Annotated in this window: 122 protein-coding genes, 1 tRNA gene and 2 pseudogenes; 94 read left to right on the top strand and 31 right to left on the bottom strand. The window is 59.4% G+C overall.

Annotated features, from left to right (window positions below):
* Positions 1–18 precede the first annotated feature (18 nt).
* Complete coding sequence (locus tag KQI11_RS05890; RefSeq protein WP_216401436.1) at positions 19–1,206, top strand: RNA polymerase sigma factor; 1,188 nt, start codon at positions 19–21, stop codon at positions 1,204–1,206.
* Between the two features lie 61 nt (positions 1,207–1,267).
* Here the strand turns inward: KQI11_RS05890 and KQI11_RS05885 are convergent, their stop codons facing one another.
* The 5 genes from KQI11_RS05885 to KQI11_RS05865 form a co-directional block, all read right to left on the bottom strand.
* Positions 1,268–2,278 (bottom strand): aldo/keto reductase, encoded by a 1,011-nt coding sequence (locus tag KQI11_RS05885; RefSeq protein WP_216401435.1) that lies wholly within the window; start codon positions 2,276–2,278, stop codon positions 1,268–1,270.
* The gene (locus tag KQI11_RS05880; protein ID WP_216401434.1) at positions 2,275–3,228 is read right to left on the bottom strand and encodes an alpha/beta hydrolase; all 954 of its coding nucleotides are present in this window, start codon (positions 3,226–3,228) and stop codon (positions 2,275–2,277) included. The genes KQI11_RS05885 and KQI11_RS05880 overlap by 4 nt, the downstream gene beginning before the upstream one ends.
* 127 nt (positions 3,229–3,355) lie before the next feature.
* Complete coding sequence (gene purB, locus KQI11_RS05875) at positions 3,356–4,789, bottom strand: adenylosuccinate lyase (protein WP_216401433.1); 1,434 nt, start codon at positions 4,787–4,789, stop codon at positions 3,356–3,358.
* Positions 4,789–6,069, bottom strand: coding sequence for an adenylosuccinate synthase (locus KQI11_RS05870; RefSeq protein ID WP_216401432.1), 1,281 nt, complete (start codon positions 6,067–6,069; stop codon positions 4,789–4,791). The genes purB and KQI11_RS05870 overlap by 1 nt, the downstream gene beginning before the upstream one ends.
* 139 nt (positions 6,070–6,208) lie before the next feature.
* A complete protein-coding gene (locus tag KQI11_RS05865; RefSeq protein WP_286172586.1) occupies positions 6,209–7,138 on the bottom strand; it encodes a DMT family transporter in 930 nt (309 codons plus the stop codon).
* A 248-nt stretch (positions 7,139–7,386) separates the two neighbouring features.
* Between KQI11_RS05865 and KQI11_RS05860 the strand changes: the two genes are divergently transcribed.
* Together KQI11_RS05860 and KQI11_RS05855 are read left to right on the top strand one after the other, a co-directional pair.
* Complete coding sequence (locus KQI11_RS05860; protein ID WP_216401430.1) at positions 7,387–8,484, top strand: tetratricopeptide repeat-containing glycosyltransferase family 2 protein; 1,098 nt, start codon at positions 7,387–7,389, stop codon at positions 8,482–8,484.
* A 74-nt stretch (positions 8,485–8,558) separates the two neighbouring features.
* A tRNA-Leu gene (locus tag KQI11_RS05855) sits at positions 8,559–8,645 on the top strand.
* A gap of 75 nt (positions 8,646–8,720) precedes the next feature.
* Here KQI11_RS05855 and KQI11_RS05850 read toward each other — a convergent pair.
* Both KQI11_RS05850 and KQI11_RS05845 read right to left on the bottom strand, forming a co-directional pair.
* Positions 8,721–9,815, bottom strand: coding sequence for a tyrosine-type recombinase/integrase (locus tag KQI11_RS05850; protein WP_059004709.1), 1,095 nt, complete (start codon positions 9,813–9,815; stop codon positions 8,721–8,723).
* Between the two features lie 591 nt (positions 9,816–10,406).
* Positions 10,407–10,784, bottom strand: a complete 378-nt coding sequence (locus KQI11_RS05845; RefSeq protein WP_216401429.1) for a helix-turn-helix domain-containing protein — start codon at positions 10,782–10,784, stop codon at positions 10,407–10,409.
* A 236-nt stretch (positions 10,785–11,020) separates the two neighbouring features.
* Between KQI11_RS05845 and KQI11_RS05840 the strand changes: the two genes are divergently transcribed.
* From KQI11_RS05840 to KQI11_RS05605, 47 genes and pseudogenes are all read left to right on the top strand, one after another.
* Positions 11,021–11,713, top strand: coding sequence for a Rha family transcriptional regulator (locus tag KQI11_RS05840; protein ID WP_286172585.1), 693 nt, complete (start codon positions 11,021–11,023; stop codon positions 11,711–11,713).
* Positions 11,714–11,728: 15 nt separating this feature from the next.
* Positions 11,729–11,884, top strand: coding sequence for a hypothetical protein (locus tag KQI11_RS05835; RefSeq protein ID WP_216401427.1), 156 nt, complete (start codon positions 11,729–11,731; stop codon positions 11,882–11,884).
* 35 nt (positions 11,885–11,919) lie between these two features.
* Positions 11,920–12,087, top strand: a complete 168-nt coding sequence (locus KQI11_RS05830; RefSeq protein WP_216401426.1) for a hypothetical protein — start codon at positions 11,920–11,922, stop codon at positions 12,085–12,087.
* Between the two features lie 250 nt (positions 12,088–12,337).
* Positions 12,338–12,511, top strand: coding sequence for a hypothetical protein (locus KQI11_RS05825; protein WP_208076070.1), 174 nt, complete (start codon positions 12,338–12,340; stop codon positions 12,509–12,511).
* 174 nt (positions 12,512–12,685) lie between these two features.
* Entirely contained in the window at positions 12,686–13,261 is a 576-nt protein-coding gene (locus KQI11_RS05820; RefSeq protein WP_216401425.1) for a hypothetical protein, read from the top strand.
* Complete coding sequence (locus KQI11_RS05815; RefSeq protein WP_216401424.1) at positions 13,261–13,458, top strand: hypothetical protein; 198 nt, start codon at positions 13,261–13,263, stop codon at positions 13,456–13,458. Before KQI11_RS05820 ends, KQI11_RS05815 begins: the two co-directional genes overlap by 1 nt.
* Positions 13,455–13,976: a hypothetical protein gene (locus KQI11_RS05810; protein ID WP_216401423.1), complete on the top strand. Its 522-nt coding sequence runs from the start codon at positions 13,455–13,457 to the stop codon at positions 13,974–13,976. The genes KQI11_RS05815 and KQI11_RS05810 overlap by 4 nt, the downstream gene beginning before the upstream one ends.
* Positions 13,969–14,349 carry a hypothetical protein gene (locus KQI11_RS05805; protein ID WP_216401422.1) on the top strand — a complete coding sequence of 127 codons (381 nt, stop codon included), beginning with the start codon at positions 13,969–13,971 and terminating at the stop codon, positions 14,347–14,349. Before KQI11_RS05810 ends, KQI11_RS05805 begins: the two co-directional genes overlap by 8 nt.
* Positions 14,349–14,975 (top strand): Sak single strand annealing protein, encoded by a 627-nt coding sequence (locus KQI11_RS05800; RefSeq protein WP_216401421.1) that lies wholly within the window; start codon positions 14,349–14,351, stop codon positions 14,973–14,975. The genes KQI11_RS05805 and KQI11_RS05800 overlap by 1 nt, the downstream gene beginning before the upstream one ends.
* Entirely contained in the window at positions 14,956–15,486 is a 531-nt protein-coding gene (locus KQI11_RS05795; RefSeq protein ID WP_216401420.1) for a hypothetical protein, read from the top strand. Before KQI11_RS05800 ends, KQI11_RS05795 begins: the two co-directional genes overlap by 20 nt.
* A 272-nt stretch (positions 15,487–15,758) precedes the next feature.
* Entirely contained in the window at positions 15,759–16,154 is a 396-nt protein-coding gene (locus KQI11_RS05790; RefSeq protein WP_216401419.1) for a single-stranded DNA-binding protein, read from the top strand.
* A gap of 11 nt (positions 16,155–16,165) precedes the next feature.
* A complete protein-coding gene (locus KQI11_RS05785; RefSeq protein WP_216401418.1) occupies positions 16,166–16,873 on the top strand; it encodes a hypothetical protein in 708 nt (235 codons plus the stop codon).
* Positions 16,803–17,612, top strand: coding sequence for an ATP-binding protein (locus tag KQI11_RS05780; RefSeq protein ID WP_216401417.1), 810 nt, complete (start codon positions 16,803–16,805; stop codon positions 17,610–17,612). Before KQI11_RS05785 ends, KQI11_RS05780 begins: the two co-directional genes overlap by 71 nt.
* 9 nt (positions 17,613–17,621) lie before the next feature.
* Entirely contained in the window at positions 17,622–18,260 is a 639-nt protein-coding gene (locus tag KQI11_RS05775) for a hypothetical protein (RefSeq protein ID WP_216401416.1), read from the top strand.
* Positions 18,260–18,610 carry a hypothetical protein gene (locus KQI11_RS05770; RefSeq protein WP_216401415.1) on the top strand — a complete coding sequence of 117 codons (351 nt, stop codon included), beginning with the start codon at positions 18,260–18,262 and terminating at the stop codon, positions 18,608–18,610. Before KQI11_RS05775 ends, KQI11_RS05770 begins: the two co-directional genes overlap by 1 nt.
* Positions 18,597–18,782, top strand: a complete 186-nt coding sequence (locus tag KQI11_RS05765; RefSeq protein ID WP_216401414.1) for a hypothetical protein — start codon at positions 18,597–18,599, stop codon at positions 18,780–18,782. The genes KQI11_RS05770 and KQI11_RS05765 overlap by 14 nt, the downstream gene beginning before the upstream one ends.
* Positions 18,770–19,189, top strand: coding sequence for a 3D domain-containing protein (locus KQI11_RS05760; protein ID WP_353653925.1), 420 nt, complete (start codon positions 18,770–18,772; stop codon positions 19,187–19,189). The genes KQI11_RS05765 and KQI11_RS05760 overlap by 13 nt, the downstream gene beginning before the upstream one ends.
* A pseudogene (locus KQI11_RS13215) lies at positions 19,177–20,058 on the top strand (DNA cytosine methyltransferase); the annotation flags it as partial. The gene KQI11_RS05760 and the pseudogene KQI11_RS13215, both read left to right, overlap by 13 nt.
* Positions 20,059–20,864: 806 nt before the next feature.
* On the top strand, positions 20,865–21,107 hold the full coding sequence (locus tag KQI11_RS13450; RefSeq protein WP_216401413.1) for a DUF551 domain-containing protein: 243 nt from the start codon (positions 20,865–20,867) through the stop codon (positions 21,105–21,107).
* A 173-nt stretch (positions 21,108–21,280) separates the two neighbouring features.
* On the top strand, positions 21,281–21,751 hold the full coding sequence (locus KQI11_RS05740) for a hypothetical protein (protein ID WP_216401412.1): 471 nt from the start codon (positions 21,281–21,283) through the stop codon (positions 21,749–21,751).
* 333 nt (positions 21,752–22,084) lie between these two features.
* Positions 22,085–22,240: a hypothetical protein gene (locus tag KQI11_RS05735; protein WP_216401411.1), complete on the top strand. Its 156-nt coding sequence runs from the start codon at positions 22,085–22,087 to the stop codon at positions 22,238–22,240.
* A gap of 15 nt (positions 22,241–22,255) precedes the next feature.
* Positions 22,256–23,077, top strand: a complete 822-nt coding sequence (locus KQI11_RS05730; RefSeq protein ID WP_216401410.1) for a hypothetical protein — start codon at positions 22,256–22,258, stop codon at positions 23,075–23,077.
* A 91-nt stretch (positions 23,078–23,168) separates the two neighbouring features.
* Positions 23,169–23,519 (top strand): transposase, encoded by a 351-nt coding sequence (locus KQI11_RS05725; protein ID WP_216401409.1) that lies wholly within the window; start codon positions 23,169–23,171, stop codon positions 23,517–23,519.
* A complete protein-coding gene (locus KQI11_RS05720) occupies positions 23,497–24,732 on the top strand; it encodes a PBSX family phage terminase large subunit (RefSeq protein ID WP_216401408.1) in 1,236 nt (411 codons plus the stop codon). Before KQI11_RS05725 ends, KQI11_RS05720 begins: the two co-directional genes overlap by 23 nt.
* A complete protein-coding gene (locus KQI11_RS05715; protein ID WP_216401407.1) occupies positions 24,729–24,953 on the top strand; it encodes a hypothetical protein in 225 nt (74 codons plus the stop codon). Before KQI11_RS05720 ends, KQI11_RS05715 begins: the two co-directional genes overlap by 4 nt.
* A complete protein-coding gene (locus tag KQI11_RS05710; protein ID WP_216401406.1) occupies positions 24,934–26,313 on the top strand; it encodes a phage portal protein in 1,380 nt (459 codons plus the stop codon). The genes KQI11_RS05715 and KQI11_RS05710 overlap by 20 nt, the downstream gene beginning before the upstream one ends.
* 11 nt (positions 26,314–26,324) lie before the next feature.
* Positions 26,325–27,878, top strand: coding sequence for a phage minor capsid protein (locus KQI11_RS05705; RefSeq protein ID WP_216401405.1), 1,554 nt, complete (start codon positions 26,325–26,327; stop codon positions 27,876–27,878).
* Positions 27,871–28,083, top strand: coding sequence for a hypothetical protein (locus KQI11_RS05700; protein WP_161213448.1), 213 nt, complete (start codon positions 27,871–27,873; stop codon positions 28,081–28,083). Before KQI11_RS05705 ends, KQI11_RS05700 begins: the two co-directional genes overlap by 8 nt.
* A gap of 192 nt (positions 28,084–28,275) precedes the next feature.
* Positions 28,276–28,836 (top strand): phage scaffolding protein, encoded by a 561-nt coding sequence (locus tag KQI11_RS05695; protein WP_216401404.1) that lies wholly within the window; start codon positions 28,276–28,278, stop codon positions 28,834–28,836.
* 14 nt (positions 28,837–28,850) lie between these two features.
* Positions 28,851–29,729 carry a hypothetical protein gene (locus tag KQI11_RS05690; protein WP_216401403.1) on the top strand — a complete coding sequence of 293 codons (879 nt, stop codon included), beginning with the start codon at positions 28,851–28,853 and terminating at the stop codon, positions 29,727–29,729.
* 10 nt (positions 29,730–29,739) lie between these two features.
* Positions 29,740–29,871, top strand: coding sequence for a C2H2-type zinc finger protein (locus tag KQI11_RS05685; RefSeq protein ID WP_216401402.1), 132 nt, complete (start codon positions 29,740–29,742; stop codon positions 29,869–29,871).
* 14 nt (positions 29,872–29,885) lie between these two features.
* A complete protein-coding gene (locus KQI11_RS05680; RefSeq protein WP_216401401.1) occupies positions 29,886–30,263 on the top strand; it encodes a head-tail connector protein in 378 nt (125 codons plus the stop codon).
* Complete coding sequence (locus KQI11_RS05675; RefSeq protein WP_216401400.1) at positions 30,257–30,604, top strand: DUF6751 family protein; 348 nt, start codon at positions 30,257–30,259, stop codon at positions 30,602–30,604. Before KQI11_RS05680 ends, KQI11_RS05675 begins: the two co-directional genes overlap by 7 nt.
* Positions 30,553–31,041: a minor capsid protein gene (locus KQI11_RS05670; RefSeq protein WP_353653922.1), complete on the top strand. Its 489-nt coding sequence runs from the start codon at positions 30,553–30,555 to the stop codon at positions 31,039–31,041. The genes KQI11_RS05675 and KQI11_RS05670 overlap by 52 nt, the downstream gene beginning before the upstream one ends.
* Positions 31,038–31,484, top strand: a complete 447-nt coding sequence (locus KQI11_RS05665) for a hypothetical protein (RefSeq protein ID WP_161213455.1) — start codon at positions 31,038–31,040, stop codon at positions 31,482–31,484. The genes KQI11_RS05670 and KQI11_RS05665 overlap by 4 nt, the downstream gene beginning before the upstream one ends.
* Complete coding sequence (locus KQI11_RS05660) at positions 31,485–32,204, top strand: hypothetical protein (RefSeq protein ID WP_216401398.1); 720 nt, start codon at positions 31,485–31,487, stop codon at positions 32,202–32,204.
* Between the two features lie 9 nt (positions 32,205–32,213).
* Entirely contained in the window at positions 32,214–32,666 is a 453-nt protein-coding gene (locus KQI11_RS05655) for a DUF6673 family protein (protein ID WP_216401397.1), read from the top strand.
* Entirely contained in the window at positions 32,659–33,219 is a 561-nt protein-coding gene (locus KQI11_RS05650; RefSeq protein ID WP_161213458.1) for a Gp15 family bacteriophage protein, read from the top strand. Before KQI11_RS05655 ends, KQI11_RS05650 begins: the two co-directional genes overlap by 8 nt.
* A 267-nt stretch (positions 33,220–33,486) precedes the next feature.
* Positions 33,487–36,318, top strand: coding sequence for a hypothetical protein (locus tag KQI11_RS05645; RefSeq protein ID WP_161213459.1), 2,832 nt, complete (start codon positions 33,487–33,489; stop codon positions 36,316–36,318).
* A gap of 10 nt (positions 36,319–36,328) precedes the next feature.
* Positions 36,329–36,682 (top strand): DUF6711 family protein, encoded by a 354-nt coding sequence (locus KQI11_RS05640; RefSeq protein ID WP_216401396.1) that lies wholly within the window; start codon positions 36,329–36,331, stop codon positions 36,680–36,682.
* A gap of 4 nt (positions 36,683–36,686) precedes the next feature.
* On the top strand, positions 36,687–38,618 hold the full coding sequence (locus KQI11_RS05635) for a hypothetical protein (protein ID WP_216401395.1): 1,932 nt from the start codon (positions 36,687–36,689) through the stop codon (positions 38,616–38,618).
* Between the two features lie 14 nt (positions 38,619–38,632).
* The gene (locus tag KQI11_RS05630) at positions 38,633–41,311 is read left to right on the top strand and encodes a DUF859 family phage minor structural protein (RefSeq protein ID WP_216401394.1); all 2,679 of its coding nucleotides are present in this window, start codon (positions 38,633–38,635) and stop codon (positions 41,309–41,311) included.
* A gap of 12 nt (positions 41,312–41,323) precedes the next feature.
* Positions 41,324–41,608 carry a hypothetical protein gene (locus KQI11_RS05625; RefSeq protein WP_216401393.1) on the top strand — a complete coding sequence of 95 codons (285 nt, stop codon included), beginning with the start codon at positions 41,324–41,326 and terminating at the stop codon, positions 41,606–41,608.
* A 10-nt stretch (positions 41,609–41,618) separates the two neighbouring features.
* Positions 41,619–41,894: a hypothetical protein gene (locus tag KQI11_RS05620; RefSeq protein WP_216401392.1), complete on the top strand. Its 276-nt coding sequence runs from the start codon at positions 41,619–41,621 to the stop codon at positions 41,892–41,894.
* Positions 41,891–42,109 carry a hypothetical protein gene (locus KQI11_RS05615; protein ID WP_353653921.1) on the top strand — a complete coding sequence of 73 codons (219 nt, stop codon included), beginning with the start codon at positions 41,891–41,893 and terminating at the stop codon, positions 42,107–42,109. The genes KQI11_RS05620 and KQI11_RS05615 overlap by 4 nt, the downstream gene beginning before the upstream one ends.
* A gap of 57 nt (positions 42,110–42,166) precedes the next feature.
* On the top strand, positions 42,167–42,448 hold the full coding sequence (locus KQI11_RS05610) for a phage holin (protein WP_216401391.1): 282 nt from the start codon (positions 42,167–42,169) through the stop codon (positions 42,446–42,448).
* 1 nt (position 42,449) lies between these two features.
* Positions 42,450–43,034: a M23 family metallopeptidase gene (locus KQI11_RS05605; protein WP_216401390.1), complete on the top strand. Its 585-nt coding sequence runs from the start codon at positions 42,450–42,452 to the stop codon at positions 43,032–43,034.
* Positions 43,035–43,187: 153 nt separating this feature from the next.
* On the opposite strand, the gene KQI11_RS05600 is transcribed toward KQI11_RS05605, so the two are convergent.
* A complete protein-coding gene (locus KQI11_RS05600) occupies positions 43,188–44,174 on the bottom strand; it encodes an Abi family protein (protein ID WP_216401389.1) in 987 nt (328 codons plus the stop codon).
* A 1,072-nt stretch (positions 44,175–45,246) separates the two neighbouring features.
* On the opposite strand from KQI11_RS05600, the gene KQI11_RS05595 reads away from it, so the two are divergent.
* The 4 genes from KQI11_RS05595 to KQI11_RS05580 all read left to right on the top strand — a co-directional run bounded on the left by KQI11_RS05595 (position 45,247) and on the right by KQI11_RS05580 (position 50,679).
* Positions 45,247–46,650 carry a GntR family transcriptional regulator gene (locus KQI11_RS05595; protein ID WP_216401388.1) on the top strand — a complete coding sequence of 468 codons (1,404 nt, stop codon included), beginning with the start codon at positions 45,247–45,249 and terminating at the stop codon, positions 46,648–46,650.
* Between the two features lie 115 nt (positions 46,651–46,765).
* Positions 46,766–48,994: a response regulator gene (locus tag KQI11_RS05590; protein ID WP_216401387.1), complete on the top strand. Its 2,229-nt coding sequence runs from the start codon at positions 46,766–46,768 to the stop codon at positions 48,992–48,994.
* A gap of 382 nt (positions 48,995–49,376) precedes the next feature.
* Positions 49,377–49,763 carry a hypothetical protein gene (locus KQI11_RS05585; protein WP_216401386.1) on the top strand — a complete coding sequence of 129 codons (387 nt, stop codon included), beginning with the start codon at positions 49,377–49,379 and terminating at the stop codon, positions 49,761–49,763.
* 496 nt (positions 49,764–50,259) lie between these two features.
* On the top strand, positions 50,260–50,679 hold the full coding sequence (locus KQI11_RS05580) for a flavodoxin family protein (protein WP_216401385.1): 420 nt from the start codon (positions 50,260–50,262) through the stop codon (positions 50,677–50,679).
* A 117-nt stretch (positions 50,680–50,796) separates the two neighbouring features.
* Here KQI11_RS05580 and KQI11_RS05575 read toward each other — a convergent pair whose 3' ends face one another.
* The 4 genes from KQI11_RS05575 to KQI11_RS05560 all read right to left on the bottom strand — a co-directional run bounded on the left by KQI11_RS05575 (position 50,797) and on the right by KQI11_RS05560 (position 53,215).
* Positions 50,797–51,282 (bottom strand): hypothetical protein, encoded by a 486-nt coding sequence (locus KQI11_RS05575; RefSeq protein WP_185914749.1) that lies wholly within the window; start codon positions 51,280–51,282, stop codon positions 50,797–50,799.
* Between the two features lie 203 nt (positions 51,283–51,485).
* Entirely contained in the window at positions 51,486–51,722 is a 237-nt protein-coding gene (locus KQI11_RS05570; RefSeq protein WP_185914750.1) for a DUF6514 family protein, read from the bottom strand.
* A complete protein-coding gene (locus KQI11_RS05565; protein WP_185914751.1) occupies positions 51,723–51,947 on the bottom strand; it encodes a helix-turn-helix domain-containing protein in 225 nt (74 codons plus the stop codon).
* 293 nt (positions 51,948–52,240) lie between these two features.
* Positions 52,241–53,215 carry a nucleoside hydrolase gene (locus KQI11_RS05560; RefSeq protein WP_286172601.1) on the bottom strand — a complete coding sequence of 325 codons (975 nt, stop codon included), beginning with the start codon at positions 53,213–53,215 and terminating at the stop codon, positions 52,241–52,243.
* A 91-nt stretch (positions 53,216–53,306) separates the two neighbouring features.
* Between KQI11_RS05560 and KQI11_RS05555 the strand changes: the two genes are divergently transcribed.
* The 3 genes from KQI11_RS05555 to trxB all read left to right on the top strand — a co-directional run bounded on the left by KQI11_RS05555 (position 53,307) and on the right by trxB (position 55,573).
* Entirely contained in the window at positions 53,307–53,936 is a 630-nt protein-coding gene (locus KQI11_RS05555) for a Crp/Fnr family transcriptional regulator (protein WP_216401383.1), read from the top strand.
* Positions 53,937–54,230: 294 nt separating this feature from the next.
* On the top strand, positions 54,231–54,557 hold the full coding sequence (locus KQI11_RS05550) for a thioredoxin family protein (RefSeq protein ID WP_216401382.1): 327 nt from the start codon (positions 54,231–54,233) through the stop codon (positions 54,555–54,557).
* An 89-nt stretch (positions 54,558–54,646) separates the two neighbouring features.
* A complete protein-coding gene (trxB, locus tag KQI11_RS05545) occupies positions 54,647–55,573 on the top strand; it encodes a thioredoxin-disulfide reductase (protein WP_216401381.1) in 927 nt (308 codons plus the stop codon).
* An 88-nt stretch (positions 55,574–55,661) separates the two neighbouring features.
* Here trxB and KQI11_RS05540 read toward each other — a convergent pair whose 3' ends face one another.
* The 3 genes from KQI11_RS05540 to KQI11_RS05530 form a co-directional block, all read right to left on the bottom strand.
* Positions 55,662–56,522: a prepilin-type N-terminal cleavage/methylation domain-containing protein gene (locus KQI11_RS05540; RefSeq protein WP_216401380.1), complete on the bottom strand. Its 861-nt coding sequence runs from the start codon at positions 56,520–56,522 to the stop codon at positions 55,662–55,664.
* A gap of 130 nt (positions 56,523–56,652) precedes the next feature.
* Complete coding sequence (locus tag KQI11_RS13445) at positions 56,653–57,507, bottom strand: pentapeptide repeat-containing protein (protein ID WP_216401379.1); 855 nt, start codon at positions 57,505–57,507, stop codon at positions 56,653–56,655.
* 89 nt (positions 57,508–57,596) lie between these two features.
* The gene (locus tag KQI11_RS05530) at positions 57,597–58,025 is read right to left on the bottom strand and encodes an XRE family transcriptional regulator (protein WP_216401378.1); all 429 of its coding nucleotides are present in this window, start codon (positions 58,023–58,025) and stop codon (positions 57,597–57,599) included.
* Positions 58,026–58,312: 287 nt separating this feature from the next.
* Here KQI11_RS05530 and KQI11_RS05525 point away from each other — a divergent pair, with 287 nt between their 5' ends.
* From KQI11_RS05525 to KQI11_RS05485, 9 genes are all read left to right on the top strand, one after another.
* Positions 58,313–59,503, top strand: coding sequence for a serine/threonine protein kinase (locus KQI11_RS05525; RefSeq protein ID WP_216401377.1), 1,191 nt, complete (start codon positions 58,313–58,315; stop codon positions 59,501–59,503).
* Between the two features lie 163 nt (positions 59,504–59,666).
* On the top strand, positions 59,667–60,182 hold the full coding sequence (locus KQI11_RS05520; protein WP_216401376.1) for a DUF4352 domain-containing protein: 516 nt from the start codon (positions 59,667–59,669) through the stop codon (positions 60,180–60,182).
* 900 nt (positions 60,183–61,082) lie between these two features.
* Complete coding sequence (locus tag KQI11_RS05515) at positions 61,083–62,465, top strand: MATE family efflux transporter (RefSeq protein WP_185914761.1); 1,383 nt, start codon at positions 61,083–61,085, stop codon at positions 62,463–62,465.
* 176 nt (positions 62,466–62,641) lie between these two features.
* Positions 62,642–63,205: a sigma-70 family RNA polymerase sigma factor gene (locus tag KQI11_RS05510; protein WP_185914762.1), complete on the top strand. Its 564-nt coding sequence runs from the start codon at positions 62,642–62,644 to the stop codon at positions 63,203–63,205.
* Positions 63,206–63,290: 85 nt separating this feature from the next.
* Complete coding sequence (locus KQI11_RS05505; RefSeq protein WP_185914763.1) at positions 63,291–63,569, top strand: zinc-ribbon domain containing protein; 279 nt, start codon at positions 63,291–63,293, stop codon at positions 63,567–63,569.
* 1,004 nt (positions 63,570–64,573) lie between these two features.
* The gene (locus KQI11_RS05500; RefSeq protein ID WP_185914764.1) at positions 64,574–65,413 is read left to right on the top strand and encodes a transporter substrate-binding domain-containing protein; all 840 of its coding nucleotides are present in this window, start codon (positions 64,574–64,576) and stop codon (positions 65,411–65,413) included.
* Positions 65,414–65,485: 72 nt separating this feature from the next.
* A complete protein-coding gene (locus KQI11_RS05495) occupies positions 65,486–66,301 on the top strand; it encodes an amino acid ABC transporter permease (RefSeq protein ID WP_216401375.1) in 816 nt (271 codons plus the stop codon).
* A gap of 50 nt (positions 66,302–66,351) precedes the next feature.
* On the top strand, positions 66,352–67,122 hold the full coding sequence (locus KQI11_RS05490) for an amino acid ABC transporter ATP-binding protein (protein WP_207721208.1): 771 nt from the start codon (positions 66,352–66,354) through the stop codon (positions 67,120–67,122).
* A 585-nt stretch (positions 67,123–67,707) separates the two neighbouring features.
* Positions 67,708–68,100 (top strand): VOC family protein, encoded by a 393-nt coding sequence (locus tag KQI11_RS05485; protein ID WP_216401374.1) that lies wholly within the window; start codon positions 67,708–67,710, stop codon positions 68,098–68,100.
* A gap of 200 nt (positions 68,101–68,300) precedes the next feature.
* Here KQI11_RS05485 and KQI11_RS05480 read toward each other — a convergent pair whose 3' ends face one another.
* The gene (locus tag KQI11_RS05480; RefSeq protein ID WP_216401373.1) at positions 68,301–68,660 is read right to left on the bottom strand and encodes a winged helix-turn-helix transcriptional regulator; all 360 of its coding nucleotides are present in this window, start codon (positions 68,658–68,660) and stop codon (positions 68,301–68,303) included.
* 333 nt (positions 68,661–68,993) lie between these two features.
* Between KQI11_RS05480 and KQI11_RS05475 the strand changes: the two genes are divergently transcribed.
* The 4 genes from KQI11_RS05475 to KQI11_RS05460 all read left to right on the top strand — a co-directional run bounded on the left by KQI11_RS05475 (position 68,994) and on the right by KQI11_RS05460 (position 72,627).
* Positions 68,994–69,203, top strand: coding sequence for a DUF1858 domain-containing protein (locus tag KQI11_RS05475; protein ID WP_185914768.1), 210 nt, complete (start codon positions 68,994–68,996; stop codon positions 69,201–69,203).
* Between the two features lie 103 nt (positions 69,204–69,306).
* Positions 69,307–70,575 carry an MFS transporter gene (locus KQI11_RS05470; RefSeq protein WP_059004769.1) on the top strand — a complete coding sequence of 423 codons (1,269 nt, stop codon included), beginning with the start codon at positions 69,307–69,309 and terminating at the stop codon, positions 70,573–70,575.
* Complete coding sequence (locus tag KQI11_RS05465; protein ID WP_216401372.1) at positions 70,556–71,212, top strand: class I SAM-dependent methyltransferase; 657 nt, start codon at positions 70,556–70,558, stop codon at positions 71,210–71,212. The genes KQI11_RS05470 and KQI11_RS05465 overlap by 20 nt, the downstream gene beginning before the upstream one ends.
* 98 nt (positions 71,213–71,310) lie before the next feature.
* Positions 71,311–72,627 (top strand): WD40/YVTN/BNR-like repeat-containing protein, encoded by a 1,317-nt coding sequence (locus KQI11_RS05460; RefSeq protein ID WP_216401371.1) that lies wholly within the window; start codon positions 71,311–71,313, stop codon positions 72,625–72,627.
* 620 nt (positions 72,628–73,247) lie between these two features.
* Here the strand turns inward: KQI11_RS05460 and KQI11_RS05455 are convergent.
* The gene (locus KQI11_RS05455; protein ID WP_216401370.1) at positions 73,248–73,724 is read right to left on the bottom strand and encodes a carbon-nitrogen hydrolase family protein; all 477 of its coding nucleotides are present in this window, start codon (positions 73,722–73,724) and stop codon (positions 73,248–73,250) included.
* Positions 73,725–74,509: 785 nt separating this feature from the next.
* Between KQI11_RS05455 and KQI11_RS05450 the strand changes: the two genes are divergently transcribed.
* From KQI11_RS05450 to KQI11_RS05400, 11 genes and pseudogenes are all read left to right on the top strand, one after another.
* Positions 74,510–75,259, top strand: a complete 750-nt coding sequence (locus KQI11_RS05450) for a Nif3-like dinuclear metal center hexameric protein (protein WP_216401369.1) — start codon at positions 74,510–74,512, stop codon at positions 75,257–75,259.
* Positions 75,259–77,022, top strand: a complete 1,764-nt coding sequence (locus KQI11_RS05445; RefSeq protein ID WP_216401368.1) for an Rqc2 family fibronectin-binding protein — start codon at positions 75,259–75,261, stop codon at positions 77,020–77,022. Before KQI11_RS05450 ends, KQI11_RS05445 begins: the two co-directional genes overlap by 1 nt.
* Positions 77,023–77,036: 14 nt before the next feature.
* Complete coding sequence (locus KQI11_RS05440; RefSeq protein ID WP_185914774.1) at positions 77,037–77,453, top strand: secondary thiamine-phosphate synthase enzyme YjbQ; 417 nt, start codon at positions 77,037–77,039, stop codon at positions 77,451–77,453.
* 15 nt (positions 77,454–77,468) lie between these two features.
* Positions 77,469–78,479: a helix-turn-helix transcriptional regulator gene (locus KQI11_RS05435; protein WP_216401367.1), complete on the top strand. Its 1,011-nt coding sequence runs from the start codon at positions 77,469–77,471 to the stop codon at positions 78,477–78,479.
* A 163-nt stretch (positions 78,480–78,642) separates the two neighbouring features.
* Positions 78,643–78,783, top strand: a complete 141-nt coding sequence (locus tag KQI11_RS05430; RefSeq protein ID WP_185914776.1) for a hypothetical protein — start codon at positions 78,643–78,645, stop codon at positions 78,781–78,783.
* Between the two features lie 16 nt (positions 78,784–78,799).
* Positions 78,800–79,102, top strand: a complete 303-nt coding sequence (locus KQI11_RS05425) for an HIRAN domain-containing protein (RefSeq protein ID WP_216401366.1) — start codon at positions 78,800–78,802, stop codon at positions 79,100–79,102.
* 276 nt (positions 79,103–79,378) lie between these two features.
* On the top strand, positions 79,379–80,089 hold the full coding sequence (locus KQI11_RS05420; RefSeq protein WP_216401365.1) for an alpha/beta hydrolase: 711 nt from the start codon (positions 79,379–79,381) through the stop codon (positions 80,087–80,089).
* An 839-nt stretch (positions 80,090–80,928) separates the two neighbouring features.
* The gene (locus tag KQI11_RS05415) at positions 80,929–83,172 is read left to right on the top strand and encodes an ATP-binding cassette domain-containing protein (protein ID WP_216401364.1); all 2,244 of its coding nucleotides are present in this window, start codon (positions 80,929–80,931) and stop codon (positions 83,170–83,172) included.
* A 148-nt stretch (positions 83,173–83,320) separates the two neighbouring features.
* Positions 83,321–83,884 (top strand): annotated as a pseudogene (locus tag KQI11_RS05410) (DUF3788 domain-containing protein); the annotation flags it as partial.
* A gap of 87 nt (positions 83,885–83,971) precedes the next feature.
* Positions 83,972–84,394 carry a pyridoxamine 5'-phosphate oxidase family protein gene (locus tag KQI11_RS05405; protein ID WP_216401567.1) on the top strand — a complete coding sequence of 141 codons (423 nt, stop codon included), beginning with the start codon at positions 83,972–83,974 and terminating at the stop codon, positions 84,392–84,394.
* Positions 84,395–84,463: 69 nt separating this feature from the next.
* A complete protein-coding gene (locus KQI11_RS05400) occupies positions 84,464–84,673 on the top strand; it encodes a DUF3781 domain-containing protein (protein ID WP_502757128.1) in 210 nt (69 codons plus the stop codon).
* Between the two features lie 34 nt (positions 84,674–84,707).
* Here KQI11_RS05400 and KQI11_RS05395 read toward each other — a convergent pair whose 3' ends face one another.
* The gene (locus tag KQI11_RS05395) at positions 84,708–85,013 is read right to left on the bottom strand and encodes a hypothetical protein (protein WP_216401363.1); all 306 of its coding nucleotides are present in this window, start codon (positions 85,011–85,013) and stop codon (positions 84,708–84,710) included.
* A 416-nt stretch (positions 85,014–85,429) separates the two neighbouring features.
* Here KQI11_RS05395 and KQI11_RS05390 point away from each other — a divergent pair, with 416 nt between their 5' ends.
* Positions 85,430–86,254: an NYN domain-containing protein gene (locus KQI11_RS05390; protein WP_185914784.1), complete on the top strand. Its 825-nt coding sequence runs from the start codon at positions 85,430–85,432 to the stop codon at positions 86,252–86,254.
* A gap of 558 nt (positions 86,255–86,812) precedes the next feature.
* Here KQI11_RS05390 and KQI11_RS05385 read toward each other — a convergent pair.
* The 10 genes from KQI11_RS05385 to KQI11_RS05340 form a co-directional block, all read right to left on the bottom strand.
* The gene (locus tag KQI11_RS05385) at positions 86,813–89,896 is read right to left on the bottom strand and encodes an InlB B-repeat-containing protein (RefSeq protein ID WP_216401362.1); all 3,084 of its coding nucleotides are present in this window, start codon (positions 89,894–89,896) and stop codon (positions 86,813–86,815) included.
* A gap of 246 nt (positions 89,897–90,142) precedes the next feature.
* Positions 90,143–91,351: an AfsR/SARP family transcriptional regulator gene (locus KQI11_RS05380; RefSeq protein WP_216401361.1), complete on the bottom strand. Its 1,209-nt coding sequence runs from the start codon at positions 91,349–91,351 to the stop codon at positions 90,143–90,145.
* 25 nt (positions 91,352–91,376) lie between these two features.
* Positions 91,377–92,444 carry a type IV pilus twitching motility protein PilT gene (locus KQI11_RS05375; RefSeq protein ID WP_216401360.1) on the bottom strand — a complete coding sequence of 356 codons (1,068 nt, stop codon included), beginning with the start codon at positions 92,442–92,444 and terminating at the stop codon, positions 91,377–91,379.
* 40 nt (positions 92,445–92,484) lie between these two features.
* Positions 92,485–92,946 carry a hypothetical protein gene (locus tag KQI11_RS05370; protein WP_216401359.1) on the bottom strand — a complete coding sequence of 154 codons (462 nt, stop codon included), beginning with the start codon at positions 92,944–92,946 and terminating at the stop codon, positions 92,485–92,487.
* Positions 92,943–93,374, bottom strand: coding sequence for a hypothetical protein (locus KQI11_RS05365; RefSeq protein WP_216401358.1), 432 nt, complete (start codon positions 93,372–93,374; stop codon positions 92,943–92,945). Before KQI11_RS05365 ends, KQI11_RS05370 begins: the two co-directional genes overlap by 4 nt.
* Positions 93,371–93,841 (bottom strand): DUF4860 domain-containing protein, encoded by a 471-nt coding sequence (locus tag KQI11_RS05360; RefSeq protein ID WP_185914790.1) that lies wholly within the window; start codon positions 93,839–93,841, stop codon positions 93,371–93,373. The genes KQI11_RS05365 and KQI11_RS05360 overlap by 4 nt, the downstream gene beginning before the upstream one ends.
* 34 nt (positions 93,842–93,875) lie before the next feature.
* Entirely contained in the window at positions 93,876–94,202 is a 327-nt protein-coding gene (locus KQI11_RS05355) for a hypothetical protein (protein ID WP_256136475.1), read from the bottom strand.
* 14 nt (positions 94,203–94,216) lie between these two features.
* The gene (locus KQI11_RS05350) at positions 94,217–95,260 is read right to left on the bottom strand and encodes a type II secretion system F family protein (RefSeq protein WP_216401357.1); all 1,044 of its coding nucleotides are present in this window, start codon (positions 95,258–95,260) and stop codon (positions 94,217–94,219) included.
* Positions 95,261–95,290: 30 nt separating this feature from the next.
* Positions 95,291–96,199 carry a transglutaminase-like domain-containing protein gene (locus KQI11_RS05345; protein ID WP_216401356.1) on the bottom strand — a complete coding sequence of 303 codons (909 nt, stop codon included), beginning with the start codon at positions 96,197–96,199 and terminating at the stop codon, positions 95,291–95,293.
* A gap of 138 nt (positions 96,200–96,337) precedes the next feature.
* Positions 96,338–97,528, bottom strand: coding sequence for a coenzyme F420-0:L-glutamate ligase (locus tag KQI11_RS05340; RefSeq protein WP_185914793.1), 1,191 nt, complete (start codon positions 97,526–97,528; stop codon positions 96,338–96,340).
* 126 nt (positions 97,529–97,654) lie between these two features.
* Between KQI11_RS05340 and KQI11_RS05335 the strand changes: the two genes are divergently transcribed.
* Positions 97,655–98,545, top strand: a complete 891-nt coding sequence (locus tag KQI11_RS05335; RefSeq protein ID WP_216401355.1) for a LysR family transcriptional regulator — start codon at positions 97,655–97,657, stop codon at positions 98,543–98,545.
* 57 nt (positions 98,546–98,602) lie between these two features.
* Here KQI11_RS05335 and KQI11_RS05330 read toward each other — a convergent pair whose 3' ends face one another.
* Together KQI11_RS05330 and KQI11_RS05325 are read right to left on the bottom strand one after the other, a co-directional pair.
* The gene (locus tag KQI11_RS05330) at positions 98,603–99,580 is read right to left on the bottom strand and encodes an AlkZ-related protein (protein ID WP_286172579.1); all 978 of its coding nucleotides are present in this window, start codon (positions 99,578–99,580) and stop codon (positions 98,603–98,605) included.
* A gap of 93 nt (positions 99,581–99,673) precedes the next feature.
* Positions 99,674–100,579 (bottom strand): helix-turn-helix transcriptional regulator, encoded by a 906-nt coding sequence (locus KQI11_RS05325; protein WP_216401354.1) that lies wholly within the window; start codon positions 100,577–100,579, stop codon positions 99,674–99,676.
* 192 nt (positions 100,580–100,771) lie between these two features.
* On the opposite strand from KQI11_RS05325, the gene KQI11_RS05320 reads away from it, so the two are divergent.
* The gene (locus KQI11_RS05320; RefSeq protein ID WP_216401353.1) at positions 100,772–102,502 is read left to right on the top strand and encodes an adenine deaminase C-terminal domain-containing protein; all 1,731 of its coding nucleotides are present in this window, start codon (positions 100,772–100,774) and stop codon (positions 102,500–102,502) included.
* 1,253 nt (positions 102,503–103,755) lie between these two features.
* On the opposite strand, the gene KQI11_RS05315 is transcribed toward KQI11_RS05320, so the two are convergent.
* On the bottom strand, positions 103,756–104,343 hold the full coding sequence (locus tag KQI11_RS05315; protein WP_216401352.1) for a sugar O-acetyltransferase: 588 nt from the start codon (positions 104,341–104,343) through the stop codon (positions 103,756–103,758).
* 443 nt (positions 104,344–104,786) lie between these two features.
* Here KQI11_RS05315 and msrA point away from each other — a divergent pair, with 443 nt between their 5' ends.
* From msrA to KQI11_RS05265, 10 genes are all read left to right on the top strand, one after another.
* A complete protein-coding gene (msrA, locus tag KQI11_RS05310) occupies positions 104,787–105,824 on the top strand; it encodes a peptide-methionine (S)-S-oxide reductase MsrA (protein WP_216401351.1) in 1,038 nt (345 codons plus the stop codon).
* Between the two features lie 234 nt (positions 105,825–106,058).
* A complete protein-coding gene (locus tag KQI11_RS05305; protein WP_216401350.1) occupies positions 106,059–106,571 on the top strand; it encodes a nicotinamide mononucleotide transporter in 513 nt (170 codons plus the stop codon).
* A 55-nt stretch (positions 106,572–106,626) separates the two neighbouring features.
* A complete protein-coding gene (locus KQI11_RS05300; RefSeq protein ID WP_216401349.1) occupies positions 106,627–107,004 on the top strand; it encodes a TnpV protein in 378 nt (125 codons plus the stop codon).
* A 191-nt stretch (positions 107,005–107,195) separates the two neighbouring features.
* Positions 107,196–107,408 (top strand): helix-turn-helix domain-containing protein, encoded by a 213-nt coding sequence (locus tag KQI11_RS05295; protein WP_216401348.1) that lies wholly within the window; start codon positions 107,196–107,198, stop codon positions 107,406–107,408.
* Positions 107,409–107,432: 24 nt separating this feature from the next.
* Entirely contained in the window at positions 107,433–109,751 is a 2,319-nt protein-coding gene (locus KQI11_RS05290; RefSeq protein WP_216401347.1) for a M48 family metallopeptidase, read from the top strand.
* Positions 109,752–109,765: 14 nt separating this feature from the next.
* Positions 109,766–110,533: a TerB family tellurite resistance protein gene (locus KQI11_RS05285; protein WP_216401346.1), complete on the top strand. Its 768-nt coding sequence runs from the start codon at positions 109,766–109,768 to the stop codon at positions 110,531–110,533.
* A gap of 15 nt (positions 110,534–110,548) precedes the next feature.
* The gene (locus KQI11_RS05280) at positions 110,549–111,562 is read left to right on the top strand and encodes a hypothetical protein (RefSeq protein ID WP_216401345.1); all 1,014 of its coding nucleotides are present in this window, start codon (positions 110,549–110,551) and stop codon (positions 111,560–111,562) included.
* 824 nt (positions 111,563–112,386) lie between these two features.
* Complete coding sequence (locus KQI11_RS05275; protein ID WP_216401344.1) at positions 112,387–112,692, top strand: hypothetical protein; 306 nt, start codon at positions 112,387–112,389, stop codon at positions 112,690–112,692.
* 208 nt (positions 112,693–112,900) lie between these two features.
* Positions 112,901–113,194 (top strand): plasmid mobilization protein, encoded by a 294-nt coding sequence (locus KQI11_RS05270; protein ID WP_216401343.1) that lies wholly within the window; start codon positions 112,901–112,903, stop codon positions 113,192–113,194.
* On the top strand, positions 113,194–114,182 hold a 989-nt coding region (locus tag KQI11_RS05265), incomplete at its 3' end, for a relaxase/mobilization nuclease domain-containing protein (protein WP_216401342.1). The genes KQI11_RS05270 and KQI11_RS05265, both read left to right, overlap by 1 nt.

Here is a 114,182-nt window from a genome sequence, read left to right as displayed (position 1 = left end):
GGAAAGGGGTGGAAAAAATTGGAAGAAAAGCGGATGGGACACCGGCAGTTGGAACAGCTTCTCCTGCGGGCAAGGGAGGGGGACGAACAGGCCTTTGCCCAGCTCTACCGCGCCACCTGCCGGGCGCAGTGGGTGCAGGCCAGGGCCCTGCTGGGGAGCGATGCCCTGGCGGAGGAGGCGGTGCAGGAGAGCTATCTCTCCCTCTTTCGCCACATGGGGGAGCTGGGCAACCCCAGGGCGCTGGTGGCCTACCTCAACCGCAGCACCTATTTTGCCTGCCAAAATCTGCGCCGGGTGGAGGCGCGGCGGGCCGCCACCGGGGAGGAGCTGCTGGACGCCCTTCCCGATGGGGACCCCCGCACCCTGCCCGAGGCAGTGGCCGACCAGAGGGGGCGGACGGCGGCCCTGTTGGCAGCGCTGGACAAGCTGCCCCAGCGGCAGCGCCAGGCGGTGGTGCTGCGCTACTTTCAGCGCCAGACCCTGCCCCAGATCGCCGCCGTTTTGGGCTGTTCGGAGATGACGGTGAAGCGGGAGCTGGACCGCGCGAAGAAAGCCCTGCGGGGGAATCTGTCCGGCTGGCTGCCCGCTGTCCTGCCCCTGGGAATTGCCCTGCGGCGGGCCGGGGAACAGCCTGCCCCCTGGCAGCTGGGGGAGGTGCCTCTCCCCGTGGCGGGCGTGGCGGCCGGCCTTGTCCTTGCGGTGACGGCGGGGATAGCCCTGCTGCCGACCCCCCAAATTTTGGAGACAGCCGTCTGGCAAGCAGGGGGGCGGGCCGGTGTCACCGCCCGGGTGGCGGGGGCGGAAACCGCCTGGCTGGAGGACGGCGACGGCAATCGCTACGCTCTGGAGCGGGGGGAGGACGGTTTTTCCCTGCTGCCGGTGAAAAACGGCAGCTACACCCTGCAGGCCGAGGGGGGCAACGGAAGGCGCGTCCAAACGGCCGTGTCGGTGGCCGGGGCCGATGAAGAACCCCCCGCCTTGGCAGAGGCGTACGGCCAGGCGGGGCTGGTGACGGTGCGGCTGACAGATCCCGCCGGGGTGGACTGGGAGCGCAGCTTCCTGCTGGGGGCGGACGGCGCCCTCTACCGCCCTCTAGAGGCCGAGGGGGAGCGCGCCCGATTCGACCTGCCCAGCGGCAGCTATACCCTGGTTGCCCAGGACCTGTTGGGAAACCGGGGAGAGGGCGAGCTGACCGTCTCACAGTGATGGACAAAAAGAGAGGGAGGGGAAGCCATCCGGCTTCCCCTCCCTCTCTTTTTAAAGACTTTTATTTGAGAAAGGTCTTGTAATCCTCGTAATTTTGGCGCAGCAGTTTGGGGGTGTCCAGCCCGTAGGGGCAGTGGTTGACGCAGTGATTGCAGTGGATGCAGTCGTCGATCTTGGCCATCTTCGCCTGCCACTCCTCGCCCAGCCAGGGGGCCGGGGGAGAGCGGCGGAGCATCAGAGACATTCGGGCGGCGTTGGGGATCTCGATCCCCGCCGGGCAGGGCAGGCAGTAGCCGCAGCCGCGGCAGAAATCCCCTGCCAGCTGCACCTTGTCCCGCTCGATGAGGGCCTGCAACTCCGCGGTGAGGGCGGGCGGGTTTTCGCCGTAGGCGAGGAACTCTTCCAGTTCGGCCATCCGCTGCACCCCCCAGATGGGGAGGACCCCTTCAAACTGGGCCAAAAAGGCGTAGGCGGCGGCGCTGTTTTGGATGAGCCCGCCCGAGAGGGCCTTCATGGCGATAAAGCCCACGCCGTGTTGACGGCAGCTCTCCACCAGGGCCAGGTCGTCGGGGGAGGCCAGGTAGCAGAAGGGGAACTGCAGGGTGTCGTAGAGGCCGGACCCCACCGCCTCTCGGGCCACGTGAAGGCGGTGGTTGGTCAGGCCGATGAAGCGGATCTTGCCCTGCTCGCGGGCTTCCAGCATGGCCTCGTAGAGGCCGCTGCCATCCCCCGGCTTGGGGCAGAAGGCGGGGTTGTGAAACTGAAAGAGGTCGATGTAGTCGGTCTGCAGGGCGGCCAGCGAGGCCTCCAGATCCCGCCAGAAGCCGGCGGCGTCGGTGGCGGGGGTCTTGGTGGCGAGGACGACCTCCCCCCGCCGGCCGGCGAGGGCGGCCCCCAGCTTTTCCTCGCTGTCGCTGTAGAGGCGGGCGGTGTCGAAGAAGGTGATGCCCCCGTCCAGGGCGCGGCGGACAATGGTCACTGCCTCCTCCTTGGGGATGCGCTGGATGGGCAGAGCGCCAAAGCCGTTTTTGTTGACGGTGAGGCCGGTGCGGCCCAAGGTCACGGTGTTCACAGTCTCTCTCCTCCCTTGTCGGTTGGCGGCAGGTGCCCCTCTAAGAAGGCCAGCAGGTCCTCGTAGACCTCCTGCCGGTTTGTCTCGTTGAACATCTCATGGCGGCCGCCGGGGTAAAGCTGGCAGGTCACCTCTTTCACGCCGGCGTCCTTGAGCCGCCGGGCCACGGCCTTCGGGCCCTCGCCGTAGTCGCCCACCGGGTCCTCCTCCCCCGAGAGGAGGAGGATGGGCAGGTCTTTGGGCACCGACTCGGCCCACTCGGGCACCGAGACCCGGGAGAGGATCTTGAAGAGGTCCAGAAAAGCGCTGGGGGTGAAGAGGAAGGTGCAATAGGGGTCGGCGGCATAGGCGTCCACCACTGCCTCGTCCCGGGAGAGCCAGTCGTAGGGGGTGCGCCCGGCAAAGCGCTTGTTGTAGCCGGCAAAGGCCAGCTTGTTGAGCAGCCGGCCGGGTTTTTGCCCCTGGCCCAGGGCGATCTGCAGCTTGGCCAGCCGCATCCCCCATCTGGCCGCGGGGTTGCCGCCGCTGGTGCCGCTGATGACGGCGGCGGTGAGCTTGGCGCCGTATTTGGCCAAAAAGTCCCGGGCGATGAAGGAGCCCATGCTGTGGCCCACCAGAAAGTAGGGCAGGCCGGGGAAGCGGGCCCGCAACTGCTCGCAGACCACGTTCAAGTTTTCCGTCAGGTAGAGGTGGCCGTTTTTCTCGGCAAAGTAGCCCAGCGCCCCCTCCCCGCCGGCGGTCTTGCCGTGGCCCAGGTGGTCGGCCCCGCCGACGGCGTAGCCCCGGTCGGTGAGAAAGCGACAGAGGGGCTCGTAGCGCTCGATGTACTCGCACATGCCGTGGGAGAGCTGCACCACCGCCTTGGGCGCCCCCTCGTCGGGCAGGTAGAGGTAGCAGGCCAGCTGGGTGGGCAGGCCGTAGGATTCCAGGGAAAAGGTCTCTTTTTTCACAGCGATTTCTCCTCCGATCTGTCGACGTGTTCAGATACCCATATCATAGCAATCTTTTCTAAAAACTGCAAACAAATTGCCAAAAAGAGGGCGCAATCGAGAGAAAATCGGCGGAGAGGAGGGGGCGTTACACGTTTAGGTGGGCGTGCATGCCCAACAAGTCGGCGTACTGGGCCAAAAGGGGAGCCAGCTCCCGCTGCAAAAAGCGGCGGGTCTGGCGGACGGCGAGGCCGGTGAAGGCAGCGGGGTCGAGGAGAGCTTTTAGCTGGGCCAGGTCCATGCCAAAGGCCGGGTCGGCGGCCACCCGCTCCAACAGGTCGCCGGGGAGGCCCTCCTCCTTGACTCGCCGACCGGCGGCCATGCTGTGCTGGCGCAGCCGCTCGTGCAGGGCCTGCCGGTCACCGCCGGCCTTGACGGCGCGCATCAAAATCTCCTCGCTGGCGAGGAAGGGGAGCTCCTCCTCTACCCGCCGGGCGATGACCTTGGGGTAGACTGTCAGCCCGGCACAGATGTCCAGCAGGAGCTCGAGGATACCGTCGCAGGTGAGGAAGAGACCGGCCATAGCCAGCCGCTTGTTGGCCGAGTCGTCGAGGGTGCGCTCGAAGTACTGGCTGGCGGCGGTGAAGAGGGGGTTTTGCAGGGCGGCCATCCCGTAGCGGGCCAGGGCGCAGACCCGCTCGCATTTCATGGGGTTTCTCTTGTAGGGCATGGCCGAGGAGCCCACCTGGTTTTGGCCGAAGGGCTCCTCCACCTCGTGCACGCTCTGGAGCACCCGCAGGTCCCCGGCGAACTTGTAGGCCGACTGGCAGAGCCCCGCCAGGACGGCGGCCACCTGAAAGTCCACCTTGCGAGAGTAGGTCTGTCCACAGACCGACAGGGGCTCGACAAAGCCGAAGGCCGCGGCCAGTTTTTCCTCCAGGGCGTCCACCTTGGCGGCGTCGCCGTCAAAGAGGGCGAGAAAGCTCTCCTGGGTGCCGGTGGCCCCCTTGGCCCCCCGGAAGGGGAGAGCGGTCAACTGGCGGTCCAGCTCTCGCCAGTCAGCGAGGAAGTCGGCCAGCCAGAGGGTTGCCCGCTTGCCCAGGGTGGTGAGCTGGGCGGGCTGCAGGTGGGTGTAGCCCAGGCAGGGCAGGGACTGGTGGCGGTCGGCAAAGTCCCCCAGCAGGGCGAGGACGTTTAGCAGTTTGCGCCGGAGGAGGGCGAGTCCCTCCCGCATGGTGAGCAGGTCGCCGTTGTCCAGCACAAAGCAGCTGGTGGCCCCCAGATGGAGGATCCCCCTGGCCTTGGGGCAGGCGAGGCCGTAGGCGTAGATGTGGGCCATGACCTCGTGGCGGCAGACCTCCTCCCTGCGGGCGGCGGCCGCAAAGTCGATGGAGTCGGCCTGGCGCTCCAACTCCTCGATCTGCTCGGCAGTGATGGGGAGGCCCAGCTCCCGCTCGGCTTTGGCCAGGGCGATCCAGAGGGCGCGCCAGGTGCGCACCCGGTGCGCCTGGGAGAAGAGGCGGCACATTTCCCCGCTGGCGTAGCGGGTGGCCAGCTCGCTCTCGTAGGAGCCGTGTTCCACTACGACCGCCCCCTCTCGATGTACTGCTCCCTCTCCGGGCCTACCGACAGATAGGTGATGGGACAGCCCACCAGCCGTTCGATGAAGTCCACATAGGCGATGGCCTGAGGGGGCAGCTCTTCCAAGCGGCGGCAGTGGCCGATGGGGAGATTCCAGCCGGGGAGGGCGGTGTAGACCGGCTCGGCCCTGTCCAGCGCGCTGCCCATGGGGAAGTCGGCGGTCTCCCGCCCATCGATGCGGTAGGCAGTGCAGACGGGGATCTCGGCGAGGTCAGAGAGGACGTCCAGCTTGGTGAGGGCCAGCTCGTGGGCCCCCTGCACCCGCACCCCGTAGCGGGAGGCCACCGCGTCAAAGGGCCCTACCCGGCGGGGGCGGCCGGTGGCCGCGCCGTACTCGCCGCCGCTCTGGCGCAGCGCGTCCCCCGCCTCTCCCAGGAGCTCGACGGGGAAGGGCCCCTCCCCCACGCAGGTGGAGTAGGCCTTGAGAACCCCGATGACCCGATCCAGCTGTCGCCCGGGAACGCCCGCGCCGATGGGGGCGTAGGCGGCCAGGGTGGAGGAAGACGAAGTGTAGGGGTAGATGCCATAGTCGATATCCCGCAGGGCCCCCAGCTGGGCTTCAAAGAGGACGTCGTCCCCGCGGCGGGCCAGCTCGTCCAGGTAGCGGCCGGTGTCGCAGACAAAGGGGAGCAGGGGCTGGCCGAAGTGCATCAGCCACTCCCACACCGGTTGGGGGGTTAAGGGCGGCGCGCCGTAGACCCCGGTGAAGGTGAGGCTCTTCCACCGCACAATGTCTTGCAGCCGGCGGGAGAGGGCGTCGGGATCGTCCAGCTCCCCCATGCGAAGGGCCTTTTTCAGGTATTTGTCGCCATAGACCGGGGCGATTCCCCGGCGGGTGGAGCCGTAGGCGGCGGCGCCCAGGCGCTCTTCCTCCAAAATGTCCTGCTGCCTGTCGTAGGGCGGGCAGATGACCGCCCGGTCGCTGATTTTCAGGTTTTCGGGGGTGACGGCGACCCCGGCCTCCCGCAGTCGGATGATCTCGCCCCAGAGGTGCTCTAGGTCGATGACCATGCCGGGGCCCATGACGTTGACCACCCCTTCCCGCAGAATGCCCGAGGGCAACAGGTTGAGGACAAATCGCCCCCGCTCGTTGACCACCGTGTGGCCGGCGTTGTTTCCCCCCTGGTAGCGCACCACCGCTTTGCAGCCGGAGGAGAGCAGGTCCACCATTCGTCCCTTCCCCTCGTCGCCCCAGTTGATTCCCACAATTGCTCGCAGCATCTGGATTCTCCCTTTCTGTTCACCGCCAGTCCCCAGGATCGGGGAACAAAAAAACGGCGTTCGCCGCGCAGGGTGCAGTGACCCGCGGGCGAACGCCGTTGTTCTTACGGTGCCATTATAGGGCAGGGGAAGAATTCTGTCAACGGGCAGAAGAGGGTGTTTTTTCCCCATCGGGCTCGGAGACTTCGGGTTCGGGGCGGCGCACCTCCCCCCGCTGGTGCAGGGCGATGAGGGCGACGGAGCAGAGGATCAGGGCGCAGCCGCCCAGCTTGAGGGGGGAGATGCCCTCCCCCAGGAAGAGCAGCCCCATCAGCACGCTGGTGATGGGCTCGAACATGCTGAGGATGGAGGCCAGGGAGGGCCCGGCGTGGCGCAGCCCCAGCTGAAAGAGGGTCATGGCCCCCACGGCCCCCAAGAGGGAGGAGACCGCTGTCAGCGCCCAGCCGGTGGCGGTGAGGGAGAGGGTGAACTGCCCGGTGAGCGCCCCGTAGAGGGCGGAGGCCGGGCCGATGACCAAAGAGAGGTAGAAGGTCAAGAGAAAGGAGTTCAGGTTTTTGAGGCCGCTCTTGTCCATCCAGATGATGTAGAAGGTGTAGAAGGCGCCGGAAGAGAGGGCCAGCAGAATGCCGACGAGGCTGCCGCCCGGCTCCATAAAGGTGGCGATGCCGGCGGTGGCCAGCACCAGGGCCACCACCTTGTAGCGGTAGAGCTTTTCCCTTAAAAAGACGACCGAGGCGGCGGTGGTGAGCACCGGGTAGATGAAGTGGAGGGTGGTGGCCATCCCCACGGGGATGTAGTTGTAGGCGATGCCGAGGGTGATGGCAGTGGCGGTGGAGCCCACCAGCCCGCAGACGATCACCGAGACCAGCTGGTGGCGGGTGATCTTGAGGGGGATGCGCAGGGCCAGCAGGATGCACAGCAGCACCGGCAGGGAGAGCAGCCCGCGAAAGCAGGCCGCCATCGAGGCGTTGCTGCCCATGGAATAGGTGAGTTTGCTGAGAACGGGGGTGATGCCGAAGATGACGGCCGAGGCGATGGTGTAGACAATTCCCTTGAAGGTGTTTGGCAAAGGGGGATCCTCCTCACATGCAGATTGCCGCCTGTCCGGCCGCCGGGAAGAGAGGGGAAAATCCCCCCTGCCGCACCCCCGCGACGCCGGTCGAAAACGGGCGGAACACCTGCTATTGTACATGGAAAAACCCGCCAGTGCAATCGGCTGCAGGGGACGGGAAAAAATTTTGCGGGGGAACAGCCTTCCCTTTCGGCGCATAGACTGGCCCATGCCGCCGCCTCGGCGGGGAGAAGGGGGAATGGGCTTTGGCGACTGTTAGCCTTTGCATGATCGTTCGGGACGAAGAGGACGTTCTGGGCCGCTGCCTGGACAGTGTGGCCGGGGTGGCCGACGAGGTGGTCGTGGTGGACACCGGCTCGAGGGACCGCACCCGGCAGATCGCCCTGGAAAAGGGGGCGCGGGTGTACGACTTTCCCTGGTGCGACGACTTTGCCGCCGCCCGCAACTTCGCCCTGGAGAAGGGGCGGATGGAGTACCTCTTCTGGTTGGACGCCGACGATGTGCTGCTGCCCGCAGACAGGGAGGCGCTGATCGCCCTCAAGGGGGAGCTGGACAAATCGGTGGACATGGTGATGCTGCGCTACAACACCGCCTTTGACCGGGCGGGGCGGCCCACCTTCTCCTTTTACCGGGAACGGCTCTGGCGGCGGGATCGGGGCTTTCGCTTCGAGGGGGCGGTGCACGAGGCGGTGACCCCACAGGGCAGGGTGATCCGCCGGGAAATCGCCGTCACCCACCAAAAGCTCCACCGACGGGACCCGGGGCGAAATCTGCGCATCTTTGAAAAGGAGGCGGCCAAGGGCCCCCTCACCCCCCGCCAGCAGTTCTATTTTGGGCGGGAACTCTGCTACGCCGGCCGGCTGGAGGAGGGGGAGCGGGTGCTGACGGCCTTTTTGGAGGGCGGCCAGGGGTGGGTGGAAAACCAGGTGAGCGCCTGCCGGGAGTTGGCCCGCTGCCTGGACCGGCAGGGGCAGCCGGGGCGGGCGCTGCGGGCCCTTTTTTGGAGTTTTGCCTTTGACCGGCCGCGGGCGGAGGTCTGCTGCGACATTGCCCGGCGGTTTTTCGATAAAGGGCTCTGGCCGCGGGCGATATACTGGTACCGCCGGGCGCTGGAAGTCCCCTTTGACCCCGCGTCGGGCGGCTTTACGGAGCCCGACTGCTACGGCTTTCTGCCCCACATTCAGCTGTGCGTCTGCTACGACCGCCTGGGGGATCGGCGTCGGGCGGAGGAGGAAAACGAGCTCGCCGCCCGCAGCAAGCCGGATCACCCCTCGGTGCGGCAAAACCGGGCCTATTTTCAGGCGCGGCGGCAGCGGGGGGCAGGCGCGAAGGAGGGCGCGTGACCCCTCGTGGCGGGAGGGGGAAAAGGGCTTGCATTTTGCAGGGGGAACGTATATAATAACAAGGTACTAAAAATGCCGGTGTGATGGAATTGGCAGACGTAGTGGACTCAAAATCCACCGCTGGTGACAGCGTGCCGGTTCGAGTCCGGCCACCGGCACCAAAAGAACCGCTCAACAATGCGATTTGTTGAGCGGTTCTTGCTTCCCGTAACCCACTTTTGAACCCACTTTTGTTTTTACTCTAGAATGCGATCGAAGGCCTTGTCCAGAAGTTTGGCCGCCCTTTCCAGCTCCCCGTCCACCTCGTGGCCGTAGACGCCAAAAGTGTCCATGTTGGCACTGTGGCCAACAATCATTTTGAGAAGTTCTTCTGGTACGTCTGCTTTTGCAACTGAGATCAGGGTGTGGCGTAGCTCATGCAAGCTACATGAAATTCCATGCTGCTTTCGGTATGTTTCCCATTTTTTTGATAGATGCTTGGGGTCTAACCGATCTCCGTTTTCGTCGGGGAATAGCCATCGGCTTTTTATGCCCAGACGCTTTAGCATCTCTTTTTGCGCCTCGACTTCTTCCATTGCTCGGGAAGAGAGGACGAATCCTCGCTGGGCGTTGTCTGTCTTCCCGCCGGTCACCTCATTGTAGTGGTTGATGGAGCGGCGAATAAAGAGTGTGTTTCCCTTTAGGTCTTGCCTTTGGTCAATCCCGCAGAGTTCTCCTCGGCGCGGCCCTGCAAGCACCATAAACCGCCACGCATGGATGAAAAAGGCCGGTTCTTCCTTCCCGTATCGGACAATGGTGTCCTCCGAAAAAAGCGTTTTCATATTGTCTGGCTGGAGGATTTTTTTCTCTCCAACGGGCGCGTCTCTAGGTATTTCCAAAAACTCTGGCCGAACCATTGGAATGCCGCGCTTGAAAGAATATTTATAAAAGGCGGTCACTGATCCGCGTATATTCTTGATGCTTTTCTTTGAAAGCCCGGATCGATAGGCGTCGTTCAAGCAGTCCTGCCAGTTTTGGATGGTGATGTCGCGGGCATATTTGTGCTCCAGACGAGGGAGAAACCATCGTCTCCCGTGCAGTTCATGGTTTCGGTAATTAGATGTGCTGGTGGTTAGATGCACTTCTGCGAGAAAATCAGCCCAAAGCGGAGCGAAGCGAATGTTTTCGTTTTTGGTATTGGAGGCCAGCCAGTTATCTGCTTTCCTTTCCGCCTCAATTTTCCCCCTTTTGGAAGGGGTGGAGCTGTAAAAAGCCCTGCGTACTCCATCCTTCTGAACTTTGATTTGCCAGCGTTGGCTTTTTTCAATCCAGATGGCTTCATTTTTTCTCATGGTTGCACCCTCCCGCCAAAATATGCTATACTGACAGGGCAGATGGCTCCCAAACTATCTGCTCTGTTCGTTGCCCGTCCAGCGCCTTACCGTTGGGCGGGTCTTTTTGTTTTTAGAAACATTGTGCAAGGCAATATTTACCTGTTGTATATTCGCTGGAAAATATTTTGCGCTGCTGTCGAAAAATGGCATCATAACGCCGTTTTTGAATGTGTTTTGCCGGAGATGGCAAAACACAAAATTTGCCAAACGGTTGCGTGTGCAACTTGTCTAATTGATATGACTTACAATCAGCTGTAAAATATAGACAAGAAAGGAGGAAGAAAAAGCGAAACGAACCAATAAAATTTCGTTTCTTTTGTGCAATTTTCCTCTTGAAGAACAAGAACATTCGTTCTATTATTGAATTGCTACCAAGAAACTTGTGCGGGCTGAATAGGAGCGTGAACGAAATGACCCCGGAGACGTATCGAAAGCACATAACTCATCTAGTACAACGAATGACCGACGGCGCTCTTTTGCGGAGCATCTACCTATTTGTCCAGCGTTTGGCTCGATAGCAGCACCCCGGGAAGAGGAGTAGGCAATTGCCTACTCCTTTTTCTCTGCCAATTTTTCGGCGATGTCCGCCAGCAGCTCCCACTGGTCAGAGGTCAGCTGGGAGAGCACCCCCACCAGACGCCGCCGGAAGGAATCATCGGGATCCCGGATAATGTCCGCGGCGAAAATGGCGATCTCGTCATCGCGAGAAACTGGGGAGAAAATTGGCTCCACACCCTCTTCGATCCATTTTCTGCTGACCCCATATTTTTCGCAGATATCAGTGACCACCCGGTCAGTGAGGCGTATTCTGCCTGTCTCGATATTCCCTAGGTTAGACCGGGAAATGTTAATCTGCCTTGCAAATTCTTCGAGGGTCATCTCTAATAGCTCTTTCCTTATATAACGGATACGTTCATATGGCTGCATTTTTGTCACCTCCTTACACTGCAATATGAGTATACCACATTTAAAAATTCTTGTAAAGAGCAAAAAATATCAAAATAATGGTTGACAAAAGAATTAAGATGCGTTACAATGCTTGTAGTAAGCAAATCACAAGTACAGAAAAGCAAAACGAGCACGAGAAAGGAGGGTGAGAAGGGGTAGTCGCATTTTAAATGCCGAAACCCCACCCCTGGAGAGACAGAACGGAGTACTTCGATTTGAAATCGAAGTACTTAAAAAGAAAGGAGTTGAGACAAACGGAAACACTGGTCTACTTGAGCCATGACAAAGTAGGGTCGGAGCCCTTTACCACCTCGGAGATTATAGCCAAGTGCGCAGAGGTGGAGCACCATACAATTACTCGGCTGCTTCGGAAACATAAACCCGATTTTGAAGAGTTTGGGGTTTATGGATTTGAAATCCATAAACCCTCCGGGGGTAGCGTTGGCGGGCGTCCACACATGATCTACCACCTCAACGAGCCCCAGGCCACCCTGCTACTGACCTACCTCAAAAACACAGAGCCGGTCAGAGAGTTTAAAAAGAATTTGGTGCGGCAGTTTTTCCTCATGCGGGCGGAGCTCCAAAAACGGGCAATCCGCCGGGCAGAGTTAAAGCCCATCCGGAGGGAACTGACCGACGTGATCCGGGAGAAAACGGACAGCCCCTGGGCCTACAAAAATTTCACGGACTTGGCCTATCGTGCGGCCATCGGGAAAACCGCCGCCCAGCTCCGCAAAGAGCGGGAGGCCTCAGCAACAGCGGTAGCCGCCGACTATATGCACGCCGACGAGCTCCTGGCGGTCGCAAAGGCACAAAACCAGATTGCGGTGCTGCTGGAGATGGGTATGGACTACCAGCAGGTAAAAATGATGATGTTGGCCCGCCGTGTGGTTGGGAAAATCGCTTGAAAGGAGGTGATCCGAATGACCACGACCGAGAAAAACAGTCTGGCCCGTCTCTGCCAGGCAGTAGAAAAAATGGATAGCCTGAAAAGGGAGGTGCTGTTGAGCCTGGGCTGCGACCTGGCCTCGCTCAACGCCATCGAGGAGGCCAAAGAGGCGAGCAAGAAACCCGCGTAAAAAACCCCGCCGAAGCGGGGGAGGAGGTGAAGAGCTTGGCGAAGTCGGTAGAGATTCGTGGAGATGGGTATTCGACACGCGTTTTTATTGATGGACAAGAAATCGACGACGTTTTGTCTTACAGGGTAAGCCAGGATGCCGGAGAATCAGCAGTATTTGAAATTGCTTTCCAGGTCAATGGGGCAGTAGTGCAGACGAAATAGCAGCAGTAGCAACCGTTTGCGCAATCTGCATTAGGGGTTTAAGTGAGGAAACCACCGCAAAAAGGAGGAAAGAAAGGAGGTGAACACCATGGGAAAATCGCCAGATACATATCGCTACCTTCGACAGAGACTCCGAGAGTTGGGAGTGGATGTTTCGTATCTGTCGCAACTTCTCGGCTTTTCGTCTCCAACATCTGCGAGCGATCGCCTATCAGGCAGAGCCAATTGGAGGCAGTCGGAGATGTACCGAGTGTTAGAGATCATCAGGGAACCCCCGGAGCGGCTACATATTGTTTTTCCACCTGATGGCGTCGAGTTTCGGCGCCGGGGTCGGCCGCAAAAAGAACGGCAGAAAAGTCCGAAAGAGCTGCTCATTGAGGCACTTGGCCTCATGGAGCAAGAAGAAAGGAAGGAAACAGCATGACCCCCACAAAACTAACCGCCATCGGCTCGGCGCTCTTACTGCTGTCTGGTGGCATGAGCGACGCAGGAACCAGTCTAACCCACGTAATCGGACTTGCCGCTTGTGGCCTTGGCTGCATTGTGGCGGCGCTGCTGGTGTGGAGAGGAGAGAAAAATGTATAAAGTAGGAGACCGGGTGAGGATCGTCAACTACCGCACCGAGGAAATGAACGGCGACGGAGAAATGGACAAGTGGCTCGGGAAGGTAATGACCGTTCGGAGGATCGAAAAACACCTAGATAACCCTTACAAGATGGAAGAAGATCGCGATGAATACGCAGGGGATGGCTGGTTTTGGTGCGACGGAATGATCGCCGGTCTGGCGAACACCCTCACCATCGAGATTGACCCCGCCGATAAGGCCGCCGCCCATAAGGCGGTAGAGGACGCAATCGCCGAGCATCAGCGCAAGGCCCGCGAGTGGACAGAGGCCGAGATCGAGGAGGCCACCCGACTGTCTGACGAGATGATCCTGGAGTTGCACCACCGACACCTGAGCCCAGTACTTGGATATAAAAAATCGGAAAACAAGACCGTCTTACACCTAGCTAAAAGCGATGCAGAATCGGGTCGAAGGTGGAAAGAGTACACCTCTTTTCCGCGAGGGGATGATCCTTTTGACTATGATATTGGCCGCTGTGTCTGCCTTTGCAGGGCTACCGGCCGCAAAATTCCGGAGTTTATCCGCGAGAAAAATAGGGGGTACCGGTGATGATCTACCCGTGTATGGATTGTCCCAAGCACAACGAGTGTTGGGATCACGACAAGTGCATCCACTACCGCAAAGCCAAGCAGGCAGCAGAAGAGCTCAGGCGCAAGGAGCGGGAGTGGAGGGGCGACTACAACGCCAAAACCGTCATCGAGATCGAGAGGACGGAGCGGATTAAGAAGAGGAGGGGAAAGCAATGACCTCACTTAAATTACATCGATACAGCGCCGGGAAATCCCCGAAAGAGGCGGTTGCTGTCCTCCATCGGGTGCCGGCCAGCGACACAAAAATGCGGATGGATAATCGCCTGTACAAAAAGGTTGAGTTGGGGCTTGTAGACCTCACGGTAGAGCAGGCGGAGGCCCTGGCGACAGATTGGGGAGTGCCAATTGACTACATAAGACACCCCAATCCAACAGAGACCCCGAAAATCTCCGTCGCAACAAGGGCCAAAGCACAAGCAGGCCCAGGCACCCAAGTCTACCGTATGACGGCTGATTTGCCCCGAAAATTGGCCGATGAGGAAGCACCTCTCGCCGAAAAACTGGCAGTCTGTGGGTATTGCTCCCTGGTGGAGTGGCAGAAACACAATCTACGGCTCCTCAATCGGCGCTACCGCAAAAAGATAGCCGCCCTCGATGCTGCGAACACCGAAGACGGCAAAGCTAAAAACCACCCCCAGATTATAGACCAAGGAGGCGCAAAAGTCAATGTGTGACGTCTGCCGTCAGACAACATGTCCCTCAGGGTGTCCCAACGCGCCGGAGTGGGCGCCGCCCGAATGCGATCTCTGCGACAACGAGGCGCGCTGGGAGTATGAGGGGGAGAGGCTCTGCACACGATGCCTCGTCGAGAGCGTCACCGAGGATGCAGAGTTTGAGGAGATGATCGCCTTTGTGAGTGAGAGCCGCGATCAGTGGCACAACTTCCTTGACTTCCTCCTCGATTCCGGAGAACTGGGAGCCGAAACACTCCGCGGAACGCGGTTTGACTGGCCCTCCGCAGTGCGCGAATATTGCAGCGGAAATGAGGACTTTTTCGAATACTTAGATTACAACCAAAAAGTACATTATAAGGAGCTTGATGACTGATGGATAACTATTTCGCGGAGCTGAACGCCTTAAATGTGGGCGACAAAATCGAGAAGAAAAACGGCCTATCTTATCTCTCCTGGGCGTGGGCCTGGGGAGAGGTCAAGAAGCTCCACCCGGACGCGCAGTACCGAATCTACGAGAATGCCGACGGCTGGAACTACCACACCGACGGGCGCACCTGCTGGGTCAAGACGGGCGTCACTGTGGCTGGGATTGAGCACATCGAATACCTGCCGGTCATGGACAATCGCAACAAGTCCATCCTGGCTGAAAATGTCACCTCTTTCGACGTCAACAAGGCCATCCAGCGCAGTCTTACCAAGGCGCTTGCCCGGCACGGCCTGGGCCTCTACATATACGCCGGGGAGGATTTGCCGGAGGACGCCCAGAAGGCCGCCAAGGAAGAGGAGAGGAAAGTCAAGGAGGCCAAAATCGACGAGATCAAGCAAGCGTCCCTCCTCGGCGAAATCAAGCGCACCGGCTGGACAGTAGAGGGGATGCTTGACTGGTTGTCCAGCAAGTCAGAGACCTCTGTCAACAACATCAGAGACATCACCCTGGCCCAGTACGTGGGTGTGATGCAGAGATTGGAGCGCAAGCCAGATGCAGCAGCTGGAGCTTGATTTTTCGGCGGCCCAGTGCTGGGAGGGAGACGGCTGCTGGCTGATGCTCAAGGTGGCCAACGCCCCAGCGGCCCGCCGGTGGGTAGACCAGATGTCGGGAGACTGTACCGCCGCCCTCGGCCCCAAACGGCGCAAGCGATCGCTGGACGCCAACGCCTACTTGTGGGCGCTATGCGACCAGATTGCCAAGGCCGTGCGCTCCACCAAGGAGGAGGTCTACCGCGCCGCTGTCAAGCGGGTGGGGGTGGTTGATGTTATCCCGATGCGGGAGGACGCCGCCGCAGAATGGTGCCGCCGCTGGCGATCGCGAGGCATTGGCTGGGTGGCAGAGACCGCAGACATGGGGTTGGATGGATGGGTCACAGTGATGGCCTACTGGGGGTCAAGCGCTTACAGCACTGCCGAGATGTCCCGGCTGCTGGACGATGTGGTGGAGGAAGCCAAGGGGCTGGGGATAGAGACCGCCACCCCGGAGCAGTTGGCCTTGATGGCAGAGGGGTGCAGACGATGATTGGCGAGTGCCCCATCTGTCACCGCTGGCTGCCGCTTGAACGCCATCACATTTTCGGTGGCTCCTGCCGCCGGAAAAGCGAGCGGTACGGCCTTGTGATTGGCCTCTGCCACTGGTGCCACAATGAGCCGCCGATGGGTGCCCACCACAACGCGCAGACCGCCCTTGCCCTCCACCAGTACGGACAGCGAAAGTGGATGGAGGAGCAAGGCAAGACAATAGACGATTTCCGCCGAGAATTTGGCCGGAACTACCTGTAAGGAGGGTATAAGATGCTTAATATAGCCGCAATTATGGGCCGCTTGACAGCCGACCCGGAACTTCGCCAGACCCCCAACAACGTGCCCGTTACCAGCTTCACCGTGGCGGTGGCCCGCTCCTTCGTCAAGCAAGGGCAGGAGCGCCAGACCGACTTCATCAACGTGGTGGCCTGGGGCAAAACCGCCGAGTTTGTCTGCCGCTACTTCAAGAAAGGAAACCTGATTGCCGTTGACGGGTCAATTCAGGCCCGCAAGTACCAGGACAAGGCGGGCAACAACCGCACCGCCGTAGAGATTGTGGCCGCCAACGTCAATTTTTGCGGCAAGCAGGAGACCGGCCCGGTGGTGGAGACACCCATGACCCCGCTGGTTGACTTTGCCGACGTGCCCGGCGACCTCCCGTTTTAGGGGGTGGGGGCATGGAGCACAGCTTTAACACGGAGGTTGCCAAGCGTTACGGGGTGACTTCGGCAGTCTTTATCCACAGCCTATATTTCTGGATTATGAAAAATGAGGCCAATGGGCGGCACTACTACGACGGTCGTCACTGGACGTACAACAGCCTCGCCGCCCTGTCCAAATTGTTCCCATATTTTACCTCAAAGCAGATTCGGACGATTGTTGACAGGTGCGTTGCATCCGGCGCAATCATCAAGGGCAATTACAACAAGTCTGGCTACGACCGCACCAACTGGTACGCTCTCGGAGACGAGGTTTTGGAGATTTACGGGGGGTTCACGGACGGCAAATCGATTTGCCAAAATGGGCAATTCCATTTGCCCGAACGGGCAAATCAAAATGCCCAAATGGGCGAACCAATACCAGATACTATACCAGATACTAACCCAGATATAGATAAAAAATATAAAGGGGCCACAGCCCCAAAGTTCAAGCAGCCGTCAATTTTTGAGGTGCGGGACTACTGTCAGGAAAAGGGCTACCAAATCGACCCAGAGGCATTTGTGGACTACTACATCGCCAAGGGCTGGCGAATTGGGAAGACCCCAATGAAGGACTGGAAAGCGGCTGTGAGAAATTGGGAGAGGAGACGCAAAGATGGAAGCGATGGCAGAAGCGCTCAAAAACCTCAAACTGACTGGGGAATCAAAAACGGTCTGGACTTATGAGCAGATGCTGCAAAACCGCTGTGACGTCTACAACAGCAAGTCCGGGGCGCTAGACGGAGTGGATTGCCCCATCTGTAAAAACAAGGGCTCGGTCATGGAAATCATCAACGGATATGTAACAACAAGAGAGTGCCGGTGTATGGCCGCCCGAAAAAGCCTGTGGAGAATCGAACGGAGCGGGCTGCGAGATGTGGTCGACCTCTACACGCTTGAAAATTACGAGACCCGGGAGCCCTGGCAGGGCAAAGTCATGGAGACCGCCAAGCGCTTTCTAGCGGACGAGGAAGCCCGCTGGTGGTACTTTGGCGGGCAAGTTGGGGCCGGGAAAACTCACATCTGTACGGCAATCACAACCGAGCTGATGCGCCGGGGGATGGCAGCAAAATACATGCTCTGGCGGGACGAGGTAGTCCAGCTCAAGGCCTGCGTCACCGACGATCAGCAGTACAACGCCATTATCTCCCCGCTAAAAACCGTTCCCGTCCTGTACATAGACGACCTTTTCAAGGTCGAGAAGGGCAAATTCCCCTCGGCGGCGGACGTCAACATCGCCTTTGAGCTGCTCAACTACCGCTACAACAACCGCGAATTGTACACAATCATTTCCAGCGAAAAAACCATGAACGACCTGCTGGACATTGATGAGGCGGTGGGAAGCCGCGTGTACGAGCGCACCAAGGCGGGGGGCTATCAGCTCTCCCTCTCGCCCGACAAATCCAAAAACTACCGGCTGAAATAGGAGGACAGCATGAACGAAATTGCAAGAGACCTCGCGGCCAGCATCCGCGAGCAGAAGAGCACGGGGAGCGGGGCATACCACAAGGCCCCGTCGAAACAAGGCCCCAGAAACGCAGTCAAAACCCCGGTGGACACCATGCCCGCCAAAGAGCGGAGAGAGTACACCAAACCTGGTGCCCTGGTGCTGGACAACATGGCACAACCCGTCAAATGGGTCGTCTACAAGCAGCTGTCCGAGGATGTCAAGCGCGAGCGTCTGCGCTACTGGGCTGCCCGCTATGGTATCTGGTCAGCGGGCAAAATGTCAAGACTGCTGGGGTGCTCCCAGCTGACCGTGCGCAAGGAGTTTGAGCGGTTGGGGATTGGAGCCGCGCTCAAGCACATTGCCGGCGAGCTTACCCCGGAGGAGGCGCAAGCAGCCGCAGAAAACTACAGGGCCCTGAAATTAGCCCAGGAAGGCGCGAAAATGGGGGAGACGGAAACGGACACCAGAAACGATAGATATACGCCTTATCGGGGCGAAAATCGGCCTCTCGTGTCGATTGAGTGGGACGGCAAAGATGGGGTGGACGTCAGACAAGTTGGACGAATGATCGCGGAGGTGCCGGATGGTCGGTACGCCCTGCGACTGATGCTGGAGGCGGTGTGATGGGGAAATCGAGCAGGAACAAGGGAAAACGCGGCGAAATCGAACTTGCCAAGGCCCTGCGCGGGCTGGGGTATGCCGTTGCCAGACGCGGACAGCAGTATTGTGGGGCCAATGGAGACGCAGACATTGTAGGGGTGCCAGGGATGCACATCGAGTGCAAGAGGGTGGAGGCCCTCCACCTCTATGACGCGCTGGCGCAGGCAATCGGAGACGCCAAGGACGGAGAATTGCCGGTGGTGATGCACCGGCGGAACAATTGCGAATGGGTTGCCATCATGCGCCTGGAAGATTGGGGAGAGGCGACCAGGGACTATATAGCGGGGAGGAGAATGCGCGATGAAAGTCTATGAGCTGATGAACGAGCTTGACAACATGCCGGCAGGAGCAGAGGTGAGGTTTCGCCGAAAATTGGCGGAGGACGAGCTGAACAAGACGGATGACGGGCTCTATGTGGTAGACTTGCCAATCCGCTGGGCTGAAATGGAGGAAGAGGTCATACTGCTGGACGGGTGGAAATCGTGAGAGAGGCGGCCCAATACCTGATCATGCTGCTGGCCCTGCTCACCCTCCAACACCCGGCGGCCACCCAGCCCCATGCGCTGTCCCCGGCCGCCGAAGCCGTCGCCCAGATGACCTACGCCGGAGAATATACCATCGTCGCCTACTGCGCCGAGCAGTACCCACACATTTGCGGCGGAACCCCCACCACCAAGAGCGGGGAGCCGGTGGCCCCAGGGGTGACCGTGGCTGCCGACCCAGATGTGCTGCCGCTGGGGACGCGAGTCTACATAGACGGCATAGGGGAGCGGGTGGTACAGGACACCGGCGGGGCAATCAAGGGGCACAAGATTGACCTGGCGGTAGAGAGCCACCAGGAGGCGGTGGCCTGGGGAGTACAGCACAAAGGGGTGTGGATATGCTCCAACTAGGAGACGTGACCCACATCAACGGCGCGGAAATCGAGCCGGTGGATGTCATCACATTCGGGAGCCCGTGCCAGGACCTGTCGATTGCCGGCGGGCGATCAGGTCTTGACGGGGAGCGCAGCAGCCTATTTTTTGAGGCCACAAGAATTATACGAGAAATGAGGGAAGCAACAGATGGAGAATACCCAACTTTCATTGTTTGGGAAAACGTCCCAGGCGCTCTCTCCAGTGCCAAAGGAGAAGACTTCCTTGCGGTGCTCCAGGAACTTGCCACCGTCGCGGGAGAAACCGTACCTATCCCTCGACCTGCGGGAAAATGGACAACCGCAGGAGAGATCATGGGAAACGATTACTCGATTGCCTGGAGAATACTGGACGCGCAATACTGGGGAGTGCCCCAGCGTCGTCGTCGTATCTACCTTGTCGCCGACTTTGGCGGTCAACGTGCCAGCGAAATATTATTTGAGCGAGACCGCCTGCCGCGGCATTTTGGGGCGGGCCGAGCAGAGGGGAAAACCGGCGCCGCCCCTGCTGGAGGAGGTGCTGCGCTGGCAGGCGGAGCACTACGACCAGTTGATGGAGTGGCTTTCACAATCAGAGAGAGGGGAGGCTGCCCAGGCGGCGGGAAGGGCCCGCTCGTGCAAGAAGAACAGACCGGGACACCATCCTGCCGGAATGACCAGTACCTTGTGACCGGAGGGTTTGCTCGCCGTCTGACCCCACTAGAGTGTGAACGCCTCCAAGGCTACCCAGACCGCTGGACAGACATCCCGGACTACATAGACAGCAAGGGGCGCACCCGCCACGCAGTGGACACTGCGAGATACAAGGCGCTGGGCAACTCCATCGCCCTGCCGTGCGCGGAGTATGTGCTGCAAGGCATCCTGGACCAGCTCGGGAGAGGAGCCACCCTGGGCAGCCTGTTTGACGGCATCGGCGGATTTCCATTGATTTGGGAGACCATCAGCGGGCCGAGGACCGCCAGATGGGCCAGCGAGATAGAAGATTTCCCGTTGGCGGTGACGGCGCACCATTTTGAGGAGAAACCAAATGAATAACCTAATCAGACGCGCCCTGCTGGGCGACCGGAAGGCACAGGAGGAGTGCACCCGGCAGGGGATTGCGCTACCGTGCCCATGCTGTGTGTGGGAGATGGTAGACGACGTGGAAGCGCCTGGGCTGGGCGGCTATTGCAGTGCCTGGGCACCGAGAGAGGAGGAAGACCATGAGACCGATTGATGCAGACGAAGCAAAGCGCTTTGCGGCAGAGTGCTGGCCTAATCCAGTACACCGGTTGGCAATTGATGCTCTGCTTGATAATTGCCCCACCATCGACCCCAAAGACCTGCAACCGCACGGCCATTGGATTGAGCACCCCACCGGCGGGCTGGTATGCTCTCACTGTGACAGGTACAAGCCAGACGAGTGGCGGAGTATGTGCTGCCCCAACTGCGGGGCGAGGATGGAGGATAAAAATGACGGTTGAAGAATACAGGAAAAAGCACAAAAGTTGCAGATACTGCGAACACAATCATGCTGAATACCCAGAATTAGAGATGGAATGCCGGGCAAAAACCAAATATGGGTCAAATCGCCTCCCTCATAGTTGGTTGAGAGCGTATTTGTGCAAAATGTACAGTCCAGAGGGATATTGGAGAAACAGAAAGCGGGTGGAAAAATGATGTGGATTAAGTGCGAAGACATGATGCCGGAGCAGATGGCCGAAAACCAAGGCCGCAAAAAGGTCAAGGTACTGGTGGCTATCAAAAACAAAAACGGGGTAACCCTCCGAACGCAGGAGAGGTGGATAAGCTCGGGTGGGAATTGGATGTGGAGATGCTCCCCTGGAGAGGTCACCCACTGGATGCCATTACCTGACCCGCCGGAGTGTGAGGCGGAGGACTATGGGCGTACCCTATAACCTCTACATGGCGACCACGGCGGACGAGCTGGAGCCGCCCCTTTGCGTGGGTAAGGCAGAGGAGGTAGCGCGGTATCTTGGAGTGCCGTTGAGCTACATATACCAAGCGGTGTGCCGTCAGAAATCGGGGACAATCAGGGGGTACAGAGTATTTCGGATTAAGGAGGCGGAGGATGGCGAAAAAGACCCTTGACGACGACATCAAGCAGCAGGCCCTGTGGATTGTGAGAGGGTACAAGGCGTCTCTCCGCAGGTACATGGCTGCCCGGCAGGATGTCATTCTGGCGACGCCGTGCAGTTTCGACGAATACGCCGCCGGAGGGGAGACCTGCCGTCAGTATTACCCCCATTCCTCCGAGGTGGGCCGCCCGGTGGAAAATATGCAGCAGGCCCTGGAGAGGTTGGAGCGGTCGCCGGACGCCCGCCGGGTGGCAGCCGTGGACAAGGCCAAGCTGCTGATCGGCAATGACCTCCAGGACGATGAGCTGCGGCGGAAGCTGACCAATGCAATCTTACTCAACTGCGAGAGCGGGCGCAATTACCCATTCGAGATTTTGGGGGTGGACGGGTTGAGTAGGCGGGACTTCTACCGGCGGAGGAATAGATTTCTTCAAGATGTTGCCGAAAAATTCGGAATTATCTGAAAGTTGGCACTGTGCACGCAAAACGCCTGCTAAAATGTGTATAGTGGGCCAAGTGAGGATGGATGCGCGCCTTGCTTGGACACAATGGCCGGAGCGCACCGGCCCCTAGATTATGCCTGCCCAGTCGAAGCCTTACGTTCAGCGCGCGGGGTACTCAGTAGGCTGGGTGGGCCCTATGCTGGGTAGCCTGATGTGAGCGGTATGCCAACGCGGCGCAGATGCGGGGCATATCGCGCGAGGTTCACCACCTCGGCCCGGCCTCAAATATTCAAGCCTGCACCTGACGGTGTGGGCTTTTTCGTGCCCATTTTTGGGGCAGATAGGGAGCGCCGAATGTACGTCTACACCATAACAGCCAGCCTTGGTTTCTCCTCGTCACTTACCTGTGAGGAGGAAGCCGCTCTACTGGACGCCTTAACAGATGCTGCCGAAAAGATGCCCAAGGGGTACGACGGGGCAGCGGCCTCTGTATTGGAGCAGGAGGAGTAAAAAACGGGAGGAGCAATGAAATCAAAGACATACGAGGAGTTCGTCGAAAAATTTAAGCCCAAAAAGACAACTGATGACTGCTATACTCCGCCGTACATATACGACGCCGTAAAAAGCTGGGCGGCAAATGAGTATGGGCTAGAGGGGCGGCCTGTTGTTCGTCCATTTTATCCGGGTGGGGATTATGAAAACTATGAATACCCAGAAAACGGTGTGGTTATTGACAACCCGCCGTTTTCTGTTTTGTCAAAAATCCTAGACTTTTACCTCGAAAGGCGGATAGACTTTTTCCTCTTCGCACCAACATTAACGATATTTTCACACATACAAAATAGGCCCGTGAACTGCGTGATTATCGACTGCGCCATTGAATACGAAAACGGGGCAAAAGTTAGGACGTCGTTTGTCACTAATATGGGGGATTACAAAATTAATGTATGCAGCGGCCTGACAGTGGCCTTAAGTGCCATACAGAGAGAGGCACTTAAAAAAGTCAAGGCAGAGCTTCCAAAATACGACTACCCGGACGAGCTTCTGACAGCCGCCAAAATCCAAAAAATCGCGAAATATTGTGACCTTAAAATCAAGGGGTTCGACGTGGCATTTGTGCGAACACTTGACGCCCAACGCACACACAAAAAGACGATTTTTGGCGGAGGGTTTCTGCTGTCCAAGAAAGCAAAAGAAGAAAAGTTGAAAGCTGAAAAAGCGGCGGCAGAAAAATCGGCGGCTGAAAAAGCAGCAGCCGAAAAGGCGACCGCAGAAAAAGTAGGGGTCGAAGTGTGGGGGCTGTCAGACAGGGAGCTGGAGATTATCAGAGAGCTATCTGGAGAGTAAAAGACCCAGGGATAAAACGGGTGTGCCAGTGCAAGCGAATCGCATAGGCGCTGGAGGGTGGGTTTGGGGAGACAGGAGAAGGGGGACCGGGGTGGCAAAAGGAAAATACGAAGAATGGCTAACCCCGGAGGGCCTTGTCTGCCTCGAGGGATGGGCCAGAGACGGACTTACAGACGAGGAGATTGCGGGGAAAATCGGCATTGCAAGAACTACGCTGTATGCCTGGAAAAACAGATACAGCGACATTTCTGACGCCCTAAAAAAGGGAAAAGAAGTCGTTGACTATCAGGTGGAAAACGCGCTGCTCTATAAGGCGTTGGCGGGAGACGTAACCGCACAAATTTTCTGGCTGAAAAACCGGCGGCCTGGCAAGTGGAGAGACAAGCCGATTGAACCGGCGGCAGAGGGGGGTGTGCAGATTGTCGACAATATCCCTGGATAAGGTAATCGCCCCTGCCTTTCACCCGGTTCACGTAGCCATCCGCAAGGGGGAGGCGCAGGAGGTGGTATTGGCGGGCGGGCGAGGCAGTCTCAAAAGCAGCACCGCGTCCATTGAGGTCTGGCTCACCCTCTTGCGGCACCCTGACTGCCATGCGGTAGTCCTCCGCAAGGTCGGCAACACCCTCCGCAATAGCGTCTACGCGCAGATGATGTGGGCGGCAGACGCGTTGGGGATTTCTGCATACTGCAAGGCCACAGTCTCCCCGATGGAGATCGTCTACGCCCCGACCGGCCAGAAGGTCATGTTTTTTGGGTTAGACGACCCCGGCAAGGTCAAGTCCATCAAGATGCAGCGGGGATATGTGGGAATCGTCTGGTTCGAGGAGCTTGACCAATTTTCGGGCCCCGAGGAGGTTCGCAATGTGGAACAATCCGTTCTGCGCGGCGGGCCTTTCTCGCTGACCCTGAAATCTTTCAACCCGCCGGCGGCGGCCAGAAATTGGGCCAACCGCTATGTGCTTGAGAACAAGCCGGGCAAGCTGGCCCACCACTCCACCTACCTGACGACCCCTACCGAATGGCTGGGGCAAAGATTTCTCGATGATGCTGCGCATTTGGAAAATACCAACCCCATCAAGTACCGACATGAGTATTTGGGTGAGGTGGTGGGTAACGGCACTCAAGTATTTGACAATCTCCACCTTGAGCCAATCTCGGTCGACCAAATCAAGCATTTTGACCGCATCTACAATGGCGTTGACTGGGGCTGGTACCCAGACCCATGGGCATTCAATCGGATGCACTACGACGCTGGGCGCCGGGTGCTCTACATATTCGGCGAGGAGGAGCGGCAGAAGGCGCGAAACCAGGAAACGGCAGAGATTGTCAAGAAGTGGATTGACCCGGACGAAATAGTCACCGCAGACAGTGCAGAAAACAAGAGCTGTGATGATTATCGGGCATTTGGAGTGCGTTGCCGAGAGGCGGAGAAGGGGCCGGGCAGCGTGGCCTACTCTATGAAGTGGCTGCAAGGGCTGTCCGCCATTTGCATTGACCCGGAAAGATGCCCCAGGACAGCCCGGGAGTTTGCGGAATACGAATACACGACTACCAAGGACGGGGAGCCCACGAACGAATACCCGGACGCGGACAATCACCACATAGACGCCGTACGGTATGCAATGGAAAGAGTTTGGAGGAGGCGGGGCAGATGAAGAAACTGAAAATATGGATTTTTAAGCGATTCCTGCCCGAGTGGTGCCGGGGAGACCTACTTCGCCAGCTGGCCGAGAAGGAGATGGAGATTCGGGATCTGAAGCGCCAGCTCTCCGACAAAGAGGCCTATATAGAGGGGCTGCACGACGGAATGAAGATGGCTGGAAGACTGACAAAACGAGTGGGAAGGAGGGCGGCGGATGAAGGGGACGCTGATTGAGCAGGCGCTAAACTGCAAGGACGTCACTTCTGCCGAGATGCAGGCGGCAATCGGAGACTGGCTGAACCTCTACTACAGAACCCGAGAGGACGAGGAGACCAGGGAAGACCCATGCCAGAGAATGGCATACGCAGTGGTGAACAAGCTGCAAAAGACCATTTTTGGAGAGTATTCCGCCAGCCTCAAGGGGAATGATGAGGCGGCGCAGAGATGGCTTGAAGCTGCCGACCGGGTGAAAAAGAGAGCCATGCAAAATATGCTATCTGCCGGAGACGCCTACATCAAGCCGGTGCCGATGGGCGGAGGAATCCATTACTCGGTTGTCCGCCGGGACTGCTACGTGGTGCTGTCCAGAGACGACCAAGGAAACGATACCAGTGTTGGGATGCTGGAAATCACCGAGGAGGCCGGAAAAGTCTACACCCTGGTAGAGCGCCGCACTGTGGGGCCAGATGGCCGTCTCACAATTGACTACAAGCTGTTCCGCAGTTACACCCGTGGGGAGCTGGGAAGCCCGGTAAGCCTCCATTCGCTCGCGAAATATGGAGGCTTAGAGGAGAGCCACACCTACCGGACGCCCATGGGGCTGGGGATGGCAAAGCTGCACTCCCCGGCAGATAATTGTGTGGATGGGTCGACAGATGGGGTCGCGGTATACGCCCCTGCGGCAGCTCTCATCCACCGCATTGACCGCAACGAATGGCAGCTCGGACGAGAGTTTGAGCACGGCCGGTCTCGTATCATCGCCAGCGAGGATATGCTGGCGAGGGACAGAAAGGGGAACAAGCGGCTGGAAGACGACGTTTTCCTGGCTGTAGATGACAGTACAAAGAATGTCGGCGTGACCGTATTTTCGCCGGCCCTCCGGGAACAGAGCTATCTTGCCCGAAAAAATGAATACCTGCGAAACATCGAAACTGCTATCGGGATGAAGCGCGGAATTCTTTCCGAGGTGGAGGCGTCCGAACGGACGGCGACAGAAATTACATCCAGTGAGGGAGACTATAACTTAACAATCATTGACCTACAACAGGCGTGGGAAGAGGCACTTCAGGAGCTGCTTAAAATAAGCGCTGCAATGGCAAAAGAGTACGGCCTTCCGGGGGGATCAGACAACTGGGACTCCGACAATCTGGTGATTGATTGGGGGGACGGTGTCCTGTACAACCGGGACCGCACCTGGGCGGAATACCAGCAAATGGTTGCCGCTGGAATGCTCCGGCCTGAAATTGCACTGGCGTGGTATTTCGGGGAAAAATGGAAAACAGACAGAGACCTTGAAAAAATCGCTCAAAAGTACATGCCGGAAATGGAGCAGTTGTTAGAAGGAGAGGAAGAAGAACCTCCACAGGAAGATTAGGGGTGAGGTAGATGCTGACCCCAAAGCAAATCAAGGGATTGCAGGATGCCGCAGAAAAGGTGGCCGACCCGATTGTTGAGTTCCTGCTCCAGGACATCGCCCGCAGGGTATCAGAGGCCGGCCAGCTCACCAGCACTGCCGCATACCAGACTTGGAAGGCCCAAGAGCTAGGGGTGAGCCAAAAGCAGGTAAAAAATGAGCTACAAAAAATTCTCAAGGTGAGCGCAGCGGACGCGGAAAAGCTTATGCAACAGTCGTCGGAAGTTGGCTACCGTTTCGACCTTTCGCGATTGCCCACAGCGGCAGCCATTCCGTTCGCCGCAAACGCGGCCCTTCAGCAACAGCTCAAGGCGGCAAAGCGGCTGGCAAAAAAAGACTTCTCAAATTTGACTCAAACGCTGGGTATGATTGGCCCGGACGGGAAAGCATACCCATTGCAAAAAGTGTACCACAAGGCGACGGATTTTGCCTTTCAGCAGGTTTTCACAGGTGCGGCAGATTACAATACCGCTGTTCGGACGGCCTGCCAAAATCTCGCCAAATACGGGGTGCGGGTGATTGACTATGAAAGCGGTGTCACCACCAAGTTAGAGGCGGCAATACGGCGCAACATTATGGGCGGCATTGGACTTATGCAGGAGCAGATCAGCCAAGAGACACACGACAGAATGGGAGCCACCGGGTGGGAGATCAGTGCCCATGCAGACAGTGCCCCAGACCATGAGCCACACCAAGGGCGGCAGTATACCGACGCGGAGTACAAACGGCTCAACGAAAACCTTCGCCGCAGAATTGGGACGCTCAACTGTGGGCACATCGCCTACCCGGTCATTTTGGGAGTAAGCGCCCCCGTCTACTCAGAGGCGGAGCTACAGGAGATGCGGGAGCAGAACCAGAAGGGCATCACCTACCAGGGGCGGCACTACAGCCTGTACGAGGCAAGCCAGAAGCAGCGCCAAATTGAGCGGGCCATGCGGTCGCAGAAGAACTACATACTGACAGCAGATGGGGCTGGAGATGCGGATGCGAAACTTGCCCATCAAATCAAATTGAAGCGGTTGGAAAGCGAGTACAAGAAGTTTTCGTCTGCCGCCGGTCTTACCACCCAGAAGGAACGAGCGTGGATTGCTGGATGGGGTAAGAAAGAGGCGGCGGAGGCCTCGAAGGCGGTGCGCAAAAATATTGAAAAATATCGGCAGTACAGGTACAATGAAGATGGAACCATAATTGTAACGGATGACTGGAAGGAAAAAGAAAAGCCATCTATCCCCAAGGTGTACCGCCCTCACGCTGTCATTGAAAGCAAGATCAAGTACAGAAGCGGCAAGATACAGATAGACCGAAGTATCTACGATAGCGAGGGGATGCTCAAACGTCAAGTCCATTCGTCGGACCACAGCAGGCCTAAGCAACATAGGTTTGGAGAGGATAGGACTGAACCATATCATGTGCACGAATACACATGGGGAGAAGATGGGGTGCTGGAAGAGAGAACGACAAGGTCTCTTACAGACGAAGAGAAAATAGAGAACGCGGACTTGCTAGGAGGAGGTAAGGGTGGATAGAAAGAAAGTTGAACAGTGGCTTTTGGTAAATGAACCTGCCTTCCAGTATGGTGGGAAACAGTACTCTGTCTGCTCTGTGGATGGGATGTATTACACCTGGAATTCCGATGGAGAAGAGGAAGATTTTTCGGGAGTTGATAACTTGTTGGACAACTGGATGGTTGGAGGCAAGCGATTTAAGGATATTTTGGATGAGATAATGTGAACCACCTGTTTCTACGGGTGGTTTTTTCATGCCATGAAAGGAGGCGATGCTGCCGGTAAGTGCAGAAATAGAACCAAAAGAGCAGGCCGAAAAGGGCCTGCTATTATTTTACCCCCGGCCCGGGGGACAAAAGAACGGGCGCCGCAAAACGGGGGCTGGCCCGAAAAAAAGGACAGCGGAGAAAGGAAAGCGATGCTTGAGTTTTTGAAGGAAATTTTGGGAGACGGCTATACCGCCGAAATTGACCAGAAAATCAGTGCCGAGATTGGTAAGCGGTTTGTCGGCCGGGATGACTACAACAGCAAGAACGAGGCGGCCAAGGCTCTGAAAGCCCAACTGGACGAAGCGACAAAAACCATCCAGGAGATGCAGGAGCAGGGTAAGGACATTGAGACGGTCAGAAAATCTGCTCAAGAGTGGGAGGAAAAGTACAAGGCAGCCCAAAAAGAAGCGGAGCAGAAGGTTGCCGAAGTACAGTTCCAATCCATACTTGACCGGGCGATTGGAAGAGCGAGGGGGCGAAACACCAAGGCCATTGCCGCGCTGTTGGACATGGAGGAATTGAAGTCCAGCAAGAACCAAGAGCACGACGTAGAGGCGGCCCTGTCCGCCCTGAAAGAAGAAAACGGGTATCTCTTTGAGGAAGAGGAAACACCGCCCTCCATTGCTACAGGCACAGGAAGCGTCCAGGCAAATGGAGGGAACGCCGATGAGGCAGCCTTGCGCGCGGCGTTTGGGCTGCCCAATGAATAGGAGGAAACAAGAAAATGGCAAACAACATTAAACTTGCACAGAAATTCGTACCCATGTTGGATGAGGTCTACAAGCTGGCATCTCTGACGGCCAAGCTGGACGGCAACCCCGATTTGGTGAGAGAGGGGGCGAACGCAAACGAGCTCGTTATCCCCATGCTGGATATGCAGGGGCTTGGCGACTACAGTCGCAATGATGGGTATGTGCACGGCGATGTTACCCTTACCAACGAGACTGTCAAATGCAACTATGACCGTGGCCGGATGTTCACTGTTGACACAATGGACAATATGGAGACCGCCGGAATTGCTTTTGGGCGGCTGGCCGGCGAATTTGTCCGCACTAAAGTTGTGCCCGAGCTAGACGCTTTCCGTTTCGCCTGCTATGCAGGGAAAGATGGGATTTCCAAGGTGAGTACCGGCGCGACCCTTGCAGACGGCACCGCTGTTTTGCAGGCTCTGCGGGTGGCGGTCGACAAGATGGACGAGGACGAAGTCCCCGATACTGATCGACATCTGTTCATCACTCCCACTCTGTATGGGATGATTCGAGATTTGGACACCACCAAAAGCAAGGAAGTTCTGGCGGCGTTTTCGTCTGTTACCAAGGTGCCGCAGAGCCGATTCTATACGGCAATCGAACTCAAGAGCGGGAAAACTGGCCAGGAGGCTGGCGGGTATGCCAAGGCATCTGGCGCTGCGGATATTAACTTTTTGATTGTCCACAAGCCGGCCTTGATTCAGTTCGAGAAGCACGTTGCCCCCAAAATCATCGACGCCGCTGTGAACCAGAACGGAGACGGCTACAAATTCGGCTACCGCAATGTCGGGATTGCCGACGCATACAAAAACAAGTTGGCCGGCATCTACCTGCATCATAAGGCCACTGCGTAGGAGGCGCGAAATGGGTAAAATCGTTGGCTTGATATTCCCTGAAAAGGAAGAGGGGTTCTCGTGCCCCATCTGCGGGAAGGAATATAAATCCGCCAAGGGCCTTGAAGGCCACATGGAAAAGGAGCACCAGGACGGTAAGTAAGGGGGGGGAAAGCATTGCAGTATGCGGATTATGCCTACTATTCGGGGGCCTACCACGGCTCCCTTGTGCCAGAAAGCCAATTCCAGGCGCTCGCTCGTGACGCCGGCGGGGAAATAGATCGGCTGACCTTTGGGCGATTGAAAGAAGGCGCCGAGCCGGACGAGGCGGTAAAAAATGCCGTCTGTGCGGCTGTGGATGTCCTGTACAGCTGGGAGAACACGGAGAAAGGGCGCCCTGTGGGGTTGAAATCCGAGACAGAAGGGGCGCGGTCGGTGTCTTATGACACGTCAGCCGAGTGGGAAACGCAATGGGGGAAGAAGCTGGAAAAGGCCATCGACCGAAACCTGCCGCGTTCTCACCCTCTCCGCTATAGGGGCGTGGGAAGATGCTGACCAACGCTGATTGCACCCTCTACCTCTGCCGGCCAGATGGAAGCTATAGGCGGCTGGCGGTGGGAAATGTCTACTGGGAGGGCACCAGGGGAACCGCCCTCAACAAGACTGGGAGCGCTGCGGTAGACAGTGTGCTGGTGCATCTCCCCATCGACGCCGACCTCCCCGAGAAGACCAGCGGGAAGGATTACCTATTGAAAGGCCTGTGTACATTTGAGGTGTCGCCAGAAAGCCCAATCCGAGACCTTGTGAAGCAGGGAGATGCATACACGATAACCAGCATCGCCAAGTGGGACGGCGGATCTGCATATCTGCAATACTGGGAGGTGCGGGCCAAGTGAGAACTAATATCCACTATATTCCGCTGCCAAAAGGGAAGCGATTTCGAGCCGGAGAACTGTCGGCGGAACTCACTTGGTATCCGCAGTACAGCCAAAGATGGTCTGGGCGATTTAACAGGGGGCAAGGAGTGCTTGACAGCGCCGTACTGCAATACTCGGATGCCTATGTGCCCATGCGAAGCGGCTCCCTGAAGCAGCGCGCCGCGGTCGCTACAGCGGTTGGAAGCGGGCTTATTGTCTACCCTGGGCCGTATGCAAAAGTAAACTGGTACGGGAAAGTGATGGCCGGGAAAGCTCCAAAACATGTCACCACAAAAGACATCGTTTTTCACCGCGGCGCACCAAAGCGTGGCAAGATGTGGGTGAAGAGGATGTGGGCAGATAGAGGGAAAGCAGTCATGACGTTGGTGAGAAAAACAGCAGGTGGCAGAAAATGACAGTATTTGAAATTATGCGGGACTGGCTCTCTACCTGCCCGCACCTGGAGCAGTTCACCGGCGGCCAGCATGTGGACTGGACAGGGCCGGAGCCTGGCAACTATGGCATCATGCCGACCGGCAGCGCCGACGTCAGCGTGGAGGAAGACGTGCTGGGGAACATCTTCAAAACCAAGCAGTACAACCTCGCCCTCTACGCCAGAGATTGGACAATTGACGACGTGGTGCGGGTGGAGAATACCGAGTTTCTCGATCTCTTTGCCGACTGGGTGGAAGAACAGCAATGGACGGGGCAAATCCCGCCAGTGGGCGACAGGCCAGAAATGGAGGTTGTCACCGCGCAGAATGGGATGCTCTTTGAGCTCTCGGAGGACGGTCAAACCGGGCTCTACCAAATCCAAATCGCGGTGACCTACGAAAAACATTACAGGAGGAATAGTTAAATGGCAATTGCAAGCGGAAAACAAAAGCGCAAGTCCTTTGCGCTCTTCTACGCGCCGGCGGGGAAGACGCCGGAAATCATCGGTAAGGGAATCGAATCGGTGGCTATCGAGCAGAGCCCCACGGTGGAATCTACTGCGGATGTGCTGGGGAATGTGGAGACCGAGCTCTCGTCCTATGAGAAAACAACCGAGCTCGACCCCATCTACGTGACCGGCGGAAATCTCTTCTCGGAAAAGCTGGACGAAATTGAGGAAAAAGAGCTGATTCTGGAGGATGTGGTGCAGCCCTTCATCTGGGCAAAGCTCTACAAGACCGCCGAGGCCGGGAAATATGTCGCCTGGAAGCAGGACGCGGTGATTGAGCTTACCTCTTTTGGCGGGGATACCAAGGGCGTTGCCTGCCCCTGTACCCTGCACTGGATTGGGGAGCGCACCTTCGGCACCTTCGACCCTGCGACCAAGACCTTCGCCCCGGACGGCGGGGCCCAGCAGCTGGTGACCTTCCTTGTCAAATCTGGCAGCAATGCTGTTTCCGGGGCAAAAATTACCGTGAACAACGGGGTGCTCACCACCAACGGCAACGGCGTGGCGGAAGTAGAACTGCCCACCGGCAGCTATGCCTATACGGTGATGGCCGATGGGATGACTGCCGCCAACGGCAACATTACCGTAGCTTCGGCGGCACTGCTCCAGGAAATCACCATGACGGCAGCTGGCTAAGGAGGAGCAATGGCAAACACTAAAAAGCTTACAAATTCCATTCGGGTAAATACTGGTGCAAAATGGATCGAGGTCAACGATGACGGCGAAAAAATCTGCTTGAACTTCGGCGACCAGGACTTCCCCAGGCGGTTCTTTCAAATGATGGAGGAGTTTGACGCATACATCGAAAGCATCAAGGGCAGAGCAGAAGAGCTCGACGAAAGAGAATGGCCAAATGAGCGCGAACAGGCGAAGGCAAGGGCAGAGCTCAACGCAGAAATCCACGTTCACCTGCGCGACCGAATTGACGATGTGTTCGGGACTGACACCTGCCGCAAGGTGTTTGGGCCCATCATCCCGTCGGTTGACCTGTACGCGGAGTTTTTGGAGGCTATCACCCCCTATTTTGCCGAGTACGCCAAGGAGCGGGAGGCAACCCTGAAGAAGAAATACAGTGCCACCCGCAAGGGGAATGTATAACTTCCTGCTTGACCCACTCCCGGACGAGTTCGAGGGATACCTCATCCGCACTGACTACCGCATTGGTATCCAGATTTCGCAGATTTTGGGCGATCCCGAGTGCGACGAGGTGGAGCGGTTGGTGCTTGCGTCGCAACTCCTTTTTGGGGCCGGTGTCCCCGACTACGAAACAGCCATTCGCGGGTTGCAGTGGTTTGTGGCTGGTGGTGAAGAGGATAAGCCAACGGAGGAAGAAGAGGGAGAGAACATCAACTATTTCTCCTTTGATGCCGACGCGGGGCGAATCTACAGCGGATTCCGCCGAGCTTATGGGATCGACATTGACCGGGAACGGATGCACTGGTTCCGCTTTCTCCGTCTCTTTGGAGATTTGGGGGAATGCGCCTACACCCAGGTGATTGACTTCCGCACCGCTGACCTCTCCAAGATGGACAAAGACACCCGTGCGGCATATATGAAGATGCGCCGAAAATTCGCCCTACCGCAGCCCAAAGACCCGGATGAGGAGAAATTTATGGCAGCACTGAATGGGGGCGATGGCAACGGAGAGTAAGCGGGAAAAGGTGCTCTGCCCCTATTGCGGGCATCCACAGCAGATTGCCCGGGAAGCCGGGGCGCAATGTCGGGGGCTCTACATCAAGTGTCGGGCGCGGCATTGCGGGAAAGTGTTTGAAATCCGCATAGAACAACAAAAAAATAGACCCCAAGGGTGAGGCCGGGCGCAGTCGAAAGACCGCGCCTGCCCTTGCTTTTGGGGCATTGATAGGACAATGCTCAAGTAGTGCCACTGTGCCGATGAGCGGCGCAGGAGGTGTATACATTGGCAATGGGGCAACTGGATGGGAGTATCCGCATCGGAACACAGATGGATACTTCCGGGCTACAAGACGGAGTTAAAAATATAACTTCACAGGTGGGCGGCCTAAAAAGTGCCTTAAAGAGCCTGGGCAAGGTAGCCATTACCGCATTCGCCGTCCGTGGGCTCGTCAATTTTGGCAGAGAGGCAATCAGCATATCGTCTGACCTCACCGAGGTGCAAAATGTCGTCGAAACAGCTTTCGGCGGGATGTCTGGAGCTGTTGACGAGTGGTCAAAAGGCTCCATCAAAAACTTCGGAATGTCAGAACTAGCGGCCAAAAGAACAGCCTCCACCTATATGGCAATGTCCAAGGGCATGGGTCAGTACGGAGAGGCCGCCGGCAAAATGGCAATGGAGGCGGCGGAACGAACCGCTGATATTGCGTCATTCTACAATGTGTCTCAAGCCGAAGCCGACACCATGTTGAAATCTATCTGGACGGGTGAAACCGAGAGCCTCAAACGAATCGGCGTGGTAATGACCCAGACCAATCTCGACGCATATGCCCTAGCGAACGGTTTTGGGAAAACCACTTCGGCTATGAGCCAGGCGGAACAGGTACAGCTGCGTTTCCAGTATGTGATGGAGCAGACCAGGCTTGCGGCCGGAGATTTCGCAAAAACACAGGACAGCTGGGCCAATCAGACCCGTATCCTCTCCGAGCAGTGGAAACAGCTCATGGGGATTGTCGGAAACGGTTTGGTGCAGGTTTTGGCCCCGACGGTCAAGATGCTCAATGCCCTGCTCTCCCAGCTGATTGCATTTGCCCAGACGGCAAGCACGGCCCTCTCTGCCCTGTTCGGGAAAAAGGTAGCCAAGACACAGGTGGCGGCAGCGGCGGCCACGAACGCCAACGCAGCGGCACAGGAAGGGCTGGGCTCCGCCATCAAGGGGGCCGGAAACGAGGCCGCCAAGGCCGGGAAAAAGGCAAAGGGAGCCTTGGCCCCGTTTGACGAGCTGAATGTCCTGTCAAAAAGCAGCGGTTCATCTGGCGCCGGCGGCAGTGGCAGCTCCCCCGGCGGAGCGGGGGCGGCGGTTGGCCCTATCGATTTCCCGGTTACCGGCGTCGAAGAAATCAGCACCGACATCACCGCATTGCAGGCGTTATTACAGCCGACCATTGACGCCTTCGGACGCCTGGGCGACCAGCTTTCCCGTCTGGGCGGATTCGCTTGGCAAGGGCTACAGGACTTCTACAATACCTTCCTGGTGCCGGTTGGGAAATGGGTGATGGGTGAAGGTTTGCCCCGGTTCATTGACGCGCTTGCAGACGGCTTCGCAAAGGTGGATTGGAGAAATATAAACGATTCGCTTCACAGATTGTGGGAGGCACTGGCTCCTTTTGCGGTTCATGTGGGGGAAGGCCTCCTTTGGCTATGGGAAAATGTATTGGTGCCATTTGGCTCCTGGACGATGAACAATGTAGTTCCATTGTTTATCGACATTCTAAGCGGAGCTATCGAATCTATCAATACAACTATTGAAAACTTTGCGCCGGCTGCTCAATTTTTGTGGGACTATTTTTTGAAGCCTATCGCAGAATGGACGGGAGGCGTAATTGTAGGGATCCTGCAATGGCTTGCAGATCACATGAGCACTTTAACCCCTATTATTTTAGGGTTGGTGGCGGCGTGGGGAGCTTATCAGGCAATAATTCTCGCGGTCGAAATTGCGCAGAAAGCTGTAACAATAGCTCAATTAGCTCTTAATGCGGCGCAAAATGCAAACCCGATCATGCTGATAATTACAGTCATTGGAGCGCTGATTGGCGCATTTATCGCTTTGTGGAACAACAACGAGGACTTCCGAAATTTTTGGATTGGTTTGTGGGATAAAATCAAAGAAGTTGCAAAGGCAGTAGCTGACTGGTTTTGCGAAACATGGGATGCTATATGCGAATGGTTCGGAAATTTATGGGACGGGGTCAAAAATTTTGCTATTTCCGCGTGGGAAGGAATAAAAGCGGTTTGGAATACGGTAAAAGACTGGTTTAACAATTATGTAATTCAACCGATCGCCGACTTTTTCAGCGGTTTGTGGGATGGGGTCAAAAACTTCGCCAACAACTGCATTGTGGGAATCAAATACATCTGGGGGAGGGTTTCCGAGTGGTTCAACAATACCATCATTCTGCCCATCAAAAATTTCTTCGGCGGAATGTGGGACGCCCTTAAAAATGGTGCTTCCGCCGCCTGGGAAGGCATCAAGTCGGTGTTTTCGGGGGTTGTCAACTGGTTTAAAGATAAGTTTTCTGCGGCTTGGAATGCTGTTAAAAACGTGTTCTCTGTCGGCGGGAAAATATTTTCTGGGATTACCGAGGGAATCTCAAACATGTTCAAAAAAGTGGTGAATGCAATTATTGACGGGCTGAATAAAATTATCGCGTTCCCGTTCAACAAAATCAATGGCTTTTTGAACACTATTAGAAATATCTCAATCCTAGGAGTTTCCCCGTTTAAAGGTCTTTGGGGGCAAAACCCTCTGCCTGTTCCTCAAATCCCGAAGTTGGCAAAGGGCGCGGTCATCCCCCCGAACCAGGAGTTCGCAGCCATCTTGGGCGACCAGAGAAGCGGGCGCAACCTGGAGGCCCCGGAGGGCCTCATTCGGGATATCGTGAGCCAGGAGGCCGGCGGCGAATCCATGTATCAGGCGATGATGAGGGCGTGGAGGGACGCCAGAGGGAATCGTGGGGACATGGTGTTGCAGGTCGGTGAAAAAGAGATTGGCCGCATCGCCATCCAGTCCATCATTGACCACTTGGCAAAAACCGGGGAACTCCCCTTCCCGGTGTAAGGAGGAAGACTTGGAAAATCTCATTGCTATTGACAGCATGGCCTTGCCTGTGCCCGATGCAATCACCGTTACAATCATGGACTTGGATGGTGAATCTGAACGGAACTCGCTGGGGCAGCTCATCCGGGACAGAGTGGCGACAAAGCGAAAGGTGGAAGTCGAATATAAGAAGCTGGACGGCCCGACCATGAGGACGGTGCTGGAGAAGGTGGAGCCGGTATTTTTCGCATTGGCCTACCCAGACCCCTATACTGGGGGCAGAAGAACCATCACCGCATACTGCGGCGACCGCTCAGTGCCCATCAAGTACATACGAAACGGGCAGATATATTGGAACGTCAAGCTGTCCATGACAGAGAGGTGAATCAATGTTTCCCGTAAGCGAAGCATACCTGAATGACATTTTTGCGCCCAGCAGAAGGGCAAAGGGGCAGCTGGCGGATACTTCCGGCAACCTTCTCCTCTCCGCCGAACAGGTGAAGACCATTGAGATTTCCGGGTTAGCCAACAGCGGCGGCGACATAGCGCCGGGGGCGTTTTTGTCCGATGAACTGAAGGTAGCTGTCACAGACCCAGATGGAGCCATTGCCGCCATCCAGTGGGAGGGGAAAGAGGTTGTCCCTCAATTGGGGATAGAGACAGCGGCAGGGCTTGAGCTGGTGCCAATGGGCGTTTTTGTGGTGCAGAAGCCGGAGCAAAAAAACGGGGCGTTGCTGACGCTCAAAGGGGCCGACAGGGCCTGCAAAGCAGAAGCTGCCTGGACAACCGAAAATGAGGTCTGGCCCATGACCTTGGCCCAGCTTGTTGGCCGTGCTTGTGAAATAGCGGGAATTGAGCTGGGAAGTGCCAATTTCCCCAACGCCTCCTTGCTCATCGAGCAAGGGGCCGCTGTGGAAACCACTGCCCGGGCGATGATTGCATATGCGGCCCAGGTAGCTGGGTGTTATGCCCGGATGGGGCGAGATGGCCGCCTTTACCTCCGCTGGTACTCCTCCTCCAACAGAGAGATTGGCCCAGAGAGCACAACAGAGGCCATGCGCGCGCAATACGCCACCCGTCCAATCGACCAGGTGCGCGTCATCGCCGAAGAGGGTGACCTGGGCATGAATTACCCGGAGGGAGTAGAGGCACGGGCACCGCTGGTGATTGAAAACAACCCTCTCCTGTACGCCCTTACGGCGGCATCCAAAGAGGAACAACAAGACGTGCTAAAATCCATCTACGATGGCGTGGCTGGCTACAGCTATGCGCCGCTTGAGTGGAGAGGACAAGGAGACCCATCCATTGAGCCAGGCGACATCGTGACGATCAAAAATGCGTATGGCGAGGCCGCGCAGCTGCCGGTGATGGAATGGGCAATCACCTACAATGGTGGGCTGAAAATGGAGCTGCGAAGTGTCGGAACGTCGCCGTCCACAGAGCCGAAGCGCGGCCCGCTGAATGAATCCATCAAGGTCCTGCGGCAAAAGTCTAATGTGCTTGAGCGAGAGCTCGACTACACCCGGTCAGAGATCAAGGAGGTATCCCACACCGCAGACGCCATCGTCACCGAGGTTACGGAGTTGACCCAACGAGTGGACGGCCTGGTGTTGTCCGCGTCTCGGACCGGCGGCGCCAACAGGATCAAGGGCAGTTCAGGGCGCCTGGGGCTGGATGATTGGCAGGTGGATGGGCAAGTGGTCTGTGACACCTCTACCGCCGTCTACAATTCCACCGCGGCCGGCGGCTGTTTTGTCCTCGGCCTGACCGGCCGTCTGGGGCAGACGATCCCCACGGTGGCGGGCAAGAGGTACGCTTATTACTGCCAATACAAGCTGGAGACAGGGGCCTCCACCTCTGCGTACATCTCCCACGGCGGGCACCGCCGAGAACTGGCCGCCGCAGAGGAGTGGACAGAGATCACCGGCAGCTTTGTGGCGGATTCACCGGCGGCCCTCGTCGAGGCCATGGTGGAGGGGGGTACGTTGCGGATTGCCGACTGGACGGTCATACAGGGGGAGGTCTGCACTGCCTGGCAGCAGGCCCAGAACGAGATTGACGCCGGAGGGGTGAAAATCACCTCGCGGGGCATCGACATCACCAAGGAGGGGGATCCATTCCAGGCATCCCTCGACAACCAGCAGGTACGCTTTCGTAACACCGACACCAGCGAGGACGTGGCCTATTTCAACAAGGACAGCGGCCGCATCCGTCAGCTGTCGGCCCTGGGGGAGTTCACGGTTCAACGCCCGGACGATATAAGCGGCGCTCTGCGGGTCATCCCGGTGGCTGGCGGGGCGTTTTTTGTTATCAATGATTGAAGGGAGGGAATAGCGTGGCGACTTTTTACGGGTCTGTAAGTCAAAATACATCCAAATATGCATTCTACATAGAGGCCAGCGAGATTCAGACGGACGTAGCCAATAACCGCTCTTTGGTTCGGGCATCGGTTAAGCTGCAATACAAGAGCTGGGGATGGCAGACGGGAAATAGTTACAGCGGTAGCTTGAGCGTTGCGGGAGATTCGGGCGGGTTTTCATATGTCTCTAGCCAGCCTTATGGTTCGGACGCAACCGTGACCTTGTCTACCCGTGAGGTTTGGGTCTCCCACAACGCTGACGGCAGCGGGTCGGCCTATATATCAGCCTCCTTCTCCCCGTCTGGCACATACTCGCCCGGCTATTGTTCGGCCTCTGGCACCCTTACACTCACCACCTTGCCCCGAGCCAGCAGCATCTCCACCCCCAACTTCACAGTTGGGGACAATGTGACGGTGAGCATCAGCCGGGCGTCCAGCAGCTTCACCCACTCCATTCAGCTGGACGTGGGCGGTGTGGCCATCAAGACCGCCAGCGGGGTGGGGGCAAGCCACACCTGGACATTTACAGAAGCGGATGTCAAGAAGATCTACGCGGCCATGGGCAGCGCTACCAGCGGAGCAGTCGTCCTCTGGTGCAACACCTACTCCGGCAGCACCCTGGTGGGAGACGCCAAAGGGACGGCCACCTGCTACCAAGTGGGCAACAGCACATTGCAGACGGCCCCCACCTTTGTGGTGGGAGATAGCCGGGCCTACTCCATCAACCGGCTGCGGGGCTCGGTGACCCATACCTTGCAGCTCTATGCCGGGTCAACCCTCGTCAAGACCATCACCGGCGTGGGCGCCTCCTACACTGTCTCCCTCACCGAGGCGGAGATTGCCAAAATCTACGCCCTGGGAACGTCGGTTTCCACCAAGATGGTCTGCACTGCTTACCACTACGGCCGAAATATCGGCACATCCCAGCTGACGGGGACCGCTTCGGCACCGCCGGTCAGCAGCATCACCAGCAAGCCGGACCACACCATCGGCAGCGGGTACACCACCTCCATCTCCCGCAGCCGGAACGCGGTGAGCCACACCCTGCGGCTCTATGTGGCAGGCAAGCAGATCAAGGAGATCAGCGGGGTGGCAACCTCCTACACCTGGACCCCCACGGCGGCAGAGATCGCGGCAGAGTATGCGGCCACCCCCAACAGCAACACAGCGGCAGCGCAGGCCGCTGTCTGGTGTTACCACTACGGCAAGCTCATTGGCACCGCCACAGCAAGCGGGACGGCCACCGTCAACCCGACAGCAGCCGCGCCGGTGTTCGCCGGTTACTCCTTCGCGGACGTCCGCCCTGAAACGGTAGCCCTCACCGGCGACAATCAGACGCTGGTGGCAGGGGAGAGTACCCTCAAGGTGACAATCCCTGCTGCCCAGGCAGCCAGCAGCACCACCTCTGCCACCATCAAGCAGTATATCCTCTACTGCGGCAGGGCCACGGCGTCCGCCACCTACTCCACCTCTGACGTGTCCATCCAGTTGACTGGGGCCTCCTCCGGCAGCATTCGGGTGGCGGCAGTGGACAGCCGAGGCAACCAGACCATTGTAGAGCGGCTGGCCTCCCTGGTGGCCTATACCCCGCCGCGCGTCACCCAGATGCAACTTCGCCGGGACAACAACGTGGACAACAAGACCAAGCTCGCCGTTAAGGGGGTGTGGTGGCCGGGGAATTTCGGGGCGGCCGACAACTCCCTCACCTCCGCCTACCAGTACAAGGTCACGTCTGCCGAGCAGTACACCGACGGAGGGGCTGTCTCCATCTCCATCACCGGCGGCGAGTGGTCGTTTGAGGGATACCTGCCGGGAGACTTGGGGGCCGGGGGATTCGACTTCCAGAAGTCCTTCTCGGTCATTCTGAGCGCCACCGATGCACTCAATACGGCAACCGGCGTCGGCATCATAGACCGAGGCATTCCCGCCATGCACCTGGACAAAGGTGGCGTGGGGATCGGGAAAATCCGGGAGACCGGGGCCTTGGACGTGGCGGGAGTGATTATTACCGAAGGAAGCGAAGTGTACCATCCAGGCAACAAACCAACCACAGAGCAACTGGGAGCCATGCCATCAAGCGCGAAAGTCGAACTGCTTGACGAAACGAGAAGCTATAACCTTGACGACTACTGGATGCCGGGCCAGACAATACTTGTGCGCCAATCGGTGGCAGCGTCGGGAAAAGTTGCAAATTGCCCATCGAAGTCCGCTGGAATCGTCCACGTGGAAGGAAGCTCGATCCTCATTATGCAGGCTTACATCGAAACTGCGGGGGGAGCGATATATTCCAGGTATCGGGCAATTGGAGGGAGCACAACAGAGTGGGTGGGACCGTCGGGAATCCAATCTGGCAGCAACTCCAATGGGTCCTGGACGAAATGGCCGGACGGGACAATGGCGTCCTACGGCGTGGTTACAAGCCAATCAGTACCGGCGCATAGCACTATCGGGATAACAGGGCAGAGTATCTTGTTCCCGGTGGGGTTTTTGGCGCCCCCATCAATGACTATAACAGTCCTTGCTGACACTGTTGGGGAATTTTCGGCCAAGCTGGGCGGAGTGAATGCGACGCTTTGGTGGGGGTCAGTTACCAACAACAGCGATTATGCACGAGTTACGCCGGTCCACTGGCACGCCATTGGCCGCTGGAAATAAGGGAGGGAAATTATGGCATTATCAAAACAAATCACCTATGACAACGGCACCACCGCCAGCTACCACCGCATTGACGGGCTGCTGGTGCACTGCCACCCGGACAACGGGGCGACGGTGACCGCCACCCTGTACAGCTACATCACCGAGGACACCCGGGCGGCCAATGCTGGTGCGCCGGTATCCACCGTGGCGGTGACCACCGAACTGACCGATGAGCAGGTCAACGGCAATCTACGAGAAACATTGTACGCCAAAATCAAGGCGCTGCCCGAGTGGGCGGATGCCGATGACTGTTAGGAGGAGAAGGATGACCGAGTGGGGCGTTTTTGGGGTGGTGGTGGCGTTGGTCGGGTTTGCGGTCGCCATCATCACCCCAATTCTTAAGCTCAACACCAACATCACCCGCCTGACTGTGACCATGGAACACCTGGTCAAGGAGATGGGCGGACAAAGCAAAGAAATGAAGGAAATCAGAGAAAAGAATCATAAGAGCCACGAACGACTGTGGGAGAAGAACGAGGAGCAGGACAAGGCCATCGAAAACCACGAAACCCGAATCAAGGTACTGGAGGAACGCAAGTGAAAAAGTATATGAAGCGGCCGGTTGTGGTAGAGGCATACCAGACCGAACGGGAAATCGTCATCCACACCCTTGAGGGGGACATGACCGCCAGCCCCGGCGACTACATCATTACTGGCCTGCGGGGTGAGCAGTACCCCTGCAAGCCGGACGTGTTCACGGCCACCTATGCCGAGGTGCCGGAGGGCACGCCTCTCACCGATTACATCAGCCAGTGAGCGCCCAAACAGGGCGCTTTTGTTTTGCCCCCGCGCGGGGCGGAAAGGAAGGACAAAATGAAAATCAACTGGAAAGTCAGAATCAAGAATCCCGTATTTTGGGCGCAGGTGGCGGCCGCCGTGGTGGTGCCCATCCTCGCCTACCTGGGGATGGCCTGGGAGGATATGACCACCTGGACGGCTCTGGGCGGCATCCTGCTCAAGGCCGTCCAGAATCCTGTTATCCTGGGCTCCGTGGTGGTCTCTCTCTGGGGAATCATCAATGACCCCACCACCGCCGGACTGTCCGACAGCACTCGGGCGCTCAACTATGACGCCCCGAAAAAGGAGGAAAAATAGAATGGCACAGAAACTAATCCAGCCCATCAACAACGCCCGGCTCACCGCGTCCTACAAATGGAGAGACGCGTACAAGAGACAATTCAAGGCCACCCACTACGGCCAGGACATGACCGGCGGCCCCATCGTCTATGCCCAGGGTAACGGCACCGTGGCCTTCGCTGGCTGGGACAACGTCTGCGGCTGGGTGGTGGGAATCGTCTACAAGGATTGCTACTCCTGGTATTACAAGACCGTCTCCGACATCACCGGGCGGTATTACCACATGGCCGACGTACGGGTGAAGCCGGGCCAGCGGGTCACGAAAGACACCCGCATCGGCACCGTAGGGAACACCGGGAAGTACACCACCGGGGCCCACCTCCACGTGGAGCTCGACACCGACACCAAGTACCCCAACTACACTCCCACCCTGGCGGGTAACTCGAACATCCTTAAAAAGGGCACCAGGGGGGCGAAGGACACCACCGTAGACCCCATGCGCTGGACGCACACCAAAGCCAGCGCCCCGGACAACCAGACCATCGTCGCCGGGTATGGCAGCGACTGGGTCGACCCCAGAGACGCCAAGCTGCCCAAAATCTAAGAGTACATAGAGAGCGCCCCCAGCTTGCCAGTGCGGCAGGTTGGGGGCGGTTTTTTGTCTTATAAAAAACTAGAGCCATGGATTATACCACGGCCCTTACAAAACATGAAGTTTTTCTTGGTGTTTATATTATATGCGATTTTTCTCAAAAAGTCAATCTGAAATCAATAAACTGCTAATTAATTTATAAAAAAACTCATAAGAAGATTTTAGCAGCTCATTATCTGCAAAATACTCATGATGTTGAACTAATCGTGTGTTAAACAGTTCTTTAACCTCTGACAGCCGAGTTTGGCGTGTGTTTTCGCTTGTCACAATAGTACTATAGACATACAAAAGATGCACAATTTGATTTATGACGCCATTTGACAACTTTTTGCCACGTATGTGCTCCCCAATGCCTGCCTTACTAACAAATTGAGTTATAAATAAAGGCGTTTTGACAAGTGTTTTAGATGGGCGAAGGTCATTAATAATACAGTTACTATGTGCTGCCGCATTTCTAATTTGCCGTACTCTATCAAGGCTCATTTTATCAACAGGCTCTTCCCAGCCAGTGGATTCGGAATAGAAGGAAATGAGGTCTTCTAGGTCCCCAAATGAAATTACTTCTACAAATGCCCAAATAGGCATATCCGATTTGTATTTTTCCATAAGCCCTTTACAATAAGGGTTCTTCTTATTTTGCCGAATTTTTCTGGATATAGAGCCAGAACGTTTTGATATATTTGTTGCTCGATCCCCAAAATCTAAGCGCCCCGCGTCAACCAGAAAATCTGTTACAATTTTATATCCGTCCTCGTCTCCGCTTCCCATTGTATTGTTCTCTACTGCTTTTATCAGTCTAACCTTTAAAAAATGCTCTATGTCAAGACACATCTTCAGTAGTATATGGCGGATTTCGACATCGATTCTAGCTAGTTCAATTAAATGAGCAAAGTCAAGTCCGACATATTGCCCTTCTTTTTCACCCGTTGTAATTTTTGCATAGTTTTTTCTGTATGATGTCAATTTGAAATAATTGTTGTTGCTATCGAGGTAATTTTTTGCGTCTTGTTCTGACATAATGTCGAACCTAATTCCTTTTTTCTTAGAATGTTCAATCAAGTCGTCTACACATAGCATTGGCTTACGAGGCATAACTCTATTCTCCTTACACAAAATATTGTGTGTTTAAAGAAATTATAGCACACAATTAGTAATTTTCAACAAATTGTGATAGATTTCTCAATGAGCGGCAAGAGACTACCCCATAAACTCGACGAGTGGCACCTCCTCTGCGACTGGTCAAAACCCTGCCCTACATGACAGAAATTTTAGGGACGGTGGAGGTGGGGAAACGCCCGAATTTGTAACCCACTTTATAACCCGCTTTGGCTCCAAAGGTGGTGTTTTGATTCCATCGTTTGCGCTACGTGAAACAAATAATTCGCATATTTGTGCCATTTATCATAATACTTGGAATTTACATTGGACATATAGACTGGTTCGAGTCCGGCCACCGGCACCAATAGGCTGAGCCTGCACGCAAATCGCGCTCCCCACAATTGTGAGGAGCCGTTTTGTTTTTGCTCGCGTTTTTAATAAGTATCTATTTTGTTGCAGTAAAAACAGAGACAAGCCGCCGCAGACAAGAAACGCACCTCACTTTTGTGGGGTGCGTTTTGTCATCTCCCCGCTCTGTTGGTGGACATCCAAATAACTCTCCGCAGATAAACCCGCTAAAGCGGGGTCTCCGCCTGATTTTTCAGATCGTAGGCCTCACTTTTTTGCGTTTTGCGGCCTTTTCCCCTGCTGTCTGATTTGAAGATAATTCCTGAAGTAAAATAAATCAATTGACAAACCCCCAAGAAGGGTACTCTCAAGCCCTCAAAATGTACGGGCAAAGCATGTCCTTTTTTAGGAACGCCAGCTGGTAGGACCGGCTCTCAGCCTATTAAAGAACGCCGGTTTGCATTAAGTGACAATCAAGGCCCTTTATTCGGCTGCGCATGATACTTTAACGGGCAGTTTGATACAGGCAGTGTATTAAAATATTGATTGCGTATTTAGAAAAAATGTGTTATAATTAACCAAATAACCAATGTGAGCAGTGTCGTTCTTATATGAGCATTGTTATTCCTACATGAGCAAGGCTAAAGCAATTTACTTTGTTGAAAGCCACAGAGTATTGACAAACAAAAAGACGGTTATCCGCCACAGGAGGACAGAAATGGGAAAAGACAATGTGTTGAGTGAGCTGATTTATGAGTACTATGAATCGCGTATTTGTTTTGGTATTTACAAATACGGTGATCAACTGAAGTCGGTGTCGCAGCTCTGTGCTTCATTTGGATTAGCTCGGAATACTGTTCAGACCGCTTTAAATAAGCTGGAAGAAAAAGAATATATAAAAACGGAACAGCGAAGAATGGCGAGGGTTATTTATCAAGGAAACCCAAAAATGTTCAAGGAAAATGCCGAAAAGTATTTCGTCCCCAGAAGAGATGGGCTCCGGGATATCAATCAATGGGGACAATTTCTGTTTTCTCCAGTCTGGGAGAAAGGGATAAAGAAAATTGAGCAGAGTCCGCCAGACAGCATGTACGGAAAGCGGGACCTGATGATGTTTGAGGCGACAAAGCTGTATTATGATGCGCTTAACATATTAAACAACCGACTGATGAGCAGCCTTTATTGGCAGCTCTTGCGATATTTAAATTATTTTTATCCAAATGAAGAATATGCAACAGACAGTTGCCTGGAGGATGGGCGTTTCTCAATAGTGAAGGCCAATGAAATCAAGCAGAAGATGGATTCTTATTATGGCGGAGTCTACTCGAAAGTTGAAAATTTCGTTGATTCAATCTATAGAACGCATCATCTGGAGGATGTGGAACAGATTCCATTTACATGGACAATTTACCGAAAACGGCCACAGGTGCGATATACCCTGGCGTCCACTGTTATTCGAGAAATCCTCTGGGACATCTACCCGCTTGGCAGTTATCTGCCTTCCCTTCCTCAAATGGCAAAACAGTATCAGGTATCCTTGATCACAGTGCGCCGGACTTTGGACGTGCTGCATTCACTCGGAGTGACCAACACCTACAAGGGCGTCGGGACCCAAGTATGTCTGGAACCTATTGAACCAGATATACTCAGTACCCCAGAAATGCGGGAAAATCTGCTGCTGTATGGGGAAGGAATGGAGTTCTTTGTGCTGACAGCCTACAATGTAACATTTTATACTTTAAAATCTATTTCCAGAGACAGAAGAGAAGTGTTATTGCAAAAAATTGGTAATCTTCATGACAAAAAAAGTAGTATTCTCTGCATGGATGTCCTCTTGGATTTCATTTCTACAGAAGCTCCTTCTGCGCTCTTTCGGGAATGTTATGGCAAATTGAGAGAATTGGTGACATGGGGATATGTTTTTTATGCCATATTGAAGAAGACTGGGGAGCAACAGGATAATGATTTGACTGATTTTATCACTCAGCTGGAAACCAATCTAAAAACAGATAATCTGACTGCATTTGCGGGGCTGTGGCCGCCATTTATTGAGGACAGGCTGAATTTATTTCGTTCCAAGATGCTGCTGTGGGACAGCCAGAAAAAAGTGCAGTATGAATAGACGCGCATACGTTCTGGACTCCGACTAGGATTATCTCCGAATGCTGTGAAGCCACGTGCGATAGTGAAGGATCAAGTGTTGTATAAAAATATGAGAGAATATGGAGTCTGGTACGATGAATAGAGACAAAAAAGCGCCATTGAAACTGTCAAAAGTATCATTGATTATTTGCATTGCAGCCTTTGTTTTTTCTGGGATCAGCATTTTGATTTCTTATGGAATGAATAAAAATGCCCAGAGAATGTACGAGCATCCATATACTGTGTCAAACAGCGCAAGGGCAATGCGCTCGCGCTTGTGGGACATGAAAAGTTTTTCCGGCATACTTCTGACACATGATTTCCAGGAAAAAACGGATAAGGAATCCTTCTTCCAGGCGCGTTACGATATGCAGAATGAGGCGATCGAGACAATTCGTGAGCTGTATCTGGGACCAGCCTCGGATGTGGACTCCCTCAGTAGCGCAATGGATACACTGATCGCAGTTCAAACTAAGGCGTGCAGCTATGTGGATGACCATTCGGCGGATAAGATCCAGAATTATATGGATGAGAATGTATATCCATGCTATGACCAAGTCAGCGATTGCCTAACGACGATTATCGATTTTGCGGATGCCAAAATATATAGTTTGAAGGAACAGGTGCAGAAATCTGGGGTTACGGCAACGATCGTTTCTCTGATCATTGCATTTTCAACAATTGGGTTGACGATCCTGTCAAGCAGGCAGGAGCGGCGCAATATAGAAATGCTGATCTCAAGAGAACATGAGCTGCAGGATGCCCTTTTTCTTGCTCAGCAATCAAGTAATGCCAAAAAAGATTTTCTTTCCCGCATGTCGCATGAGATCCGGACACCTATGAACATTATTGTGGGGATGACCACAATTGCGGGTGCGAATCTAGAGGATAAGAACAGAATAAAGGATTGCTTGTCCAAGATAGCGTTTTCTTCTAAGCATTTGTTAATGCTGATCAACGACATCCTTGATATGTCAAAAATAGAGGCGGGAAAGCTCTCCGCAAATAATGTGCTGTTTGAGCTTCCGCAGATGTTTGAAACGCTCGTTCCGGCAATCTACTCACAGGCGACCGCCAAGGGAAGCGCGTTTGAATGTGAATTCAGTAGTATAATATCAGACACTGTGATCGGGGACTCTCTCCGGATCAATCAGATTTTGCTCAATCTGCTCTCGAATGCAGTCAAATTCACTCCCGCAGGAGGTACCATACGCCTGAACGTGAGTCAGTCTCCAGTAAAAAATGGGAAGACCAGGCTTACATTCAAAGTTGAGGATAATGGTATTGGTATGAGTGAAGAATTCCTGCAACATCTTTTCACTCCGTTTGAGCAGGAGGACGGTACTGTGTCCAGGAAATACGGCGGAACTGGTCTGGGCATGGCGATCACTAAGAATTTGGTTGGCATATTGGGTGGGGTTATCTCTGTAAAAAGCAAACAGGGGGAAGGCACTGTTTTTACGGTGGAATTACCGGTTGAAGTTCCCGAAGAAAAAGAAGAGCGAAAAAACGGCGCCTTGGAAAATCTCAAGGTATTGGTAGTGGACGACGATGAGGGGGTCTGTACCCATGCGAGCATACTGCTGAAAAAAATGGGGATCGATGCAGACTGGGTCCAGCGCGGAAGTGTAGCTGTACAAATGGTACTAAAAGCTCATGAAGAATATTGCGATTACAATGTATGCCTTATAGACTGGAAAATGCCGGATATGGATGGTATAGAAGTAGCCCGGCGGATCCGTGAGGAGCTTGGACCGGATACACTGGTTATTATCATCTCAGCGTATGATTGGAGTGAAATCGAGCTCGAGGCAAAAGCGGCTGGAGTAGACGCTTTTATTGCCAAGCCGCTATTTGAATCCTCTCTCTATCAGGTTTTGTCATCTGTGATCTGTGCGGAAAACGACAAGAAGGAAGAATCCAAGACCTCATCCATATCATTTAAAGGAAGACGTTTTCTTTTAGTTGAGGACAATGAACTGAACCAAGAAATTGCGGCGGAGATTCTGAAGGTGGCTGGAGCTGAAATCGAATGCGCTAGCGACGGAAAAGAGGCAGTCGACAAATTCAGTACCTCTCCAAATGGTTATTACGATCTTATATTAATGGACATACAAATGCCGATCATGGATGGATACGAGGCAGCCAAAGCCATACGATTGGTCGATCGTGAGGACGCAGATCATATACCAATTCTCGCAATGACAGCGAATGCTTTTCACGAGGATGAGGCGGCGGCGCTGGCGGCGGGAATGAACGGCCATATTGCGAAGCCCATTGAAGTGGATACACTGTACAGGAAGATATCAGAACTGTTGGAGTAGCGATATTTCACCATTACTAGGAGAAACAATCTTTCGTCAACAATCCCCAAAAACAAGTTGCCGCTTTCAAGTTGCACACCTCGCTTTGTGGGGGGGGCTTTTGCCCCTGCGCTGGAACGAGTATCTATTTTGTCAACGCTTCCCATTAGACAGAGTCTGGGCGCAGTTCGCGTTCCAGGCTCTTTCTTTTTTCCCTCTTTAGGCCCGCGTCGGCAGGGGGTGTCCGTTTTATCGACACCTCTCCTAAAATCCGAAGATATTTTCCACTTGCAATCTTTTCGGATTACTGTTGAGGAGGAGGCCATTTTGACAGGCATGTTTTTGTAAATCGCGAATGATATATGTATGATACTGGAGAAGTTATTATGACGGAGCCGCCCGTATGGCAAAATCAGGGTTATTTGAAGCTGATGGTCCAGCAGTGGTGTGCTTTTTACAAGACCCTCCGATTTTTGGTGAAAATGCATTGCGCATGGTTGAATCTGTATACTGGCAGGCAAATCACGATCGTGAGATCCCCATTCATTTCTCGCTTCGCTTGATGCTTGAAACTGACGTTTCTTTACTCCCCCGGGGCGTTTCGCGAAAGCACATCAATTCAAAAAAGAGTTTGAACGCCAATTTTGTTCCAATTTTTTGCCCAGAGTGGAGTGCCCGTGCTGTGAGCCGGGCATCCTTTTACGGCGCAAATCCAGGTATAAGCCTTGCCCCGCAAGCGGGAGAGCCATGTGCAGGGCTTTTTCACCGGCTGCTTTGTACCTGCAAATAAAGTGCCGCTCTTTTAGAGAACAGATTGCATCCCCGCGCGCTTGGGGCTTTGAAGCGACATTGGAAAGCGGTCTTGCGCCTGCCAAGAAGCGGGGCCGGAGAAGCGCCAATGGACAGCCTGCGGCCGCCGTTTCTCTGGCTTTTTCCTCATTGAGGAAACGGTCGGTTTGTAGTATAGTGTCTTTATAGTTGGTTTGAATAGGGAAAATGGGTCTGCCAAAAGACAAATCCGGATTGTTGGGGGAGAAGGCGCATTACCCATTCTTGAGACCGCTATGGAGTTTAGGCGAATGGGATCCCTTTAAGGGCACAGAATCGACATCCGCCAATATGGCCCCATCCCTTTTCAGGAGGGGGAATACAGGCAGCGCTTCTGTGAAGGAGGATTGCCGAAGGGATGAAAAGGCTGCCAGAGGGCCTTTGAGGCGGTCGTGATTCAAAGCGGGCATTTGAGCGGTTTGCCCAGAAAAATTGCAGGCGCGGGAGAGGGAGATAAGATGAAAACAGCATTCGTTTTTTATTCGTATACTGGGAAGACAAGGGCGCTGGCAGAAGAAAGGGCCGGCAAAGAGCAGGCAGAATTGATTGAAATCAAAGAGAAAAAGCGCCGCTCTACAGTTGCCGCTTATGTTTTGGGCTCTCTTGCGGCAAGACGTCAGAAGAGAGCGGAGATCGAGCCGGTTGCCGCTGACTTTGCCGACTACGACAAAATCGTTGTCGCCGTTCCCCTCTGGGCTGGATTCCCGGCACCGGCATTCAACAGCATATTGGAACTGCTGCCCAGGGGAGCAAAAGTCGAACTGATCATCACCTCTGGCAGTGGAAATTCGACTGGCAGCAGAGAAAAGACGATGGCGCTTGCCGCTTCAAAGGGAGTTCAAATCGTGAGTTATGAAGATGTAAAAACGGCGGAGTGATAGAGCGCACAGCAGAACTGCAAAATGGGCCGCCCGACAAATCTTTGTCGGGCGGCCCATTTTTAGTTCGAGCGGGTCAGGGGAGAGCAGCGCTCGAGCGCATCGCCTGTAAAGGCCTCACCGCGGCGGGTTGCACTTGGAGCAGGGGCTGTAGCTGCGCTTGGCGTCGTCCAGCGAGATGGGGATGCAGCTCTTTTTTAGGTACTGGCAGCCGGCGCGGTGGTATTTCTCCCCTGTCTTGGTCACGTAGACGGTGACGCTCTGCTGGGGCGCCGGGGCGGGGGCGGCGGAACTGCTGGGCGGGGCGGCAGGAGCGGGCGTTTCGGCCGGCGGCTGGGAGGCCGCTGGGGCGGAGGACGCCGGTTTGGCTGGAGCGGGGGCGGCGCTCTTTTCAGATGTGGCAGCCGAGGAGGTCGAAGAGGTCGAGGAACTGGAAGACACCTGGCTGCTGGAGGCGGAGGAGGAAACCCTGCTGGAGGGGGCGCTGGACGAGGGGGCCGAGGAAGAGGGGGCTTCGTCCAGCGCGTCCAACCCGCCTTTGGCAGAGGAGCAGCCGGCCAAACAGAGGGCGGCTGCCAGCAAAAGGGCCAACAATTTTTTCACGACAAACATCTCCCGTTTGATTGGATGGGGTTTTCTCCATCCTAGCGGGAAAGGGGTGAACTGTCGCGAAAAGTTTGTCGAAAGGGAGAGAAATTTGGTGAAGTAAAGGGCTGCCTTTCGAGTAGAGCGGTGGGGTTTCCCGCCGCCTTTTCAAAAGGGACGTAAAAAAGCCTCCGAGAGGAGGCCTTTTGCCGCGGTGCGCCCTATTTTCCAAATGCATCTTCGATCACGTCCATCAGGTGCTCCGGCGCCAGCTCGTACCGGTTGCACAGAGCGGCGATCCGCTCGACAAAGGGGCGGGAGACCGAGACGTCGGACACCTGGCGGAGGAGGCGTTTGCCGCCCCCCTCTCTGCCCCAGACGCGGATGCCGTAGGTGAGAAAGGTGCCGCTGTCGGCGATCCGGCGGAGTTCCTGAAACACCGCGTACTCGAGTTGCAACTACATCACCTCCTCTCGCAGGCTGTCCAAGCTGAAACCCAGTTGAGAAGAGATTTGCAAAGCGGTCGCCAGACTGGGGTTGGTGTGCCCGTTTTCGAGATTGTGATAGTGGCGGGGACTGATGCCGCAGAGCTCCGCCGTCTTTTCCTGGGTCAGGCCGCGCGCCTCCCTGGCCAGTTTGAGTTGTACCCCAAATTGCACCGCTACTCGCTTGAATCTGTCCACTTTGCCACCTCCATGCTGGAATAATAGTCCAATTTTCAAAACAGCACAATGAACAGTCGTGCGCAATTTGCTATTTTTTGTAAATTCTTTCCGAAAAGAGGCTTTTTCAGGCGAAAAGAGAGGCCCAAGGGCGGCCAGGAGGGGGGAGAATGGAGGGGGGAAGAGAGGCGTGAGAGAAGGGCGGTATTTGCGTTTGAACCGACTTTGCCCGGGAAAAGAGGTGAGACGGCGGTGCGAAAAGAGGGCGAAAGGAAACCCCGCCTTGCACAGGCAAGGCGGGGTGGGGGGCGGTTCTATTGCAGCAGCATCTTTAGGATGCGCTCTTTGAAGAGAGCGGCGTCCATTCGCTTGATGAGGCGGGTGTTGGCCGGCCGGTTTTGGTAGCCCCCGGCGGTGGCGACCGCGTTGGGGAGGAAGGGGATGACCTGGCCGTAGGTGGCCTCTTCCCGGTAACAGGTGTAGCAAAAGCGGTCCTCCGCCTCCAACACCGTGTCCGGCCAGAGGGCGGCTGCTGCGGCGAGGGCGTCGGGCAGGGGCACGGTGGGGTAGCCCAGGCGGGCCGTGGCCATCTCCAACAGCACCCGGTTGCTCTGCACCACGAACGAGGCCAGGGCTGTGCCCGACCGGTTGAGGAGGTCGAGGTCCTGGGCGCTGAAGGCGGTCTCGCCCAGGCAGAGGTCAAATCCGGCGATGGTGAGGGGGATCCCGCTCTGCAGCACCGCGTCGTAGGCCTCGGCATCCACCAACACGTTGAACTCGGCCACGGCGGTCTCCATCCCCAGGCTGTACCCGCCGGTCCCCATGGAGTAGATGTGTTTGACCCCCCGCATGGCCTCCGGCTCTTTCATCAGGGCGAGGGCGACGTTGGTGGCGGGCCCGATCATCAGGATCTCCAGTTCGCCGGGGAAGCGCTTGGCCAGCTGGCAGATGATGTCCACCGCGTGGCCCTTTTGGGGGGCGATGCGGGGGTGCACCAGGCCGCAGTCTCCCATGCCGTCGCTGCCGTGGGCGTGCACGGTGGTGAGGGGCTCGCGCAGCAGGGGACGGGGGGCGCCCTTGTAGACCGGCGGCAGCTCACCCCCCATCAATTCCAGGGTTGCCAGGGCGTTTTGGGTGGCCTGTTCCAGGTCCACATTGCCGAACACGGTGGTGACTGCCTCCACCTGGACCCCGCTGTCCATGAGCATCATCATCAGGGCGAGGGCGTCGTCCCCCCCCCGGTGTCGGTGTCGATGATAAAGTGTCGCATCTCTCTTCTCCTCTCTCAGTTGACGGTTGGTTTTCCCCAGTATAGAATGAAGCCAACAGCAAAATCCAGGTCACCTGACCAAAACGCGATATTTTGTTTGGAGGTGCCCCATGAAAGGGCTGATCGATTTTTTGGAGGCGGCGCCGGCGGCGGTCGGTCGCCAGCTGGAAGAGGTGTCGTTTGCGCGGCGGGCCCCCATCCTCTGGGAGGGGATGGAGAACAGCGCCGTCTACATCCTCCTGGAGGGGGACGCCGAGGGGTACCTGCAGGGCGTCCGGGGGCAGGTGTCGCCGGTATTTCACTACTGCGCCCCCAGCCTCTTCGGCGAGTTTGAGGTGTTTTGCGGGCGGGAGAACGTCATCAATGTGGCGGCGATCAGCCCCTGTCGGCTGTACCGCCTCTCCCGCAGCGCCTTTTTGGAGTGGATGCGGGCCGACTTTGACTTTACCCAGTACGTGGTGTCCCAGCTGGTGCGCAAGCTGACCGAGAACACCGTTCTCTTCGACAAGTTTGGCCGCTACACAGTGCGGGAGCGGGTGCTGCGCACCGTGGCGGTCTGGCACCGGGCCGGAAAGCTGCCCCAACTGACCAAAGAGCTGTTGGCGATGGAGGCGGGAGCCCCGCTGCGCAGCGTCAACCGGGCTGTGGCCGCCTGTGCCGGCGAGGGGATCTTTTGCTGGGAAAAGCGGCGCTTTCGGGTGCTCGACGAGGGGGCGCTGAATGCTTTTTTGCCCCAGTAGGGGACAGCTGGGCCAAGGGGCGGACAGAAAGACCGGGCTTCACCGTGCGCAGTGCACGGCGGGGCCCGGTCTTTTGTCGGGAAATGGGAAAGAAATTGGGAAAGAGGGGTTGACAGGAGGTTCTGTAACTGTTATTATTACAGTAAAATCTGTAACAACAACAAAAACAGTTTGTGGAGATGGAGCTTCGGCCGGCCTGCGCCAAAAGAGAGATTGGCCGCCCCAGAAGGGATGGGCCCTTGCAGCAGGCAGCGCCGATCCTTCCGCCCGAAAGAAAGGGAGGTCGCGTTTGCGATGGCAGTTTTAGCAGTTGATAGAGAACACTTTGAAGAGGGAGTGCTGCACAGCGAGAAGCCGGTGCTGGTGGACTTTTCCGCCCCCTGGTGTGGCTACTGCCGCCGGTTGGCCCCGGCCGTTGCGCGGCTGGCGGAAAAGTATGGCGACCGGCTGGCGGTAAAGACGGTGGACATCGACGAGGCGCCGCAGTTGGCCGAGCACTACGGGGTGGACACCATTCCCACCCTGCGGCTCTTTGCCGGCGGCCGCGCAAGCGAGCCCCTGGTCAACCCCGGCTCGGCGGCGGAGATCGAGAACTGGCTTCGGGAAAACGGGGCCCTTTAAAAGGGCGAGAGATCGGCGGAGAGCCCTCTGTGACGACCTGTCTGGCCGTGCCGGAGGGCGCGCCAAGGCGGAAAGGATGTGTGTGCGCGATGGCGAAAAAAATATATGACGTGGCGGTGATTGGCGGCGGGCCGGGCGGCTATGCGGCCGCCCTCTACTGTGCCCGGAGCGGCCTCTCGGTGCTGGTGATCGAGAAGATGGCCCCCGGCGGGCAGATGGCCACCACCGGCCAGGTGGACAACTACCCCGGGTTTGACGAGGGGATCGACGGCTTTGCGCTGGGGGAGCGGATGGAGCGGGGGGCCGAGCGCTTTGGGGCGCAGACGGCCTTTGTCGAGGTGGAGGCGGTGGACCTGCGGGCGGCCCCCAAGAGGATTGAGACCAGCGACGGCCCGGTGCTGGCCCACACTGTGGTCCTGGCCACCGGGGCCTCTCCCCGGGAGCTGGGGCTGCCCGAAGAGCGCGGTCTGCGGGGGCGGGGGATCTCCTACTGCGCCACCTGCGACGGGATGCTCTACAGGGACAAGACGGTGGTGGTCGCCGGCGGGGGGAACAGCGCCGCGGAGGACGCCCTCTACCTCTCGAAAATCTGCAAAAAGGTCTACCTGGTGCACCGAAGGGACGCGCTGCGGGCGTCGGCTGTCTATCAAAAGGCGCTGGAGGGCAGCCCGGTGGAATTCCTCTGGAACCAAACGGTCGCGGAGATCCTTCACGGCCAGCGGGTGAGCGGGGTCCGGCTGCAGGAGGTGGGCAGCGGCGCCACCCGCGAGGTGGCCTGTGACGGGGTCTTTGTCGCCATCGGCCGGGTGCCCGACACCGCCCTTTTCCGCGGCCAGGTGGAGATGGATGAGCAGGGCTACCTGGTGGCCGACGAGACCACCCGCACCAGCCTGCCGGGGGTCTTTGCGGTGGGGGATGTGCGCCAAAAGCCCCTGCGGCAGATCGTGACCGCAGCGGCGGACGGGGCGGTGGCCTCCAAATTTGTGGAGGAGTATCTGGCCCAGCTCGGCGGCTGAAAACAGCGCCGCAGCCGTTTGGACAAAGAAGAAACAGGGGGGCGGGAGCAGTTGGTTGCTCCCGCCCCCCTGTTTTGGTACAGGCGAGTCAGTTGGCGCCGGCTGGCATCTGGCCGAACACCTGGTAGATGGCGTCGAATTGCTGTTTGTCCGCGTCGCTCTGGGGGATGTCGGTGAATTCGCTCCAGGAGGCGTCGCCCCGGCCCAGCACGGGGTAGTATTCGCCCTTCCCCTCCAGCTGGGTCTCCTGCACGGTGACATAGCCGGCGGTGTAGGTGCCCCGGCGGGAGTTGTAGCGCATCACCTTGACCTGGCTGCCCACCGGGTAGTCCGCCAGGCTTTCGGTGGTCCAGTAGAGCAGGAATTGGCCGCTCCCCACCCCCTGGAAGGACCAGCTCTGCACCCCCTGTGCCTGCAGGTCAAAGCCCGCCTCTTTGAGGGCGCCCTCCAGCTTTTCCCGGTTGGTGCCCTGCTTGCTGGTGGAGTCGATGTATTTGCCCGCGCCGGTGAAGGACTGGAACAGGGCCTTGAGCTCCTCGCTGCCGGGGTTTGCCATGAGATTGCGGATGACCTCGCTCATGTCAAAGGTGTAGGCGCTGTCGTGCAGGGGACAGACGACCTGTATCTCCCCTGCGCCGTCGCGCAGCACGTGGTAGACCCCGCCCTGCTTGCAGTAAAATTCAGACGTTTGGGCCAACTCCTGCAGCTGGGAGGTGGTGAGTTTGCCCCCGCCCTCGGTCTGATAGATCTCCTCCGCCTGCAGGTCGCGGGCCAGACTGGCCTTGCTCACCTCGCAGGCGCGCTTGTGGGCCTTGTCGATCCAGCCCACCATGGAGGGGATGAGGAGGGCGGCGAGGACCGCCAGAATGACCAGGACCACAATGACCTCCACCAGGGTGAACCCCTTTTGGCGGCCCCGCCCGTTGCCCGTGTTTGCCTTTTCTGTCATCACTCATTCCACCCCCGCACCCGTCCGGCGTGTGTTCATTTATTCCCCATTATATCACACAAAGCCCCTGGGTGGGAAAAAGATGCGCAAAAAGGCGGAAAAAGGAAAGAGATGCAGCCGCCCGAAGGGGTTACCGGGGCTCGTCGTGCCGTGGAGAGGGATCCCAGGAGGCGGGGCGGGAGAGGAAGGGGGGAAGGCGGGTCTGCCCGTCCCCCCGGGCAGCCCCCAACTGGATGGGGGTGAGGAAGATGCTCCCCCGCAGGTCGGCCCCGCGGAGATCGGCCCCCCGCAGGTCGGCGCCCAGGAAGCTGCTGCCCCAGAGGTCGCAGCCGGAGAGGTCGGCCCCCAGGAGGAGGGCCATGGAGAAATCGCGCCCGCGCAGGGGCGCTCCCCGAAATTGCCGACCCGAACAGTCGGCGTTCCGGCGGGGGGAGGGCCGGCCGCCGGCGACAGCCAGGGTCTGCTCGTGGGCGGGGCGGAGCAACCGGTTGACCCGCGCGCGCTGCCGCTCCAACAGGGCGGCGTCGAGGGGGGCGTCCCCCTCGCCCAGGGCCCAGCACTCGCTGATGAGCTGCTGGGCCCCCTCCCAGAGGGAGCGGGCGGGGAGGAGGGAGGCGACCTCGGCCAGGTACCAGAGCATTTGGTGGAGGGCGGTCAGGGAGAGGAAGCGGGCAAAGAGCCGCTCTTTTTCTTCCGGGTCGCGGCGCCAGTCGGCAGGGGAGGTGGCAGCTGCCCGCTGCCCGGCCCCCAAACAGTCGTAGGCGGTGCAGCCGTGCAGGCCGCGGGCGGTGAGCTGGCCGTGGATGGCGCAGCGGTACCCCCCGTCCAGGTGGGGACAGGGGCGGCCCGGGGGCAGGTCGGCGGGAAACCCCTCGGCGCGGGCGCGGTAGAGGGCGGCACAGCAGAGGCCACGGCAGCGCCGGCAGTCGGCGTTGAGGGCCTCTCGCAGCTGGGGAAGGGGCTCTTCCCGGCGGATGGGTCGCACGGCAGATCCCTCCTTTTTAAAATGACGGTTTGGCGGGTCGACGGGACGGGGTGTGCCTTGCGGCCCGACCGGCGCTCTGCGAAAGGGGGCTAGCTGAGAAGGGTGGGCTCCCCCGCCTCGTAGAGCAGGTCGTCGGCCTCGGCCACCCCGAGCCCTTTGTCCAGGCAGTAGAGCAAGATGGCGTCGCGCCGGTCGCGGGGGTAGAGTTTGCCCCGCCCGGCCAGGCGGAGGACGCGGTCGCACTCGTCGGCACAGAGACCGCCGCCCAGGCACAGGCAGATGAGCTTGTCCCGCTCGGCCCGCTTTTTGCCGGCCAGGATCTGATAGGCGTAGACTTCGCTCAAACCGCTGCGGCGGATGACCTCGGACTTGCGCAGACCCCGCTTTGCCAAGCACTCGACGAGGTACTGGGAGAATTCCTTGTGCAGGAATTCCCCCTCGTTTTCGCGGATATAGACGTCCAGAGACGGCGCCTCTTGCAGCTCGTTGCGCAGCTCTCCGGTGGATTTTTGGGACACAGGATCAGCCCTTTCTGTGAAACTGCCCAACCTGTCTGGGCGAAAGAAGTACCTTTCATTATATAGGAGCGCGCCCCCTGCTGCAATATGCTGGCAGCTGAGTGCCTTTTACCCCGGGTTGTGGTAGAATAAAAAATAGCTGCGGGTGAAAAAAGACGGGTGACCGCTTCTGTTTGCCGGGGCCTGGCGGCGGGGCGGAAAGCCTTCCCCTGCCGCGCCTTTCTGCGAGGGGGGCCCGCCGCGAGTCCGCAGCGGGAGAATTTACAGAGCCGAGGAATGAGACAGCGATGACAGAGTTGACCGACTACCTGACAGACCGATACCAGGTGCTGGACACCTTTTCCGAGAACGAGCGGGCGAGGGTGGAGCTGGTGCGGGACAAAAATACCGGTCTGGTGGCGGTGAAAAAGACCGTTCACCGGGCAGACACCGTCTATCCCCAGCTGCGGGACCGGCACTTCGCCGGCACCCCCATGGTCTATGACCTCTACCAGTGCGCGGGCGAGACGGTGGTGCTGGAGGAGTACGTGCCCGGGGAGACCATGGCCCGCTGTGCCGAGGGGCGGCGGCGTCTGGGAGTGGCACAGGTGGGGCGGTGGCTCTGCGCCCTCTGCGATATTTTGGAGCCCCTGCACCGGGCGGGTCTGGTGCACCGAGACATCAAGCCGCAAAACGTGCTGGTGAGGCCGGATGGGCAACTCTTCCTCATCGACTTTGAGGCCGCCCGCCAATACGACCCCCGGCAGAAAAACGACACGGTCTACCTGGGGACCAAGGGCTATGCCGCCCCCGAGCAGTACGGTTACGCCCAGACAGACGCCCGCACCGACCTTTATGCCCTGGGGGCGCTGGCCAACTGGCTGCTCTGCGGCAAGCTGCCGGAGGAGCGGCGCTGGAAGGGCCCCCTGGCGGAGGTGATCGACTGCTGTCTGCGCATCGACCCGGCCCAGCGGTACCAGTCGGCCGCCCAACTGCGGGGGGCGGTGCAGCAGGCGCTGGCGGGGCTGTCCGCCGAAGAGGGGGGCGTTTTCCCTGCGGGGGCCGTGCCCTCGGCCGCTGCCTCTCTGCAGCAGGACCGGGCGGCGATGGCGGCGGACCTGCCGGCGACCGCCTTTGTCCTCTCCGATCCTGTGGGCGAGGGGCCGCCCCGCCGGTGGCAGAGTGTATTTGGCCGGGAAAATGCCTGGCGGCTGGTGGCGTTTTTGGCCTTCGCCGCCTTTGTCCTCTGGGCCGCCCTGACCAGCCGCCCCTTTGAGAGTGCAGGGGCGGCGGTGGTCAGCTGCCTGATTTACCTGTGGATATTTCTCCCCCATGCCGCCTACTGGCTGGATTTGGGGAGAGTTCGCACCCGCCCGCCCTTTCGCGCGCTGGACAGGCGGGGACAGCGCTGGCTGGCGGGGCTGTGCTATTTGGCCGTCTGGCTGGTGGTTTTGCTCGTCTTGGTGCAAGTTGGACACACCCTCTATCGGGTGCCCTGACAGCCGGCAGACGCGCGGGTCCCGGGGCAGAGCCCTATGCTGGGAGCATAGGACTTTGCCCCGGTTTTTTCGTACAATGGGGGCGATCATCCGAGGCCTGGGCCGGAGGGTCGCCCGGCGAAGACAGCCGGGCCATTTTGCCAATGAGAGGAGTTTTGGAAAGATGAAAAAACGCATTTTGTTGTCTCTGCTCTGTGCGGCGGCCCTGGTGCTCTGCGCCGGCTGTGGCTTCAGCACCGACGGGGGAAGCGGGTCGGGCGAGAGCTCTTCTCCGCAGGTGGAGGAAAAGACCTCCTTCGGCGTGGGCGAGACCTACGAGGAGGACGGCGTGAAGATCACCCTCAACAAGGTGGAGGAGAACGAGGGCACCCAGTACCTGAAGCCCGAAAAGGGAAACGCCTTTATTGTCTGCGAGTTCACCGTGGAGAACGGCTCGGACAAGGAGCTGCTCGTCACCGCCGCCTCCTTTGACGCCTATGCCGACGACGAAGCCATCAGCCTTAGCATCAGCGCCTCTTACGAGCAGGGCAAGGACCTCAGCGGCACCATCGCCAAGGGAAAAAAGCTCACCGGCATCATCGGCTATGAGCTGCCAGCGGACTGGAAAGAACTGGAGCTGCAGTACAAGCCCAACCTCTTTTTGGACAGGACGGTCAGCTTTGTGGCCACCAACGCCTAGTCGCGCCCCGAGAGAGGGCTGAACACCGCAGCAAACAAGGGGGAGATCCCCTTTAGAGAGCCGACGCCGCTGGTTTGCGGCGCCGGCTCTTTTGCTGCGTCGAGGCTTTTGGGCGAGACGGCGCTCTTTGGCGCTGCCCTGCTTGGCCGTCGCCAGGTAGGGGGGAGCAGCCCCTTTTCGACGGGCGCCCCCGGCGGGCCGGACAGGGGGGGCTCTCCAGCCGCTCCTGCGGTCCCCCTTCCGCTGTGGGTGGAGGGGGGACGCTGCCCTTGGCAGCAGGTCAGGGGCGGTTGCGCGAAGGCGGGCCAGGGCTTTGGCCATCTGGCCTCCCTTTTGCGGTGGCAGGACTTTGGGGTGAGACGGCGCTCTTTGGCGCTGTCCTGCTTGGTCGTCGGCAGGTAGGGGGGAGCAGTCTCTTTTCGACGGGAGACCCCGGTGGGGAGGACGGGGGGGCTCTCCAGCCGCTCCGGCGGTCTCCCTTCCGCTGCGGGTGGAGGGGGGATGCTGCCCTTGGCAGCAGGTCAGGGGTAGTTGCGCGAAGGCGGGCTAGGGCTTTTGTCGTCTGGCCTCCCTTCTGCAGTCGCCGGCAGGAGGCAGTACACCCTTTGCGGGGGAATGCGGGGAAGATGGACGAAAAAGACGGCGGAGCGGCGGTATGATAAAGACAAGGGGGGACGGAAAAAGACGGTCAAAAAAGAAGTCGCTTTTTGGACAAAAGGTGTTGGCGCGGGGCGGGGAATGTGGTATACTGCTGCTGTCACAGGGAGGGTTGCCCCCTCCCACCAGTCGCCTTTCGGCCCGGCGGACCCCACAGGCGGCTGTTTTTTGTGCCCTTGCCCGGCTGTTCCCCCTGCGAGAGGGGGGCCGGGGGCGAAATCAGACAGAGAGGGAATTGAGATCGTGCGCAACAAGATTTTGACCGAAAAGTCCTTTTACCGGGCCCTGCTGACGGTGGCCATCCCCATCGCCCTGCAAAACCTCATCAGCTTTGGCGTCAATATGATGGACACCGTGATGCTGGGCCAGCTGGGCGAGGTGCAGTTGTCGGCGGCCTCCCTGGCCAACCAGCCCTTTTTCGTCTTCAGCATGTTCTCCTTTGGCTTTGCCGCCGGCGGCTCGGTGATGATCAGCCAGTACTGGGGTAAGGGGGACACGGCGGCCATCAGCCGCATTATGGCCATCGGTCTGAAGTTCGTGGTGGTGCTCTCCCTGCTCGTCACCGCCCTGGTGCTCTGTTTCCCCGAGGCCATTTTGCGCCTCTTCACCGCCGACCCCGAGGTGGTGGCCGAAGGGGTGCGCTACCTGAAGATCATCGCCTTCTCCTACTTCTTCTACGGGGTCTCCAACTGCTACATCACCTCCCTGCGGGGGGTGGAGCAGGTGAAGATCTCGGTGGTGATCTACTCGGTCTCCTTTGTCATCAACGTGATCATCAACTACATCTTCATCTTCGGCGCCTTCGGCGCGCCGGCCCTGGGGGTCGCGGGCGCCGCGGTGGGCACCCTCTGCGCCCGCATCAGCGAGCTGGTGATGTCGATCGTCTACATGGAGCGCTTTGAAAAGCGCACCGGCTTTCGGCTGCGCCACCTCTTTCACAAGATGGACCGGCTGCTGCTGGGCGACTACGTCAAGACCAGTCTGCCGGTGGCCTTCAACGAGATCGCCTGGGGGCTCTCCACCTCGGTGCACGCCGCCATTTTGGGGCGGATGGGGGCGTCGGTGGTGGCGGCCAACAGCATCGTCAACGTGGTGACCCAGCTGGCCTTCATCTTCCTCTTCGGCCTCTCCAACGCCACCGCCATCCAAATCGGCAAGGCCGTCAGCTCAAAACCCGCTGGGTATGTGCGGAAGATGGCCACCACCATGCAGCTGCTCTCCCTGGGGGTGGGGGCGGTGGGCGCCTCGATCGTGCTGGCCATCCGCAAGCCGGTCATCGGGCTGTACAACATCGCCCCCGAGACCACTGCCATGGCCGGGGAGATGATGATCGCGGCGGCGGTCATGACCTTTCTCATCTCGGTGGAGGTCATCTCCACCATGGGGATTTTGCGCGGCGGCGGCGACACCAAGTTCACCTTCTTCATCGACGTCTTCTTCATCTGGGCGGTGGCCACCCCTCTGGGGGCCTACTTCGGCCTGGTGGCCAAGGTGGCGGCGCCGGTGGTCTACGTGCTGCTGCGCATCGACTCGCCCATCAAGACGGTGGTCTCCTTTTTCCGTATCCGCAGCGGCTGTTGGATGCGAAACGTCACCCGGGACGAGTCTGAACTGGCGGCGGAGTAATGTTTTCTCGTGGCGGCAGGGGGCAAGTTTCTGCTCTGCCATGCGGGTTTTGGAGGGTTTGCGCAACTTTTGTCTGAAAAATCTGGCGCTTTTGGCGAGAGTGAAAAAATTCCTTGACAGGAAGTGGTTTATAGGTTAGGATGGGGATGTTGAGAGAACGCTAAAGGTAGGGTCTTATGGGCGATTGGAAATCGGATGACGCACAGACCGAGCTCCTGCGCCGGGCACAGGGGGGCGACGCGAAAGCCCTCAATCAGTTGGTTTCTGCCTACCTCCCCATCGCTGAGGCGATGGCGCGCAAGCTCTTTTCCGCCGACTGCGAAGACATGGCGCAGGAGGGGCTGATGGCCCTGCCCGCTGCGGTGAGCAGTTTTGATGCGGAAAAAGGGATCCCCTTCTCCTCCTACGCGACAGTTTGCCTTCGCAACGCCATGATTGCCAGCTATCGGCGCAGCCGGGCGCGCAAGCGGGGCGGCGGCGAGGAAAAACTGCCCTACCTGGACGGGGAAGACGGAGCCGACGGGGCCAGCGACCCTCAGCAGATAGTTGCACAGCGAGAACAAGTGTCCCGCCTGATGAAGCAGGCGGAGAGTGTTTTGTCTTCGTTTGAGAAACAGGTATTGTCTCTACACCTGGACGGGTACAGTTACAAGGACATTTCGCGCCTCTTGCACAAGCCGGAGAAATCTGTCGATAACGCCCTGCAACGAGTGAGAAAAAAATTAAAATATGCCCAATAGCTCAGGGGAGCGTTTAGGTTTTTCTAAAAGACGGTTCAATTCCGGTGCGGGCCAAATTTATCTTTCCAAAGTGAGGTACAATCAAATGTTCGAAGACAAGACTTTAGTGTGCAAAGAGTGCGGCAAAGAGTTCGTGTTCACCGCTGGTGAGCAGGAGTTCTACGCGGAGAAGGGCTTTGAGAACGAGCCCCAGCGCTGCAAAGAGTGCCGTGACAACAGAAAGAGAAACCTCAGAGGCCCCAGAGAGATGCACGACGCCGTCTGCGCTTCTTGCGGCGCTCCCTGCCAGGTTCCCTTCCAGCCCCGCGAGGACCGTCCTGTCTACTGCAGCGACTGCTTCGCCAAGATGAAAGAGGAGCAGTAAGCTACCGTTTCTTTTCGTCAATCAAAAGCCCTTCGCTCTACGGAGCGAAGGGCTTTTTTTGTCTGCCGTCGCGGAAGGGCTGGGGGGAGAGGGCGGTGGGCGGCCCGGCGGGGCGGCAGACGGCAGAGGAGGTCCCAGCTCCAGCGGGCGGCTGCCCAGCGGGCGCGCCGGCAGGGGAGGAGGAGAGGAAGAGCCCTCGGTCTGCCCAGAGGGGGGAGGGGGCGGTGGTTGGCTGGACTGCTACCGATACAAGAATGCACCGGAACACCACCGACGGCGAGGGCGGGGGAAGGGGCGGTCTGCGAGGAGAAGCCGCGCTTTTGCTGTGCGGGGAGAAGGGGACAGCAAATAGGGGGAAAGGGGAGGAAATTCGCCCTCTGCCGGCTGGGGGGCGTTTATTCACCCCTGTGGCCCGCAGGGGGAGAGGGCGGCCCCAAAAAGGTGGTTTGCTCTCCCTTCTCCCCGCCGCGGCTGGCGCAATTGGGCCTGCCCGGTCTTTGCGGGCAGTCGAAGTGGAGAGGGACGAGGGCCAGGGGCAAAGAGCAAGAAGGGTTGAAGGGGAGAACCGTCTGGCCTACCCGGATGCCGCGACAGTTGAAACGGGAGGGTTGGGAGCAAGAAGCAGAGGAGTTGGAATAGGGGGATGGTTTGGCCTGCTCGGCCTTCGCGGCAGCTGGAGCGGAGAGCGGCGGGAGCAAAAGCGGAGGGCCTAGAAAGGGCCGGCCGTCTGGCAAAACTGGCGGGTCAAAGGGGGGCCAGGGAAGTGGAGGGGGTCAAGGAATGAAGGGAAGAAATCGCATATTTTGTAACCAATGATGGAATACAATGTAAATAATGGCAGTGGAATCGTTAAGATAGCATAAAACCTCTCCCCAGCGCATTGAAAAGAAGGGGGCAAGTCACTATAATACAGGCAAAGGTGAGGGGGCGGGTGATTGACTCGCCCCCGGCCTTATTGGAAAGTGGCATTGCCGAAAGGCAAGATGGAAAGGTAGGTTTTTATCGTGAAAGGGAAACGAATCATCGCTATGGCGTTGGCGGCGGCGCTCTGCCTGCCCCTGACCGGCTGCGGGGACAAGTCTGCGGCAAACGGCGATGACCGCCCAGTCTTAAAGGTCGGGTTTGAGTGCATGACCGCCCCCATTACCTGGACCCAGCTGGACGATTCCAACGGGGCGGTGCCCATCACCGGCAGCAATGAGTACACCTATGGCTTTGAGGTGGAGCTGATGAAGCAGCTTTGCGACAAGGCCGGCTACCGGATGGAGGCCTACAAGATCGACTGGGAGGGGCTGTTGCTGGGGGTGCAGACGGGCACCATCGACTGCGCCATCTCGGCCATCAGCATCACCGACGAGCGCAAGGCCTCGATGGACTTTACCGATTGCTACTACCGCAGCCAGATCGTGGCCCTGGTGAAAAAGGACAGCAAGTACGCCGGCAAGACCAAACTGCAGGACCTGTCGGGCGCCAGCTGCACCTCGATGCTCAACACCCTGTGGTACGACATCATCGACCAGATCCCGAATGTCAACAAGATGCCCGCCATGGACAACGTGCCGGCCATGATTGTTTCGCTGCAGTCGGGCATAGTGGATATGCTCTTGATGGATGAGCCCACCGCCCTGTCGGCCGTGGCGGCCAACCCCGACCTGGCCATGGTCAAACTGGCCGAGGGGAGCGGGTTCCAGCTCTCCGACGAGGACACTGACCTGGGGATCGCCGTCAGCAAAAAACGCAGTGACGTGAAGGAAAAGCTCAACGCCGCCCTGGGCCAGATCACCGAGGAGGAGAAGGAGGAGATGCTCCGCCACGCCATCGAGGTGCAGCCGGTCAACCAGTAGCGGTCTTTCGCGTGGGGCGGGCGCGCCCCCTTGTAACGGGATGAGCGATCAAAGAAAAAGGGGAGAGAAACCATGAATTTGCCCACCACATTTTTCGGATGGGTGGCGTTTATCGCCGAGAAGTACGGCGTCGCCTTTTTAAAGGGGGCCGGCACCTCGGTCTACCTGGCGGTGCTGGGCACCCTGCTGGGCTGTATCATCGGCTTTTTGGCGGGGACGGTGCGCACCGTCCCCCTCACCAAGGAGGACAATCTCTTCAAGCGGGTGGGAATGAACATCGTCTGGGCGATCATCCGCTTCTACGTCTGGGTTTTCCGCGGCACCCCCATGATGGTGCAGGCGATGGTGATCTTCTACGGTGCAGCCGCCATCTTCGGGGTGCATTTTCAGCCCCTGATGGCGGGGCTGCTGGTGGTCTCCATCAACACCGGCGCCTACATGTGCGAGACGGTGCGGGGCGGCATTCAGTCCATCGACCCGGGCCAGATCGAAGGGGCCAAGGCCATCGGCATGTCCCACGGCAGGACCATGCTCTCGGTGGTGGTACCCCAGGCGTTTCGCAACATCACCCCCCAAATCGGCAACTACCTGGTCAGCAACATCAAAGACACCTCGGTGCTCAGCGTCATCACTGTGAACGAGCTGTTCTACGCGGCCCGGTCGGCGGCGGGCGTCTACTTTAGATACTTTGAGGTGTTCTTTGTGGTCAGCTGCATCTACCTGGTGCTCACCACCCTGGCAAACGCCCTGCTCCACCTGGTGGAGCGGCGGATGAACGGCCCCCGGGACTACGAGTTGGCAGACCCCGCCTCCATCCCCGAACTCAAGGCGATCGCGGCGGAGAGCGACCGGGAGAAGGCAGAGATGCAAAAGGAGGCAGTGAGATGAGCGGGCAGGCAGTACAGGAGTGCCGGAGCGCAGGGCCGGGCGGGGACGAGATGTCCCCGGCCCTGCAGGAGCTGTGGCAGCGGGAATCGATCCTCAAGGTGCGGCACCTGCAAAAGACCTTTGGCACCCATGTGGTGCTGCGGGACATCGACTTTACGGTACACCAGGGCGAGGTGGTCTGCGTCATCGGGGCCTCGGGCTCGGGCAAATCGACCCTGCTGCGGTGTATCAATCGGCTGGAAATCCCCAGCGGGGGAGAAATTTACTACCATGGCCAGCTGGCCGGCGGGGACGGCTTTGACTGGAACCGCTATCGGGCCAAGGTGGGGATGGTCTTTCAGTCCTTCAACCTCTTCGCCAACCAGACGGTGCTGGAAAACTGCATGGCCGGTCCCCGGTACGTGCTGAAAAAGGGAAAGCAGGAGTCCCGCGAGCTGGCCCTGCGCTACCTCTACAAGGTGGGGATGGTGCCCTACATCGACGCCAAGCCGGCCCAGCTCTCGGGCGGGCAGCTGCAGCGGGTGGCCATCGCCCGCGCCCTGGCCATGAAGCCGGACGTCCTCCTCTTCGACGAGCCCACCTCGGCTTTGGACCCGGAGATGGTGGGCGAGGTGCTGGGGGTGATGAAACAGCTGGCCCACGAGGGGATGACCATGGTGGTGGTCACCCACGAGATGGAGTTTGCCCGCGAGGTGTCCGACCGAACGGTCTTCATGCTCGACGGTTTCATCGCCGAAGACGACACCCCGGAGGTGATTTTCGGCAACCCCCGAAACCCCAAGACCAGAGAATTTTTGAGCCGGTTTATGCACCGACTGTAAAAGGGAGAACAGCCCCCGACCGCCATCTGTGCGGCCGGGGGCTGTTTTGCGTTTGGATGGGAAAGTCATGGCGCGGGGAGATAACGACGCTTTTTTCGTCGGCGCGCAGCTCTTGCCGGCGATTGGGGAGAGGCCGATGCAGTCGGGAGGAAGGGGAGTGAAACGGCCCGATGGCCTGCCAACTCACCTTGCAGGGGGGGGGGCAGGTGGTCGCCAATGAAGGAAGAGAGATGGCTTCACAGGGAATGGCGGCCGTGGCCAACAGATCGGGGCAGAAGGGACTGCGTTTCAGGGGTGACAAAGAGAGCTGGACGGAGGGCGGCAATCAGCAGCGCTTTGCAGTTTTTCACAGGCAAGACCGTCTTTCAAAAAGGCCGGGCCCTACCATGGGGATAGGGGAAAGGAGGGCTGTCAAGCGTTGGGTCGAATCGGCCCGGTTGCAGATATGGTGTGTCCGCTAAAAGCTCCGCTGATTTTACCACATTGCCTTGAGAAAGAATCGCCTGTAAGGTATCATGAAAAACAGTACACGTTAGGCGGACAAGGCGTACCTGTCAGATTAGAAAATGGGGAGGGGATCGTATAATGGCGCTTGATCTTGTGGGATGGAATGTCGTTTTGGATTCTGATCATGCGGACGAGTTGTCTGCATTTTATGAAAAATTGCTTGGCTGGACGCGGTTCAAGGGGGAAGAGTATACAGTCTTAGTAAATTTGGAACAAACAGGAACGCCAACTTGGCTCACCATTCAACAGGTGGATGACTATGTGCCGCCCGTGTGGCCCGCGACACCAGATGAGCAGCAGCAAATGGCGCATTTGGATTTTCACGTTCAGGATGTGGAAGAAGGGGTGAGATATGCCTTGTCGTGCGGCGCAAGCATATCGGAGTACCAATATGACGACCGTTGGCGGGTGATGATCGACCCTGCGGGACATCCGTTCTGTATACTGCCTCCGGTTATGCCTTGGCTGTAAGAGTTAAAGCCCGTCAAATGAAAATTTATGAGGTCAGTTGAATGCGCCTGATCGGTAGGGGCACTTCCATGAGGGCGGGCGGCAAATAAATAAGCGCAATTTGTACGGGTTGCGTTTGTTTGTTTTTTATGACCATTTTGACGGAGGCCGGTTTGCCGAGCTTGCTATCGACACTTTTTACAACAGGGAGGACGAGCCTGTCACCGAGCAGTGCCCTTCGGGGACGCCTCCCAATCTTCGGGCAGGTGGTCGGCCCCCCAGTCGGAGAGGGCGATCAGGATGGGGATGAGGGAGTGGCCCCGGCGGGAGAGGCGGTACTCCACCTTGGGGGGGACCTGGGGGTACTCCCGACGGATGACGAGGCTGTCGCGCTCCAGCTCCTTGAGCTGGGCGGAGAGCATCTTATGGGTGATGCCGGGGAGGGCCCGCTTCAATTCGCCGTAGCGCAGCGTCCCCTCCCGGCAGAGCCAGAAGAGGATGTGTAGCTTCCACTTGCCCTCGATGAGGGACATGGCGTACAGGAAGGGCTTTTCGTTGAGGGGGCGCTGGCTGGGGCTCATGGGCGACTCTCCTTTTGGTGAGTAGCGCACCAGAAAGTGCGTACTTGTAAATCGGCTTTCTCCCATTGTATACTAAAAAAGGAAACAGCACAAACGGGAGGCGAGAAAAAATCTCCCTCTCGCCACCGCTTCACGGGTTTTGCCGCGCCCCGAGGAAGGGCGGATAAGAGAGAGGAGAGAACGGATCAAAACTGGCTTTATGCACGGAAAACGGAAGTGAAATTGTGACAGAAACACCAGAGAAAATGGTCCCTGCAGGGGTTGTGTTGGGGGGGAGAACAGGCTATAATAGAGTCATTCGGTAAACTTTTCAACCAAAAGGAGCGTATCGAAATGACTGTTACACCCGAGATCTTGATTGGCGAACTGCTGCGCATCGACGCGGAGGGGATCGCCCCCATTTTGATGGAGGCCGGCATGCACTGTGTCGGCTGCCCCGCCTCGCAGGGCGAGAGTCTGGCCGAAGCCTGTATGGTGCACGGGATGGATTGCGACACCCTGGTGGCAAACATCAACCAATACCTGGCCTCGAAAGAGGCATAACGGGCGGGGCCGCGGGACAAATGTCTCGCGGCCCCTTCCCGTTGGGCGCATGCGGCTGCGCCTGCGCCGGAGACGGCGCTTTGAAAAAAGAGGAGGAGTTTGTGTGGCAAAGAACAGCCGGTTGCGACAGATGTTGGGGATGGAGGGCCTCAACCCGGACTTTTTGAAGGTGCTGCAGATCTATCTGTGCTATCTCGTCTTCACCAACCTGCACACCATGTTCATCAACACCCTGTTTATCAAGCTGACGGGGGACAGCGGGGTCACCATGTTCTACAATACAGTGGTCTCCATTTTGGGCCCCTTTTTCACCGTGGCAACGGTGGCCTGCATGCGGCGCTTTTCGGCCAAATTCACCTTTACGGTGGCCATCGCCGACTTTTTGGTGATGTATGTCACCTTTTTCACGGTGATGAACCGGCTGGACGACTTTGTGGTGCTCATCGCCTTTCTGGCGGCCATGGGGCAGTCGTTCTTCTTCATCACCTACGCCAACGCGGTCTCCCAATTTTCCAGCGAGGGGAACACCGACCAGACCGTCTCCTTCATGGCCTTTGCCAGGGGGATCGTCAGCCTGGCCATGCCCTTTCTCTCGGGCTTCCTCATCTCCCGCTTTGAGGGGCTCACCGGCTACTATGTGGTCTTCGGCCTCTCGGCGGCGGTGGCGGCGGTGGCCATGTACAAGGTGGTGCGGATGCCCCGCATCACCTTCAACTCGCAAAAGACCCAGTACAAGAAGATGGCGCAGATCGCCGTGCGCTCCCCCCTCTGGCGGATGTTTGTGGCCTCGGAGCTGATCAAGGGCTTTCGCTCAGGGGTGTTCAACTTCTTCCTCAACATCCTCCTCTTTCGCATCATCCAGAGCGAGCTGTTGGTGGGTGTCAACAACGTGCTGGTGGGCATCAGCGCCATCCTGGCCAGCTGGGTCTGCGGGCGGCTGATGAAGCGGGAGAACCGGGTGAAGCTGCTGCACATCTCGGTGAGTGTCCTGGTGGCGACCACCGCCTCCCTCTACTGGCGAATGGACGTGACCACCATCCTCCTGTTTTCGGCGGTCAACAGCTTTTTCGGCTGCTGGCTGGACAACGGCTACACCAGCATGTTCTACCTGTCGGTGAAGAAGACGCCGGGCGGCCAGGGTCTCAGCGGGGAGTTTATCACCCTCTCCCAGTTCTGCATGGGCTTTGGCGGCGCGGCCGGCATGGCGGTCATCTCCATGCTGCCCCAGACCACCGTGGCCACCATCACCGGGCTTTTGGTGTTGGGGGCCAGCCAGTACATCAGCAACTTCCTGATGAAGACCATGCAAAGACAGATGGACAAAACCGACGCACAGAGGGGAGGAGAAGCAGTTGATACGATTGCCGGATAAGCGGCTGCAGGCAGTGGCGGCCCTGGTGCCCCCGGGCACGGCGGCCGACATCGGCTGTGACCACGGCTACCTGATCTGCCACCTGGTGGAGAGCGGGCGGGTCACCAAGGGCTATGCCTGCGACATCTCAGAGCCCTCTCTGCAGAAGGCGCGGCGGCTGGCCGAGCGAAACGGCCTGGCGGTGAGCTGCATCTGCACCGACGGGCTGCAGGGGGTGCCCGAGACCGACACCGTCATCGCCGCGGGGATGGGGGGCGAGCTGATTGCCAGCATCGTCCTCGCCGACGAGCGGCTGCGGGCGCCGGGCAAGACCCTGGTGCTGCAGCCCATGAGCCGGGCCGGCCAGCTGCGCATCGACCTGTACAAGGCCGGGTTTGAGCTGGTGAAGGAGCAGGTGGTCTGCGACCGCGGCCGGGTCTACACGGTGATGTTGGCGACCTACAGCGGGGAGCCCAAGCGGATCTCCCCCCTCATGAGCCTGGTGGGCCTAGTCCCCTTGAGCGCGGGGGAGGAGCGGGCCCTCTACTACGAAAAGGTGTTGGGGCAGCTCTACAGCCAGAAACAGGGGCTGCTGGCCCAGGGGAAGGACGCCGCCAACATCGAAGAGCTGATCGTGGAGATCAAAAAGCTGTACTGAGTGTGTAACAGGTGGCCCTCCCGGCCAGTCTCACTGGTGGGAAGGCCGCTTTTGCGCCCCGATTTTCCCCGCAATATGGAAAGAGGGAGTGGATTTCTGTGAAGAGATGCAGAGGGTGGGTCTGGCTGCTGGCGCTGGCGCTGGCGGCGGGCTGTTTGACCGGCTGTCAGCAGGGGAGTGGGGATGGCGTTCCGCCGGAAGGGGAGGTCTCTTCCCCGCCGGTCACCGCCGCCCAGCCGCCGGAGGGCGCGCTGGCCGCGGTGGAGACAGACAGTGCCGGGCTGCTGGACATTGCCAAACAGCTGCTGATCCAATACGCTGCCAGCCAGGGGGCCCAGCTGACCCCCGGCTACCCCAGGAATGTGCTGGCCGGCGGGCGGGGGGAGTATACCGCTGAGCTGGGGTTCACCCTCTTGGCCGACGCGGGGGCCCCCGGCCTGCTGGCCGGCTGCCTGGACGACGGGCAGAGCGGCACCGCGCAGATGCGGATCGTCCGCTACGGGGCGGATGGGTATGCCCTCACTGAACTGGGCGACCTGGTGGAGGCCGGGGACCTGCCCCCCTACGACGGCCCCGACTACGCCTTGAGCGCCGCCCAGGCCGATGCGGCGGCAGCTCAGGCCAAGCGGGGCTGGGACGGGCGCTGCCAGTACCGCACCGGCCTCTACCAGAAAGAGCCCACTCTGGAAATCAGCTACAACAGCGGGTTGGAATGGGTGGAGGGCCCGCTGGCAGTGGCCAAACTGTATAGCCCCGACCAACAGGCCCAGGAATTTGTGCCGCCGGGGGCGGTTTGGGTCACCCAGGAGAAGACGGCCATCTTCTACCAGGACGGCGAGGAGCTGAAGGCCCTGCTCTCAAGCGACCGGGGAGCGAGCTGGGAGGAGTCGGCAGTGGCCTCGTCGGGGGCGAAGACCCGCTTTCGCGCCATCGGCTTTTGGAGCGACACCGGCGGCTATGCGGTCTTTAGCGCCGGTCGGACCATGAGCCAGGAGGGCTGCAGCGTCTACCTGACCGCCGACGGGGGAAAGACCTGGCGGCCCACCGCCACCCCCGCCGCGCAGGGAAAGACCAGCTTGGTGATCGGCGCCAAATTTGTCAGCGAGAAGGTGGGTTTTCTCTGCTACCGGCCGGAAAACGGGCTGCCCTGCCTCTACCGCACCGCCGACGGGGGCGACAGCTGGCAGCGGTGTGAAGTGGCCCTCCCGGCCGAGTACGAGGGGGTTTACGGGGCGGTGCAGCCGCCGATTTTTGACGGGCAGTACGGGCTGCTGCCGGTGGCCCAAGGGGACGACGGGGACGCCGCCGAGACCGCCCTCTGGTTTGCCAGCGACGATTGGGGGGAGCACTGGAGCCTCTGCAGCGACAGCTTCCCCGACGAGCTGTTGAGTCAGCGGCGGGAGGATCTGGGGTGATAAAAGGGGGGCCGCGCCGGGCTGGGGCGCGGTCCCCCTCCCTCTTTTCGTCTCCGCCGGCTGCGCCATGAAGGCAAAAACAGGGGCTGTTCCCATAGAGGGAGCGGCCCCTGTTTGTAAATTTTTCCTCTAAACGCGCCCAAGGCGAGGTGGGGGTGTAAGGCAAGGGGAAGGGAAAGCCGCCCCCGTCCCTTGAAAAGGGGATTGCCGCGCCGGATACCGGACGGGTGAGGTCATCCCGTCATCCCGCTTGGCGGGGAGCCCGCCCTTTAAACGGCGCTGTTCTCCGGCGGGGGAAGGGGCTTTTTCCCCTGTTCGCAGGGAAGCTTTCGCCTGGACTTGGCGTGGTGGGCTCTACAGGCCTCGCAATCGCCGTGCCGCTTGCATTTTTTCCTCTTGCACGGGCAGTCTTCTCGGTTCATTGTCGTCTCCTCCTCTCAAATGGCTGTCCTGCCGAGGGCAGCTCCTTGCTTAGGGCCGCCCTTCGGCAGAGGGTGAAGGGCAAGGGGCGAAGGGCAGAGATGGGGGCCTCAACCGTTCCGCCAAAGGGGAAATGGCCGCCTGTTCTCCCTCCCCCCGGCGGTCGTCCCGGAGGGAGGATGGCGCGATTGCCGTGTCGATTAGAAGGCCATATTTTTGGGGTCGCCGCTACGCGTTCCCGCGCCCCCCCTTTTCGCGGTAACTGCGCAGCTGCTCGAGGTCGAGTTCGGCGATGTAAATGCCCTCCTCGCCCCCACACCCGCCTCGCCGCCGGCGGTGTCGAGTTCGGCGACGCAGAAGTCCCCGCCGGGCGCCGGGTTTTTCTCTGCCCCGAAATCGCAGGTGTGCACCTTGGCGTAGACGAATGGCTGCTCTCCCAATCGGTGGAATGGAATGAGCGAGTTGCGGGGGAGGGGGCTGCATTTCTCCAAACTGGAGATGCCGATCGCCGTCCCCAGTTCTCCAGCGAGGTCGCCGACCGCCCTGACAAAGGCGCTGTCCGCCGGGACGGCGTCGTTCAGCCACTCGCCCACAGGGCGGTCGCAGATGCTGTATTCGCTGCTCCACATTTCGGAAAACAGCGCGATGTCGGCCCCATCTCTCTGGCCTTCCGGCAACGCTGCGGCCCTTTGTCGGGGACCTCCTCGAGGATGGCGCAGGAGGGCGAAATCAATGGAAAATTTACTGAAAATAGCCTTGTTGCAGGCCGCGGCCTCCTATCTCTGCCCATTCGCGCCGTGCTCGCCGAGCAGTTCTCTGGAATGTGCGCGCTTCCTCCGCCCGGTGAAAACTGGTGTTTTCCCATTCTACCATGCCCGCTCGGCCGCCACAAGGCCGGCCGGTGAAACGGGCGGGGCCAGCCCGGGGATCTCCGGCGGGACCGTCTCCCCGCCGTCTACGATTTTGGCGAGGGATGTGGTATAATAGCCACACAGTGGCGATGATGCCGGGGATGGCCGGGCGGGCGCACAAACGCCGTTTGCCCCCTGCTCCACGGCCAAATCCCGCGGCGTGCCCGGCGCTTGCGGTATACCAGCCACACAGTGGCGATGATGTCGAAGATGGTCAGGCGGGTGCGCAAATGCCGTTTGCCCCCTGCGCCGCGGCCAAATCCCGCGGCGCTTGTGGTATAATAACCGCATGGCGGCGCTGTGCCCTGTGCCCCCGGTCTTGGTGGAGCCTGCGAGCGCAGTAAAGACAGGCGGCCGAGGGCCCGCTCGGCCTCTACCCTCCCCCAACCGTTTGGTCCCCCTTTCCACCCCGTGGGGCGGGGGTGGCGAGCTGGGCCTTCCCCGCGGCCAAAGACGGAGGGGAGCCACACAGGCCGTTCGTGCCCCGCAGGGGTCGCACTGAATGGAAGATTTTCGCGGGCGAGCCCGCTTTTTTGAGAAGGAGTATAGGTATGCGCATCAAAGAGATATTGGCTCTGTTGGAGGAGCACTTCCCCACCGCCCTGGCCGAGAGCTGGGACAATGTGGGTCTTTTGATTGGGGACGGCGAGGCCGCGGTGACGGGGGTGGAACTGGCCCTGGACGTCACCGATGGGGTCATCGACTTGGCCCTCTCCCACGGGGCCAACCTGATCGTGACCCACCACCCGGTCATCTTCGGCGGTCTGCGCCGGCTGGAGGCCGGGTCGCTGCCCCACCGCCTGGCGGCAGAGGGGCTGTCGGTCATCTCGATGCACACCAACCTGGACATCGCCCAGGGCGGGGTCAACGACTGTCTGGCCGCCGCGGTGGGGCTGGGGCAGCTGGCCCCCTTCCGCCCCGACGGGCTGGGCCGCATCGGCCGGTTGGCGCGACCCCTGGCCCCGGCGGCCTTTGCCTCGCAGGTAAAGACCGCCCTGGGCGCCCCCGGGGTGCGCTGCGCCCTGGGGCAGGGCTCGGTGGAGACGGTGGCCCTCTGCAGTGGGGCCATGGACGGCGGCATGGTGGAGGAGGCCCAGGCCATGGGGGCCGACGCCCTCCTCACCGGCGAGTGCAAGTACCACGAGTTTCTGGAGGCCGCCCACCGGGGGATCACCCTGGTGGCGGCGGGCCACTTTGCCACCGAGCAGGTGGTGCTGCCCGCCCTGCAGGCGCTGCTGGAAGGGGCGGGGGTGGAGCGGGTCTTCCCCTCGGCCCAGCGAGATGTGGAGGTGTTTTTCTAATGGCTCTGGACGCATTGACCCTTCACCTGCTCTGCGGTGAGCTGCGCCAAAAGGTACTGGGAGGGCGGATCACCAAGATCCACCAGCTCTCGAAGGAGGAGCTGGTGCTCACCCTCTCGGGACAGGGGGAGATCGGGGGAAAGCTCTTTCTCTCGGCCCGGGCCGATGCCCCCCGCATCCACCTGACCGGGGAGCAGTATCCCAACCCCGCCACCCCGCCCATGTTCTGCATGCTGCTGCGCAAACACCTCTCCGGCGGGCGGTTGGTGGACATCCGCCAGCCCGAGGGGGAGCGCATCGCCTTTCTGGACTTTGACTGCCGCAACGAGATCGGCGACGCGGTGCGCTTGAGTCTGGTCATCGAGATCATGGGCCGCCACTCCAACATCGTCCTCCTCACCGAGGACGGCACCATCCTGGACGCGGTGAAGCGGGTGGACATGAGCATGTCCTCGGTGCGGCAGATCCTGCCCACCGGGAAGTACACCCTCCCCCCGGCCCAGAACAAGCTCTGGCTCCTCTCTCACAGCAAGGAGGAGTTGGCCGAGGCGGTGGCCGCCCGCTTTGACGGGGACCTGCACCGGGCCTGCATGAAGACCCTGGCCGGCATCTCGCCGGTGGTGGCGGGGGAAATCGAACACTACGTCACCAAGGGGGGACCCTGTGGGGAACTCACCTCTGCACAGCTGGACCGGCTGCGGTTTTTCCTGGGGCAGATGCAGGAGACGGTCACCTCGGGGGACTGCACCCCCACGGTGGTGTTGGACGCGCAGAAGGCCCCCAAGGACTTCTCCTTTATGGAGCTGCACCAGTTCGGCTACCCCTTTGAGACCCGCCGCTACCCCACCCTGGGGGAGATGCTCGACGCCTTTTACACCGGGAAGGACGCCTACCACCGGGTCAAGCAGCGCTCGGCCGACCTCTTCCACCTGCTGATGGGGCGCATCGAGCGCATCGAGCGCCGGGTGGGCGCCCAGCGGGAGGAGCTGACTGCCTGCGCCCAGCGGGAGGAGCTGCGGGTCCGCGGCGACCTGCTGCAGAGCGCCCTCTACCAAATACAGAAGGGCGACCGGGTGGCCAAGGTGACGAATTACTACAGCGAGGCGGGGGAGACGGTGGAGATCCCCCTGGACCCGCGGCTGACCCCGGCCCAGAACGCCCAGGCATACTACAAAAAATACCGCAAGCTCTGCACCGCCGAGGAGAAGCTCAAGGCCCTCATCGAACAGGGGGAGGAGGAGATCCGCTACCTAGAGAGCGTCTTTGACAGCCTGACCCGGGCCACCGGGGAGGACGAGCTGGCGGTCATCCGCCAGGAGCTCTGCGACCAGGGCTACCTGCGCCGGGCTGGGAAGAAGGGGAACCGCCCCAAGATGCGCGGCCCCCTGGAATTTGTCCTCGACGACGGCTACACTCTGCTGGTGGGGCGCAACAACACCCAAAACGACCAGCTCACCACCAAGTTGGCCGAGAAGACCGATATCTGGTTTCACACCAAGGACATCGCCGGCAGCCACGCTATCCTGCTGACCGGGGGGGAGGACTTCGACGCCATCCCGGTGCGGGCCTTCACCCAGGCGGCCACCATCGCCGCCACCCACTCCAAGGCCGGGGACGCCGCCCAGGTGGCGGTGGATTACACCCTGGTGAAAAACATCAAAAAACCCGCCGGCGCCAAGCCGGGGATGGTGGTGTTCGAGCAAAACTACTCGGCCTATGTCACCCCCGACCCGGAGCTCTGCCGCCGGCTGCAGAAGAAGTGAGAGGAGAGAGCGCTGTGAGATCCCACCGCAAAGAGCTGCACTTTCACCTGCCTGCCCGGCGGGGGCTGGTGAACATCACCCCCCAGGTGCAGCAGGCCATCGACGAGAGCGGGGTCAGAGAGGGGCTCTGCCTGGTCAACGCCATGAACATCACCGCCAGCGTCTTTATCAACGACGACGAGGCGGGCCTCCACCGGGACTACGAGCGCTGGCTGGAGCGGCTGGCCCCGGAAAAGCCCTACAGCCAGTACGACCACAACGGCTTTGAGGACAACGCCGACGCCCACCTCAAGCGCACCGTCATGGGGCGGGAGGTGGTCTGCGCCATCACCGGCGGCCGGCTGGACTTCGGCACCTGGGAACAGATCTTTTACTTTGAGTTTGACGGGATGCGGGACAAGCGGGTTTTAATCAAGATCATCGGCGAGTAGAGAGGGGGAAGGGCTGTGGCCAAGAGCGGGGGACAGAAGGGCCGACTGCTGGCCCTGCGGGAGATCCTTTTGCGCCAGACCGACGAGGAGCACGGCCTCACCCTGGCCCAGCTGCAGGGCGAGTTGGAGGGGCGGGGGCTGGCCGCCGAGCGCAAGAGCCTCTACGACGACATCGAGACCCTGCGCCTTTACGGGCTGGACGTGATGCGGGAGGGACGGCGCTACTTTGTGGCCGAGCGCCCCTTTCAGCTGCCTGAACTGAAGCTGCTGGTGGACGCGGTGCAGGCCTGCAAGTTCATCACCCGGCGCAAGTCCGACCAGCTCATCGGCAAGGTGGAGGGGCTCTGCAGCACCCACCAGGCCCGCCAGCTGCAGCGCCAGGTCTATGTGGCCGGCCGGGTCAAGACCGAAAACGAGGCGGTCTACTTCAGTGTGGACGCCCTGCACGGAGCCATCTCCCAGGGGGTGCAGGTCTCCTTTGTCTACGAGGAGTGGGCCCTGGCCCCCGGGGGGAGGCGGTTTGTCCGCCGGGCCCGCAGGGACGGGCAGTCCTATCGGGTCAGCCCCTGGGCCCTCACCTGGGACGACGAAAACTACTACCTCATCGCCTTTGACAGCCGAGCGGAGGCCATCCGCCACTACCGGGTGGACAAGATGGCCCACATCCGCCCACTGCCGGAGATGCCCCGGGAGGGGGCGGACGCCTTTGCCAATTTCGACATGGGCGCCTACTCCAAGGGGGTATTTGGGATGTTCGGCGGGGAGGAGGAGACCCTGCTGCTCTGGTTTGCCCCCGCTCTGGCGGGGGTGGTGGCCGACCGCTTTGGCCCCGAGACGCCCCTGCGCCCTGTGGGAGAGGGGTTTGCGGTGCGGGTCAAGGTGCGGGTCAGCCCCCCATTTTGGTCCTGGCTCTTCGGCCTGGGGGCCGGGGCGCGCATCCTCGAGCCGCCAGAGGCGGTAAACGCCTACCTGCGCTACGCCAGAGAGACCTTGGCCCCCTATGGGGAGGGGGAAGGGGAACAATAGAGAGGGGAGACAGCTGCAGGCTGTCTCCTTTTTTTGTCGCATTCCAGAAAGAATCTCGCCCAGTGGGGGGGAATAAGAAAAACAGTCCGTTTTATGGGACAGTTGGTTTTGTATACTGGTACCAGAGAGAACAAAAACCGACGACCTGTGAGGAGGACGGAAGATGGATTGCGAGATTCGCTATGTGAACGGCCATGTGGAAGTGTACGACAGGGGCGGGAGGTTTCAGTTTTCCGCCGACACCGAGCAGGAGGCCCTGCGGGACTTGCGGGACGGCTGGATGCTGCCCGACCGGGCCGCGTAAAAAGGAGGGACCACAGATGAAGAAAAAGCATTTTGTGACCGTCGTGGGGGGAAAGCACTACCTGGGCGCGGAGGTGTTCTCCCCCGGACAGGTGCTCATTTGCAAAAAAGAGCCCCAGAACCCGCACGACGCCGAAGCCGTCTGGGTGGGGGTGTCCCCCAGCTGTCAGGCGGGGTATCTGGCCAACAGTCCCTACACGGTGGCCAAGGGGACCATGAGCGCCGGCCGCCTCTACGACCAGGTGCCCGATATATTCCGGGTGCGGGTCCTCTTCGTGGCGGGCAGTCAGGTCATCTGCCGGGTCTGCCCGGAGCAGTAAGGGGGAGTTGCACCCCCTGTCTGCAGGGGTACTGTAGAAAAATTGGCGCAGTCTGGCGCGCCGAGAGGATGACCTGTAGTGGGCACATGAGCGCCGGTTGCCTCTCTACGACCAGGTGCCCGATATATTCCGGGTGCGAGTCCTCTTCGTGGCGGGCAGCCAGGTCATCTGCCGGGTTTGCCCGGAGCAGTGAGGGGGAGTTGCGCCCCCCTGTCTGCAGGGGTATACTGGAGAAAAACCGGCGCGATCTGGCGCGCCGGGAGGGAGGAATGCTCTGTGAAGGGAACGCTGCGCACTGGCCCGGAGGGGACCCGCTGCTATCTGCCCGCGCGCTGGGAGCGGGGGATGCCCGCTGCTCACCTGCTGGATGGCAAGATGGTGGAGGGGATGCTGCCCGAACTGCTGGCCGGGCTGGAGGGGGAGGGGGATGCCCTGCCGCCCCTGGCCCTGGTGCTGCACAGCACCGGGAACCGGGACGACGACTACACCCCCTGGCCCGCCCCCAACCTGAAAAAGGGGGACAGGCCTTTTGTCGGCGGCGCGGCGGGATACCTGCCCCGCCTCTGCCGGGCCAAGGAGGCGGCAGAGGCTGCCCTGGGGGCCGACAGCGAGCGCTCGGCCCTGCTGGGGTACTCGCTGGGGGGACTTTTTGCCCTCTGGGCGGCGGCCCAACCGAACGCCCCCTTTGCGGCCTTTGCCAGCCTCTCGGGCTCCCTCTGGTACGACGGTTGGCGAGAGTACGCCGAGGAGAAGTTGCCACAGCGGGGGCGGGACCTCTTCTACCTCTCTTTAGGGGAGGGGGAGGAGCACACCCGGATGGCGCGGTTGGCCCCGGTGGGGGACTGTACCCGCGCCCTCTGTAAACAGCTGCAAGGGCGGCTGGAGACCCCCGACCAGTGCGTGTTGGAGTGGAATCCGGGCGGCCACATCACCGGGATCGCCGCCCGCCACGAGCGGGCGCTGCGCTGGCTGGCGAGCCGCCTTTGAGGGGGCGAATGAGGGACCCCGGCGGCTGTGATTTCAGCAACCCAAACCGGCTTGACACCCTGGGCGGGGCGGCGCTTTTGCCGCCCCGCTTTGCTGTAGCTCTGCCCGGCCGTCGCCTTTGCCGGGGCAAACTTGGGGCGACACCCCATCGAACCTTCTGTTAAAGGAGCATATTCTGCACCGGCAGGGTCCCGAGACTCTCTTTCCCTGTCGCATTTTGCAGAGACCGTTCTCAACTCCGCAAGGGAGAGGCTGTCTCCCACAGCCCGGGCCCATGCCCCCCCATTCGGGGCTGTGTCCCTTCGCAGTCTGAGACTATGCCCCTCACTGCCCGAGACCATACTCTCCGCTGCCCGAGACCATGCCCCCGCCGTTCGAGGCTGTGTCCCTTCGTAGTCCGGGAATGTACTTCCCACTGCCCGAGGCCATGTCCCCCGCTGCTCGAGATCATGCTCCCCACAGCCCGGAGCCATACTTCCCTGCTGCTCGGGGTTATGTCCCCCGCTGCCAGGGCTATGTCCCCCCGCTGCCGAGGCTGTGCCCCTCGCTGTCCGGGGCTGTGCCCCCCCCGCTGTCCGGGGCTGTGCCCCCCGCTGCCCGGAGCTGTGCCCTCCGCTGCCCGGAGCTGTGCCCTCCACAATGGCGGTACATTTTTGGAAGTTGGGTGTCCGGGCGGCAAAAAGTGCCGTGCGCCCAGACTGTCGGCGGCCAGTGGGACCGTACAAAACCGCGCAAAATATGTCATGAAGGGGTCAGATTTACCTGCTATACTGAAAATCGGTGGCGCTCTGCAAAAACGGGCGCTGCGACAGACGGATGAGAGAGCGGGGGATCGACAGATGGCCGACATCACTGTGCACGGACTGACCCAGAACAACCTGAAACACATCACATTCAAAATCCCCAAAGAGAAGATCACGGTGTTTACCGGCGTGTCCGGCTCCGGCAAATCCAGCATTGTCTTTGACACCATTGCCGCCGAGTCCCAGCGGCAGATGAGCGCCACCTATCCGGCATTTGTGCGCGCCAGGCTCCCGAAGTACCCCAAACCGACTGTGGAGCGAATCGACGATCTGACCCCTTCGGTGGTGGTGGACCAGTCGCCGCTGGGCGGGAACGCCCGCTCCACTGTGGGCACCATCAGCGGGCTGTACGCCAGCTTGCGGCTGCTGTTTTCCAGAGTTGGGCGGCCCCGCGTGGGCCCGGCCTCCCGCTTCTCCTTCAACGACCCGGGCGGCATGTGCAAAACCTGCTCCGGCCTGGGCAAGGTCACAGAGGTGGACGTGAAGGCCATCCTGGATCCGGACAGGTCCTGGAGCGAGGGCTGCGTAAGGGACTCCCTGTTTCGCCCCGGCTCCTGGTACTGGAAGCAGTACGCCCAGTCGGGGCTCTTCGACCTCGACAAGCCGCTTGGGGAGTATTCCCGCGAGGAGTACAACCTTCTCCTGTACGGCTCCCGGGACGGCGGGGGAGAGCCGGAACACCCAAAGGTGACCGGGCTGTATCACAGGTACCAAAAGGCGCTTTTGAACCGGGACATCAGCAATAAGAGCGAGCACACCCGGGAGAAATCGCGCCGGCTGGTCACCGAGGTGGCCTGCGGCGACTGCCGCGGAAAGCGACTGAACGCGGAGGTTTTGGCCTGCAAGATAAACGGTTACTCCATCGCCGACCTCTGTGAGATGGAGTTGACGCGGCTGCGGGAGGTCCTCTTGCAGATCGACGACCAGGCGGTGGGCGTGCTGGTGCAGACCATCGTCGAGGGGCTGGACCGGATGATTGCAATCGGCCTGCCCTACCTCCACCTAAACCGGGAGACACCCTCCCTCTCTGGCGGCGAGGCCCAGCGGCTGAAGCTGGTGCGCTACATGGGCAGCAGTCTGACCGGCCTGACCTATATCTTTGACGAGCCCAGCACCGGCATGCACCCCCGCGACGTATACCGGATGAACGACCTCCTGCGGCAGCTGCGGGACAAGGGGAACACGGTGCTGGTGGTGGAGCACGACAGGGATGTGATCGCCATTGCGGACCACGTGATCGACGTGGGCCCCCTGGCTGGGCAAAACGGCGGGGAAATCGTGTTTGAGGGCAGCTTTCGGGAGCTGTTACAGGCCGACACCCTGACGGCGCGGGCCATGCGCTGTTCTCTGCCGGTGAAGCAGACGCCCCGCCGGCCGACGGGCAGCCTGCCGGTGCGGTGCGCCTGTCTCCACAATTTAAAGAGGGTGGATGTGGACATCCCCCTGGGTGTCATGACCGCCGTGACCGGCGTGGCCGGTTCGGGCAAGAGCACCCTCATCACCCAGGTGTTTGCCAGGCAGTACGAGGGGGAGGTGGTCGTGATCGACCAAAAGCCTATCACCGCCACCGGCCGCTCCACCCCCGCCTCCTATCTCGGCTTTTTTGACGACATCCGAAAGCTGTTGGCCCGGGAAAACGGCAAGCCCGAAGGGCTGTTCAGCTTCAACTCCGCGGGGGCCTGTCCGGTCTGTGGCGGCAAGGGGGTCATCGTCACCGAACTGGCCTTCATGGACCCGATTGTGACCGAGTGCGAGACCTGCGGCGGCGCGCGGTACAGCGAGGAGGCGCTCGCCTGCACTTACAGGGGAAAAAACATCGTAGAGCTGCTGGCCCTGACCGCCTCTCAGGCGATGGAGGTGTTTGAGGGCACAAAGATTCAAAAGCGCCTACAGGCGATGCAGCGGGTAGGGCTCTCCTACCTGTCGCTGGGCCAGCCGCTCAGCACCCTCTCCGGCGGGGAGCGGCAGCGCATCAAGCTGGCCAAAAATCTGGGGAAAAAGGGCGGCATCCTGGTGCTGGACGAGCCGACCACCGGGCTGCACCCGTCAGATATTCAAACCCTTTTGCAGCTGTTTGACCGAATCGTCTCCCGCGGCAACACCCTGCTGGTGATCGAACACAACCTGGACGTAATCAAACAGGCGGACTGGATCGTCGACATCGGCCCCGACGGCGGCAAAAACGGGGGAGAGGTGGTGTTTACCGGCACACCAGTGGAGATGCTGCGCCGCGGAAAAACGCTGACGGCCGACAGTCTGCGGGCCGCCTGTCGCCGGTAAAGGAGGGAGGGCTGGAAGACAGTCAGAAGAGAGAAAACCGCGTATTTCCCCCGCCCGAAAAAGGAGACGGTTTTTGCCCCCTACCCGCGGATTCGGCCGCGGCCAAAATGGTTTTTGGGGAAAAGGCCGCTGGAGGAGTGCAGAGGCGATGTGGAATGGTCGACGGGACCCTGCCCTCCACCGGGTATCGAACTCTGCGGGAGAGCGGGGCCGTCGCACACGGGTCGGATCGCGGCGAGAGAGGCGAACGCCTTGGCTGCCCGCTGTCGGGAGACCGCGAGGGCAAAGAGGAAGAGGAAAATTTGAATATTGTGAGGAGTGGGATGCCGTGCTGGAGAGAGTGCCGAATGCAGAGGAGATGACCGCCTTGGTCGGTCGGCCCCTGTTTGATGTTTGGATCGCGCTGTGCGCCGCCATCGACGAGAAATACGATATGGACCGCCTCTGGAACAGCGGCGGCAGGGCGTGGACCTACGAGTACAAGTACCGCAGAGGCGGCAGAACGCTCTGCGCACTGTACGCAAGGGAGAAGGCGATTGGCCTTATGGTGATTTTCGGGAAGGAGGAGCAGGCGGCGTTTGAGGCGGAGCGGGAACAGTACTCTCAGCGGGTTCAAGCGGTTTACGACAGGGCGAAAACCTACCGCGACGGGAAATGGGTGATGTTTGAGCCGACCGACCTTTCGATGGTTGACGATTTTGTTCGGCTGCTCGCCCTCAAGAGAAAACCAAACAAAAAAATAGAGTTTCCAGTTGGCCGGCAGAACGCTTGCCATACCGGACAGAGGGAGGACAGACAGATGTTGCGCGATGTTGAAACAACGCTTGGAGAATTTATTGACCGGCAAGGGGTCTCCTTTATCGCCTCCGTCTCGAAGGACGGCTTTCCCCATATGAAGGCGATGCTCCCGCCCCGCAAGCGGGTGGGCATCCGGGAGTTTTACTTTACCACCAACACCTCTTCCATGCGGGTGGCCCAGTACAGAAAGACCTCCAAAGCCAGCATCTACTTTTGCGACAGCCGCCTTTTTCAAGGGGTCATGCTGGTCGGCCGCATGGAGGTGTTGGAAGACCCCGCCAGCAAGGAGATGATTTGGCGGGAGGGAGACACCCTTTACTACCCCGAGGGGGTGACCGATCCGGACTACTGCGTTTTGAAGTTTGTGGCGACCAGAGGCCGCTACTACACAGACTTTCGCTCGCAGAGCTTCGAAATCGCTTGAGCGGGGCGGAGAAGGCGGGGGACCTGCTCTTCCATCTGGAGAGACTGCACACCACGCCGGGGGGGGGATGTGCGAATCAAAAAGAACCTGGCCTTGGATACCGGCGAGGTGCTCGAGTGGTGCCGGGAGAAGATAGCCGCTCCCGGTGCCGTCATCACCAGGACAGGCAAGAACTGGTATGTGCAAATTGACGGCTGCACCATAACGGTAAATGTACACAGCTATACAGTGATTACCGCCCATCAAAACAGGCGGAGAGTGGGTGAGGGGAGGGCATAAAGACAGCGGCAACACCGCGGTAGCTTCCCGTCGGTTAGCTGATAGCTGTCTTTATGTCCTGCCGCCGGGCTTCTGCCGCCGGGTCTCTGTCGCCGGGTCTCTGTCGCCGGGTCTTTCCCGCCAGATCTCTGCCGCCGGGTCTCTCCCGCCAGATCTCTGCCGCCGGGTCTCTCCCGCCAGATCTCTGCCGCCGGGTCTCTCCCGCCAGATCTCTGCCGCCGGGTCTCTCCCGCCAGATCTCTGCCGCCGGGTCTCTGTCGCCGAGTTCCTGCCGCTGGGCCTCTGTTGTCTGATCCCTGTCGCCGGGTTTCCACCACTGGGTCTCCTCTGCCAACTCCACCGTCTACCGTCTGCAAGTTGCCGTAGCCACAGCCAGCTTGCGATGAGGGGTTGGCATGGGGCGAAGTTTCGCTTTCGAGCGGAAAACACAGGGGTTGAAAACAATGCCGTTTGGTTGTCCTTTCCGGCAATTGGGGCCAAAGGCGTCGGATGGAGGTTCCCAGCCAATGGCCTTGGGCGCATTTGCCGTCCTTTTTAATTCTTCCCGTGCGGACGAGGGGGGGCTGCTTTTTGAGAAGGCCCTTCCTTTTGTCTTCCGCCGCAGATCCAATTGGCCGAGCCGTCTAGCCGGCCGTCTGGCTTGCCCGCGAGACGGCAGCTGCCGGTCTCGTCTTTTCCCCGGCGGCCTTTTTCGATTGCATCCGGCGCGGGGAATGGTGTATACTGGAAAGTATCAAGGGAAAAGGAAGGAATTATATGGAAAACAGCATGGACCGGCGCTTTGCCGTCCTGATAGACGCCGACAACGTGTCGGGCAAATACATCAAGTGCATCCTCGACGAGGTCTCCAGCGACGGGATCGCCACCTACAAGCGCATCTACGGGGATTGGTCGAGCCCGCTCCTCCAGTCCTGGAAGAGCCTGTTGCTGGACAACTCGATCCTCCCCATCCAGCAGTACGGCTACACCACCGGCAAAAACGCCACCGACTCGGCCATGATCATCGACGCCATGGACATCCTCTACTCGGGGAATGTGGAGGGGTTCTACATCGTCTCCAGTGACAGCGACTTCACCCGGCTGGCCGCCCGCCTGCGGGAGTCGGGGATGTACGTGGTGGGGATGGGGGAGAAAAAGACCCCCCAGCCCTTTATCAGCGCCTGCAACAAGTTCCGCTATCTGGAAATCTTGGCCGAGACCGCCGCCCGGGCGGCTGAGAGCGAGGAGACGGAGCAGCTGGAAGCGGAGGCCGAGGCGCCCGAGACCGCCAAGTGCGCTCCCGCCACTGGCGGCTCCCAGCAGATGACTTCGCAGAAGACCATCCGCAAGGCCATCCGCAACATTGTGGAGGAGATTTCCGACGAGGACGGCTGGGCCTTTACTGGCGAGCTGGGGAGCGTGCTCACCAAGCGCTATCCCGACTTTGACGTACGCAACTTCGGCTTTAAAAAGCTGACCCCCTTTCTCAAGTCCCTGGGGATGCTGGACATCAAGGGTATCCGCTCGGCCGACGGCAACAGCAAAGTGGTCTACGTCCGCCTTTTGGAGCAGAAAAAGACCGGCGGCAGGGGCGGGCGGTAGGCATTTCCCCCTTGCAGAGTCAGGCCCCTCTGCAAGGCCAAGAGCTTGTTGAAGGGCATACCGCCGACAAACCCCTCAAGAGGCACGAAAATTCTTCCGCCTGCATCATCTGCCCCACAGCCCGTAAACGAGCAATTGCGCACTAAGAAAACGTTTTGGCAGTGAGATCCCTGCTCATTTCTCGTTTCGCTCGATGCTTGAATTGAAAGTTTCTTTACTCTCTCCGGCTTAGCTGGGGGGTGTCGTTTCACTAAAGCGTATCAAGAACAAAAGGGGGCCCTTCCAGCAGGGCCCTCTTTTTGGTTGGTCTGTCCGCCAAAGGGGAGGAGCGCGCAGGGGGGAAAGGGCGCGGCGGGGGCCTTTAGATAAAAATTTGGTTGTCTGCTATTGGCTCTTTGTCCTTTGCCCTTGCTCTCTGTCCGCCCTGTGGAGAAGCCCTGCCCCGCTCGACAGAAAACCCCTGCCGCCCTCCTTTTGGGGAGAGCGGCAGGGGCTTCTTTTTATCACCTTATCCGGTTTGGGATAAGACTGCCGAAAATGTGGGTTCGCCTGAACCGATTAGCGGTTCTCCTGGGCCTCTTCTTCCTCTTCATCTTTCTTGAAGAGGAGAGTGAAAGCCTGAGCGGCGATGCCGACGGCGAAGAAGATGGTCCAGATGTCGGCGATGCGGAAGCGCCAGACCATGGGCTGGGTCACGAAGAAGAGGACGACCAGCAGAGTGGCGAGGCCGGCCAGGATCCCCTTTTTGCCGAGGGTGCGCTTTTTGCTCAAAGCACCGGCGATGGCGAGAATCAGGGCGACGGCGGCGCCGATTAGGTCGAGCAGGGTCATGCGGTCAGCACCGGGGGCCTGGGCCTGCGGGGTCTCGTTGTCGAGGATCTCCTCGGTGGGGCCGTCGACCGGGGTCTGGGCCTCGGGGGTCTCGTTGTCGGGAATGGTCACCTGGTCGGCCGGGGTGTTATTGGCCGGCGCGTTGTCAGCGGGGGTATTGCCGCCGGGGGTGACAGCCGGGGTGGCGGGGTTGGTCGGGTTGACCGGAGTGGTGGGATTCGTGGGAACGGTGGGATTGGTCGGAACGGTGGGGTTGACCGGACCCACAGGGGGCTCCTCATTGTCCGGGGTGGGGTTCACGGGCTGCTCGGTTTTGATTTCCCGCCAGAGGGCGGTGACAGTCAGCTCGCCGGTGACCTTCGAGAAGTCGGCGCTCCAGCCGGCAAACTCCCAGCCCTCGTCGGGGGTGGCCTGCGGGGCCACGGCGGCCTCGCCGTGCCAGATGGTCTGCTGGGCGTCGCCAGAGACAGTGCCGTGCTCGCCGGGCAGGAAGGTGACGGTGTAGGAGGCCCGGTTGAAGAGGGCGGTCAGCTCGATGTCAGAGGTGAGGCGGGTGTTGATGTCGTAGAGGTTGTCGTCTTTGTCGGCCCAGCCCTGGAAGGTGTAGCCGTCGTTCATAACGGGGGTGGGCAGGTCGGCCAGCTTGCCGTAGTTGGGAACGCTGGCAGTGCTGCTCTCCAGGCTGCCGGCAGCAGCGGGCAGGACAAAGGTCACAGTGTTCTCCTTGGCCCGGTAGACCAGGGTGTAGGTGTTGTCGCCGGTGACCTTGGGGTCGGTGGTCAGCAGGTTGCCGTCCTTGTCGTAGACGCCCACCGCCTCATAGCCGATGAGGGTGGGGAACAGCTGGCGGTCGGTCATGCCGTGGAGGACGGTGCCCTCCTGCACGGGCAGGGAGCTGTCTTCCAGGGTGACAGGGGACTCCTGGTCGCCCTGCAGAGCCGAGACGTTTTCCAGCGGGTTGCCGTCAGTGTCTCTGATTTGGGAGGTGACGGTGAAGGTCTTCTCCTCCCAGAGGGCGGTGACGGTCAGCTTGCCGGTGACCTTCGAGAAGTCGGTGTCCCAGCCGGCAAACGCCCAGCCCTCATTGGGGACAGGGGTGGGGGCCACAGCGGCTTCGCCGTGGTAGACCTGCTGGTCGAGCGCCCCTTCCAGGGCGCCGTGCTCGCCGGGCAGGAAGGTGACGGGGTAGGACAGGTGGGTGATGTCGGCGGTCAGTTCCAGGTCGGAGGTGATGCGGACCGAGGGGTCGTAGGCGCTGTTGTCGGGCAGCTTCCAGCCGTGGAAGACATAGCCTTCGTTGGCGCTGAAGGCGGGGGCGGCCAGCTTGCCGTAGAGGGGGACCGAGATCGACTCGCTCTCCACCGAGCCGGCGGCGCTGTCAAAGTGCAGGGTGACGTTGTAGTTGACCGGGGTGTAGCGGACAAAGTAGGCGTTTTGGTTGGCCATCCCTTTGACCTCCACCGCGGCGGCGGTCACCTTGTTGCCGTAGTTGTCGTAGATGCCCTCGAAGGTGTAGCCCACCAGGGTCTTGGCGGTGGGGAGGGTGTACTCGCTGCCGACGGGGAGGCTGTCGTGCTGCTCGTCGATCAGCGTCAGGGGCTGTTCGGTGTCGCCCACCAGCTCGCTCACCTGGCCGAGAGGGGCTCCGGTGGCGCTGTTTTCATAGAAGATGGAGACCACGTTGGTCTGCTGGACGAACTGGGCCACGTAGGTGATATCGCTGGCGAGGGGCGCTTTGACGTTTTTCTGGTTGGGGCCGATGGCGATCTTGCTGCTGCCCTCTGCGGCCCAGCCGGTGAAGACGTAGCCGAATTTGGCATTGACGGTGGGGACCTTGACATTGCCCGCGCCGTAGACCGACTGCACCGGTTTGCCGCTGGCGATGGAGCCGGCGCTCTCGTCCACCTGGAAGGTGACGGTGTTGAGGCGGGGGCCGCCCAGAGCCACGTCGGCGCTGGCGACGACGGTGCCGTCTTTCAGGTGCAGCTGGGCGGTGAGGACCGCCGAGGCGTTGTTGTTTTGCAGTTTGGTGACGGTGTAGGTGTTCTCGCTCCCTTGGGGAGAGACGCCGAAGTTCTCGTTGCCGGCAAAGGTCAGGTAGCTGCCGCTCAGGTCGGTCTTGCCGATTTCGGTGGCATAGGCCTCGGGGACGGTGACGCTGCCGAAGTTGTCGACTTCAGGGCAGGCGATGAGGGAGTGTTCGATGTTGTTGCGGTCTCTGGTGTACACTTTGATAGAGACTTTGTAGCTGGTGCCGGGTTTCAAGTCGACGTGGTTGCCGCCGCCGGCGCCGAGGATGAACTGCTGTTCGACCCAGTAGCCGTTGCCGCAGCCCTCCAGCTTGTGGTTGCCGTCGAGGGGGTAGTTGACGGTGGTGTGCACCGTCTCGCCCCGGCCGGTGGGGGTGAAGGTGTAGTCGATGTGGTGGATGTCATAGTAGGTGTCGGTGTAGGAGGCGCGCACCAGCTTGTAGCCGAGCTGGAAGCCCTTGTCGCTCACCGTCTTGGCGACGGTGTTTTCCAGCGAGGGGGTGAAGGCGACGTCCCCGCTCTCCCCGTTTTTGAGGGAGAGGTTGGCGGGGCTGGCGGCCAGGGAGGCAGTCAGCTTGTAGGTGACGGTTTCGATGTTGTGGGGGGCGGTGAGGGAGTAGGTCTTGTGGTCGAACTTGACTTCGGTGTCATACTTGGAATTTTGCTCGGTGACCGAAGAAGAGCCGATGCCGGGTTCCGGCTTGTTGGCAAAGGCGGTGGCGGGAAAGCAGCCCAGTGCCAAAACAAGGGCGGTCAGGCAGGCCAGCACTCGTTTTTTCATGTGAATTTCCTCCTCTACTGCAGTGTTGCAAGCGCCTGGAAGGGCGCACTCTCTTTGTTTCTGTCCCCATTCTATCGGTGGGCGGTCACAGAACCGGTCACGAAACCGAAATTTTTACAAAAAAGGAAGAAAGAATTTTTACCGGCTGCCAGCGCGAGGGGGCAAGCGCCGTCCAGGCGGGCGAGGGGGGGGACAAAAAAGGCCCCGGACGGCGGCGTCCGGGGCGGCGGGGAGGAAACGGTATCTCTAGACGATGGGGGAGAGCTCTCGGGCTTTGGGCTGCAGCCGCACCCCTTTGGGGGGCTGTTCGGCGGCGAAGCATTTCTGCAGCCGCTCGGTGATGATCTCCACGTCGGAGAACTGGCGCACCGAGAGCATGAGGATGTACTGGCTCTTGGAGTAGCGGGAGAAGACGTCCCCCTTGCGCAGGGCGCGGGAGATGGCGCTCTTGAGTTTGAGCATGGCGGTGACGTTGAGGTCTTTGGGCAGCACCCCGCCGCTGGGCTTGGTGAGGGTCAGGAGGAGCAGCACCACGTTGTTGCCCGCCCGCTCGGCGCTGCGGGCCACCATGTGGTAGATGTGCTTGAACATCTCGTAGGGGCAGAAGTAGGCGCCGCGGATGGGGCGCTGGTCCTTGGTGATTTCGGCCAGGTCCTCCTGGATCTGCTGCAGGTCCTGCTCGATGAGGTTGGTGCCCTCGCTGGCCCAGAAGTAGATTTGGCGGATCTCGGCGCACAGTCGCTCCCCCAGCTCGTCGTAAAAGAGGTTGGCGGTGATGGGGTAGTAGTTGAGGATGGCCTTCTTCATCCCCAGCTGCTGCATGGCGGTGAACATATAGAGGTAGATGGGCTCCTGCAGGGGCTCGATGAGGTTGGCCTTGCGGCAGATGGCCAGCACCTCCTCGCAGTGCTCGCGCGAGGGGTCTTTGAGCAGCTGGGTGCAGACCCTGTCCACCGCGTCCAGGTAGAGGCGGCGGTAGTAGACGTTGTACTGCACGATCCACCGCTGGGTGGGGAGGTTTTGTAGCAGGTCCCCCGAGTAGAGGGAGAAGAGGGCCCTTCCCGCCCGGAGGAGGTCGTCGTCGGACACGCCGGGGCGGGTGATGGTGCGATAGCACTCTTCGGCCTCCTCGGTGTCCAGCTCCACCGGGAAGCCGGGGGTCAACTGGTAGCGGTTTTTGGAACTGCGGATGCAGTCGCCTTCCAGCCCCGCGTCCCGCAGCTGTTTGCGCAGGTTGTAGATGGCGTTTTTCAGGGCGCCGGCGGGGTTCTCCAGGTCCTCGTCCTCCCAGAGGGCCTTGATGAGCTGCTCGTTGGTCACCGCCTCCTGCCGGTGCAGCAGCAGGTAGGCAAAGGCCTCTGCCGGGCGGCCCAGGCGGCCCTTGCTCTCCAGCAGGACCCGGTCGCCCTGCACGGCGCGCAGCCCCCCAAAGAGGCGGACAGTCAGTGTGTTCACGGCAATGCTCCTTTCTCCCGCGGGCCTAGCGGCCGGCCTGCAGCTTTTTCTGCATGGTCTCCAAATTGAGGCAGTACATGGCGGCGGTCTCGGCCGAGATGGCCCCCTGTCTCCAGAGTTCCAGCAGGCTTTGGTCCATAGTGCGCATCCCCTGGTCGGCCCCGGCGAAGATGGCCGAGTCGATCTGGTGGCTCTTCTGCTCCCGGATCATGTTTTTGATGGCGGGGTTGACCAGCATGATCTCAAAGGCGGGGACCAGCGCCCCGTCCAGGGTGGGGACAAGCTGCTGGCAGACGACCGCCTGCAGCACCATGGACAGCTGTACCCGCACCTGCTGCTGGGCGTTGGCGGGGAAGACGTCGATGATGCGGTCGATGGTGTTGGCCGCCCCGGTAGTGTGCAGGGTGGAGAAGAGCAGCTGCCCGGTCTCGGCGGCGGTCATGGCCACCTCGATGGTCTCGTAGTCGCGCATCTCCCCCAGCAAGATGACGTCCGGGCTCTCCCGCAGGGCCGCCCGCAGCGCCCGCACATAGCTGCCGGCGTCGCTGGTGATCTCCCGCTGGGTGACGATGCACTTCTGGTGGCGGTGGATGTACTCGATGGGGTCTTCCATGGTGATGATGTGGCCCTCGCGGTTTTGGTTGATGTGGTCCACCATGCAGGCCAGGGTGGTGGACTTGCCGCTGCCGGCGGGGCCGGTGACCAGCACCAGCCCCTTGGTCTTTTCGGCGATCTGCATCACCACCGGGGGGATGTGCAGGTCCTCCGGCCGGGGGAGGCCGAAGCGGATGACCCGGATCACCGCCGCCAGACTGCCCCGCTGGCGAAAGATGTTCACCCGAAAGCGCCCCAGGTTTTGAATGGAGAAGGAGAAGTCGTCGTCCCCCTCCAGGGCGAAGTGGGGGGACTGCTCCTTCCCGGCGATCTCGTAGACGGCCTTGACCACCGCCGCCGTCCGGTCGGGCATCAGCCGCTCCCCCTCGGTGCGGACGATGTGTCCGTTTTGCCGGTAGGAGAGGGGGAGCCCGGCGATGACAAAGATGTCCGACGCCCCGCAGTCCACCGCCTGCTTTAAAATTGCTGTGATGTCCATTGGCCTGATACCTCCCGGCTCGTTTGTTGCGTTGACGGCCCTAGCTCTGGCCGTCCCAGAGATCGCCCTGGGGGCCGTCCCCCTCCCAGGGGGTGATCACCTGCCAGCCGCGCACCCGGTAGCGGGTCTCGCCGCCGGTCAGTTCGACGGTGAGCTGCAGCTGCCGTTCCCCCTGGTCGCCCAGAGTGGCGACCAGGGTCTCGCCCTCCCACCGCAGCTGCCCATCCAGCCGCTGGGCGGCCAGGACCTGCAAGTCGGCGGGGCTTTGGTCTCCCGCCTCGAGGAGGAGGACGTCCAGCTGGGCCAGCCACTGCTGGCCCGCCAGCTCCAGGGCGTAGGTGGTGCGGGTGGTCTCGCCGCTGCGCTCGGCCAGCTTGCGGTCGGCCGCGGCGGTGGTGAGGGAGAGCACTGCCAGGGCCGCCAGGCAGATGCTCATCACCACCAGCAAGATGGTCAGGGCCCCGGTCTTGACCGGCTGTTGGCCCGCTGTCTGCCGCCTCACGGCTGTCCCCCCTCTCCCTGCCAGTACCGGCCGGTCTCCAGGGAGAAGCTGGCCTTCTCCCCCCGCCCGGCGGAGATCTGGGCCCGGGCCAGCCGGCCGCCGTCGGTCTCCTCTGCCTGCAGCTCCACCAGCACCCAACCGTCGCCCTCCCCGAGGGGGAGGCGGGCGGTGTAGCGATCCCCGTCTCGGGTCAGCTGGGCCCCGGCGCCCTGCACGACCGCCGCCCAATCCCCCAGGGTGGGGGCGGCGGCCAGCCGCTCCGCCTCCTCCTCGGCGGCGAACTCGGCCCGGGTCATCTCCTCGGCCAGGCGGCTGTTTTGCAGGGCGGTGGAGAAGAGCTGGGCGATGACCGCGGCGGTGCAGAGGAGGAAAAAGAGGGTGATGGCCGTCTCCACATAAAAGGCGGCGCTCCGGTTGCGGCGGCTCATGGCTCTCCCTCCTCTGTGCTGCGCAGGGCGTAGGAAAAGGCGCTTCCGTCGATTTGCAGGTGCAGGGTGTCCCCCTCCCGCCGGGCGGAAAACTGCCCGGCGGGGCAGACCACCTGGGCCAGAGAGGGGTCGCCCCCCTCCCCGGCGGGGAGGTACTCCTCCACCAGGTTGCCGTTTGCCAGGTAGATGCGGGTCTCAAAGACCTCGTCCTCCGCCCGCTCGGAGAGGACCAGGACGTCCCCTGCTGCCCCGGTCTCGACGGCGACCATCCCCGCCTGGTCACCGCTGCGCAGCTTGGTCAGCAGATAGGCGCGCCCGGCTCGGGCGGCCTGGTTCCCCTCCATCCCGGCCACCGTGTCCCGGTAGCTGGAAGAGCCCAGGATGACCAGGAGCAGCATCGCCAGCAAAAAGGAGAAGAAGACGGCCGTCACCGAGGCGAACTGACTTCCCGCCTGCCTTTTTTTCACACCGGTTTCCCCCTTTCCTCGGTCGCTCTCGCCGTCAGCTCTCTTTTTCCAGCACGGTGATTTGGGGCGCCACATTGGGGGCGAGGATGTTGTAGTCCACAATGTAGCGCCGGTGATTGATCTGCAGCCCGTAGCGCTCTTCCAAGTACTGCAAGTCGGCGGGGTAGGCCCCCTCGACGGCGTAGCACTGCACCACTGCCCGGCGCACCGCCGCCTCGGCCGAGGCGGCCGACTGCCGGCTCAGATCCCCCTGTACCCTGGGCAGCAGCAACAGGCAGCCGGCCAGCAGCAGCGCCGCCAGCGCGAGGAGGAGCAGCCGGATCCGCCTGGACCGCCGCCGCTGGGCAAACGAGGTGTACACAGCAAAGCCCCCCTTTAGCCGATGGCGCCCATGATGCCGATGAGGGGCAGCATGACCGCCAGGAGGATGACCCCCACCGAGAGGGTGAGGAAGGCCGCCAGCCCCGGCTCGACCGTCGAGAGGGCCCCGTCGATCTGGCGGTCGGACTCCTCCGCAAAGAGGCGGGTGAGGCGGGCCAGCGACTCCTCGCCGCTCCCGCTCTGAAAGCCGCTGACGAGCATCCGGGCGTAGAGGGAGGGGAAGACCTTTTCGGCGTAGATGGCCTGGGCCAACCCCTCGCCGGTCTCCATCCGCTCCCGGCAGCGGGCCAGTTTGGCGCGCAAGAGGGGGTGGTCCACCATCTCGCTGGAGACGGCCATGGCCCGGTCGGTGTCCACCCCGCTGGCCAAAAAGGTGCTCAGGGCCGAGGTGAAGCGGGCCAGGGACACCTGGTAGGCGACCCCCTTTGTCAGGGGGAGGCGCTGGGCCAGGGCGGCCAGCCGCTGCAGCCCCCGGGGGCGCTTCATCATCTGCAGCCCCACCAAGAGGAGGACCGCCAGCACCAGGGTGATGACCAGCACCGCCCAGGCGACCCCCTTGGCCACCGACATGTACCCGACGGAGGAGCCGGTCAGGTCCCCCGCCAGCTGGGCGTAGACGCCGGAAAAGACCGGCAGCACCTCAAAGACCAAAAAGAGCATCACCGCGGTCATCAAAACCAGCATCACCGTGGGGTAGACCACGGCGCTGCGCAGCTTTTTCTGCAGGGCGTCCTGCCCCTCGTAGTAGGCGGCCAGCCGCTTGAGCACCTGCTCGGTGCGCCCGGCGATCTCGCCCACCTCCACCATGTCGCTCAAATAGCTGGGGAAACAGCCCGCCGCCCGCAGGGCGCCGGGGAGGGAGTGGGTCTCTTCCAGGCAGTCCAAGACCCGCCGGACCCCCTCCTGAAAGGGGCCGGGCTCCATGTCCTCGCAAAAGAGCTCCAGCGCCTCGCTGGACGGGATGCCGGCCCCCAGCATCATGGATAGATTTTCGCAAAACAGGCTCAGCTCCAGGTCGTTCAACAGCGTCTGTTTCATCTGCCGCCTCCTCTTTTTCTCGCGCCCATATCAGTACACATAGCGGTCGACATAGTTTTTGCCGTCGCCCACAAAATCCTTTAGGTCCGCCCCGCCGGCGGCGAAGGTGGTGTCGATGCGCACCCAGTTGCCGGCCTCCACCTGAAACTCCACCGCGATCCAGCCCGACTCCTCCAAATAGATCAAATTCCAGGCGTGGTAGAGGTCGTTCGGGGCCACGTAGCCGGTGACGAGTTTGGTGGGGATGCCCTGGCTGCGGAGCATGGCGGCCGCCAGGGCCGCGTAGTCGTAGCAGATGCCGGTGCCACTTTTCAGGGTCTCGTCGGGGTCGGGGGTGTAGCCCTTGGGGACGGTCTCCGCCTTCTCCACGTCATAGCGGATGTTTTTTACGATGTAGTCGTAGATGCTGTTGACCACCCCGATCTGGCTGGTGTCCTCCGCCGACAGCTGGGCGGCCTTGGCCACGCAGGCGGACCGGGGGGTGTAGTTGACCTGGATGCTGGGGCGGAGGAAGGGGGCGAACTCGCTTGTGAGCTGCACCTGCCGGGCGGTGGAGAGGAGCTGGGCATACCGGTCGCCGGTGGTGTTTCGCATCACCCGAAAGGTGTATTCGCCGTCCCCCATCTGCAGGGGGTAAAAGCAGGGGGTGCCGTCGTTTGCCAGGTCGTAGTTGTAGGTCTCCTCCCCCTTGATCACCTGAAATTTCAGGCGGGCGCTGTGCTGGGCGCGCACCGCCACATAGCCCTCGCCCAGGTTGGTCAGGTCGATGTCGGCCCCCCCGTCCGAGACCGCGTCGCTGCCGTCAAAGACCGCCTCGGCCACCGGGGGGCGCTGGTAGTTGCCGGCGGGGTGACCCTCCCGCTGGGGGCTGTCCTTGGCGCAGCCGCTCAGGAGGGTGAGGGCGGCCAGCGCGGCGGCAAACAGTCGTCTGTACTTCAAAGCGACCCCCCACCTCCTCCCGGCGTATATAAATTCAGTATAGCACAGTTGTGCAGCCAATGCCACGCCCTTTTTGGGGGGTAAAACAGAGAGAGGGCGCCCTCTTTCGGGCGCCCTCTCAAGGCCGTGTGGCGGGCCTTATTTGGCGTAGTTGTCGAAGTAGTTTTGCACCAGCACCACCGGGGTGCCCTTGTCGCCACTGCCGGAAGTCAGGTCGCACAGGGAGCCGATGAGGTCGGTCAACCGGCGGGGGGTGGTGCCCTGGGCGGCCATGTCGCCCACCAGCTTGTCCTTCTTGTGAGCGATGCGCTCGCGGATGGCGGCCTGCAGTTCCTCGCCGCTGAGGTCGGCAAAGTCGTTGTCGGCCAGGTATTTCAGCTTGACCTCGTTGGGGGTGCCGTCGAGCCCGGCGGTGTGGGCGGGGGAGACCACCGGGTCCGCCAGCTCCCAGATCTGGCCCACCGGGTCTTTGAAGGCGCCGTCGCCGTAGACCATGACCTCGATCTGCTTGCCGCTGCCCTCGCGCAGCAGGTCGGCCACCCGCTGGACAAAGGCGTCGCAGTCCCGGGGGAAGAGCTTCACCGAGGTCTCGGTGGCCTTATTGGAGCCCAGCAGGCCGTACTGCTCGTTGTAGCCGCAGCCGCCGGCGCTCTGGTTGAGGATGTCGCTGAGGGAGCAGACCGCCTCGGCCCCGGCCTCCTTCAGCTGGCGGCAGGTGCGCTGCCGGGTGTGGATGTCGCAGGCCAGCACCCGCTTGGTGTACTGCAGGATGGCGGCGGGCTTGTTGGCCAGCACGATCTGGGGCTCGGCTCCGCACTCGCGGATGACCTGGGCGTAGTAGTCCAGGTAGTCCACCCCGGTGAAGGGGTGCAGCACGGTGCCGAACGTCTCGTGAAATTCCTCGGCGGTGAGGACGTCGCTCCAGGGGTTGATGCCGGCCTCTTCCAGCCGGTCGATGTCGATCAGGTGGTTGCCCACCTCGTCGGAGGGGTAACTGAGCAGCACCGTCACCTTTTTGGCGGCCTTGGCGATCCCCTTGAGGCAGACCGAGAAGCGGTTGCGGCTGAGGATGGGGAAGACCACCCCGATGTGCTCGCCCCCCAGCTTGGCCCGCACGTCGGCGGCGATGTCGTCGACGGTGGCGTAGTTGCCCTGGGTGCGGGCCACCACCGACTCGGTGATGGCCACCACGTCCCGGTCGTGCAGGGCGAAGGGCTCGCCCGCGGCGGCGTCCAGCACCGACTTAGCCACGATGGCGGCCAGGTCGTCCCCCTCTTTGACGATGGGAAGTTTGATCCCTCTGGATACGGTGCCTACGAAGTTACTCATCTTGCCTCTCCTTTTTTGGCGGGCCCAAAAGCCCGGTTTACAAACAACTGCTCTACCAGTATAATGCAATTGTATATATAAGTAAAATATCTTTTCATAATACGATTTATAAGGTGGTCTAATAGTATGGAGGTCAAGCTGGAACACTATCGGGTCTTTCGCGAGGTGGCGCGGCAGGGGGGCTTCTCGGCGGCGGCGGGGAAGCTCTTTGTCTCCCAGTCGGCGGTGAGCCAGACGGTCAAACACCTGGAGAGCCAGTTGGGGGTCCCCCTCTTTGACCGGCGGGGGAAGCGGCTCTCCCTCACCAGCGAGGGGGAGCTGCTCTACGGCTATGTGGACGCCGCCCTCAAAACCCTGGAGCAGGGGCAGCAGAGCCTGCGGGAGCAGCAGAACCTGGAGCAGGGCCAGCTGCGGGTGGGGGTGTCGGACACCATCTCCCGCTTTGTGATCCTGGGCCAGTTGGAGCGCTTTCACCGGGAGTACCCTCACATCCGGCTGGTCATTCAAAACGGCACCTCCATCGAGGCGGTGGAGATGTTGGCCGAGCACAGTGTGGACCTGTCCTTTGTCAACTCCCCGGTGCGGGACCAGCGGGTGGAGGAGCACCGCTTTTTCCGGGTGCACGACGCCTTTCTGGCCGGGCCCCGCTACCCCCTGCCCCAGCGTCCCCTCGCTGCCGCCGAGGTGGCGGCCCTGCCGCTGATCTTGTTGGAGCGCAAGTCCAACGCCCGGCGGCTGGTGGACGACTGGTTTGCCGCGCAGGGGCTGCCCATCTCCCCGGAAATCGAGCTGGGCTCCCACGACCTGCTGCTGGACTTCGCCCGCATCGGCCTGGGGGTCTGCTGCGCCATCGAGGAGTTTGCCGAGGACTACCTGCGCCGGGGGCTGGTGGTGAAGCTGCCGGTGGATTTCTCCCTGCCGCCCCGGCACATCAGCTGGTGCAAGCTGCGGGACGTCTCCCTCTCCCCCAGCGCCAAGCGCTTTGTCGACTTCATCGGCGGCCGCTACGGCTGGTGACGGAGAAGCGGCCCGGGAAAGGCGATGTCGCCTTTCCCGGGCCGCCCTGTTTTGGTCCTACCCGCGGATGAACTTCTGCACCTTTTTGGGGGGCGCCTCGGGGTTGAGGCGGTAGACCTGGCGGGCGATGGCCTCCTCCGCCCCCTGGGGGGAGAGGGCGGCCGCCTCGCGAAACAGGCCGCAGCCCCAGAAGCGCTCGGCCGTGCAAAAGGCGGCCGAGGGCCAGCCGTACGCCTCCCCGGTTTGGGAGCGCTTTTGCTGCCGGCCGCAGACGGTGATGTAAAGCCCCATCTGCAATTCCGTCAGGGCCCGCTCAAAGGGGGCCTTTTCCTGGGAAGAGAAGCCGGCCCGGCGCTTGAGCTCGTGGGCGGGGAGGCTGTCGGCTTCCAGCAGCGCCTCGTAGACCCGCTTGGCCTCCCGGCTGACCTGTCCCTCCTCGTAGGCCTCGAAAAGGGTCCGCCCCTGTCGGCGGGCGGCGAGGAAATAGGGGTACCAGGCCCGGGTGATGTAGCCGCTCTTTTTGAAAAACACCTTGCCGTAGGCGATGTCGTCGCGCTCTGTCAGCACCCGCATCCGCCACTCCCAGGGGTCGGTCTCGGGGTCGCCGGTGTGCCAGCGCACCGGGGTGTCGTAGGGCGGCTGTTCCCGCCAGTCCCAGGGCACCAGGGTGTAGATGCCCTCGGCGTTGCTGCCGCCCAGGGCAAACCCCGCCGCCAAAAGCCCCTCGACAAAGTCGCTGTAGCTGTAAATTTCCACCGCTTTTCTCTCCTCCTTCTCTTCGGCCCAGGCCCGGCCCCGCCCGATGCGGGCGCCGTGCGGGGTGTCGCCGTGCGCGGGATCGCTGGAATGGCGCGCCGACAGCGCGCAGGGGAAGGCGGGGCACCCGCCGCAGTGGGGATGGCCCCTGCCCTGGCGGCACCGGGCCAGGGGATAGGCCCCGTGAAAGGGGGGGGGGACCGCCGATCTCGATACAGCCGCCGCAGCGCTCCCCCAGGTGCAGCCGGTACAGGAGAGGCCGCAGCGGGGCTCCACCACCAAAGACGCCTCCTCTGCGGGCCGCCCTCTGGGCGGTCCGCCGTCATTTCCCCCCTATCGTAGCAGGGCGAACAGGACAACAGCCTGTCCTATTCAGCGGTGGCGGGCGGCGATTTTTTCGGCCTCCTCGCGCACCCGCTCCCTCATCTGCGGCGGGTCGATGACCTCCGCCCCGTCGCCGAAGCTGAGGAACCAGGCGAGGGCCTCCTCCGGCCCGGCAAACCCCCAGCGGGCCAGCAGGCGGCCGTCCTCTGCGACGGAAAAGGAGTCGGGGCCCCGCTCCTCCACCAGCCGGTATTTGGCCGCCGGGCAGTAGAGGGCGGTGACTAGGTAGTCATCGCGCATCTGGCTGCCGAAGCGGCGCTTTTCCGCCGGCACCGGGCGGGGGAAAAACCCCTCCCCGGCGGGGGTCAGGGCCCAGAGCCGCCCCAACTTGTAGAGGCGGAAATCCTGCCGCTGGGTGCAAAAGCCGAAGAGGTACCAGTCCGACCACTTGAAGACCAGGGAGTAGGGCTCCACCCGCTTGTCGGCCTCGCCCTTGCCGTAGTAATAGTGAAAGCGTACCATCTCCCGCTGGGCGATGGCCCGGCGCAGTAGCTCGATTTTTTCGGACAGGCTGTCCTTGTAAAAGGAGGCCAGGTCGATGACCAGGTCGCCGTCGGGGGAGAGGGGGGCCTCCCCCCGGGCGGAAACCTTCTGCAAAAACTGCTCGGCCGAGGAGGTCTTGCTGACGCTGTCGAGCCCCCGCAGCCCGGCGAGGATGCCCTGCAATTCACCGGGGCTGAGCAGCCGCCGGTCGAGTTTGTAGCCGTCCATGATGGCGACCCCTCCGCCGCCGCCCCGGGTGCTCACCAGGGGGATGCCCGCGCGGCAGAGGGCATCCACGTCCCGCTGGATGGTGCGCCGAGACACCTCAAAGTGGGCCGCCAGCTCCGGCATGGTGGCCCGGTCGGTCTGCAAGAGGTAGGTCAAAATGCCCACCAGACGATCTGTTTTCACGCGCTTCACCCCGCCGGTCAAATTGGATTGGGGCCGCGGCTGTGCGTCCCCCTGAAGAGAGTGTACGGCATTCCCGGCAAATTGACAAGCGGCGGCCCTTGTCCCCCCGGCCGCCGCTGTGCTATCATGCAGGAAAGAGAAGGAATGTGCGGCCCCCGACGGGCCGCCTGTTTGCAGAAAGGGTGGTATGCCGTGTATCCAGTTGATTTGATCCTCGAGAACGCCCGGATATACAACAGCTATTTCCAGCGCTTTTTCCATGGCTATCTGGCTGTTTTGGAGGGGCGGATCTTCCACGTGGGCCTGGGGGAGGAGGGGCTGGAGGAGTTTTCGGCCCCGGCGCGCTATGACTGCGGCGGGCGCTGCCTGATCCCCGGGCTGGTGGACGTGCACATGCACATCGAGAGCAGCATGGCCGCCCCGCTGCCCTTCACCGACTACCTGGCCCGCTGCGGGGTCACCACCATCGTCAGCGAACCCCACGAGATCGCCAACGTCTTTGGGCTTGAGGGGATCCGCGCCATCCTCGACGCCGCTCCCGACAGCGCGGTGGAGGTGCTCTGCGGCATCCCCAGCTCGGTGCCCTCCACCAGCGCCGCGCTGGAGACCACCGGCGGCGAGATCGGGCTGGAGGAGCTGAAGGAGCTGCTCCAAGACCCCCGCATCGCCTGCCTGGGCGAGGTGATGAATACCCGCGGGGTGCTAAGCGAGCCCGACTGCAAGCCCAACGTTTTCACCCGCTACCTGCGCGATCGGGACCCGGCGCTCCCCCTGGAGGGGCACTGCCCCCGCCTCAAGGGGATCGACCTCTCCCGCTACCTCTTCACCGGCATCGACAGTGACCACACCGAGCACGACTTGGAGGAGGTGAAGCACCGCTATTTTAAGGGGATGTTCTTCGAGCTGCAGCGGAAGATGCTGCTGCCCGAGGTGGTGGAGTTCATCGTGCAAAACCGCCTCTACGAGCAGACCGCCTTTGTCACCGACGACACCATGGCCGACGCCCTCGTCGACCGGGGCCACCTCAACGCCCTGGCGAGGGAGGCGGTAGAGCTGGGGATGCCCCTGGAACAGGCCGTCTACTGCGCCAGCTACACCGGCGCCCGGCGGATGCGGCTGTACGACCGGGGGGCCCTTGCCCCCGGCCGGCTGGCGGACATGGTGCTGCTCTCCGAGCGGGCCGAGGACTTTTTGCCCCAGCGCACCTACAAGGCCGGGCGGCTGGTGTGGGACGCGGCGGCCCCGGCCCCCACCCGCAGCCGCACGGGGATGTTCCCGCCCCACTTCTACCGCTCGGTGCAGCTGTCCCCCATCGGGGAGGAGGCCTTTCGGGTGCCCGCCCCCCAGGGGGCCCAGCGGGTGACGGTGCGGGCCATGGGGGTCAACCGCCTAAGGACCCAGACCGCCGAGGAGCATCTCTCCCTGCCGGTGCGAGGGGGGCTGGTGGACTGGCAGGGCAGCGGCGCGGCCCTGGTCTGCGTCTTTGAGCGCCACGGCAGGGGCGGCGGCGTGGGCCACGGATTTGCCTGCGGCGACCTGCTGCAGCGGGGGGCGGTGGCCACCACCTACGCCCACGACCACCACAACCTGATGGCGGTGGGCCACAGCGCCACCGACATGGCCCTGGCGGCCGAGCGGGTGCGCCAGCTGGGCGGGGGGATGGCGGTGGCCGAGGGCGGCGAGATCCTGGCCGAGATCCCCCTGCCGGTGGCGGGATTGATGAGCGAGGAGCCGATGGAGGTCATCGGCGCCCAGCTGCGGGGGGTGCAGAGCGCCCTGCGCCGACTTGGGTACCGCCACTACGAGCCGGTGATGTCCCTGTGCACCCTCTCGCTGCCGGTGAGCCCAGCTCTAAAAATCACCGACAAGGGATTGGTGGACGTGGCCAAAGGGGCGGTCGTCCCCCTGTTTTGCGAGGGATGAGCGGGGGAAAAGAGAGATCGGTAGAGGGGGGCGCGCTCCGGGTGTCGCCTTGGGGCGATGGAAAGTTGTCCGCCTCTCCCCGCGGCGGCGGGCAGGAGGAGTGGGCACGCCCCCGTGGCCGGTGGGGAAGGGACGGCCTGTCCTGGCGGCCGCGCGCTCCTCTTTTTTGATTGGGAGCAGAATTTCCGCGGAGACATCCTGCTGCTGGGCAACGAGATATCCGGCGGGGACGGCCTCGAGACTGCCCGGCGCATCTGGGAGGCGAGCCGGCAATCGCCTCTGTCAGCGGGCGCGGCGGTTGCCCGGGCGGAGAGGACGGCGTGCAGGTTCTGCGCTGTCCCCTCAAACCGACAGATGAAAGGAAGTTCTTTGCCGCCCTCGACCGGGTGCAGCCGGGCACCCGGCACACATCGCCCCGGCCCTGCTGCCGCCGGAGGAGGGGCGCTGCGGGTGCCCGCCGATCGGGGTCGCCTGGGCTGAGGCAAAGGGATGCGGCTGCCACTGGCGCGCCGCAAAGGACTGACGGCCTGTTCGCAGGGATCGTCCGGCTGCAAGGGGGGGGGCGGAACGGGCCGTGCAGGGGCGCTCTTCGCCTGTCGCCGCAGCTGTTTGGTGCGGCGGACCCGGGCGGCGCTCCCGGGCTGCCAGGAGGTGGACACCCGCGGCTGGTGAGTCGCCGGGCCGCACCGCAGCCGGTTTGTGTCCTCCCCGGTGAGAGCGGGTGAGGGGAGAGAGAAAAATGCGACGAGGGCCGTTGGGGCGGCCGGACGCACCCTGGCGGCAGGCCTTTTGGCGGTGGGATCGGCCCGGCTCTGGTGTCGGCGGCTCGAGCGGCGGTCGGCCCTCTCCCCCAAACAGGCGAGGCGCCGCTGCTCGGGCGAAGCCCAGGGGAGCCGCCGGGGCCCTTTACAGAGACGCCCCATTTGTCATTTTGGACAGGCCGACGGCAGCCCCGGCCCGGCGGTGGAATTTGAAATTTTCATCCATTTTTTGGTGGACGAGGAGAGACGGCTGTCCACCTCCCTCGCCGGCTCACCCGCTGCTTTTGCCGGGATATCGCCGGCTTTGGCGGGGGCGGCTGAACCGGTGGGAGCAGGTGCACCCCGTCGCGGTGGGCCCAGACCCGGTCCTGCGCCGAGGACCAGGCCGCCGGGTTGGATGTGGGGGAATAACCCGCCCGCCGGGGGAAAGAATGAGAGAGAAGGGCAAAAAAAGCCTGGAGCGGTCGCTCCAGGCTTTTGATGAATGGTTTATCAGAGGGGGCGCTCCACCCGGTCGTCGTCGGTGATGGGGCGGATCACCCGGCAGGGGACGCCGGCGGCCACCGACATGGGGGGGATGCTCTTCAAGACCACACTCCCCGCGCCGACCACCGAGCCGTGGCCGATGCGCACCCCGGGGCCGATAAAGCAGTTGGCGCCCACCCAGACGTCGTCCTCGATCACCACCGGCTCCAAGGTGATGGTGGTGCTGCCGTCGGGGCCGTAGCGCTCGTCGGGGTGGATGGGGTGGCGGAAGGTGCAGACGGTGACGTTGGGGCCAAAGAGGACCCGGTCGCCGATGTCGATGCGCTCCCCGTCCAGGAGGATGCAGTTGTAGTTGGAATAAAACTGCCGGCCGATGTGGACGTTTCCGCCCTGGTCGCAGTAAAAGGGCGGGGTGATCAGCTCCCGCTCGCCGATGTCGCCCAGCATCTCCTCCAGGATCTGCCGCCGGCGCTCCAGCTCGTCGATCCGGGTCTGGTTGTAGTCGTAGAGCAGCTGGCCAGGCTTGTAGGCCTTTTCCCACCAGGGCTTGGTGTAGCCGCCGTAATTGTCTCGCAGGGGAGGGGTGTCGTACATCTCTCTGCCGCCTTTCCTTTTTTGTCCTGTCCGCCCTGCCCCGCGCTGTGAGGGAGGGCGGCGGTCGCCCCCTGGCCGGCGCTCTGCCGCCAGGGTCAGAAGCCGCCTTTGCCGCCCACCGCCGGGCGGGAGGGGGTGTCCCCCCGCCCTGCAGCGGTGCGATCTGTCACACCGCGCCGCACAAAGTGCCGCAAAACTGGCCGTCGGGCGGGGACAGACGTCGTCTGCCCACCTGTTCGGCCGCCTCGGCGCACCGGCCGCGCTGCGGCCAGCGTCCCGCCAGCGCCGAGCGCGCAGGGGGATATGGCCGTGGGGCAGGGGCAAACGGCGTCTGCGCATCTGCCCGGCCATCCCCGGTATCATAGCTGCTTCGTGGCTATTATACCATATTTCTCCGCCGGGGGAACCCGGTTTCACCGCTTTTCAAGGAGGTTTTAAAAGAGATGAGACACCGCTTGTTTTCCGCCCGGGAGCCCGCGCGCCCGGCCCCCCTTTCAGCCGAGGGGGACGCCATCTGCCTGGCCGGCGGCTGCTTTTGGGGGCTGCAGAAGTACCTCTCCCTCATTCGGGGGGTCACAGCCACCCAGGTGGGCTACGCCAACGGCTTTAGCGAAAACCCCAGCTACGAGGCGGTCTGTTACGGCAACACCGGCCACGCTGAGGCGGTAATGGTCCGCTACGATTCGGCCGTCCTCTCCCTGGAAGGGCTGCTGGAGTGCTATTTTGGGGCGGTGGACCCCACCATTCGCAACCGCCAGGGGGGCGACATGGGCAGCCAGTACCGCACCGGCATCTTCTACTTGCGGGAGGGGGACCTCCCCGCCATCCGCCGGGCGGTTGCGCGGGTACAGGCCCAATACAGCGCCCCGGTGGTCACCCAGGTGGAGCCGCTGAAAAATTACGCCCCGGCGGAGGAGTACCACCAGGACTACCTGCAAAAAAATCCCCAGGGCTACTGCCACATCGGCCCCGCGCAGTTTCGCCGGGCCGAGGCGGCCAATCCCCCGCCCAGAGAGGCGGGGGAGCGGGGGTGGAAAAACCCGCCGGAGGAGGTGCTGCGGGAGGAGCTGCCCCCCGAGCAGTACCGGGTGCTGCGCGAAAATGGCACCGAACCCGCCTTTGAAAACCCCTACTGGGACTTTTTTGACGACGGCCTTTACGTGGACGCCGCCACCGGCCAGCCCCTCTTCCTCTCCTGCGACAAGTTCGCCTCCGACTGCGGCTGGCCCGCCTTCTCCCACCCGGTGGAGGGGGCGGCCCTCACCGAGCACCGGGACGAGAGCTTTGGCATGGAGCGGGTGGAGGTCCGCTCCCAGGGGGGCGACAACCACCTGGGGCACCTCTTTGACGACGGCCCGGCGCAGACGGGGGGCCTGCGCTACTGCATCAACAGCGCCGCCCTCCGCTTCATTCCCCGGGAAAGGATGGCGGAGGAGGGCTATGGCGCCTACCTCGCCCGGCTGGAAGAGCGGGGGGAGTGAGGACCCGCCCCCTCAAACCGCCTGTTGGCGGCCCGGACGAGGGGGATAGAGCTCTGGTACCCGCTGGGCAAAGCCTCTAAAGGGGGCGCGGCCCGCCCCCGTGTTTTGGCGAAGGCTGTGCTAGTTCGTAAAAAGTTATTTTGCCACCGGGCAAAGGGTGCGAAAAGCATTCGCCTGCACATCGCTAGATCTTTGAAGATGTGCGAGCGGATGCTTTTTTTGAAGGCGCTTGCAGTGAACGGAAAGGCGCTGTCCAACTACTTCACAAGGGCAGAGAGGCTGCTGTGTTGCTCGTCGGTGCTGCTGATCGCCCTCTCCGCAGAGGTGAGGGTGGACCGGTTGAAGCGGGGAGAGGGCGCCGTCATGCTGGCCCTGGCGGCGGCTGTCACCGCGGTGTTCTCCTCTATTTTGAGGGCCTTTCACACGGCCGACCTGGGGGTGAACCCCCTCTCTGTTGCCACCAGTTTCCCCGCCGTCTATCTCGCCTTTCGGCGAAATCCCCACTGCGCGCTGGCCTATGCGGCCAACGGCCTGGTGCCGATCGCCCTGTGGGGGCTGGCCTCTTTGACAGATCCCTCCTACCTCTCGGCGGCCATCTGTTTTGCCGTGTTTTTGGCTGGCGACCTCTACGGGTCTGTCAACTGGCGAAGGGTGCAGGTCCGGCAGAGCGAGGCCCGAGGAAGCGCAAAAAGGGCTCCCCCAAGGGAGAGGCTTCGTAAGGAAGTCCTCTCCCTTCGGCTTTTGTAATCAGCCGGAATGATTGGATTGTAGGTAAAATCAATCATAATTGGAGGATTACAAAATGGATAAGTACATTTATGACGAGAAGAACGGACTTTGGTATGAATTGCAGGGTAACTGCTACATTCCCTACCTGAAACTGTCCGAAGAAGAGCCAGCGTATATCGGCATATGGGGACAGCGGCACCTGCGGTATCTGAAGCAGTATCACAGGGTGCGCTACTACAATCTGCTGACAAGTGGTAAATTGAATGATTATCTTAGCGATGTGGAAATTCAGGCACAGCAGATGTTTGATGAACTCGTGAAAACACTATCTCGAAATGGAAACCTGACGGAAGATTTTAAGGCAGCCACGCCAATGGAATGGGTTAAGAAAAGCAATACTATCAGAAATCAGGCGGCCGAAATTGTAAATCAGAAGATTATTTTCTTGTAATCAGGTACGGCGTGTGGGTACATCCTACACGCCGTTTTCATATATCTTAACCACGTTCCCAATGAGACACTACACAATCGGGTCGTCTTTAATCTTGCAAACTTCAAAATTATCTTGAATTATTAGTTTGGGTGTGATATACTAATTTTGGAATAAATGAGTTTACCCCCTACGCATAAGGAGATATAAATATGCCAGCTAATTATAATAAACTTTGGAAATTGATGATTGATAAGCACCTCAGCAAGACGGAATTAACGCATTTGGCCGGAATTAGCACCAATGCTATGGCAAAGCTGGGGCGAAACGAGGATGTTCGAGTGAATGTACTTGAAAAGCTCTGCACTTCGCTTGATTGTAAATTAGATGATATTGTCGAGTTTGAGCCGGAACACAAAAAATAACCTGAAAGGAAAGGGTGTGATCCTATGTCATACTGTGCCGAACTCTATGTCCACGATTTGGACAGACAAGCGGCAGACGCACTAAATCAGTTTCCGAAATTTGTGAAATTGGTGGAGTCGTACTCTTCAAATTATGATGAAAAGGCCGCAAAATTTGACATGCTATCAACTGCAATTCGTCTTGGCGAGAATCAGATGCCGGAAGTATATAATCTGCTTCCTCCTGTTTGCGAACAGCTTGGTATAGAAGTGCCGGAGCTTTATTACATAAAAGACAAGACCGCTAATGCTGCGACATTCGGCAGTGTTCATCCTTGCATTTATGTTACATCAGGCCTTGTTCATATGGTTCCGTCAAAATTGCTTTCCAGCGTATTAGCACACGAATGCGGTCACATTGCCTGCAAACACTCCTTGTACCATTCCATTGCGGCTCAGTTAGTCAATGGTATCGACAAAAGCCCGTTGGTTCGTATTCCTGCAATTGGGAAATATCTTACCCCGACGCTGGTAAAGGCACTCTTGTTTTGGGATCGATGCAGTGAGTTGTCTGCGGATAGGGCGGCGGCCCTTTGCGACAAAACCGCAGACAATACCATTGATCTTCTGCTCCGACTTAACGGCTACGGCAAAAATGTTAATCGAGAAGAATTTCTGAAGCAGGCACTGGATCTGAAATCCTTTGTCAACGACTCGAAATCCAACAAATTGTTGGAAATAATGCTGGTACAGGATGAGACCCATCCCCGGTTAGCTACCCGTGCCTACGAATGCTATGAGTGGTCGCAGTCAGAGCAGTACACAGGAATCATAAACGGCACTTTTACTTTGCGAGAAAGAGAAAAAGAAACAAGTCAAAAAGCCGAGGAAGAAGTGATTACCGGTGAAGCTCAAGTAAAGGAAATGAGCATTGACCGGCTGAATGCAGAACTGTCTCAAGTGAATCAAAAATTGGAGCGCTATACAAACTACGCTGACAAGCTCGATTACGCTCTGGCAGTTGCAAGCGGCATCATTGCAGGTGTAATAGACAGTGTATTTATTGGTGAGTGTTCTCTTGAATACGCTAATCAGTGGGGCAATGAACAAATAGAGAAATTTGTGGTCCAAATTGCAAAGTCCCAAGGGTATGGCGGAGACGAACTCTCTGGTGCTGTAAAACATTTCGAGGATAAGTTTCCTATAGCGGCAGATAAAGCAACCAATGCATTTGGTGGAGGTTTACAGCATCATCTCCGAGATTTCTCCCATCATCCCACTCCCATTGGCTTGCTTTTCTCGATTATGACCCAGTTTACAGGTAAAGTGTATGGTACGGATGTAACTGGGAAATGGAATCCCGTACAATTGAATGAAGAGGGCCTTGCTCTTGTCGGTAAAAACTTTACGGAGAAAATTACATTTGGAGTTATAAATTGGTTCTTCCATTTAGTCAGCGATATGGCAGGTTCTTCCGGATCTATTATGAAAGGCAGTTTTGGAACAGGGCTTCCAGGGCCAATGGTTTCTCTCTTGAAAGAAGTGTCTGCACTTCGTATAGTTCAAAAGCAGAACGTCAATGGCTACAAAGAATTGTCGGTCTATATTTCCCAGCTATTCAATGGAACTTTATTAGGAAGTAAGAATGCAGATGGAAAGCTGTCTCCGCTTAAATTTGATTTACGTACCGAAATAGGCATTGCTCATCAATTAAGCAAGCAGACCATTTCCGTGACTATCAACGAATGTGTCGTTAGAGCGTTTTTCGTTTTACGGCAATTAGGACGGGAACTATCCAAACTCGAGAGTAACGGTCAAGACAGCTTGCAAGAAATTGACTGGAAAAACATAATTCCCCTTCACAATCGAACTCTTGACCGAATGCTTGCCATTTCCAGTATGACCTTTACCGTTGCTGATACCACGGATGCTGCGGTTCGTGCCGCCGTTGAATCCGGTGGAAACTGGGTTTTGTTCTCGGGGAGATTTGTAGCTCGCTTCAACTATGTGGGTGCCGGACGGGCTGCTCTCTCAATTGTGCGTGAGGTGTCTAACGAAAAGAAAGAAGCGCAATTGATTCACGAGAAAATGATCCTGTCGGAGGCGAAAGCGGCATTGTTCCTGAAACAGCTTCAGGAATTTAAGGGGCAACTGGATTTGAAGGTAAGTAACTATCTGGCTGAAGACATTGGGCAATTTATGTCAGGGTTTGAAGATATGCAGCAGGGACTTTCTTCCGGCGATTCCAATCTTGTTATACACGGCAATGTAACGATTCAGAAGGTTTTGGGCCGCACACCGCAGTTTACGAATCAAGCGGAATTTGATACACTGATGGATTCTGATGCGCCGTTGGTGCTTTGAGGGAGGTAAAGAAAATGGATAAAAAGAAAATCGGAGAAGGACTTGCAGGCGCTCTGCGTAAAGCTGCCGACACTGCTAAGGTTGCCAAAATAACTGTGCAGGAACTGGCTGCCGATGCCAAACAGGAAATCGCTGACAAGACAAAGCAGAAATCAGCTTCGACAAAGCGAACAGCATCTCAGGATGATAATAAGGTCTCTGCAGCCGAAGATAATGCTGTGACAGAGATCAAAGGCATTTCTGTCAAAAACGCACTTAAGATTATCTATTATTTGATGGCAGCCGATGGGACAGTTTTTCATAGTGAAGAAGAAAAATTTGACGCTATCGGAGCAGAGCTTGCCCCGGAATTTGCCGACAACAAGGCTTCTATTATCAGTGGTTGCCAAGCTCAATTAGGTAAGATCATTGATCCTGAAGATTATTACGATGTTTTGCAGGATGGCGTAGAAGCAGCCATTTCGGACACGCAGGAAACATCAGAATCGATCATTACTCCAAAATTGTTGGTATGGAATCTGCTGACGGTAGCTTACAGTGATGAAAGCTATGACGAAACAGAGCGTAAACTTATTAAGTATGTCGTGAGAAAGCTGAATATTGACAAAGCTGTCTTTCTGGAAATGGAAAGCAGTATGCTGACAATGCTGGATATCGAAAAAGAGCTTGCTTGGATCAAAACGACTGACCGTCCGTATCTGACCATAGAGGCAAGGGTAAACGAACTGGAAAAAAGGAAAAATGTAGTCTTTGATAGTGTTAAAGACTTGATTACGCTTTGATAGGAGGGAAGATAAATGCCATTACCGTTGTTGTTTATCGGTGTTGCTGCCGCTACGGGAATGTTTGGAATCGGCAACACAGTAAAAGCGGGTGTTGACGCAAAGAATGCTAAGCGTATCAATAAAAGTGCAAATGAGCTCGTGCAGGAAGCCACGGATTATTTGAATGCTCAACGCCACGCTTGCGGAAATTCACTGACAAATTTAGGCTCAGAAAAGATTGCTGTTTTGAACGGAACGATTTCCGATTTCCTTGATGTATTCACGCAAATCAAAAATGTTGATTTCAGAGAATCAGAAGGACTCGACGAATTGCAGCGACTTCACATCGACGAGAAAGAATTCGTTGAACTTCGCAAGATGGTAAACTTTGCGGGAAATGTTGCTGGTGGAGCTGTTGCCGGAACGGCAGGAGGTGCATTGGTTGCCTTTGGTGCATATGGAGCTGCGCAAGCACTTGCTTTTGCCTCGACCGGTACTGCTATTTCCGCATTGAGCGGAGCTGCGGCAACAAATGCTACACTTGCCTTTTTCGGAGGCGGCTCGCTTGCAGCCGGCGGTCTTGGAATGGCCGGAGGAACTTTGGTACTTGGTGGGCTTGTGGCTGGTCCTGCACTGCTGGTTATGGGGCTTATAGCCGGAAAGGCCGCTAAAAAGGGACTTGATCAGGCGTATACCAATCGAGCAGAAACTGTACAGATTGCAGCACAGCTCAATACGGCATCTCTGCAATGCGAAACTATTCGTAGAAGAACTTATGTCTTTTACAATTTACTGGCACGACTGGACACCTACTTTATGCCGCTGATTTATAAAATGAGCGATATTGCAAAGGCAGAAGGCGATGATTATAGCAAGTATAGCGCTGATTCTAAAAAGATAATTGCTTCTTGTGCCAGCGTAGCTGTATCCATTAAATCCGTCTTGGATACACCTCTGCTGACCGATGACGGACTTTTGACAGAGGCATCCGAAGGAACTGCAACAAATATTGAGGGCTTTCTGAAGAATCTTAAAATTCCATATTGATAAGTGGTAAATTTTTGCAACGGCAGCTGTCGGAAACGGCAGCCGCTTTTCCTGCAACAGTATGTCAAAATCGATTGACGAACAAGTGTTCTGTATGATATAATCTATATGCTCTCATTGGAGAGCCACAACTGAATATCTGAATGAAACTCAAGGCAGCCGCCGAAAGGGATTGCGGCTGCGCCGTTCCAGTGCAGCGTCTGCCTGCGGGGCGGAAAAAGCAGACACTAAAGGTTTCTGAATTTCAGAGCCGGTACATAGTTTCATCAAAGATATGGCGAGAGATTATCTCCCGCTGATTTGATGTGCTGTGTACCGGCTCTTTTTGTCGTTATAGCCGCCGTTCACAAAAAGTTTACAAAATTTCTTTCGTGCAAACGGCAAAAAAGTTCCCTGTTGATTATTGAGAGGGTTAATTTTTGACCCTTCTCGCCGGCTACCTATTGAGGGGCGATTTGAAAATTGAATGACCGTCCGAATGGGATATGACCTTGCAATGAACTCTCCAACGGAGAGCAAGCAAGGCGACGCTGCGGTGAGAGTCCGGGGCAGGCACAGAAAAACGACATTCGGAGAAAACGGCAAAATATTTGAAAAACAGTTCCGTTTTCCACCCGACTTTTCTCCTATTTGTGAGTAAAACAGTTTTACGGTCAAGACCGCTGCTTTTTGCGGATTTACCCTTACAGGAGTGCAGGACGATCTGGGCATTGTTTGCGGCGTTTCTGTTAGGAAATCCGTAAATTCTTTCGGTCTTGAACGGAGCTTTTTCCGGCAAAAACGGCCTACTTAAAAAATCTGAGCGAAAAGAGGTGAAATTCAAAATGATTACAGGTGTCAAGAAGAAAAACAAACTGACCGAGATATGGTTTGACGAAACCGGCAGTGCTGTGACCGTCCGTACTTACAACACCGACCTTAAAAATCGGCTGACAGCCTATGCGGCAAACTATCCGGCACTCTGCCGCCTGACCGACGATGACGAGTGCGGCTGCCTAATCTTTGAGATCGACAGAAAGCGTTTCTCGATTCGCCTGACTGCCCCCTACTCTGAGGAGCGGTGCAGCAAGGCAAGAAAGACGATGAACGCTGTCAATCACAAAATTTCGGGGTCCCCGAAAAGTCGATAGACTTTTTGGGGAGAGGAGGAGCAACGGAGCGAATAAGTTTTCGTGCTTGCACGGAAACGATTGATGCAGAGTTTGTGACGACGACGTCCACAGGGATAGCGAGCATCGGATTGTGACCCCACAATCCCAATCCGCAGCCTTACGGCCTGCGGACTTCACAGGGCGCTCCGCCCTATAACCCTGAAAAATTAACGAGGAGATGATAATTTTGAATAAAGAAAGCAATGAAAAAGTGCGTATCAGAGTACGCCTGACCGAAGAAGAAAATCAAAAACTGGAACACGACAGCGCCCTGTGCGGTCTGTCCCAAAGCGAATATGTCCGCCAGCTTTGCCGTGGTATTCATCCAAAACCGAAGCCTCCGGAAGTGTTCTGGCAGATGATGAGCAAGCTGTATCAAGTCCATGCCGCCCTGCGGGAATGCGGTAAATACGAGCCGTCCGCCCTCGAAATCTGCACCGAAATTGAGCAGTTGGTGCTGGACTTGCAGGAGGCGATCTGATGGCGACGACTTCTCTTTGGCACATCGAAGGCCGTTTGAAAGACCTCATCGACTATGTGGAGAATCCCGAAAAGACGAAGGCCAAAACGCCGGAGCTGCAAGACCTGTACAATGTGTTTTCCTATGTCCAGCGCCCGGAGGCCACGCAGGAGGGCGAGTATGTCACCGCCCTCAACTGCCTGAAGGAAACCGCTCTGCGGCAGATGATTTTGACCAAGAAGCGCTACGGAAAGACCGACGGATATATTGCTTGGCACGGGTATCAGAGCTTCAGGCCGGAGGAGGTCACGCCGCAGCTTGCCCACGAGATCGGCGTAAAGCTGGCAAAGGAAATGTGGGGCGACCGCTTTGAAATCATCGTCACCACCCACCTCGACAAGGAGCATATCCACTGTCACTTCTGCTTCAATTCCGTTTCTTTTCGGGATGGCGGCAAGTATAACTACTCCAAGGCGGAGCGAAAGCGAATGATGGAAATCTCCGACCGGCTGTGCCGGGAATATGGCTTATCTGTCATTGAAAAACCTCACAAAGCGCCCTCCCGTCCGGTCTGGATGGATGAGAAAAGCGGCAAGCCTACCCGCTACAATGTCTACCGTGCCGATGTGCGGGAAGCAATGGAGTTCAGCCGAACCCCCTACTATATGGAGGATTATCTGCGGCGCAAAGGGTATGTGACCGACTTCACGGGTAAGCACTGGAAAATCCGCTTGCCCCAATATGAACACTTTACAAGGCTGGATACTTTGGATGAAAAGTGGACGCCGGAGAACATCCGCCGCTCTATGGGCAGGTACGCCACCTTCGGCAATCGCAGAGCGTATATCAGCTATCCGCCCCAAATGCCACAGGAGCTTTCGGACTGGTTTCGGCCATTCCATCAGACAAGCCACATCTACAAGCTGTACCTGCACTACTGCTATCTGCTGGGGTACTTACCGAAGCATACCGACTACAAGCCCACCAGTCCATATCTGAAAGAGGATTT

The organism is Acetanaerobacterium sp. MSJ-12 (assembly GCF_018917875.1).
GTDB lineage: Bacteria > Bacillota > Clostridia > Oscillospirales > Ruminococcaceae > Bittarella > Bittarella massiliensis.
The sequence above is the reverse complement of the archived record's forward strand: the minus strand, read 5'-3'. Positions and strand labels throughout refer to the sequence as shown.

Coding starts and splice junctions, on each gene's coding strand:
- KQI11_RS05870 (WP_216401432.1), bottom strand. CDS start 6,069: ATGCTGCGAGCAATTGTGGGAATCAACTGGGGCGACGAGGGGAAGGGA.
- KQI11_RS05475 (WP_185914768.1), top strand. CDS start 68,994: ATGACTGTTACACCCGAGATCTTGATTGGCGAACTGCTGCGCATCGAC.
- KQI11_RS05385 (WP_216401362.1), bottom strand. CDS start 89,896: ATGAAAAAACGAGTGCTGGCCTGCCTGACCGCCCTTGTTTTGGCACTG.
- KQI11_RS05695 (WP_216401404.1), top strand. CDS start 28,276: ATGCTTGAGTTTTTGAAGGAAATTTTGGGAGACGGCTATACCGCCGAA.
- KQI11_RS05540 (WP_216401380.1), bottom strand. CDS start 56,522: ATGACAGAAAAGGCAAACACGGGCAACGGGCGGGGCCGCCAAAAGGGG.
- KQI11_RS05665 (WP_161213455.1), top strand. CDS start 31,038: ATGACAGTATTTGAAATTATGCGGGACTGGCTCTCTACCTGCCCGCAC.
- KQI11_RS13450 (WP_216401413.1), top strand. CDS start 20,865: ATGATGTGGATTAAGTGCGAAGACATGATGCCGGAGCAGATGGCCGAA.
- msrA (WP_216401351.1), top strand. CDS start 104,787: ATGAGACACCGCTTGTTTTCCGCCCGGGAGCCCGCGCGCCCGGCCCCC.
- KQI11_RS05405 (WP_216401567.1), top strand. CDS start 83,972: ATGTTGCGCGATGTTGAAACAACGCTTGGAGAATTTATTGACCGGCAA.
- KQI11_RS05485 (WP_216401374.1), top strand. CDS start 67,708: ATGGCGCTTGATCTTGTGGGATGGAATGTCGTTTTGGATTCTGATCAT.
- KQI11_RS05790 (WP_216401419.1), top strand. CDS start 15,759: ATGCTTAATATAGCCGCAATTATGGGCCGCTTGACAGCCGACCCGGAA.
- KQI11_RS05285 (WP_216401346.1), top strand. CDS start 109,766: ATGGATAAAAAGAAAATCGGAGAAGGACTTGCAGGCGCTCTGCGTAAA.
- KQI11_RS05605 (WP_216401390.1), top strand. CDS start 42,450: ATGGCACAGAAACTAATCCAGCCCATCAACAACGCCCGGCTCACCGCG.
- KQI11_RS05505 (WP_185914763.1), top strand. CDS start 63,291: ATGTTCGAAGACAAGACTTTAGTGTGCAAAGAGTGCGGCAAAGAGTTC.
- KQI11_RS05715 (WP_216401407.1), top strand. CDS start 24,729: ATGAAGAAACTGAAAATATGGATTTTTAAGCGATTCCTGCCCGAGTGG.
- KQI11_RS05625 (WP_216401393.1), top strand. CDS start 41,324: ATGGCATTATCAAAACAAATCACCTATGACAACGGCACCACCGCCAGC.
- KQI11_RS05585 (WP_216401386.1), top strand. CDS start 49,377: ATGGCAAAATCAGGGTTATTTGAAGCTGATGGTCCAGCAGTGGTGTGC.
- KQI11_RS05810 (WP_216401423.1), top strand. CDS start 13,455: ATGACCTCACTTAAATTACATCGATACAGCGCCGGGAAATCCCCGAAA.
- KQI11_RS05315 (WP_216401352.1), bottom strand. CDS start 104,343: ATGTACGACACCCCTCCCCTGCGAGACAATTACGGCGGCTACACCAAG.
- KQI11_RS05430 (WP_185914776.1), top strand. CDS start 78,643: ATGGATTGCGAGATTCGCTATGTGAACGGCCATGTGGAAGTGTACGAC.
- KQI11_RS05610 (WP_216401391.1), top strand. CDS start 42,167: ATGAAAATCAACTGGAAAGTCAGAATCAAGAATCCCGTATTTTGGGCG.
- KQI11_RS05835 (WP_216401427.1), top strand. CDS start 11,729: ATGACCACGACCGAGAAAAACAGTCTGGCCCGTCTCTGCCAGGCAGTA.
- KQI11_RS05425 (WP_216401366.1), top strand. CDS start 78,800: ATGAAGAAAAAGCATTTTGTGACCGTCGTGGGGGGAAAGCACTACCTG.
- KQI11_RS05365 (WP_216401358.1), bottom strand. CDS start 93,374: ATGAGCCGCCGCAACCGGAGCGCCGCCTTTTATGTGGAGACGGCCATC.
- KQI11_RS05690 (WP_216401403.1), top strand. CDS start 28,851: ATGGCAAACAACATTAAACTTGCACAGAAATTCGTACCCATGTTGGAT.
- KQI11_RS05445 (WP_216401368.1), top strand. CDS start 75,259: ATGGCTCTGGACGCATTGACCCTTCACCTGCTCTGCGGTGAGCTGCGC.
- KQI11_RS05765 (WP_216401414.1), top strand. CDS start 18,597: ATGAAAGTCTATGAGCTGATGAACGAGCTTGACAACATGCCGGCAGGA.
- trxB (WP_216401381.1), top strand. CDS start 54,647: ATGGCGAAAAAAATATATGACGTGGCGGTGATTGGCGGCGGGCCGGGC.
- KQI11_RS05785 (WP_216401418.1), top strand. CDS start 16,166: ATGGAGCACAGCTTTAACACGGAGGTTGCCAAGCGTTACGGGGTGACT.
- KQI11_RS05335 (WP_216401355.1), top strand. CDS start 97,655: ATGGAGGTCAAGCTGGAACACTATCGGGTCTTTCGCGAGGTGGCGCGG.
- KQI11_RS05510 (WP_185914762.1), top strand. CDS start 62,642: ATGGGCGATTGGAAATCGGATGACGCACAGACCGAGCTCCTGCGCCGG.
- KQI11_RS05280 (WP_216401345.1), top strand. CDS start 110,549: ATGCCATTACCGTTGTTGTTTATCGGTGTTGCTGCCGCTACGGGAATG.
- KQI11_RS05590 (WP_216401387.1), top strand. CDS start 46,766: ATGAATAGAGACAAAAAAGCGCCATTGAAACTGTCAAAAGTATCATTG.
- KQI11_RS05730 (WP_216401410.1), top strand. CDS start 22,256: ATGAAATCAAAGACATACGAGGAGTTCGTCGAAAAATTTAAGCCCAAA.
- KQI11_RS05850 (WP_059004709.1), bottom strand. CDS start 9,815: ATGAGAAAAAATGAAGCCATCTGGATTGAAAAAAGCCAACGCTGGCAA.
- KQI11_RS05705 (WP_216401405.1), top strand. CDS start 26,325: ATGCTGACCCCAAAGCAAATCAAGGGATTGCAGGATGCCGCAGAAAAG.
- KQI11_RS05490 (WP_207721208.1), top strand. CDS start 66,352: ATGTCCCCGGCCCTGCAGGAGCTGTGGCAGCGGGAATCGATCCTCAAG.
- KQI11_RS05800 (WP_216401421.1), top strand. CDS start 14,349: ATGGATAACTATTTCGCGGAGCTGAACGCCTTAAATGTGGGCGACAAA.
- KQI11_RS05685 (WP_216401402.1), top strand. CDS start 29,740: ATGGGTAAAATCGTTGGCTTGATATTCCCTGAAAAGGAAGAGGGGTTC.
- KQI11_RS05350 (WP_216401357.1), bottom strand. CDS start 95,260: ATGAAACAGACGCTGTTGAACGACCTGGAGCTGAGCCTGTTTTGCGAA.
- KQI11_RS05620 (WP_216401392.1), top strand. CDS start 41,619: ATGACCGAGTGGGGCGTTTTTGGGGTGGTGGTGGCGTTGGTCGGGTTT.
- KQI11_RS05775 (WP_216401416.1), top strand. CDS start 17,622: ATGAACGAAATTGCAAGAGACCTCGCGGCCAGCATCCGCGAGCAGAAG.
- KQI11_RS05520 (WP_216401376.1), top strand. CDS start 59,667: ATGAAAAAACGCATTTTGTTGTCTCTGCTCTGTGCGGCGGCCCTGGTG.
- KQI11_RS05815 (WP_216401424.1), top strand. CDS start 13,261: ATGATCTACCCGTGTATGGATTGTCCCAAGCACAACGAGTGTTGGGAT.
- KQI11_RS05550 (WP_216401382.1), top strand. CDS start 54,231: ATGGCAGTTTTAGCAGTTGATAGAGAACACTTTGAAGAGGGAGTGCTG.
- KQI11_RS05600 (WP_216401389.1), bottom strand. CDS start 44,174: ATGCCTCGTAAGCCAATGCTATGTGTAGACGACTTGATTGAACATTCT.
- KQI11_RS05795 (WP_216401420.1), top strand. CDS start 14,956: ATGCAGCAGCTGGAGCTTGATTTTTCGGCGGCCCAGTGCTGGGAGGGA.
- KQI11_RS05675 (WP_216401400.1), top strand. CDS start 30,257: ATGCTGACCAACGCTGATTGCACCCTCTACCTCTGCCGGCCAGATGGA.
- KQI11_RS05580 (WP_216401385.1), top strand. CDS start 50,260: ATGAAAACAGCATTCGTTTTTTATTCGTATACTGGGAAGACAAGGGCG.
- KQI11_RS05450 (WP_216401369.1), top strand. CDS start 74,510: ATGCGCATCAAAGAGATATTGGCTCTGTTGGAGGAGCACTTCCCCACC.
- KQI11_RS05290 (WP_216401347.1), top strand. CDS start 107,433: ATGTCATACTGTGCCGAACTCTATGTCCACGATTTGGACAGACAAGCG.
- KQI11_RS05480 (WP_216401373.1), bottom strand. CDS start 68,660: ATGAGCCCCAGCCAGCGCCCCCTCAACGAAAAGCCCTTCCTGTACGCC.
- KQI11_RS05780 (WP_216401417.1), top strand. CDS start 16,803: ATGGAAGCGATGGCAGAAGCGCTCAAAAACCTCAAACTGACTGGGGAA.
- KQI11_RS05660 (WP_216401398.1), top strand. CDS start 31,485: ATGGCAATTGCAAGCGGAAAACAAAAGCGCAAGTCCTTTGCGCTCTTC.
- KQI11_RS05375 (WP_216401360.1), bottom strand. CDS start 92,444: ATGGACATCACAGCAATTTTAAAGCAGGCGGTGGACTGCGGGGCGTCG.
- KQI11_RS05740 (WP_216401412.1), top strand. CDS start 21,281: ATGGCGAAAAAGACCCTTGACGACGACATCAAGCAGCAGGCCCTGTGG.
- KQI11_RS05710 (WP_216401406.1), top strand. CDS start 24,934: ATGAAGGGGACGCTGATTGAGCAGGCGCTAAACTGCAAGGACGTCACT.
- KQI11_RS05650 (WP_161213458.1), top strand. CDS start 32,659: ATGTATAACTTCCTGCTTGACCCACTCCCGGACGAGTTCGAGGGATAC.
- KQI11_RS05845 (WP_216401429.1), bottom strand. CDS start 10,784: ATGCAGCCATATGAACGTATCCGTTATATAAGGAAAGAGCTATTAGAG.
- KQI11_RS05415 (WP_216401364.1), top strand. CDS start 80,929: ATGGCCGACATCACTGTGCACGGACTGACCCAGAACAACCTGAAACAC.
- KQI11_RS05495 (WP_216401375.1), top strand. CDS start 65,486: ATGAATTTGCCCACCACATTTTTCGGATGGGTGGCGTTTATCGCCGAG.
- KQI11_RS05595 (WP_216401388.1), top strand. CDS start 45,247: ATGGGAAAAGACAATGTGTTGAGTGAGCTGATTTATGAGTACTATGAA.
- KQI11_RS05390 (WP_185914784.1), top strand. CDS start 85,430: ATGGAAAACAGCATGGACCGGCGCTTTGCCGTCCTGATAGACGCCGAC.
- KQI11_RS05655 (WP_216401397.1), top strand. CDS start 32,214: ATGGCAAACACTAAAAAGCTTACAAATTCCATTCGGGTAAATACTGGT.
- KQI11_RS05635 (WP_216401395.1), top strand. CDS start 36,687: ATGTTTCCCGTAAGCGAAGCATACCTGAATGACATTTTTGCGCCCAGC.
- KQI11_RS05295 (WP_216401348.1), top strand. CDS start 107,196: ATGCCAGCTAATTATAATAAACTTTGGAAATTGATGATTGATAAGCAC.
- KQI11_RS05525 (WP_216401377.1), top strand. CDS start 58,313: ATGACAGAGTTGACCGACTACCTGACAGACCGATACCAGGTGCTGGAC.
- KQI11_RS05555 (WP_216401383.1), top strand. CDS start 53,307: ATGAAAGGGCTGATCGATTTTTTGGAGGCGGCGCCGGCGGCGGTCGGT.
- KQI11_RS05300 (WP_216401349.1), top strand. CDS start 106,627: ATGGATAAGTACATTTATGACGAGAAGAACGGACTTTGGTATGAATTG.
- KQI11_RS05770 (WP_216401415.1), top strand. CDS start 18,260: ATGGGGAAATCGAGCAGGAACAAGGGAAAACGCGGCGAAATCGAACTT.
- KQI11_RS05735 (WP_216401411.1), top strand. CDS start 22,085: ATGTACGTCTACACCATAACAGCCAGCCTTGGTTTCTCCTCGTCACTT.
- KQI11_RS05340 (WP_185914793.1), bottom strand. CDS start 97,528: ATGAGTAACTTCGTAGGCACCGTATCCAGAGGGATCAAACTTCCCATC.
- KQI11_RS05805 (WP_216401422.1), top strand. CDS start 13,969: ATGTGTGACGTCTGCCGTCAGACAACATGTCCCTCAGGGTGTCCCAAC.
- KQI11_RS05275 (WP_216401344.1), top strand. CDS start 112,387: ATGATTACAGGTGTCAAGAAGAAAAACAAACTGACCGAGATATGGTTT.